This window comes from Streptomyces hilarionis (genome assembly GCF_024539675.1).
In the GTDB taxonomy this organism is placed as follows: domain Bacteria; phylum Actinomycetota; class Actinomycetes; order Streptomycetales; family Streptomycetaceae; genus Streptomyces; species Streptomyces hilarionis.
Window position 1 is genome coordinate 56,480 of sequence record NZ_JAHHIT010000004.1, and the last position, 86,760, is coordinate 143,239.

Sequence of the window (86,760 nt, forward strand, 5' to 3'; positions counted from 1 at the left end):
CGAGCCGGGGCAGCTGCTCGCGGAGCCCCCTCTGTCCTGGGCGGCCGACTGGAAGGCCGCCGACCCCGACCGGTTCACCGTCTGAACCGGGTCGACCGGGTAGACCGCACGACTGCCCGACGACTGCCTGACGACCGCCCGAACCTTCCGACCGCCCGAACCGCCGGAACCGTCTGAACTGGAGTCCCAAGTGGCCCGTACCGTAGCCCGTGTCATCGTGGACGCGCTGAGCGAACTCGGCGTGCGCCAGGTCTTCGGCGTCGTGGGAGACGCGCTCAACCCCGTGACGGACGCCATCCGCACCACCGAGGGCCTGGAATGGGTGGGCTGCCGACACGAGGAGGCGGCGGCGTTCGCCGCGAGCGCCCAGTCCCAGCTCGGCGACGCGCTCGGTGTCTGCATGGGCACCGTCGGCCCCGGTTCCGTCCACCTGCTCAACGGCCTCTACGACGCGGCGAAGAGCCGTACGCCGGTGCTGGCGATCGCCGGGCAGGTGCCGCTCGCCGAGCTCGGCAGCGACTACTTCCAGGAGGTCGACAACGACGCCCTCTTCAGTGACGTGGCCGTCTTCCGCGCCACCGTCACCTCGCCGGACCAGCTGCCACAGCTGCTGGAGACGGCGGTGCGCAACGCCCTGGGCCGCAAGGGGGTCGCCGTCCTGACCGTGCCGGGGGACCTCGGGGAACAGGAGCTCACCGCCGACCGTCCGACGCGGTTCTCCCTGAACCCGCCCCTCAGCCGCCCCGACGAGCAGGCCGTGGGCCGGGCCGTGGAGCTGCTCGACCGCGCCGAGCGGGTCACCCTGCTGGTCGGACAGGGCGCGCGCGGCGCGCGCGCCGACGTGCTGGCGCTCGCCGACCGGCTCGCCGCGCCGATGGTGCTCACCCTGAAGGCCAAGGCCGGTTTCGAGGGCGACGCCAACCCCTTCCAGGTCGGCCAGACGGGCCTGATCGGCAACCCGGCGGCCGCCTCGGCCCTCCAGGACGCGGACACGCTCCTGCTCCTCGGCACCGACTTCCCCTACCGGGACTGGTATCCCGAGGGCCGGACCGTCATCCAGGTGGACACCGAGGCCGCGCACATCGGACGCCGGGTGCCCGTCGAGGTCGGGCTCGTGGGCGACACCGGCGCCACCGTGCGCGACCTTCTGGCCCGGCTCGACGCCGCGCCCGCCGGGACCGAGGGCGCACGCGACCGCTCGCACCTGGAGAAGGCCCGCGAACGCTTCGACAAGTGGCGCGCCGGACAGGCCCGGCTGGCCGACCCGGAGCACGACAAGGGCCTGGTGGGGCGCGTCCGCTCCGCCCTGGACAACCGTCATCACGACATCCGCCCGGAGGCGCTGGCCGCCCTGGTGGACCGGATCGCCGACGACGACGCCGTCTTCACCTCCGACACGGGCATGGCCACGGTGTGGCTCTCCCGCTTCGTCGAGATGCGCGGCGAGCGGCGGCTGATCGGCTCCTACAACCTCGGCTCCATGGCCAACGCCATGCCCCAGGCCCTGGGCGCCCAGTGCCTGGACCGCGACCGGCAGGTCGTGGCGTTCTGCGGCGACGGCGGGCTCAGCATGCTCCTCGGCGACCTCATGACGCTCAGGACGCACCGCCTGCCCGTCAAGCTCGTCGTCTTCGACAACCGTCGGCTCGGCATGGTGAAGCTGGAGCAGGAACAGGCCGGCCTCCCCGAGTTCGGCACGGTGCTGGACAACCCCGACTTCGCCGCCGTCGCCGAGGCCATGGGCATCACCGGCATCCGCGTGACCGACCCGGCCGACCTGGAGAGCGCCGTGCGCCGCGCCTTCGACACGCCCGGCCCCGTGCTGCTGGACGTGCTCACCAACCCCGACGAGATCGCCGTCCCGGCCAAGCCGACCGTCGAGCAGGGCTGGGGCTTCGCCCTGGCCAAGGTGAAGGAGGTCGTCCGCAGCCAGGGGGACGCCGGCGACGACTGAGCGGGGGCCGGACCCGGCCCTGGAACGGCGCGGAAACAGGCCCAGGGAGCCGCACCTTCCGGGGCTCCCGAAAATCGGTCGGAAAATCACAGGCATGCACCCCGGAACCCGGGGTAAACGCGTCCTTGCCGGAGCAGGGACCGGCACGAACAACGCTGAGCGACAGGGAGGGGCACATCATGTTGACGACGACCGCGACGGCTGCTGGGCGAACGATGGAGGTTCCGGAGATCGCGGACCCGTCCAAGGTGGCGCCGAAGGACGCGCGGGAGTTGTCGAAGGTGTTCTTCGACCAGCTCACGGTGCTCGAGGAAGGCACCCCCGAGTACCAGTACGCCCGCAACACGCTGATCGAGATGAACATGTCCCTGGTCCGCTACGCGGCCGGCCGTTTCCGCAGCCGCGGACCGGAGGAGATGGAGGACATCGTCCAGGTCGGCATGATCGGGCTGATCAAGGCGATCGACCGGTTCGAGCTCACCCGCGAGGTCGAGTTCACCTCCTTCGCCGTGCCGTACATCGTGGGCGAGATCAAGCGTTTCTTCCGTGACACCTCCTGGGCCGTGCACGTGCCGCGCCGGCTCCAGGAAGCGCGCGTCCAGCTGGCCCGCGCCAACGAGGAACTGCGCAGCCGACTGGGCCGGACGCCGACCACGCGGGAGCTCTCCGAGCTGATGAGCCTGCCGGAGGAGGAGGTCGTCGACGCGCAGCTCGCCTCCAACGGCTACCGGTCCGCCTCCCTGGACGCGGCGATCAGCGGCAACGAGGACGGCGAGGCCGCGCTCGCGGACTTCATCGGCGACGAGGACGCCGCCCTCGGCCTGGTCGAGGACTTCCACGCCCTCGCGCCCATGATCGCCGAGCTGGACGAGCGGGACCGTCAGATCATCCACTGGCGCTTCGTCGAGGAGCTGACCCAGAAGGAGATCGGCGAGCGTCTGGGCGTCTCCCAGATGCACGTCTCCCGTCTGATCACCCGCATGCTGACCCGTCTGCGGGAAGGGATGCTCACCACCCAGTGACGGACCCCGCGTCGCCGCTCTTCCCGGACACGGCGACCGCTGGTCACGCGGTGAACGGCCCCCGCGGGCACACGGAGCGATCCGTGTGCCCGCGGGGGCCGTCGTGTCCGTCGTGTCCGTCGTGCGCGTCGTGCGCGTCGTGCGCGTCGGGTCGCCGCTTCCGGGCGGGAGCGTCTGGGAACAACTCCCTTGCCCGGAATGCCCGTTCATTTGCTTCTACAGTGATGTAGATTTCAAGGGTGGGTCGTGGCGGCCCGCACCTGTCGCATCGACGAAGGAGTTCACCGTGGGAGTTTCCCTGTCCAAGGGCGGCAACGTCTCGCTCAACAAGGAGGCGCCGGGCCTGACGGCGGTCCTCGTCGGCCTCGGCTGGGACGTGCGCACCACGACGGGCACCGACTACGACCTCGACGCCTCGGCCCTGCTGCTGGACGCGTCGGGCAAGGTGTTGTCCGACCGCCATTTCGTCTTCTACAACAACCTGACCAGCCCCGACGGTTCGGTCGAGCACACCGGCGACAACCTGACCGGCGAGGGTGAGGGCGACGACGAGTCGGTCAAGGTGAACCTGGCGGCCGTGCCCGCCGAGGTCGACCGGATCGTCTTCCCGGTCTCCATCCACGACGCCGAGAGCCGCGGTCAGAGCTTCGGCCAGGTGCGCAACGCCTTCATCCGGGTCGTCAACCAGGCGGGCGGGGCCGAGATCGCCCGCTACGACCTGTCCGAGGACGCCTCGACGGAGACGGCCATGGTCTTCGGCGAGCTCTACCGCAACGGCGCCGAGTGGAAGTTCCGTGCCGTCGGCCAGGGCTACGCCTCGGGACTCGCGGGCATCGCCGCGGACTTCGGCGTCAACGTCTGACCCGGGGGCCGGCCGGACCCGCCCCCGGCCCGGCGCCCGCACGCGGGGCGAGGGACGAGCCCCGGCCGCCCGAACCGGGACGGTGACGGCGCCGCCGATGGCGCCCGCCGGGACACGGGGTCGTCGGGACGGCGTCGCCCTCGGGCGTCGCCGTCCCGACGACATGGGAGAGCGGCGGGGTCAGCGCCTGGTCGTGGGCGGGGTCAGCTCTTGGTGTAGATGAAGCCGATCTTGTCGACCTCGTCGGCGGTGCGGCCGTGGAAGCCGGCGATCTGCCATCCGGGAGGCGCGGTGCGGGTCACGCAGTCGGAGGTGGCGGTGCCGCCCGCCAGGACCCGCCCGAGGCTGGTGGTGAACTTCGCGTAGAAGATCCTGGTCAGGCCGTCCTTCTGCCCCTGGCAGAGCTGGGCGGACGCGAGGCGCTCCCCGCTGCCGAGGGTCAGGGTGGCCGCCGTTCCGCCGGTTCCGCCGTGGCTGAGGACCTGGCCGTCGCCGAGGGTCAGGCTCATCTGGTCGACGCGGGAGCCGGAGCGCAGGCCGACGACGGTGGGGCGGGCCGTGGCCGGCACCTTGTCCATGTCGGTGAAGTAGTCGCCGTGGGGGCCGCCGAACTGGTCGCTGAGCTGGTAGGCGGGGTTGCGGGTCCAGGTGAACGCGGCGGTGACGGGGTCGTGGTCGGAGAGCATGAGGCCGGTGTCGGTGAGGAACGCGGCGTGCTCGTTGCCGTAGTCGGTGGCCTGGAGGGTGAGGAGTCTGCTGCCGCGGTAGAGGATCTTGTCGACGACTTCGCAGGTGTCGGGGACGGTGGGGCCGCTCTGGTCGCAGACGAGGGCGTCGGTGCCCTTGGCGGGCGGGGTGCCGCCGCGTTCGAGCTGGACCCAGGCGTCGGTGAGGCCGTTGGCGGCGGCGAACTCGGCGATGGTGTCGCCGCTGCGGGTGTAGCGGGTGTTGGTGTCGCCCATGACGACGACGGCGTTGCCGGCGGAGTGGGTCTTGATGAAGGCGGTGAGCTGGTTGAGGTTGTCGGCGCGGGAGGCGAGGTCGCCGGGGTTGGTGCCGGCGTTGGTGTGCAGGTTGTAGAAGTCGGCGTAGACGCCTTCGGCGAGGCGGTGGCGGGCGAAGGTGAAGCCCTTGGGGGTGAGGCAGTCGCCGGAGTCGAGCTGGCAGGAGTTCCAGCGGACGCGTTCGAAGTCGTCGGTGTCGTAGGGGAGGGTGGACAGGGTGTTGAGTCCGCTGCCGATGCCGGCGCCGCCGCTGGTGGGGGTGCGGTAGGGGTGCGCGGTGTCGCCGGCGTAGAGGTAGGAGTGGTAGTTGAAGTCCTCCTCGACGTGCACGACGTCGTAGGGGGCGATGCGCCGGCCGATCGCCGTGGTGCTGGTGTCACGCGGCGTCGACGCGCTCGACAGCGCCGACGGGAGGCCCGCCACGTTGTAGGTGAGGGTGCTGAAGGACCCGGAGGCCGGGTCCGCCGCGGAGGCGGGAGACGCGGTCGCGACGAACCCGCCGCAGGCGACGGCCGCTGCCGCGAGACAGGTGAGAAGACGGCGCATGAAGGGGAGCTCCTGGGAAGTGGGGGAGGGCCAGCGGGAACTTACCGCCGGTAACCCGCTCCTGTCGCCGGCTGCGGCGAGGGAGATCAAAATTTGACCGTGCGCTCCGATCCGCCGGACCGGCGGTGGATTGCCGCCCGGTGTCGAGGCGGTGAATCTCTCGAACGGCGCCCGGAACGGGGCGTGTTGGACCCCGATGGGCCGCCGGGTCTCGCGGTGGGCTCCGGGTGTTCGATCGCGGCGCTTCCGGCTGAGCCCGCGCGCCACGCCCGCATCGGCCAGCAGATGGAATATCTGACGAGTCAGGTATTGTTGGTCGGGTGAACCGCCCGCATCCGGCGGACGCCACACCTTCTCTGCCGAGGTGCTCGATGAAGTTGATCTATGTGTTCGACGCCTACTGCGGCTGGTCGCACGGCTTCTCCCCGACACTGCGCGAGGTGGCCTCGCGCCACCCGGAGCTCGACGTCGACGTGGTCTCCGGAGGCCTGTTCACCGGATCCCGCCGGGTTCCTGTCCGCGAGTTCGGATACGTGCAGGGCGCGAACGCCCAGATCGCCGAGCTCACCGGCGTCGAGTTCGGCGAGGCGTACGGGCGGCTCATAGCCGACGGCTCGTTCGTCATGGACTCGCAGGCGGCCGCCCGCGGTGTCGCCGCCCTGCGCCGGGCCGCCCCCGCGCGGGGGGTGGAACTGGCGACGGCGCTTCAGCACGCCTTCTACGTCGACGGCCTCAGCCTCTCCGACCGGGCCACCTACCGGAAGGTCGCCGAGCAGGCCGGTCTGGACGCCGACGAGGTCGTCGCGTCCTTCGAAGCAGCCGACGCGCAGGGCGCGGCCGAAGGCGACTTCGCACGCGCCCGCGCGCTGGGCGTCGACGCCTTCCCGACGCTTCTCGCCGCCGACGGTGCGGCCACGACCGTGCTGGCGCGCGGCCGGGCCGGCGCCGACGACGTGGAGCGGCGCCTCGCGGCGTTCGCCGCCACCCGCTCCTGACCCCCGCCGCACCTCCGCATCCCTCCCCGAAGGAGTCACCATGAGCACGCTCGACTTCAAGATCCTCGATCTGGACTTCCCGGCCGGCAGCAGGAACAAGACGGCCACCCTCGTCACCGGCGAGCACGAGGCGTTGCTGGTCGACGCGGCCTTCACCCGCGCCGACGGCCACCGGCTGGCCGCCGAGATCCTCGACTCCGGCAAGACCCTCACCACCGTGTTCGTGTCGCACGCCGACCCCGACTTCTACTTCGGCGCCGAAGTGATCGCCGACGCCTTCCCGCAGGCGGAGTTCGTCGCCACCCCGCTCGTCATCGAGCACATCCAGCAGTCCTACGAGGGCAAGCTCAAGGCGTGGGCGGCCCTCGGCGCGAATCTGCCCACCCGTCTGGTCGACCTCGCCCCGCTGACCGGCGACCTGACGCTGGAGGGCCACACCTTCCAGCTCAAGGGCGGGCCCGCCGCGCTGCCCGACCGGCACTACCTGTGGCAGGCCGAGCACCGCGCGCTGCTCGGCGGCGTGCTGCTGTTCCAGCAGGAGCACGTCTGGGTCGCCGACACACCCGCCCCCGCCGACCGGGCCGCCTGGATCGGCCTGCTCGACGAGATGGCCGCCCTCGACCCGGCGCTGGTCGTACCCGGCCACCGCCTGCCGGACACGGCCGCCGACGCCTCCGCCATCACCGCCACCCGCGCCTACCTGGTCGCCTTCGAGGAGGAACTGGGCAAGGCTGCCGACGGCGCTGCGCTCACCGAGGCCCTCGTGGCCCGCTACCCGGACCACGGCATGCTGATCGCCGCGCAGATCGGCGCGAAGGTCGCCAAGGGCGAGATGAAGTGGGGCTGACGATGAGCGACTTCGCGCAGTCCACCGCCCCCGCCGACGTCGTGCGCCGTCAGTACCTGGCCTCCGCGGCGGGCGATCTGGAAGCCCTGCGTGCCACTCTCGCCCCGGACGTGGAGTGGACCGAGATGGCCGGCTTCCCCCTCGCCGGCACGTACCGCACGCCCGAGGGCGTCACCGCCCATGTGATGGAGCGGCTCGGCAGGGACTGGGAGGGCTGGACCGCCCACGACGACGCCTACGTCGTGGACGGCGAGAACGTCGTCGTCCTGGCCCGCTACACCGCGGCGAACAAGGCCACCGGTAAGCCGGTCGACGTCCGTGTCGCCCACCACTTCGTCGTCCGCGGCGGACTCATCGTCCGCTTCGAACAGTTCGTGGACACCGCTCTCGTCCGCGACGCGATGACCGCCTGATCGCCTCCCGTCGCGCAACCCCCCCCGCATCACCACTCGGCTCAGCCCGTATGCCGCGTCGCCCCCTGGGGGCCGGCGCGGCATACGGCCTTGCGGGCGGCCGGGTGGCCGGGTGGCTTCCCCCAACTCCGGTTCGGCCGAAGTCCGTTGAGCGCGGAGCGCCGCCTCTCCGGATCCGCGGAAGCCGAGGGTGTGCTCTGGCGGAGATGGCGGTCGCCGCCACCGAGCTGGCGCCGGCCCTGGGCCGCGGCGAGGACGTCCCCCGGGTCGGGGTGGAGACCGCCACCACCCTCACCGTCCGCGTGAGCACGGCCCCGCCGAAGGGCTGACCGGCCCGGCTCGCGTGAGCGGACCGGGGAGGAGCCCCGGGCGACGGGAACGCCGTGGCCGCCCGGGGCGAGGGGCCGTCAGCCGACCGTGCCGGTCACCGAGCCCCCGGACCTGGTCACGCGGTACGTCACGGTGGCCCCGCTCCAGTAGTGGAAGACGAGCGTGGCCTGCGCACCCTCACGCAGCGAGTTGACGAACTTCGAGGTCAGAAGGGTCGTGTTGGCGGCGTAGTCGGGGGAGAAGGCCTCGTTGAACTCCTGGTAGGGCGTCCAGTCGGTGGGACCCGCGTTGCCGCCGTCGGCGTACGTCGCCTCCATGGTGGCCAACTGGTCGCCGCGGAACTGGGTGGGCACGGTCATGCCGTCGGCGTCGCCGGTCGCGTTCGACAGGACCGGCCGGTCGTACGTGGTCACATGGATCCTCCACGGCAGGCCGCGGGAGAACCGCGCCTCCACCGTCGCGTTGATCCCGTACGCGCGATTGCCCGCCAGCCGGGTGAGGGCCGACGCCGTGAGCGTGAGCCGGTCGCCGGAGACGGTGTAGTCCCGGCCCGCGACGAGCTTGCCGCCGCCCTGCCAAAGCCCCCGGAAGGAACCGCCGTTCGGGTTCAGCGTGAGGGTCGTGGCCGTGATCGCACCCGACTTCGCGAGGAAGACCCGGTCCGAGGACGCGGTTCCCGAGCGGGTGGTCCAGCTCGACCTGATCTGGTCGATCAGCGCGGGGTCGCGCCATTGCAGCGTGCCGCGGTTCAGGAAGTTGAAGGCGTCCCACAGGGCCGTGGTCACCCCGGCGGCGCGGGCCTCGTAGCCGAACTGCTCGAAGTACTTGAGTCCTTCGCCGAGTTCGACGCGCGCGGGATGGTTGTGGTCGGGGTACGACAGGAGGCCGTACTCGCCCAGATAGACGGGGATCCCCCGGGAGGTCAGGGTGGTGCGGATCCGGCTGAAGGTGTCGGTCATGTCCTTCTGCGCGGTGGCGTCGAAGCGCGTGCCGCCGGCGATGTTCACACTGAACGGGTACCAGCCGTAGAAGTGCACGGTGGCCACCAGCCGGGAGTCGTTCAGCGAGGTCATCTCGCCGACCAGGGCGTCGAGGAACTCCTGACCGGCGTTGGTGTGCAGGCTCGGCAGCACGAGCAGACGGGTGGCGTTGTTCCCGCCGGACTGGCGCACGACCGTGTGGAAGGCGGTGTTGAGCTCGTTGTTGTACTGGTTGCCCTGGGCGTCGGTGGTGCCCGTGAACTGCGGCTCGTTGTTGCTCTCGAAGAGCAGCGCCTGCGGGGAGTCCCTGAACGCGGCGGCGATCTGGGTCCAGGTGGCCCTGAAGCGGGCCAGGACGTTGTCGTGGTCGGAGGCCATGGCGGCGATCCACTGCCAGGAGTCGTGGTGGACGTTGATCACGACGTACAGGCCGTCGGCGAGTGCCCAGTCGACCACCTGCCGCACGCGGTTCATCCAGGCCGCGTCGATCGTGTAGGGGGCGGTGGCGGACTGGTGGCCGCTCCAGGTGACGGGGATGCGCACACTGCGGAACCCCTGGGCCTTGACGGTGTCGAAGAGGGCCTTGGTCGCGGGCGGGTTGCCCCAGGACGTCTCGTCGGGAATGGCGTCCAGGGTGTTGCCGAGGTTCCAGCTGGGCTGCATCGCCGCCACCGTGTCCCTGGGGGCGGCGAGCGGGGAGAGCCGTGCTGCCGCGGACGCGTCGTCGTGACGCGGCACGGCCAGGGCGGTGGTGCCGGTCAGCCCGATCGCGGCGACGAGCGCCAGGAGGAGGCCGAGCACCCGGCCGGGGCCACGGCTGTGGCGGCCGGGCGTGTGGTGCGTTCCCTTCATCTTCGGACCCTTCTCTGGTGGCCGAGCGGGGATTCCGCCCGTGGGGGGATGGAGCGACAGGTGGTCGAGGGGGGAAGCGTCTCCGGGCAGCGGTGCGGTCTCCGGCGGTGCGGGGGTGTGCGGCGCAGGGGTGGATTCCGTGCGCGGCGCGCCGGTTCAGACGAGGAGCGGCTCGTAGTCGAACCAGTCGAAGCGGACGGTGCCGGAGGCCGCGTACAGGCCGATGACCCGGCCGGTGAAGCCGCCCGCGACCTCGGTCGACAGATAGCGGCCGTCGAGGTCGGCGAGCGCGGTGAACGCGCCGTCCGGGTCCTCGACGCCCAGCGTGAGGACGTCGGGCCCGCTGCGGGAGTCCTGCTGCGGTGCGACGGCGATGCGTACGGCGAGGGTCACCGGTCCGGCGGGCACGGTCCGGGACGCCACGACGGCGCGCACCGGTCCGACGCGGCTGATCACGCGCACCTCTCCGTCGAGGGCCTCGATCCCGTAGTGGTGGCGCTCGTCCAGACGCACGGCGAGACCGCCGTGTCCCTGGGCCGGGTCGATCAGAGCGCGCGCCCGGCAGGCCGGATGCTGCTGGCGGCGGCCGACGAACACCACGTCCCGCTCGTCCAGCGAGGAACCGCGGGCGCGCAGGGTGAGCCAGCCCGGGCGTTCCCCGGTCGTGCAGTGCTCCGCCGGACGGTCGCGCACCGAGATCCACTGCGGGCGCAGCCCGCCCGGGTCGAAGTCGTCCCGGACGGGTTCGGCGGGGCCGGGAACCAGCGGCCACGGCGGTGCGGGCGGCTCGGTCGTCACCGCGGCGACGACCGGCCAGTCGTCCACCCAGGTCACCGGCGTGAGGAAGGTCTCGCGGCCCAGCACGTGCCAGCCCGGGGTGCCGCCGCGCGGCCGGACGCCGAGCAGCACCATCCACCAGGATCCGTCGGGCCCCTGGACCAGGTCCGCGTGGCCGGTGTTCTGCACGGGGTGGTCGGTGCCGCGGTGCGTGAGGACGGGGTTGGCGGGGCACGGCTCGAACGGCCCGTCCGGTGTGCGTCCGCGGGCGATGGAGACGCCGTGGCAGCGCTCGGTGCCGCCCTCGGCGATGAGCAGGTACCAGTAGTCGCCGATCCGGTACAGGTGCGGCGCCTCCGGGGCCTTGGCGTCGGGCGCGCCGGACCAGAGCCTGTGCGGCGTGCCGAACGCCTCGCCGGTGTCGGGGTCGATGCGGATCTGGGAGACCCCGGCGACGGTGCACCAGCAGGCGCCGTCCTCGTCCCAGGCGAGGTCCGGGTCGATGCCGGGGACGCCGGGCAGACGGACCGGGTCGGACCAGGGCCCGGCGGGGTCGGAGGCCGTGAACAGCATGGTGCCGCCGTCGCTGACATGGGTGACGATCAGCCGGAAGCGGCCGTCGTGGTGGCGCAGGGTGGGGGCGTAGATGCCGCCGGAGGACGGCGCGTCGGACAGGCGCAGCTGGCTCGGCCGGTCGAGGGCGTTGCCGATCTGCGTCCAGTTGACGAGGTCACGGCTGTGGAACACGGGGACGCCGGGGAAGTACTCGAAGCTGGAGCAGACGACGTAGTAGTCGTCGCCCACGCGGCACACGCTGGGGTCCGGGTGGAAGCCGGGGATCACCGGGTTGGAGAACGTGGCGGGGCGAACGGCGGCGGCCGTGTGCGATGCGTCTGACACGCGGTCTCTTCCTCTGTCTCGTGCGGTCGTCGGGCTCGGGCTCGGGCTCGGGCGAGAGCCTCCCCGGGCGACTCCTCGGTCGGGGAGCTGCCAAGCGCCCTGTGTCGAAGCGCTTCACTTGGCCGCGACGGTAATGACAGGCTTCTCGCGAAACAAGGGGAGGAAAGAAGGGAAAGTTTCTCTCTGTCCGGGACATTGACAGGTTCCCGCGACCGGTGGCAGCGTCGACAGACGCGTCGAAGCGCTTCAACACATTGCCATCTCCCGGTTAGGGGTAAGCCTCGTGGCCCTTCCGTCCCCCTTCGCCGTCGGCCCGCGTGCGCGGCTCGCCGGTCTTCGCGGCGCCGCCCCGGACCGCACCTCCGGACGTCGTCCCCGGTGCCGGGCGCCGCTCGTCGTCCCCCTCGTGCGGACGGAGGCGTCCGGCCGGTGAAGTTCACCGACGGCCGCTGGCTGACGCGCCCGGGCTGGACCCCGCATTTCGCGGCCGAGGTGACAGACGCGCACGCGGGCACGGACCGCCTGACCCTGTACGCCGCGGTCAAGCGCATCACCGGCCGAGGAGGCACGCTCAACAGCCCGCTGCTGACCGTGGAGTGCTGGTCGCCGGCCGAGGGCGTCATCGGCGTGCGCACCACCCACCACGCCGGATCCGTGCGCCGGGGACCGGAGTTCGCGCTGTCCGGGTCCCGCTTCGCCGACGAGGGCGTGGGCAAGGCCCGCCGCGACGGGCCGTTGCTGGAGCTCACCTCCGGCGGGCTGACCCTGCGCGTCGACTCCTCCCGGCCGTGGCTGCTGGAGTTCGTCGCGGACGGCCGGGTGCTGACCTCCGCGGGCGAGCGGGGCACGGGGTTCGTCACCGACGCCGAGGGCCGCCACCACATGGTCGGCCGACTCGCCCTCGGCGTCGGCGAGTCGGTGTACGGACTGGGCGAGCGGTTCACCCCGTTCGTCAAGAACGGCCAGTCCGTGGACATCTGGCAGGCGGACGGCGGCACGAGCAGCGAACAGGCCTACAAGAACGTCCCGTTCCACCTGACCGACCGCGGCTACGGCGTCTTCGTCAACCACCCGGGACGGGTGAGCTACGAGGTCGGCTCGGAGGCCGTGGGCCAGGTCCAGTTCAGCGTGGAGGACCAGTCGCTGGAGTACTTCGTCGTCCACGGCCCGAGCCCGAAGGAGATCCTGGAGCGCTACACCGCGCTCACCGGCCGCCCTGCCCTGCCCCCGGCCTGGGCGCTGGGCCTGTGGCTGACGACCTCCTTCACCACCGCGTACGACGAGGCCACGGTGGGCCGTTTCGTCGACGGCATGGCCGAGCGCGGCATCCCGCTGAGCGTCTTCCACTTCGACTGTTTCTGGATGCGCGCCCACCAGTGGTGCGACTTCGACTGGGACAGCGCGACCTTCCCCGACCCGCAGGGCATGCTCGCCCGGCTCCGACAGCGGGGGCTGAAGGTCTCCGTCTGGATCAACCCGTACATCGCGCAGAAGTCCGCGCTGTTCGAGGAGGGTTTGCGCGAGGGGCACCTCGTGCGCCGGGCGGACGGCAGCGTGTGGCAGTGGGACCTGTGGCAGCCCGGCATGGCACTCGTGGACTTCACGAACCCGGCCGCCCGCGCCTGGTACACCGGGAAGCTGCGCATGCTGCTCGCCCAGGGCGTCGACTGCTTCAAGACCGACTTCGGCGAGCGCGTCCCCACCGACGTCGTCTGGCACGACGGCTCCGACCCGGAGCGGATGCACAACTACTACACCCACCTCTACAACGGGGCCGTCTTCGAGCTGCTGCGCGAGGAACGCGGCGAGGGCGAGGCGCTGCTCTTCGCCCGCTCGGCCACCGCCGGCGGGCAGCAGTACCCCGTGCACTGGGGCGGGGACTGCGACTCGCACTTCGCCGCCATGGCCGAGTCGCTGCGCGGCGGCCTCTCCCTCGGCCTGTCCGGCTTCGGCTTCTGGAGCCACGACATCGGTGGCTTCGAGGGCACTCCCACCCCGACCGTCTTCAAGCGGTGGGTGCAGTTCGGCCTGCTCTCCTCGCACAGCCGTCTGCACGGCAGCACGTCGTACCGCGTCCCCTGGGACTACGGCGAGGAAGCCGTCGACGTCACCCGCGAGTTCACGCTGCTCAAACACCGGCTGGCCCCCTGCCTCCAGCGTGCCGCGCAGCAGGCGCACGCCACCGGCGTCCCGGTGATGCGGGCCATGCTGCTGGAGTTCCCCGACGATCCCACCGCGGCCCTGCTCGACCGGCAGTACATGCTCGGCGACGACCTGCTCGTCGCGCCCGTCTTCACCGACGACGGCACGGTCGAGTACTACGTGCCCGAGGGCGTGTGGACCAACATCCTCAACGGCGCCCGCGTCACCGGTCCGGGCTGGGTGCGCGAGCGGCACGACTTCCACACCCTGCCGCTGCTGGCCCGCCCCGACTCGGTGATCGCGCTGGCCGCCGACGACCGGGGCCCGGTCTCCGCCTGGGCCGAGGACGTCGAACTGCGGGTGCACGCCTTCGCCGACGGCGCGCAGCGCACGATCGTGATCCCGCGACCGGAGGGAGACGAGGCGGCGGCCCGCTTCCACGTCCGCCGTGACGGCGGCCTGCTCCACGTGACGACGGACAGCCCGCACCCCTGGCGACTGCGCCTCGGCGGCCCGGACGGCGCGCTGCACCTGGCCGCCGCGGGGACCACGACGGCCGCGTTCCCCTGCCCGGCGCAGACCGACCCGACCGGATCCGGTCCGAGCACTTGACGGCCCGTCAGAGGTTCCTATCCTCCACAGTGTCCGTATCGCCGATCGATGTTCGGTAGCACGAACACCGTGACCGGGTGTCGATTCGGCACCCCGATCCGACGCCGCGCCCCTTCCGGAAGGGGCGCGCACGTCACGCACCGCCGGTCCACCGCTCACGTCCCCGGGCGGAACACTCCGGCCTCGAGCGCCGCTCTCGTGTCACCGCGGTGCCCACCGCGGGCCGTCCGCCCTTCCTCGAAGGAGACCCCACATGACCATCCCCCAGTGGTTACGTCCCTCCCGGCGCGCGATCCTCGCGACCGGGGCGGCCCTCGGCCTGGGCGCCGGACTGCTCGCCGGCACGGCCACGACCTCCCAGGCCGCCGGCTCGCTGCCCTGTGACCTCTACGCCTCCGGCGGCACGCCGTGCGTCGCGGCCCACAGCACGACGCGCGCGCTGTACGGCTCCTACAACGGCCCGCTGTACCAGGTGCGGCGCGCCTCGGACAACAGGACCCGCGACATCGGCGTCCTCGGCCAGGGCGGGGTGGCGGACGCCGCCGCACAGGACTCCTTCTGCGCCGGCACGTCCTGCCTCATCACCGTCGTCTACGACCAGTCCGGTCGCAACAACCGGCTGACCCAGGCGCCGCCCGGCGGGTTCCAGGGCCCCGCCCAGGGAGGCTACGACAACCTCGCTGACGCGACCGCCGCGCCGACCCGGGTGGGCGGCCACAAGGCCTACGGCGTCTTCGTCGCCCCCGGCACCGGCTACCGCGACAACAACACCAACGGCGTCGCCAGGGGAGACCAGCCGGAGGGCATGTACGCCGTCCTCGACGGCACGCACTACAACGGGGGCTGCTGCTTCGACTACGGCAACGCCGAGACCAACAGCCGGGACAACGGCAACGGCACGATGGAGGCCATCTACTTCGGCAACATCAAGGTCTGGGGCTACGGCGCGGGCAACGGCCCCTGGATCATGGCCGACCTGGAGAACGGCCTCTTCTCCGGGGTGAACACGCGCTACAACGCCAACGACCCCTCCATCAGCCACCGCTACACCACCGCCGTCGTCAAGGGCGGCCCGAACCACTGGGCGATCCGCGGCGGCAACGCGCAGTCCGGCGGCCTGTCCACCTTCTACAACGGCGCCCGTCCCAACGCCTCGGGCTACAACCCGATGAAGAAGGAAGGGGCCATCATCCTCGGCATCGGCGGCGACAACAGCCACGGCGCCGCCGGGACCTTCTACGAAGGCGTCATGACGTCCGGCTATCCGTCGGACGCCACCGAGAACGCCGTGCAGGCCAACATCGCCGGGGCGGGCTACGGCAGGTAGGTCCGCGACCGGCGCGCCCGGGCGCCGCGCCGTCAGCCGGGCGCGCGTCCGGCCCGGACCAGGCCGGTCTCATAGGCGATGACGACCAGCTGGGCGCGGTCGCGGGCGCCCAGCTTGGTCATCGCCCGGTTGGCGTGGGTCTTCGCGGTGACCGGGGCGACGAACAGGCGCTCGGCGATCTCGTCGTTGGACAGTCCGGCCGCCACCAGCGTCACCACCTCGCGTTCGCGGGGAGTCAGCGCGGCCAGCCGTCGCGGGTCCACGAGGTCGCCGGCACACGGCTGGGCGAGCACGCGGGCGATGAGACCCCTGGTCGCCGCGGCGGACAGCAGGGCCTCGCCGGCGGCGACGAGGCGGACGGCTTCGAGGAGCCGGTCCGGTTCGACGCCCTTGCCCAGGAAGCCGCTGGCGCCCGCCCGCAGCGCCTCCACCACGAGGTCGTCCTCCTCGAAGGTGGTCAGCACGAGCACCTTCACCCCGGCCAGGTCCTCGTCCCGGCCGATCAGCCGGATGCCCTCGATGCCGTCGACCTCGGGCATCCGGATGTCCATCACCACGACGTCGGCGCGCTCGGCGCGGGCCAGCCGCGCCGCCTCGCGGCCGTCGGAGGCCTCCGCGACGACCTCCATGTCCGGCTGTGCGTCGATGAGCAGCCGGAAGGTGCCGCGGAGCAGGGCCTGGTCGTCGGCGAGCAGAACGCGAATCGGCACGGCAAGATCCTCACGGGTCGGTCACACGGATGCGGGGGCGAGCGGGAGCGGCAGGTCGGCGACGACCCGGAAGCCGCCCTCGGGCCCGGGACCGGCGCTGACGGTCCCGCCGACGGCCGTGGCCCGCTCCCGCATGCCGATCAGTCCGTGACCGGTGCCCGCGCCCCGGACCGCGCCGGGGCTTCCGTCGTCCGTCACGGTGACGCGCAGCGCGTGCGGGCCGTAGGCCAGGAGCACGGCGGCCCGGGTCGCGCCCGCGTGCTTGTGCGTGTTGGTGAGGGCTTCCTGGACGATGCGGTAGGCGGTCAGCTCGGTGGCGGCCGTCTGCGGCGCGGGGACGCCGGTGCGGGTCACCTCCACCGAGAGCCCGCTCGCGCGGAAGCCGTCGGCGAGGCGGTCGAGGTCGGCCAGCCGGGGGATGGGGGCGCGGGTGCCGGGTGCGTCGTCGGGCTGGCGCAACAGGCCGACGGTGGCGCGCAGTTCGTCGAGCGCGGCGCGGCTGTTCTCCTTGATGTGGGCCAGCGCCTCGAACGCGCGGTCGGGGTCGGCGCGCAGGAGGTGGTGAGCGACTCCCGCCTGGGCGTTGACCAGGGTGACGTGGTGGGCGACGACGTCGTGCAGATCGCGGGCGATGCGCACCCGCTCCTCGGTCACCCGCCGTCGCGCCTCCTCCTCCTGCATGCTTTCGGCGCGCTCCGCGCGTTCCCTCGCCCGGGCGAGGTGGTCGCGACGGTTGCGGACGGCGCGGCCCAGCGCGGTGGCGGCGATCGCGAAGTCGAAGCGCAGGAGGGCGGACCCGGCCACCAGCGATTCCGCGTGGGTGGCGGCGTGGACGCCCGCGAGCGCCACGGAGGCGAGGAGACAGGCGGTCCACGCCGTGCGCCGGCTGCCGAGCACGGCGAGCGTGTACAGGGCGACCAGACCGGCCGCCGGGACCAGGGCGAGGTCCGGAGCCCAGGCCATCAGGGCGAGCCCGGCCGCCAGCGTCACGACGGTGACGACCAGCGGCCACCTGCTGCGGACGACCAGGGGCAGGCAGGAGACCGCCGTCCAGGCCGCGGCCTGCCAGCGCGGCTCGTGCCAGGAGGACTCGCCGACGGCGGTCGTCGCCGTGACCACCACGACCACCGGCACCGCGGGCAGGGCATCTCTGACCCGGTCATGACCGGCCAGCCATCGGCGCCACACCATCCTCACGTCCATTCCCTCACTCTAAGCAGCGCGGACCGGCGGCCGGCCGGGCGATCCTAGGCCGGCCGCCGGCCCACGGGCGTCAGTCGGCGACGCCGGCGGTCTGCGGCTCGCGGGTCGGGCGCGGCGCGTGCGCCGGTCCGTCCGCGGGGCCCTCGACGGACACGTCGGGCAGGGCCCGGTCCAGGGCGCGGGGCAGCCACCAGTTGGCCTTTCCGCACAGGTGCATCAGGGCGGGCACGAGGACCATGCGGATCAGCAGGGCGTCGACGGCGACGGCCACGGCCAGGCTGACGCCGAACTCGGCGATGACCCGCATGCCTCCGAAGACGAAGGAGCCGAAGACGCAGAACATGATGGCGGCGGCGACCGCGATCACCTTGCCGGTCTCGGCCTGCCCGACCCGCACCGCGCGGCCGCTGTCGCCGGTGTGCGCCCACTCCTCGCGCATCCGGCTGACGAGGAAGACCTGATAGTCCATGGACAGGCCGAACATGATGCCGACGACCAGGATCGGCACGAACGACTCGATCGGTCCGCCCGCCCCGAGTCCGAGGAGTCCGGCGCCGAAGCCGTACTGGAAGACGACGACGATCGCGCCGAAGGCCACCCCGATGCTGAGGATGTTGAGCACCGCGCCGACGGCCGGGATGAGCAGGCTGCGGAACGCCATAGTCAGGAGCAGGAAGCCGAGCACGGCGATCACCAGCACGAACACCGGCAGTTTCGACATCAGCACCGACGCGAAGTCGTCGTTGCCCGCCGTGACGCCGCCCACGTAGACCTTCATGGACGTGCCCTGCTCGGCCCGCGGGATCACCGTGTCGCGCAGGTGGTGGATGAGGTCGGAGGTGGCGGCCGACTGGGGCGAGGTCGTCGGCACGACGGAGACCACACCGACCGACTGCCCGGCCTTCATCGGCGCCGCGACGGCCCCGGCGACGCCGTCGACCCGCCCGAGGTCGGCGACCAGCCGCGCTTCGGCCTCCTTGTCGGCGGCGGTGGGGGCCTGGACCGCGAGGACGAGCGGGCCGTTGAACCCGGGCCCGAACCCCTGCGCGATCATGTCGTAGGCCTGGCGGTTCGTGGAGGCGGCGGGCAGGTTGCCGTCGTCGGACGCGCCCAGCCGCAGGGACAGGGTGGGGCAGGCGAGCGCCGTGAGCACGGCGAGGGCGACCAGACCCAGCGCCCGGGGCCGGGCCTGGACGACCGCGGCCCACCGGGCCCAGGGACCGGGCCGGGCGCCGGAGCGCCGCGCGTGCGCGGAGAGTTCCCGGCGCTCCGCGCGGCCGAGGACCCGCACTCCGATCATGCCGAGCAGCGCGGGCAGCAGGGTGACGGCGGCCAGCACGGTCAAGGCGACGGTGACGGCGGCGCCGACCGCCATGCCGTTGATGATGCCGACGTTCAGGGTGAGCATGCCCAGCAGGGCGACGACGACGGTCAGACCGGCGAACAGCACGGCGCGGCCCGAGGTGTCGAGGGCCTTGGCGATCGACTCGGGCACCGCCATGCCCGCCCTCAGGTGGGTGCGGTGCCGGTTGACGATGAACAGGGCGTAGTCGATGCCCACGCCGAGGCCGATCAGCGAGCCGAGGGTCAGCGTGGTGTCGGAGAGCGTGAGCACGTGGCTGAGCAGCATCACCGTGATCGCGGAGGTGCCGACGCCGACGACGGCCGTGATGATCGGCAGGGCCGCCACCCACACCGCCCTGAAGACGAACAGCAGCACGACGAAGGCGAGGACGATGCCCATCGCGTCGGCGATCGGGTTCGGCGCGGGGTTGACGGTGAACGCCTGGCCGTTGAGCGCGATGCGCAGGCGCGCCGTCCCCGGCTCGGTCGCGAGCTCCTTCACGTGGTCGACCTGGGCGTCGTCCACGTCCCGGTCGAAGGCGACCGTCGCGTAGGCCGTCCCGCCGTCCTCGCTGACCTGCGTCCGGCCCTCGGCGGTGTAGGGGCTGCTCACCGCCGCCACCCCGGGGGCGTCGGCGATCCGCTCCAACGCGTCGGTCATCGCCTCCCGCGCCGCGGGCTCGGTGACCCGTGCGCCGTCCAGTTGCCAGACGACGCGACCGCTCTTGGCCGCCGCGCTGTTCGAGGCCTGTTGCAGCAGGGCCGTCGCCCTGGCCGAGTCGGTGTCCTGCGAGGTCGGGCTGTTGCCGAAGGCGCTGCCGGCCGCGCCGACCCCGGCTCCCAGGGTGAACAACAGGCCCACCCAGACCAGGACGACGGCGAGCCGGTGCCGATGGCACCAGCGGGCGAGAGAGGACATCGACGGGCCTTTCAAGGGGTGCGTCACACGATCGGGCCGGCGTTTTCGGCCCGCCCTCACGCTCGCAGTCGCGCCCTCTCCCGTCGTCGGCCGTCCGCAGACACCTGTGTCTGCTGCGAGCGCAGTACACGCGGCACGGGATCCGTGAACGCCCCGGAGACCCCGGCCGCCCACGCGTGGGAGCGGCTCGTCGGGCCCGCCGCCCGGCCGAGGTCAGTGAACGTCGGGCGCCCCGGACCGCTCGCCCGTCCCGCCGCCGGCGGAGGCGGTGGCGTTGTTCAGCATCATGCGGGTGAGGCTGGTGCGGTTCGACACGCCGAGCTTGCGGTACACCTGCCCGAGATGGGTCTCCACCGTCCGCACGCTGAGGAAGAGGCTCTCGGCGATCCGGATGTTGGTCATGCCGGTGCTCACGAGGCCCGCGATCTCCCGCTCGCGGGCCGTCAGGGCGGGCAGGGCGTCCTCGGCCCCGGCGCACGCGGTCAGCCGGCTCCGCCACCGGGCGACGTCGCGCCTCAGACGTACGGAACCGCACTGGTCGGCGAGGGCCCCGGCGCCGTCCAGCCATGCGGCGACGCCGTCCGCGCGTTGCGCGTCCAGCGACAGCTCGGCCGCCGCGAGCAGGGTGACGCAGGCCTCGACCCGCTCGCCGCCGAGCGAGAAGTCGGAGACCGCCTCCACGGCCTGGCGCAGCGCCTGCCGCGTCCTGCCCGCCGCGGCGTGGGCCCGCATCCTGGCGCGCAGGGCGAACCCCCTGCGGCCGGGCGACGGGAGCTCCTGCAGACACTGCTCGGCGAGGTCGGCCCACTGCTCGACCGAGGCGCGGTCGCCCGCCGCGAGGGACGCCTGCGCCAGCGCGTCGCACCAGCGGGGCTTGCGCCAGGCGGTGAGCCGGGGCAGCCCGGCGCCGCCCGCCGCGTCCAGCAGCAGCCACCGGGCCCGCGCCGGGTCGCCGGCGCGTTGCACCCACTCGGCGTGGAAGCACCGGACGGTCACCGCCCATGCGGTCGGCGAGGCGCTGGCCACGGCGAGCGCCCGGGCCGCCGAAGCCTGCGCCTGCGCCGCGTCGCCCGGAGCGTCGCGCCAGAACAGCACCTCGGCGCGCACCATCGAGCCGACGGCCACCTCGGCCGGACCGGCTCCGGGGGACGTGTGGCGGTCGGTCTCGTCGAGAGCGGCCAGCGCCTCGTCCAGGTTCCCGCGCCGCAGGTGGGTGTTGGCCAGGACGGTGAGGATCTGCGGCTGGACGTACGTCTGACCGGTGCGCCGGGACAGGGCCGCCGCGCGCGTGAGGTGACGTTCGGCGTCGGCCAGGCGGCCGAGCATCCCCTCGGTCATGCCCGTCTGCAGCGAGGCGTTCAGATTGGTGAGCAGGGAGCTGTCGGAGGCGGCGTCGATGAGCGCGGCCGCGGTGGTCGCCCGCTCCTGCGCGGTGGCCAGGTCGCCGGTGAACAGGTGGCCGAGGGCGCTCTGGGCCAGCGCCTGGGCCTCGCCGACCCGGTCGTGGTGCTGCTGTGCGATGGCCGCCGCCGTCTCGGCGTGCCGCCGGGACGTCACGTACTCCTGGAGGTCGTAGGCGTGGTCGGCCAGCTCGGTGTGGAGGGCGGCCGCGATCGCGGCGTCCTGGCCGGCCAGCGTCGCGAGCCCCGAACGGGCCAGGGCGCCTGCCTCGGCGTAGCGGCCCAGGGTCCGCTCGATCCGGCTGGAGTCGGCGAGCGCGCCCGCTTCGCCGGACCGGTCGGGCATCGCCGACCGCAGGGCGTCGAGCAGCTCACGGCTCTCGGTCGCGTCCCCGGTCAGCAGCCGGGCCCGCGCCAGCAGGACCCGCGCTTCGTGCCAGTGCGCCTGGCCGGGCCGCAGCAGCGGCAGGGCCGCCTCCAGGTGACCGGCGGCCACGGCGGGGGAGCCGTACAGCATCTCGCGGGCGGCGGCGATCAGGGTGGTCGCGTGCTCCGGGCGGTCCGGGTCGGCGGCGCGTGCCACGTGATGGGCGCGCCGGGCGATGGGGGCGCCCTGCTCGGCCAGCGCGGATTCGGCGCGTCGGTGCAGAGCGGCACGGCGGCTGGGCGCGAGCCGCCCGTAGACGACGTCGCCCACCGCCCGGTGGCGCAGCGCGAGCCGCGGCGCGGGCTCGACGCTCCGGACGAGGTCGCGTCGGGTGAGCGCGTCCAGCGCCTCGACGGTGGCCGCCACCTCGCGTCCGGCGACGGCGGCCAGCAGCTCGGGGCGGAACGGCTCCGCCAGGACGGCCGCCGCCTCCAGGACGGCGAGTGCGTCGTCGTCGAGGCCCGCCAGTTCGCCGAGGACGGCCGTGGAGGCGGCCGCGGCGTCCTGACCGCGGGCCCCGAGCACCTGGAGGTACCGCGGGTTGCCCTCGGCCTCGCGGTGGATCTCCCGCGCGTCCGGGTGGTCCGCGAGGAGCTGTGCGGCCTGCTCGCGGGACAGGGGTCCGAGGTTCCACACCTCCAGCAGGTCCGCGGACCCGGCCCGCGAGAGGAGTTCCGCGTGCCAGGGCGCCAACTGGCGCTGCCGGCAGGCGAGAAGGCACAGCACGGGTCCCGTGGAGGCGGCCCGCAGCAGTCGTTCCACGTGGAGCTGCTCGTTGTCCGGGAGGAGGTGGAAGTCCTCCACCACCGCGAGCAGGGGGCGGCCCTCCGCCGCGTGCGCCGCGACCTCCCGCACCTCCTGCCGGGGCAGTTCGCCGACCGCGGGGGAGGGGGCCGCGGTCCGCCCGTGAGCGGTGCGCACGGGTATCCCGAGGGCCCGGGCCTGCGCCGCGACCGCCCGCATCAGCGCGCTCTTGCCGATGCCCGGATCCCCGACGAGTGCGACGGACCTCCCCGATCCCGTCCCGACGAGGTCGCTCACGGCGCGCACCAGCTCGCGGACTTCCGCCTCACGGCCCACCAGCGCACGCGCGTCGCCTCGCGTGCGACGGCCGGAAGAGGGCGTCTCGCCCTGCGGATCATCGGACATGGCACCGCACGATAGTGGCTGCCGATGACAACTAGGCAAAGGGGACGTATTCCGCGCCCGGAGCGGGGGAGCCGGCGGTCCGGGTCCTGCCGCCCGGGGGCGGCACGCAGTACGCGAAACCCGCTTCCCGAGGGCGAGTTGGCGATTTCACGGGTGTGCCCCCGACTGATTATGATCTTGGTCATGTCTGTGCAGAGTTCCGAACGCGCCCTTTCCCGCAAGCAGCGACTCCAGGAGAAGCAGCGCCGTCAGCTGGCGGTGGTGGACACCGTGGACAAGGCCGAGGCGAAGGTCCGCAAGGCGGAGGTCGAACTGGCCGGCGCGGTCGCCGAGGCGGTTCAGGTCTTCGGCGACGAGGAGTCCGCCTCCGAGGGACTCGACATGCGCGTCGAGACGATCCGGCGCTTTCTCGGCATCGCGCGGGACGAGGCCGCCGCCGCGCACGGGGCGGAAGCCGCCGACGCGTCCTGAGACCTCCGTCGGGCGGCCGCGCCACGCGGTGACGGTCCGTCCCGTGCGACGGGGACGGCCGTGAGGTCAGCCGGTGACGGTCAGCAGCAGACCGGAGACGATCAGGCCGGTCTCGACCACGAGGACGAAGACGGCGGCCGGAAGCCGGTCGACGGTCCTCTTGCCGCACCAGGCGCCGGCCGTGGCCGCCGGCGCGAGGGCCAGGCCGATGACGGCGCTGGACGCGGTCAGCACGGCCGCCGCGCCGAAGACCGCCAGCTTGGTCAGGTGCATCACCACCGCGGCAGCGGCCTCCGTGCCGATGTAGGCCCCTTTGAGCAGGCCGCGGGCGAGGAAGAACGGCGCGACCAGCGGACCCACCGAGCCCAGGAGCGCCGAGCCGAAACCGGAGGCGGCGCCGACGGCGGCGAACGCGGTTTCGTCGAGCCGGGCTGCACGCGGCTTCCAGCGCCGCCAGGCCACCATGACCAGGAGGAACACGCCGACGGCGCGGGTGAGCGCGGGCAGCGGCGCGGTGGCGAACAGCAACGCGCCGGCGGCCGCGGCCGGGACGGCTCCGAGGGCGAAGACGGCGACCAGGCGCCGGTCGACCTCACGGCGGTTGAACCACACCCGGCTGCCGTTGCCGGCCAGCTGGGCCACGGTGAGCACCGCGACCGCGTCCCGGGGACCCAGCACGGCGACGAAGACCGGCAGCAACAGCACGCCGCCGCCGAACCCGGCGATCGCGGACAGGGCCGCGGTCCCGAAGGTGGCGGCGGCGAGGGCGACGACCTGTAGCGCCGGTTCCATGCGGGTGATTGTCCCGCCGGCCGGGGACGGGCGGGGCCGGGACGACCGATCCCGGCCCGAGCACGACGCCGGCGCGACCGGAAGGCCCCCGCCCGGCACGGACACCGGACACCGGATGCGGGCCGGGAGCGGAGGCGGCGGGGGCGGTGCGGGAGCGGTGGCCGTGTCCGGGGCACCGCCCCCACTGCGCCGTCAGCGGTCGACGGAGCGCATCCCCGCCTCGTCGTACCGCTCGCCGGAGGCCTCGGGCAGCTCCGCGTCGATGCGCGCCAGGTCGTCCTTGGTCAGCTCCACGTCGACGGCGCCGGCGTTCTGCTCCAGGTAGGTGCGGCGCTTGGTGCCCGGGATCGGCACCAGGTGCTCGCCCTGGGCCAGCACCCAGGCGATGGCCAGCTGCGCCGGAAGCACGTCCTTCTCGGCGGCGATCTCCTTCACCTTCGCGGCCAGCCGCAGGTTCGCCTCCAGGTTGGCGTCCTGGAAACGGGGGTTCTGCCGGCGCCAGTCGTTCGCGTCCAGCTCGTCCGGCGAACTGAAGCGCCCGGCGAGGAAACCGCGACCGAGCGGCGAGTACGGCACGAAGCCGATGCCCAGCTCACGGCAGGCCGGCAGCACCTCGGCCTCCACGTCCCGCGACCACAGCGAGTACTCGCTCTGCACCGCGGTGATCGGGTGCACGGCGTGGGCGCGCCGGATGGTCTGGGCGCTCGCCTCGCTCAGTCCGATGCCCCGCACCTTGCCCTCGGCGACGAGCTCGCCCAGAGCGCCGACCGTCTCCTCGATGGGGACGTTCGGGTCCACCCGGTGCTGGTAGTAGAGGTCGATGTGGTCGGTGCCCAGACGCTTCAGGGAGCCGTGGACGGAGCTGCGCACATGCTCCGCCGAGCCGTCCTGCGCACCGACCGTGCTGATGTCCCCGGGTACCGCGTTGTCCATCCGGTAGTTGAACTTCGTCGCGATCACGTACTCGTCGCGATGCCCCCGGACCGCCTCGCCGACGAGCGACTCGTTGGTGAGCGGGCCGTACATCTGTGCGGTGTCGAGGAAGTTCACCCCGACGTCGAGGGCCCGACGGATGGTCGCGACGCCCTCCTCCTCATCGGCGGTTCCGTAGAAGGCGGACATGCCCATGCACCCCAGGCCGATGGCCGACACCTGGAGGTCCCGCAGACTGCGCTTCCGCATGCCGTGTTCCAGCCTTTCCTGCCACTTGTGCGTTGTCTCGGACGCCACGAAGCCCCGTCATCCATTGAGCGACGCATTCCTGCGCGCGGCATCCCGGGAGGGGCGCCGGACGCCAGGGGCCTCGTGCGCCACGGTGTCCGCAACGCTACGACCTGGAGCGCACTCCAGCGCAAGTCGGCGGGCCGGGGGAACGGCTGCCCGCGGGCCGTCGCCGGGAGGCGCCGTTGTCAGAGGCGGATGACAGTCTCCGGCCATGAGCGGCGAGGCGTTCCACTGGCAGGATTTCCTCGGACGGTGGCAGCGGGAGTGGGTTCCGCGCGGGGACGAGGACATGGACGAGGGCGAGCCCGTCCCCCTGGGCGGGCCCGGGGCGGACGAGTCCGCGATCCTGGCGGCCGAGGAGCGGCTGGGCCGGCGGCTTCCGCCCTCGTACCGGGCGTTCCTCGCCGCGAGCGACGGATGGCGGGTGGACCAGGCGGCGGGGATCCACCGGCTCGGCGGCGCGGCGGACATCGAGTGGACGCGGATCCGGCGCTGCGGGGCGATACCCCAGGCCCTCGACCCCGCCCGGCTGTTCCGTGCCGAGGACGCCGAAGAGGCGGGCGAACGCCGTGCGCTGGAGGCCCTGCACACGGAGCTGGGGCTCTCGCTGCCCCGCTTCGCGCTGACCCGGGGCACGCTCCCGACGTTCACCACCCGGTCCTGGACCCGGGCGCCACGCGAGGGGGAGGTGTTCGCCCACCTCACCGTGGGCTCCCCACGACCCCCGGCCTGAACGCCGCGGTCAGCCGGTCCGGCGCAGTCCCGCCACGAGGAGGGCGACCAGTCGGCGCGCGTCGTAGCGGGGGTCGCTGTCGGCGCCGATGCACAGGTTGCCGATGCCCCGCATGAACGGGTAGGCGTCGAGACCGGAGCGGATCTCACCCGAGGCGGCGGCGGCGTCGAGCAGCCGGGCGCACACCGGCAGGAGCCGGTCGAGGAAGTAGGCGTGCAGCGTCTCGAACCCGGCGTTGTCGTTCTGCAGCGCGGCCGCGAGGCCGTGCTTGGTGACCAGGAAGCCGACGAACAGGTCGACCCAGCGTTCTAGGGCGACGAACGCGGACGGGCTGCTCGCCAGCAGGTCGGGCCCGGCTTCGGCGCAGGCGTCGACCTGGTGGCGGTAGACGGCGATGACGAGGTCCGCCCGGGTGGGGAAGTGCCGGTAGATGGTCCCCACGCCCACTCCGGCCTCGGCCGCGATGTCACGTACCGGCGCTTCGACCCCCGAGGTGACGAAGACCGCCGCGGCCGCGTCCAGCAGGGTCTGCTGGTTGCGCCGGGCGTCCTTGCGCCGGGAGCCGGTCGCGCCCGCCGGGCTCTGGCCTGTGTCGTTCACCGCGACCTTCCTCGCCGGCGGGATGCCCGTGGGACGCCCCGCTGTCTGTCTGTCTGCCTGCCGTCGACGGAACGGCGTTCCGCTTCCGTCATGATGGCAGATCTCCTCCGTCGCCCCGGTCGCGGACCGGGGTGTGTGTCGCCGCCCGGCGGATTCGCATAGCCTCGACCACGGGTGTGGCGGACGCGGACCGCGTCCGCGGGGAGGAGACGTGGTGCTGACAACGGGCGCGCGATGGCTTGTGGCCGTGCTGGCCGTCCTGTGTCTGGTGCTCCTCGGCTCCGGCGCTCCGGCCGATTCCCCCGCCGGGCGGACGCCGTCCGCCGGCCCCGCCCGGGACGTCGTGGCCAACCGCGTCATGACGTGGAACATCTGCAACCCCTGCGACGAGAGCAACGCCGACCGGGCGGCCGCCATCGCCGCGTTCGCGCCCCAGGTCATCGGCCTCCAGGAGGCGTGCGTGCGGGACGTCGACGGGATCCGGGACGAGCTGGAGAGCCGCTACGGGCTGGTCTACCAGGTCGCGTACGGCATGGTCCTGCACAGTTGGTCCCGGTGCGGGGGAGTGCCGTGGAACCCGGGAGGCTACGGGGAGGCGATCCTGTCGGCGGCGCCGATGACGGACCGCGTCCACGTGGAATACCCCGACGGCGGCTCCGAGGACCGCGGGTACATGGCGGTGACCACCAGGGTGGACGGCGCCGCCGTGCGGGTCTTCAACACGCATCTCGCGGAGCGCCGTCAGGAGGCGGTCCGCACCGAGCAGACGCGCGTGCTCGCCGCGAAGGTGGCCCCCTACGAGCGGGCCGTCGTCCTGGGCGACTTCAACGCGCAGCCGGACGCCGCGGAACTGGCCCCCATGTGGGCGCTGGCCGCGGACGCCGACCCGCGGTGCCTGCCCTCGCGCGCGAGCGCCTGCGAGCCGACCACCGACTGGTCCAGCAGGTTCGACTACGTCTTCCTGCGCAACGTCGCCCCGCTCGCGCACGGCGTGCGGCCCACCCCGGTCTCCGACCACCACCTGCTCCACGCCGACCTGGACCTGGACCACGCCTGAGGCGATCGCCGCCGCGCGGGGACGACAGCGCCGGGAGCGCGACGGGGCGACGGTGCGAGGGGGCGGCGCTGCGTGAGAGCGGCGGCCACGCGACGGCGCCGACCACCGACGGACGACCGACGCCGACCACGGAGGCCGCCGGGCCGCCGGGCCGCCGGCGAGGGTGTTGTCGCCGCCCTCACCGGTCTCGCCGCCCGTGAGCCGCTCCATAGCCGGCACCGTCCACTCTCTCTCCCCCCGGGCCGACAGCCGGGGTTGCCCGCTTGCGGCTGTCTCCGCTGGTCGGGGCCGGTTTCCCGGCCGCTCGGGCAACGGGAAACAGGAAACCCGTCGACCTGTCCCGGACGGCCGGGCAAGGCTGAAGCCGTAAGTCCGAGCACGACCTGCGACCAGGCAGGACGACCGCAAGGGGGAAACATGCGCAAGTTGTTCAGTGGAGCCGTTGCCCTGGCCACCGCTGCCACCGCGATGGTGGCGCTGGCCGGAACGGCCGAGGCCAAGCCGGCCGCCGACTGGGCCGGCTGCCCGTCGGGAGCCGTCTGCGTCTACCCGCAGAACCAGAGCCCCGCCCAGAGCCCGAGCGCCGTCTACTGGACCTACGGTGCCCACGACCTCAGCAACCAGGTGGGCCGGCACTGGGTCCTCAACAACCAGACCGGGGGCGCCACGGCGGAACTGTGTCTGAACTACGGCGGCACCAACTGCAACTACACCATCCGGGCGCAGAACGGCGTGTACGCCGATCTCACGCCGATCAACTCGATCAAGCTGAACCGCCCGTAGCGCCGGTCGCACGGGGGGACGCCCGGGACCGCTTCGGCGGTCGCGGGCGTCCGCGTGTTCGACTCCTCCCCCCCTTCGCGCCACGCCGCCGCAATGGGTGATCGGCCGTCATACCCCCGCAGTAGCCTGGGTGTCGGCCGTCACACGGCTCATGCGCGCGACACCGGGGGACGTGGTGGGGGAGCAGCTGCACACCGGCGATGACGGGAAACCGGCACAGCCCGAGGCCGCGGTCGCGGACTTCCCCACCCAGCTCAGACGCCTTCGCCGGCAGCGCGGACTCTCGCTGGCCGACATGGCCCGGCAGACGCACTACAGCAAGGGCTACCTCAGCAAGATCGAGACGGGGGCGAAGCGGGTCACCGTGGACGTCGCGCGGCGCTGCGACGAGATCCTGCGCGCGGACGGCGGGCTGCTGGGCCTGCTGACGCAGAGCACCGAAAGCCCCGTGGAACCGGGGGCGGAGGGTGCGGGCGCCTGCCCCTACCGAGGGCTGTCGGCGTTCACCGCGCAGGACGCCCGGTGGTTCTTCGGCCGCGAACGGGCCACCGCCACCCTGGTGGAGAGGGTCTTCACGCGGATCGGCGGCGGGCCGCTCATGGTCGTCGCCCCGTCCGGCGCCGGCAAGTCCTCCCTGTTCCACGCCGGCCTCGTGCCGGCCCTGCGCACACCCGGCGGCTTCCCCATGCCGGGCGCCGACCGGTGGCCGGTGGTGGCCTTCACCCCCACCGCCCATCCCCTGGAGGAACTGCTCACCGGCGTCGCCAAGGCCCTGGACGGCGATCCCGGCGTCACCGTACGGGAGCTGAGGGACCGGCCCGAGGCACTGCTGGAGGCCGTGCGCCGCGCACGGGGCGACGGCCCGTGCGCCGACGGGGCCAGACAGCCGCCCCCGGTGCGTCCGGTGTTCCTCGTCGACCAGTTCGAGGAGCTGTTCACACTCTGCTCCGACGAGGAGGAGCGCCGCGCCTTCGTCCGGGTGCTGTGCGCCGTGTCGACGGCCCACCGTCCCCCTGCCCCGGCAGACGCGTCCGGTCCTGATCCGGCGGTGGTCGTCCTGGGCGTACGGGCCGACCTGTCCGGCAGGTGCGTCGAACTCCCCGAGCTGGCCGCGGTGTTCGGCGACGGACTGTTCGTGCTGCCCCCGATGTCCGTGGCCGGACTGCGCGAGGCGGTCACCCGCCCCGCCGACCTCGCCGGACTCACCCTGGAGCCCGGTCTCGTCCCCCTTCTGCTGCGCGACGCGGGGCTGCGCGACGACGCGGGGGCAGTGCCCGGCGACACGGGGGACGCCGGACGCGTCCTGCCCGACGTCACCCCCTCCGGCGCGCTGCCGCTGATCTCCCACGCGCTGCTGACCACCTGGCAGCAGCGCGAGGGAACCACCCTCACCGTGGCGGGATACGAGCGCACAGGCGGGATCCGCGGGGCGGTCGCCCGCACCGCCGAGGACGTCTTCGCGGGCCTGCATCCGGGCGAGCAGCGGACGATCCGCAGGATCCTGGTGCGCCTGGTCCACATCGCCGACGGCGCCGGACCGGCCCGGTGCCGGATGAGCCGGGCCGCTCTCGTGGACCGGCCGGCCGACGCGGCCGACGCCACCGCCGCCCTGGACGCGTTCGTGCGGGCCCGTCTGGTCACCGCCGACCGCGACACCGTCGAGATCGCCCACGAGGCCCTGCTGCACGCCTGGCCTCGGCTGCGCGGCTGGATCGACGCCGACCGGGAGGGCCTGCTGCTCCACCAGCGGCTCGCGCACGCCGCCGACCAGTGGGAGCGCGAGGGCCGTGACCCGTCCGCCCTCTACCGCGGCGCACGGCTGGAGGCCGTCGAGGAATGGGCCGGGGAAGGGGACGGCCGCAGCCGGCTCACCGCGCGGGAGGAGGCGTTCCTGCGTGCCGGCCGGGCCGAGGAGGCCGAGCGCCTGCGGCTGGCCCGGCGGCAGGTCCGGCGACGGCAGGGCACGCTCGTCGCGCTCGTCGCGCTGCTGACCCTCGCCGTGGCCGCCGGGGCCCTCGCCTACCGGCAGCGCGCGGACGCGCTGCACCAGGAACGGGTCGCCCGCTCCCGGGCCCTCGCCGCGCAGTCCGCCTCCCTGGCCGCCGGACAGCCAGAGGAGTCGATGCGCCTCGCCGAGGAGGCCTACCGTTCCCAGCCGACGCCCGAGGCGCGCGGCGCCCTGCTGAGCACCCAGGCGCAGCCCTTCGCGGCCCGGCTCCCCGGGCACCGGGGCCCGGTCAACTCGGTGGCCTTCGCCCCCGACGGGCGCACGCTGGCGACCGCCAGTTCGGACGGCACGGTGACGCTGCGCCGACTCGCGGACCGGCGTACGACCGCCAGGTTCACCATGTCCGGGCAGGTCCGGTCGGTCGCCTTCAGCCCCGACGGCCGCACGCTCGCGGCGGGCGCCACGGACGCGCCGGTGCGGCTGTGGAGCACGGCCGACCACCGCACGAGGGCCGTGCTGCCGCCGAGCACGGCGGGCGCCCGGGCCGTCGCCTTCGACCCCCGGGGCGGCACGCTGGCCCTCGCGGCGGGCGACGGCACGGTCCAGGTCTGGGACACCGGCCGGATGCGCCGCGTCGAGTCCTTCACCGGCCATGCCGGACAGGTCGACGCGCTGGCGTACGCCCCGGACGGGCGGATGCTCGCCTCGGCCGGCGCGGACCGCACCGTCCGCCTTTGGGACACCGTCCGCGCCCGACCGGCGCGCGTGCTGAAGGGGCACGCCGACGAGGTGTACGGCGTGGCCTTCGCGCCGGACGGCCGCAGCCTGGCCAGCGGCGGCGCCGACCGGACCGTACGGCTGTGGGACCTGGCGACGGGCCGCACGACCTCGGTCCTGACCGGCCACAGCGACGACGTCAACGCGGTCGCCTACACCCCCGACGGCGCCACGGTCGTCAGCGCCGGCGGCGACGGCACGACCCGCCTGTGGGACGTGCACAGCGGCATGCCGACGCTGACGCTCACCGGCCACACCGACTACACGATGGGCGTGGCGGTGAACGCCGCGGGCACCCTGCTCGCCACCGCGGGGTTCGACCAGTCGGTCGTGCTGTGGAACCTCGGCGGCCCGGTCCTCACGGCCCGCCCCCGCACCGAGATCTGGCAGTCCGCCTACAGCCGCGACGGAAGACTCCTGGCGACCGCCGACACCGACCACACCGTGCGGTTGTGGGACGTGGCGCGGCACCGGCCCGTGGCGACCCTGAGCGGCCATCGCTCCGCCGTGTTCTGCGTCGCGTTCGCGCCCGACGGGCGCATGCTGGCCTCGGCCGGCTCGGACGGCACGGTCCGGCTGTGGGACGTCGCCGCCCACCGCCTCCTGCGCACCCTCACCGGCCACCACGGAGACGTCTTCTCGGTGGCGTTCTCGCCGGACGGGGCGCTGCTGGCCTCGTCCGGCGCCGACCGCACGGTGCGGCTGTGGGACGTCGCCGCCCACCGCCTGCTGCGCACCCTCACCGGCCACACGGACTTCGTCAACGACGTCGCCTTCAGCCCCGACGGACGCACCCTCGCGAGCGCGGGCGACGATCTGACCGTACGGCTGTGGGACCTCGCGTCGCGCGCGCCGCTCGCCACGCTCACCGGACACACGGGCGCGGTCCGGGGGGTGGCGTTCAGCCCGGACGGCCGGCAGCTCGCGAGCAGCGGCAACGACGGGACCGTACGGCTGTGGGACGTCGGCCGACGCCGTCCGACGGCGGTGCTGGGAGGGCACACCGGCTCGGTGCGCGGCATCGCGTTCTCCCCCGACGGCCGGCTGCTGGCCGGCAGCGGCAGCGACCGCACGATCCGGGTGTGGGACGTGGCCGGACGGCGGCCCTGGGCCACCCTGACGGGACACACGGACGCGGTGTGGGGCACGGTGTTCGCCCCGGACGGGCGGACGATCGCGAGCAGCAGCAACGACGGGACCGTACGGCTGTGGAACCTGGACGTCGCGTCCCGGCTCGCCGCGATCTGCCGACTGCGGCTGCCCACGGCCCGCACGGCGACGTGCCCGCCGCGCTGACCGCGACCGCGCCGGGGCGGCCGTGACCCGACGCCGCCGCCCCCCACGGCGCTGCGCCGGGCTCGTGGGGGGCGGCGGCGCGCGCCGGGTGCTCACGCCGGAGGCTGTTCCCCGCCGCTCAGGATCTCGACGTACCCCTCGCTCCCGTGGACGCGGATCCGCTGGCCGTCCCGGATCAGGCGGGTGGCCCCCTCCACGCCCACGACGGCCGGCAGACCGTACTCCCGGGCGATCACCGCGCCATGGGTCATCAGGCCGCCCACCTCCGTCACCAGGCCCGCGATGCCGACGAACAGCGGCGACCAGCTGGGGTCCGTGAAGGCGGTGACCAGGATGTCGCCCGCCTCCAGATCGGCGTCGGCCATGTCGAGGACGACCCGGGCCCGTCCCTCGACGGTCCCGGCGGACACCGCCAGACCGGTCAGGGCGCCGTCCGGCACGTCGTCGCGGCGGTGGGCCCCGCTCACGGCCTCGCCCTCGGACGTCAGCACCCGCGGCGGGGTGAGCGCCTCATAGGAGCGGAACTCCTCCTTGCGCCGCCGCACGAGGCCGTCGTCCACCCGCCGCGAGCGCACGGCGTCGTGGAACTCCTGGAAGGTCAGGTAGAAGACGTCCTCCGCCTCGGTCAGCACGCCGTCCCGCACCAGGCCCTCGGCCTCGCCCATCAGCGCCTGCTTGTAGACGAAATAGCGGCTGATGATGCCGTACTTGGGGTACTCCCGGTACCCGATGAACGTGCGGAGCCGGTCGATCGTCCGTTTGGCCTCGGCCGCCTTCGACTCCCCGTCCGGCAGGGCCCGCAGGCGGGACAGCACCTCCTGCTCCTTCTGCCGCGCCTTCTTCCGCCCGCGCTCGAAGCGCTGCTCGGCCGCGCCCGGCCCGAAGTTGCGGACGTGGTCGAGGATGACGGGCAGGAGCGTGGTGGGGCGCTCGCTCCACCGCGGCCGGGTGATGTCGATCTCGCCGACGCAGCGCATGCCGTAGCGGTCGAGATAGGCCCCGATGGCCTCGCGCGCCTCGGTCCCGCCCTCGAACTCGCCCAGCTCGTCGAGGAAGTCGTCGTTCTTGACGCCCTGGAGGAACGCGACCACGTCCTTGTGCGGGCGGATGGCGTCCGCGACGTCGAGCAGGTCGAGCCCCATCTCCGAGGTGATGTTGCCGGGCGCGGACAGCGTGAGCGTGTCGGCCGCGTTCTTCTCGCCGAGCCATTCCTGCAAGGTGTCGTTCAGCCACCAGGTGGCCTCCATGCCGGCCATGATCGCCTGCATGCTCCGCCGGTCGCCGAGTGCCCGCTTGTGTTCCTGGAAGGCCTCCAGCAGGAAGTCGAACAGCGCCGGTCCCGTCTTCGTCCGGATGGCGCGCTTCAGGGCGGCGACGTCCGCCCGGTTGCGCTCGACGAGTTCGGTGACGACGGCCGGATCGGTCGCGATCGGCGCGGGCGCGCCACCGGGCGGCGGTCCGACGGGGCCCGTGTCGGGGAGCGAGGGGACGAAGCCGTCGCGGTCCAGGATCGTCTCCAGCGCGTCCCTGATCACCGGATCGCCCCTGCCGACGAGATCGAGGAGCGCTGCACGGCTCGCGGGCGAGGCGAGCCGCGCGGTGGCGTCGACGAACAGCCTTCCGCCGGCCTCGTGCATCGGCGTCATGGCCGTCAGCTGCCACACCGACAGCCCCAGGGGCTTCATCGGGTCGGTCATCATCTGCTGGTGTCCGACGGAGATGTAGACGTGGTTGTCCTCGTCGTCCCGCTCGGGGACGGGGAAGAGCGTCGTGACCGGTCGGCTCTGCACGATGCGGAAGCCGTCGTCCACCAGGCACCACTCGATGTCCTGCGGCCGGCCGAAGTGCTCCTCGATCCGCCGCCCGAGCCGCACCAGCCGTACGACCTGCGCATCCGTGAGCGCCGGCTCCTGCTGCCGCGCCGCGTCGACCGCCACGTCGCGGGTGCCGCCGCCCGGCAGGGCCCGCACGGCACGCTGCTTGACGGCGATCGCCCTGTCGACGATCTCGCCGTCACGCACCTTGTAGACGTCGGGGTTCACCAGACCGGAGACCAGGGCCTCGCCGAGGCCGAAGCCGGCGTCCACGGTGGCGACCTTCCGGTTGCCCGAGACGGGGTCGGCGGTGAACAGGATGCCGGACGCCTCGGGAACGACCATCCGCTGCACGACGACGGCCATGTGGACCGCGCGGTGGTCGATGCCGTTGCGCTGACGGTAGGTCACCGCCCGTTCGGTGAACAGCGAGGCCCAGCACCTCCTGACGTGCTGGAGGACCGCCGCCGGCCCCATGACGTTCAGGTACGTGTCCTGCTGGCCGGCGAAGGAGGCCGTCGGCAGGTCCTCCGCCGTCGCGCTGGAGCGCACGGCGTAGGCGGCCTGTTCACCGAAGCGGGCGAGCGCGCCGGTGATCTCCGCCGCGATGTCGCCGGGGACGGCGGTCTCCTCGATGGTCCGGCGGAGCTGTGCGCTGAGCGTGCGGACCGCCTCCCGGTCGTCGGATTCCAGGCACGCCAGCCCCTCGAGCTGTTCGTCGATCGACGGCGCCTCGGCCCTGAGCCTTCGGAAGGCGTCCGTCGTCACGCAGAAACCGTCCGGCACCCGCACGCCGTCGATCCGCGACAGCGCGCCCAGATGCGCGCCCTTGCCGCCGACGTCCGCGATCCGGCCGACGTCGACGTCCTCGAGGTCCAGCACGTACGGCCCGTTCACCGCGACACCTCCGACGCGTCCGTGCCGCCCCGTCCCGCGGCGCCGCCCGGTCGCCTCACCGGCGCGTCCCCGAGCGCCCGCCCTCCCGCGGTCGGTCCCCCCGCCGGTTCGACGTCACCGCGTCCCCCGTACGTCGACAACAACACAAGCACGTCACGCCCTCATTTCCGCAGGTGGTGGCCTCGGCCGACGATTCTGCGCCCCGACCCGGGCCTTGCGGCAAGCCCCCTGGCGCGCTATAACTTGGGAGAGGCAAGGAGAGGTTTCTCCTTGCCTTCGCTGGTTTCGGGTCGTTCTCGGGCTGCTCCGCGCCGGGTGCCGCGCCCCGTCGAAGGGCGTGGCCCGGGGCCGCGAGCGGGATCATCCGGGCAGGTCGAAGACCCCGTTGCCGAGCGCCGCCCGGATCCGGGCGATGCCCTCCACACCCAGCCGACGCCCGTCGGGGAACCGGTCGTCCCGGTCCCAGCGCCACGTGGTGACCATCGTCGTGACGAGGACCCGGCATGCGCGCAGCAGGTGTTCGTCGACCCCCGGAACATGCCGGTCGACCGCCTCCGGGGTGTGGGCGAGGTCGAACTCGACCGGCCCACGGCAGCACGTCTCGAAGTCGACGAACACCACTCCGTGGGCCGTGGCGAGCACGTTGCCCGGGTGCGGCTCGCCGTGCAGCAGTTGTTCGGCGCCGCCGTGACCCTCGACGACGCGTCGCAGACTCCGCAGGGCGCCGTCGAGCAACTCGCGGTCGGGGGCGGAGAGTTCCGGGGTGCGGCCGGGGTCGGCGACGAGTCGCTGGGCCTCCTCGACGCGATCGGTGAAGTGCGGCGCCGGGACGTCGATCCGGCGCATACCCGCGTGCAGCCGCTCGAGCGCGCGGGCGTAGTCGGGTGGTGACACCTTTCGCGAGGCCACGGGTTGGTGGAAGGTCCACAGCGTGACGACGAAGCCGTCGCGTTCGTGGACACGTGGCTCCACCCGGGGGTCGAGCAGGGCCACCGGGCACCCGGACGCGGCGAGCCGCCGAGCGAGGTCGACCTCGAACCGGGCGACCTGGTGCGCGACGGGAGCCACCCGGGCCACGACGTCACAGGGCAGCAGACGCACGGTGAGCTTGTTCGAGTCATGAAGCACCGTCACGTGGTCGGCCGCCAGGCCGAGCGCCGCGGCGATCGCACGCGCCGCGGCCACCGCGCGCACCCTCTCCTGCGCCAGCATCGTCGCAAGTCCCCTTTCCGGACGCGGTCCCGACGCGGGACGCCGACGACGCCGGCCGGGTTTCCCGGTCCACCCGTCACATGATGTCGGCCGACGGATCGTCCCCGTCGCCGAACTCGCTGGATCGTCGGTCGCGTCCCGTCCTACGGTGGCGCCATGAGCGATCACCCGGAAGCGCCTGTCGCACCCGTCGAGGCCTTTGAACCGCCCTACTACGTGGCGGTCTTCACCACCGTGCGAACCGACGAGCAGAGCGGCTACCGCGAGACCAACGCCCGCATGGAGGACCTGGTGAAGGACGTCCCCGGGTTCCTCGGGACGGACCACGCGCAGACCCCCGGCGGGCTGGGCATCACCGTCGGCTACTTCCGCGACGCGGACGCCCTCGCCCAGTGGCGGAGCGACGCCGAGCACCGCGCGGCCCAGGAACGCGGGCGGGCCGACTGGTACCGGAGCTACACCCTGCACGTGGCGAAGGTGGAGCGCAGTCACGGCTTCGTGCGGGGAGACACCGGACAGAGCCCGTCGGCGGGCTGACCGGCCCGCGCGGCAAGGCCACCCGGCCGTGCCGCCCGCGCGCTCCTCTCAGGGGCGGGTGACGGAGACCCCGCCGATCAGGCCCCAGGCGTCGACGCGGACCGTGGGGCCGCCCGGCCGGCTCGGGCCGTCGTCGCGCACTCCGCCCAGACGCAGCCCGTGCACCTCCACCCGCACGTCGTCGCGGACCTTGAGGCTGACACCGCCGATCAGGCTCAGCTTGGTGATGCGCAGCTCGGCGCCGTCGGGGATGTCGACGTCCGTCAGGTCGACGTCGGCGCCGCCGATGAGGGAGGCGGTGACCGTCCGCTCGTGGAGCGTGGCGCCCTCCAGGCGGTGACCGCCGATCAGGCTCACCTTCACATCGGTCTTCCCGGGCTTCTCGCTGCTGTTCTTCGTCATGGGAAGTACCTTACGGGCGGGGGTACTTGAGCTTCAGTGGCGTACGTCCAGCGTTGCGCATGACAAGTGTCATGCCGGGCGCCGGGCGCCGGGCTCCCGGCGTGCCGGTCCGCCCGCGGATCGGGGTCACGCCCGGCCCGTGCCGTAGAAGCGCACGTAGTCGACCGTCATCGTCGCGGCGGACGGCGTGGAGGCGTCGGGCGGGCCGGGCCAGTCGCCTCCGACGGCGACGTTGAGCAGCAGGTGCATGTCCTGTTCGAAGACCCAGTCGCGCGGTGCGGGCAGTTTCGAGGGCGTCAGGGTGAAGTAGGGCTTTCCGTCCACGGACCAGGTGACCCGCCGCGGCTGCTTGTCCACGGCGTACGTGTGGAAGGTCTGCGACGCGTCGGCCGGAAGGGTGAGGGAGCCGCCGATGCCGTTCTCGTTGAAGTAGGTCGGCCCGTGCGCGGTGCCGTAGACCGTTCGCGGTTCTCCGCCGACCACCTCGCAGATGTCCAGCTCACCCTGGGCGGGCCACTCGGCCCCGTTGTCGCCGAGCATCCAGATCGCCGGCAGCAGGCCCGTGCCGGTGGGGAGCTTCGCGCGGATCTCGGCGCGTCCATGGGTCAGGGCCGCTTTCCCCTCGGTGGTCAGCCGGGCCGACGTCCAGGGACAGAACTGCCGCGTGTAGCAAGGCAGTCGGGATCCTGCGGGAGCAGGCCGCGCGGAGATCAGGAGATGCCCCTCGCCGTCGAGGGAGGAGTTGGCCGACTCGTCCGTGTAGTACTGGAGTTCGTCGTTGCCCCAGCCCTCGGCGTCCCGGTTCCCCGTCTCCGTGTTCCAGGAGGCCGCCGACGGGCGAGTGCCCGCCCCGCCGTCGAACTCCGCCCGCCAGAAGGGCTCGTCCGCGGCCGACGGCGAGGGCGCGTCCTCGTCGTCGGAGCCGCACCCGCACAGCAGGACGGTCAGCGCCAGCAGCAGGGCCCAGGCGGTACGTCGTCTCATGTGCGCTGCTCCCGGAGGTCGTGCCGGCCCGGAGGCCGTGGCCCGAAGACGATAGCCGAGCAAACGGTGCGCCACCCGCCCGGGCCATGCCATTCGCAGCCCTGCCCGGCCGTGCCCGGCGATTCACCCCCGTCGGGGCGATGAGTCCGCCGGCCGCCCGGAGTCTCCCCTTCGACGCCCCCGTCCGGCGGGGGCTCGGGGCAGGCAGGCCCCCTGCCGTGGAGGAGAGGCGGAGAGCGCGATGAACAATCCGATCCGGCTGTACATGTCGATGTCGCTCGACGGCTTCGTGGCCGGTCCGGACGACCGCCCGGGCCAGGAGCTCGGGCGCGCCGGAGGACGCCTCTTCAACTGGCTCGACGACCGTGATTCCGACGGCCCCAGCGGGCAGGTCCACCGCGAGGCGCTGGCGACCGGCGCGGTGATTTCCGGCCGTCGGACCTTCGAGCTCGCCGGGCGCTGGCAGGGCGACCACCACGACGGTGTGCCGATCTTCGTCCTCACCCACCAGGTGGACGACGGCGACGTGCCGCCCGGCCACGCGCGGTTCGTCACCGACGTCGACGCCTGCGCCCGTGCGGCCCGCGCGGCCGCCGGTGACCGGCCGGTCATGGTCCACGGGGCGGGCGCGGCCCAAGCGCTCCTGCGAGCCGGGCACCTCGACGAGATGGAGATCCACCTGGTCCAGGTCCTCCTGGGGGAGGGCCGACGACTCTTCGCCCACCTGGGCAGCGACCACATCGAGCTCGACCTCGTCCGGCGGCTCGACGACCGGGACGTCACGCACCTGCGCTACCGGGTGCGTCGCACCGAGGAGGCCGCGTGAAGACGCTGTTCGTGTCCTACCGGGTCACCGACCTGGACCGCTCGCTCGCCTTCTACACCGCGCTGGGCTACGTCGAAGTGGGCAGGGTCCAGGGCGGCGAGGCGGGTCACCTCGTGATCCTCGGGTTCCCCGACGAGCCGGCGGCCTCGCTCGAACTGGTCCACCGCCCCTCCGCCGGACGCGTCGACGTGGGCACCGGCTTCGACCACCTCGCGATCCAGGTGGACACGCTGGCCGCCACCCTGGAGCGGCTGGCCGGGGCCGGTCTGGAACCGGGACCCGTCGCGTACCCGGGCGGCCCCCGCGGCCCCAAGACGTCGTGGCTCACCGACCCGGACGGCTACCGGATCGAGCTGGTGCAGTGGCCGCCCGGACACCCCGACGGCATCACCGACGCGGACTTCTCCTGACCGCTTCCGCCGTCGCCGCACGTGATCGAGGGAACCCGGGGCCGCGCACAGCGCTCTCACCGTGTGAAGGGGGAGCCTCGGATGAAGAAGACCATGATGCGGCGGGCGTCGGCGGCGCTGCTGCTCGCCTGCTGCTGTCTGCCGCTCACCGCCTGCGGCACGGAACACCCGGGGGCCCGGGCGGGGGCCGGGGCGGGACAGGGATCGTCCACGACGGACGGGACCAGCGACGACGACCAGGGATCCCTGCCCGACACCACGACCGACGACCAGGGCACACTCCCCGACACCACGACCGACGACCAGGGGACCCTCCCGGACACCACCTCCGACGATCAGGGCACTCTCCCGGACACCACCACGGACGATCAGGGGAGCGAGCCGGCGAACGGTCCGCACCGCTGGTTCCCCATGCTCCGCGAATTCCGCGCCTACCTCGCCACGGACGCCTCGGCGGCGGATTCCGCCATCGCCTCCCACGTGACGAGCGTCCGTGTCCGTGTGCCCGCGGGCGGCGCCCGCAGCGAGGCCGTCGTGCGGGTCGACTACGGCGTGGGCGAGGAGGAACGGGCCGACCGCGCCGCCGCCGTGTTCGCCCACTGGCGCGAAGCCGTCTACGGCGACCACGGCCACGTCGAGGTACTCGGCCCGGCCAAGACCACCGCCGAGAAGAACTGGTGACGGCCGTCGCGAGGCAGGGTCAGCGGGTTCTCCCGCTTCCGCGGCGAAGCACGATGAAGACCAGAAGGCCCGCGCAGAGGAGAACGACGCCGCCGGCGAGGAACGGGACCGGAGCGTACTCGTCGGTGCACGACTGTCCGTCGGCGGTCGTGCGGCAGACGTTCCCCGGACCGTCCCGGTTGAGGTGGGCGAGGTAGAAGAGGGGCACGGCGAGACCGGCCGACAGCCCCGCGACCGCGTTCCCCGGGCCCTTCCGCAGCAGGAGACCCGCCGCGACCGCGGCCGGCGGCAACAGGACGACGCCGACCGACAGCAGCGCGGCGACTCCGGTCCCGGCGCACGCCCCCACCGCGAGCCAGGCCAGGAACCAGCCCCAGGCCCCGCCGCCTCGACCGGGCTCCCCGCCGGCCTCACGACCTTCCATGCCCACCCCCTCGCCCCCGCGGCACGATGTCGGACGTCGACGACGACGGCGACTCCCAGCATGGCAGAACACCTGCGAGCAGACGACGGTCCGGAACAGGGCGCCCTCGGGACCCGGCCCCCTGCCGGAGGCGGAAATCGGGTTGCGCGTCCGCGTCCGGCCCGTCAGCGTCGCCGGAGAAACCACGAAGGCGGAGAAGATGACCACGCAGACCCACCCGATCGACCACGAACTCGTCCAGGCCGCGGCGCACGTCGCCCGCACCCGCTGCCGGGGCGACAACCACACCATGGCCGCCGCGGCCCGCGCCCGGGACGGCCGGATCGTCACCGCGGTGAACGCCTACCACTTCACGGGAGGTCCCTGCGCCGAGCTGGTCCTCGTCGGCGCCGCTGCCGCGCAGGGGATCTACGAACTGGACACGATCGTCGCCGTGGGCGACCGCGACCGGGGCGTGGTGCCCCCCTGCGGCCGGTGCCGTCAGGTCCTCCTCGACTACTTTCCCGCCGTCAAGGTCATCGTCGGCGACCAGGACGGCGTCCGCACCGCGCTCATCTCCGAACTGCTGCCCGCGGGTTACGTCTGGGCCGACCACCAGCTCGACGTCGAATAGCGCCGAGCAGAACCGGGCAGCGCCGAGTAGGACCGGGCAGCGCCGGGAGGATCCGAGAGGGCAGGGGCAGGGGTCGGGGTTCACACGGCCATGGCTTCCTGAAGCCAGCGGGAGACCCGGTAGGGCAGCCACCACGCCAGCTCGCCGACGCGCAGGACGAGGTGCTCGGCCGTGAACTCCTCGAGCACGTCGGCCGGCACGTCGGTGTGGTGGGCGCCCGTGAGCAGCAGGTCGACGGCTTCGCGGTAGCGGGGTTCCTCGGCGGTGAAGCGACGCAGGTCGCCCCAGCGGCGGTCGCGGATCTGGAGGAAGCCCGGCCCCTGACGCCAGACCAGTTTGCACAGGTAGTGCCGGGTCCGCCAGGCGTGCAGCGCCTCCTCGGCGCCGTCGAGACCGGTGACGGTGCGGGGCGGTTGCAGGTGGGACAGCACCTTCCACTGGTGGGCGGACTCCCCGGGAGACAGTCGGAGGTCCCAGTCGACGGAGACGGCGCGCGCGGTGAGGTCGCGCACCAGGCACAGCCGCTCGACGACCCGCCGGTGCGACGCGGGATCGTCGTTGGACAGGTCGACGACGGTGTCCAGTTCGGCATGGCGTACGCCCAGGTCCCACAGCCGGTCGACCTGCCGGGGCTGCGAGGTCACCGGGAGGGTTCCCAGCGACATGCCCGGCAGGTCACGGGCCTGCGGATCGAGGTCGCGCCACGCTCGGACGGTGACATGCGGTGCGGTGGCTGTCATGTGCGGTCCTTCGTCGGGGTCGCGAAGCCGGGCGGCCGTGCGGCCGGAGCCCGGCCGGAGGACGGGGGCGGGGCGGGGGAGGGGAAGCGGTGCTCAGGACGGTACGGGCGCCGGCTCGGCCGTGGCGCCGGCGTCGACGGCGCCGGTGGCTGCGACGGCGGCGTCGGCCTCATCGCGGGTGTGGGCGTGGCGCATGTAGTCCAGTCGCAGCAGGTCCTGGTTCACGGCGGCGGGGGCGATGTGCACGTACTGGCCCGCGTCCGTGAACACGATGCCGTGCGCGACCCACTCCTTCAGCAGCGCCTCCACCTCGTGCGGCGTGCACGGCGCCCCGTCGGCGGAGGCTGCGGCCGAGGTCAGCTTGCGGTGCAGGGCGACGACGGTGTGCGGCTGGTCCAGGAGGCGGAAGAGCGCGGTCTCCAGCGGGTCGGTGAGTTGCAGGGTCCGCCAGCCGAACGACGGCCTCCTGCTCACCAGCACGATCCGCTCGCCCAGGTCGGTATGGGTGAGGCGGGCGTCGGCGTGGTGCTTCTTCCAGGCGGCGATGCCGTCGTTGAGGAGGGTCACCGTGGGCTCGGTGATACCGCGCTCCGGCGCCTGGAACACGTAGGCCAGGTCGTGCAGTTCCGACTCGGGCAGGTCGTAGGTGAACAGGTAGTGCTCCTCCGGCCGTAGTCCGGTGAAGCCCAGTTCGGGGCGTTTGAAGTACGGGCTGAAGCGTTCGATGGCGATGCGGGCGGACAGGTCGACCGGCGGGTTGAGGTGTTCCAGGGCCGGGAGTTGCCGGATGACGGGTTCGTAGTCCTCCGCGGTCTCGCCGGGAAAGCCGTGCAGGTAGTTCCACGACACCGACAGCCCGGTCTCCGCCGCGTCGCGCAGCATGCGCACGTTCTGGCAGCCGCTGACCCCCTTGTCCATCAGGTCGAGCACCCGGCTGTTGAGGCTCTCGATGCCCGGCTGGACGTAGATGAGCCCGGCGTCGGCCAGGACCTGGAGCTGGGGGCGCCGCATGTTCGCCTTGATCTCGATGTGCATGCGCAGGTCGTAGCCGCTGTCGATGATGCGGGGCAGCACGGTGGACAGGTAGCGCATGTCGAGGATGTTGTCGACGACGTACATGTCCAGCACGCGGTGCCGCTCCGCCAGGTCCATGATCTCCTGGTAGAACACGTCCGGGCTCTTGCTGCGGAACTGCATGAAGGAGCCGTTCAGGCCGCAGAAGGTGCAGTGGTGCTTCTCGCCCCACCAGCAGCCGCGCGCGCCCTCGACGACCAGCTTCGGCTCCACCCAGTTGCGCGCCACGGACGCCGCGAGACGTTCGAAGTAGCCGCTGTAGTCGGGCGGCAGGATCGCCGCGGGGGGCAACGGCCCGGTGGGCATGGGGTTGGCGGTGTGCTCCGACCGGGACGTGCGGTGACACAGGCCCGGGATCGAGGCCGCGGCGGCCGGGTCGTCGTCGCGCAGGGCGTTCAGCAGCCGGGGGAAGGCGTCCTCGCCCTCGCCGCGCACCACGTAGTCCACGAACGGGAAGTTGCGGTGGACGGCGGCGCCCTGCTCGGCGTCGCAGTTGGCCCCGCCCATGACGGTGACGACGTGCGGGGCGAGGTGCTTGATCCGGCGGGCCGCGGCCAGGGCGGCCGTGTTCTGCTGGAAGGTGGAGGTGAACCCGACCACGTCGGGCTCCAGGTCCACGACGCGCTGGGCGATCTCCGCGACGAACTCCGGCACGACGCGGTGCAGTTCCCGGGTCATGCGCATCCGGGACCGGCGCAGCTTGGGCGTCATGGCCTCGACGAACTCCGAGTCCCGCCACTCCGGGTCGTCGTAGAGCGCCGAGGAGAACACCCAGTCCCCGCAGCCGAGGAAGTAGGAGGACAGGGCGTAGTAGTCGTAGTCCTCGGCCGTGAACTCGGTGCGACCGGTGATCCAGTCGGTGAACTCCAGATTGGCGTGCAGCACCTCGCACGTGGCGTCCGGGACGTGTTCGTCGACGCTGCGTTTCAGGATGCCGAGCGCCAGTGAGGGCAGGTCCATCGGGGACCAGGGCATGTTGACGAGAAGAACGCGCACGGTGGGCTCCTCGGAGCGCGGGCGGCTGGCGGGACGGGAGGCGGGACGGGCGCCGGGGAATCACGGGACGCGCGAAGCGCCCGGCGGGGAGCCCGGCCGGCCCGGCCCGGGTCGGACCGGGCCGGCCGGGCCGTGGGTCACTCCTCGTCGTCGCTCTCGGCGGCGTTGCGGAACGGGATCGTGATGGTGATGCCGATGCCCGGCTTCCGGTTCTCCTCGTCGCCCTCGAGCGGGTCGTTGTGGATGATGTCCTTCTGCATGGTCGTCCTCCTTCTCGGGTTCATGGCGTGTTCTTCGGGCGGGTGGTGCTGTGCACGACCCGGTCCCGCTGTGTGCATCAGCGGGACCGGGGTCCTCCGGACGGTGCCGGAGGACGCGAGGGGGCGTCCGCCACCGGTGGGGGCAGACGCGAGTGCAGGAAGGTCAGGGAGCGGCGCAGCACCGCGACGTGCGCGGCGCCGTCGTAGCCGTCGTGTCCGGTGTCGAGCCACAGCTCCTCGTGCGCCACGCCCGCGGCGGTCAGCGCGGCGGCGTAGCTGCGGATCTGCTCGGGCGGGCACTTCACGTCCCGCTCCGCGCCGACGAGCAGCAGCGGCGCCCGGACCTGCGCCGCGAAGGTGAGCGGGGAGCTGCGGGAGTACCGGTCCGGCACCTCTTCCGGCGTGCCCCCGAACCAGCGGACGTCCAGGGCGCGCAGGGCCGGCGTGGTCAGCCGGTGGGCGCTCACCCAGTCGGCGACGGGCTTCACCGCGATGCCCGCCTGCCAGGTCCGCGGGCGGGCGCCGAGCGCCAGGAGCACCAGGTACGCCCCCCAGGACACCCCCCACAGGGCGGTCGCCCGGTCGTCGGCGAGTCCGCGGCGGACGAGGTCGGCGCGCACGGCGGCCAGGTCGTCCACCTGGGCGTGGCCGACGTCCGTGCCGAACGCCCGCCGCCAGCGGGGGCCGTAGCCGGTCGAGCCGCGGTAGTTGACCCGCGCCACGGCGTATCCGGAGGCCACGAGCGAGTGCACGGTGGCGTCGTAGGCGTCCCGGTCGTGGTCCGCGGGTCCGCCGTGCACCAGGAACACGGTCGGCGGCGCGGCGCCGTCGGCAATCCGACCGGCGCCGGGACCGTCTCCGTTCGCCGCCTCTTCGGGCAGGCTGAGGAGGGTGTGGACGCGGCCGTGGGGCGTGGGGGTCCACAGCTCGGTGTGGTGACCGGGCACGTGGGGCAGGGGACCGGGCGCCGGGAGCGCGATCTCGTCGGTCGAGCGCAGCACGGGCGGGTGGGCGGTGTCGGTCCACAGGTAGTGCAGCCCCCCGCCGGGCCGCGCGGCCGCGTCGAGCAGGGTGCCCGCGGGGGTGGGGACGACGCGGCGGGTGCGGTCGGGCAGGGACACCCGGTGCAGCAGCGACCGGCCGTGGCGCTCCTGCCGTACGAGCACTTCATCGGTGTCGGGGTACCAGGACGCGGTGATCTCCGTGTCGAACCGGCACCAGGAGTGGGTGACCAGACCGCGGTGCGCCGTCCACGTCGCCAGCTCGTAGCCGTCCCGCAGTTCGTGCACCAGCAGCAGTTCCCGGCGGCCCGGCCGCGGCGAGAAGCCCCGGCACCAGAACCGGCCGCCGGTTCCCGTGCGGGCGTCGGGCTCTTCGTGGTCCTCGCGGGCGTCGGGCGCTTCGTGGTCGTCGGAGCCGTCGCCGAGGCCGTCCGGGCCGGGCAGGGTGGCGAGCACCCGACCCGAGGCCGCCACGACGACGACGCTCGCGTCGCCGTCGGACACCGTGGCGAGGGCGAGGAGATCGCCCTCCGGTGTGATGCCCCCCAGCCGGGCCTGCCCGGCCGTGCGGAGCACCTCGCGCGGTGTCCGGCCACGCCGTCCCACCAGCAGACTCGTGCCCCCGTGCCGGGGCGCGAGCGCCGCGGCGACCGTTCCGTCGGCCGTCACCGCGAGCCCCCTGGGCGATCCCGCGGGCGCTCCCGGCAGACCGGGCAGTCGCCAGCCGCCGTCGAACGGCTCGAACCACCAGCGCCCGCGGCCGTCGGCGTCCTCGTCGAACCACCACACGTACGCGTCGGCGTCGACGGCGTGGTGCACGGTGCCCTCGGGGCGGTCGGTGACCTGGCGCACGCTGCGGCTGGCCGCGTCCCACGTGAAGACCTCGCAGCGGCCGCCGGCGTCAGCCGTCAGCACCATGCGCCGGGCGTCGCTCGGGCACACTTCCGGCAGCGAGCCGACGAAGACCCTGAAGGCGTCACTCATGCCCGTCTCCCGTTCCGGCGGCGGACCCGGCTCGCGAGCGCAGCAGCCCCGGAGCCCTCACCTGCGTGTACACGGCCAGCGCACCGAACAGGACGGTGCACAGCAACACCGGCGTGCGGAGCGTGCCCACGGTGACCATGAGCGCGGCGAGGGCCGGGGCGCCCGCCGCGGCCAGCGCGGACACCGAGCCGACCACACCCGCCGCCCGTGACTGGAGGTCCACCGGCGTGCTCGCGATGGCGACGCTGGACAGGACGACCGTGACCAGCGGCACCAGCAGGGAGATCCCGGCGAACGCCACTCCCCAGCCGATCGCGTCGTCCGCCCACACCAGGGAGCCGCACGGCACGGGCAGCAGCCAGGCGGACAGGGTCAGCAGCCGTCCCGCACCGACCCGGCGTACCGCGGGCGCCGCGATCAGCGCTCCCAGGAGTCCGGCGGCCCCGGACGCGGCGAGCACGCCGCCGACGGCGGCTCCGTGGCCGTGGCCTTCGGAGCCCAGCCGGAACAGCGCGGTGTAGAACAGCAGCGTCAGGGTGCCCCCGGCGGTCGACGTCCAGATCAGGACGAGCCGTAGGACGGGCGAGCGGCCCACCGTCACCACGCCCGCCGTCACTGCGGCTTTCCACGCGGTCCACGCCTCGCGCCCACGAGGACCCCGATCGGCCGAAGCGCCGGGCGCGCGGGCGGGTGAGTCCCGCTCGGGCAGCGGTGTGTCGAGGGGGGTGCGGATCGACCGGACGCCGAGCGCGGCCGCCGCGTACGAGAGAGCGTCGGCCAGGAACGGCAGGGGCCGGGCGAGCTGGAAGAGGACCCCGCCGAGCACCGGACCCGCGACGAGGGCGATCTGGTCGCCCACCTGCATCCCGGCCGCCGCCCGCGGCAGTTCGTCGGCCGGGGCCAGGTGGACGAGGGCTCCGCGCGACGCGGCTTCGTGGACCACCGCGCACAGCCGCTCGGCCAGCGCCAGCGCCAGCACGACCCATAACGCGGGCCGGCCCAGGCAGGTCAGGGCCAGCACCCCCGTGCACAGGGCCGCGAGCGCCGCCGACCCCGTCATGAGACGCCGCCGCCGTCCCCGGTCGGCCGGCACCGCGACGATCGGCCCGAGGACGACGCCGCTCAGCGCCGTGGCGGTGGCCAGCGAACCAGCCGTGCCCGGGCTGTGGCCGAGTTCCAGCAGCAGCAGGGGCAGGACGAGTCCGGAGGCCTGGCTGCCGAGACCGTCGACGGCGTTCACCCACCACAGGGTCCTGAGGTCGCGAGGGGCCCGAGCGGGCGCAACGGTCCCCGGTCTCAGCCGGCGCGCGCGGTGCGACGGCTCGGCGGCGGGGTCCGCGGCACACGGTGGTACGGGACGGTCCGAAGACCGGCGAACCGGCGACCCGTCGACGTTCCCCACCCCCCGTACGCCTGGGGGCCCATGCCGCAGGGCGCGGCCGGTCCCCGTGTGCCGTGCGTAGAAAACGTGCGCGAATCGTGAAAACGAGCGGGAGCCTAGCCAGCGTGCGACTCCGGCGACAAGTACCGAACAGTGCGCCATCTCCGTCCAATAAGCCGATATGGCCGAGGATCGACTGGCCGACGTGATCCGTCCGTGGGCCCATGGCGGGCGCGCGGGACCCGGGGGGATCCGCGGCGGCTGCTCCCGGTGCGGCGCGTTTCGCTTCACAGGCGCACAGGGGCGCGGGCGCCGTGCATGCCTGCGCTCGCGGCGGGAGGGCGGTTTCCGCGGCGCGGCACGCATCGGCCTTCGGCAGTCCGGATGTAGCGGGTCCGGCCCGAGGCGCACCGTCCGAGCAACGATTGCGCAGCCGAACTCCCCGGCATGGAAGGGGCGGTGATGGGCCATCAGCCGCGTCGTGCCGAGTCCGTCGCGCCTCGCGTCGGCGCTTTCGCGCCCGCGCCGACGACGGGAGGCATTGGCCGACAATCCACCTTGGGGGGCGATGGATCTCGGCCAGAAACGCGAGGCGCGGCCGGGCTCACGGGTCGGCGGTGGCTTTCCCGGCGCGTCACGGCCCTGTGCGGGGTCCGGCGTCGACGCGCCGGGCCCCGCGGCCGAGGCGGAGGTCAGGCGTCGCCGTTGAGCACGGCCGCCGTCAGGACGGCGCCGCCGAAGCCCCACCCGCCGTCGGCGACCTCCTCGACCAGCACGACGGTGTGGGGGCGGGCCCGCTCACCGTAGATCTCCGCATACAGGTCGGTGGTGCGCTCGACGATCTTCTTCTTGTCCTCGGCGCTGACGGTGCCCGCGGGAACCTTGAAGTTGGCGAAAGGCATGGGTGTCTCTCCTGGGAGCGAGGTCGGGAGGGTGCGCGAGCGAGTGCGCGTGCGCGTCGGTCGCGCTCACCACGATGCGCGACGCCGCCCGACGGAGCCAGGGGATGCGATCCCCTGCGTCGGCGGCCCGGGGCGGCCCGACGGCCCGACGGCCCGGCGGCCCGGCGGCCCGGTGTTCCGATGGACGCGGGAACAGCAGACGGGTTTTGCATCTGCTTGTCGGACCAGGTAGCTTGCATCGCATGGAACCAGGTGATTCGACCAAGCAGGCTCGGGCCGCCGCCCAGCTGCGCAAGGGCGTCCTGGAGTACTGCGTACTCGCCCTGATGCGGGACCGCCCCCGCTACGGTGTGGAGCTTCTCCATGCCCTGGAGGAGTCCGGGGCCCTGGCCACCAGCCAGGGCACGGTCTACCCGTTGCTCTCCCGGCTCCGCCGCGACGACCTGGTCACCACCACCTGGCAGGAATCCGCCTCCGGACCACCGCGCCGCTACTACGCGCTCACCGACAGCGGCCGGGCCGCGCTCGACGAGTTCACCCGCGTCTGGCCCGGGTTCCGCGACGCGGTCGACGCCTTCCTGACCGCCCCGCACCCACCCACCGGAGACCCCGCATGAAGATCTCGGCCGACCGCGTTCGCGACTACCTCTCCGCCGTCGAACGTGAGGGCTCCGCCCTCCCCGCCGACCGCCGTCAGGAACTCCTCGCCGACCTCGCCGAGCACATCGAGGTGACGCGGGCCGAACGCCCCGACGCCCCGATCGGCGAGATACTGACCGAGCTGGGAGACCCCCGCACGATCGCGGCGACGGCGCTGGCCGAGGCGGGGAGCGGGGTGGCCGGCGCCGCGACCCGGAGCGGCGACGACGCTCCCGCCGGCCGGGGCAAGGTCCACCCCTCGGTCCCGCTGCTGATGCTCACCCTGTCGCTGCCCTTCATGATGGTCTTCCCCGACCTGCCCGGGCCGGCGATCGGCGTGCTGTTCCGGATCGCCGGCGCGGTTCTCCTGTGCACGTCGGTGCACTGGACCACGGTGCAGAAGACCACCGGCGTCCTGGTCACCGCCGTCCTGCCGAGCGCCGTCATCACCGCCTGGAACCTGTCGGGAGCCCCGGCCGGCACCCCGTCTCTGGTGGCCAACCTGGTCACGCTCGCCGTGCTGACCGGCGCCTCCGTCCTGCTGTGGCGGGTCCGCCGCGCCTGAGCACCGGGTGACGGCGCGGACCACGGGGCGAGTGTCTCGGCGGGTGGTTCACCTGACGCGCCCCTCACCCCGGTCGGCTTCCTCTTCCTCCTCCTCGTCGGGAAGGTGGACGTCGTCGACGGCGATGTTCACCTCCACCACCTCCAGGCCGGTCATCCGCTCCACCGCGCCGATGACGTCGCCGCGCACATCACCGGCCACGTCGACGATGGAGGCGCCGTACTCGACGACGAGGTTCAGGTCGACGGCGGCCTGGCGCTCGCCCACCTCGACCTTCACCCCTCGCGTGACCGCGCCGCCTGCGCCCGCGCCGGGCACGCGGTCACGCATGGCGCCGAAGGCGCGGGACACCCCTCCGCCGAGACGGTGGACGCCCGGTACCTCGCGGGCTGCCAGGCCCGCGATCTTGGCCACCACGCCGTCCGCCATGGTGGTCTTTCCCCTGCTCTGTGCCGGTGCGCCCGAACCGGTGCGGCCCTTCAGCGTGCTCACGCCCGCCTCGGCCCGACCGGCCGGGCCGACGCTGGTGGTGGTCTCCGTCATGACGATCGCCTCGGCCTTCGTCCGATTGCTCTGCCCGCCCCGGGTACCCGCCCCGGGCGGACGGTGAACGGGAGCCGGACACGGCGGGGGAGCGTGGCTCTTCTCCGTCGAGCCCGACGGTCCCGTCCTTCCCGCACCGGGTACGCCGTCCCCCCCCGCTGGTCCCTCGGAGTTGCCATGCCCCCGGCCCTGGGCCCGGCCGTCGGGCCCGGGTCGAGCCCGCCCACCGATACGGTCAGCGGGCGAGAAGCCACGTCCGGCTGGTGGCGATGACCTTGAGCTCGGCGGCGGTGAGCAAGGGGGCGTCGCCGCTCTTCGCCGAGCTCGGGCTCGCCGCGTTGTAGGCGGAGACGGAGATCCACAGTCCGTTCGGGCGCAGCGCGTCGGCCCGGAGCCGAACGACTCCCGGCCGCGTGCCGGTCAGATGCCGGGTGCCGATCTTCGTGCCGTCGGGGAGCATCCCGTTCCACACTTCCTCTTCACCGGCGATGCGGAGGGCCTCGACGTACGTCTGCCTGCCGGTCCCGGGATCGACGACGACCACGTGGCCGTCGCCTCCGGTGCCGCCCTCCGAGCGGATGTGCAGGCGTCGGGGCAACAGGTCCTTGAGCAGGGGCAGGATGTCGCCCCGCTCGGATGAAGAGCCGGGCTCGACCGTCCCCAGGGGATTCGGCGCGCCGGCGCGGGTGAAGGCGCCGTCGATGAACGCCGCAAGGTTGCGCAGCTTGGCGGGGGTCATACGGGGGGCGCGGGTCACCGGCTCACCCGGGCCCGCCACGTTGTGGGTGGCGACGTCGATGAGGTACCCGTCGGACGAGAGCATCGTGACCTCCCACTTCCTGATCCCGCCCGACTTGCCCGCCTCGGTGTACCCCTTGACGGCCCGGTTGTCGGGCTGGGTCGTGCACTCCTCGAACGGTGAGTCCTCCTCGGGCGGGCAGGTGATGAACTGCTTCAGGTCCGCCGGCGCCGGGTCGACGCGGCGCACGGACAGGCTCACCCTCGCCGCGCCGAACCCGTCCCGGAAGTCGATGGAGGCCGTCGCGGGCCGGTTCGCCCCGGTGCTGCCCGTCCCCTTGACCTGGGGGTGCTCGACGACGACCCCGGAGATCGTCCCCAGGCCGTTGCGGAGGATGTTCCGCATGTCCTTGGCGCTGACCGCGAAGTGCCCGTAGACGCCTCCGGGCGAGGGCGGCGGCGGGGGCGAGGGCGGCGGCGGGGGCGAGGGCGAGGGCGAGGGCGAGGCCGGGTTCCCGCTCCGGCCGTCGCGGTCCTGTCCGCCGACCAGGTGGACTCCGGCGGTCGTCGCGAGCACGACGGCCAGGGCGCTGGCGGCCACGGCGGAGGCGCGGCGCCGGGCCAGTCGGCGGCGGCCGCGCACCAGGCTGCCTTCCGCCAGGGCGTCGCGGTCGGCGGTGAACGAACCCGCCGTGTCGTCGAGCAGCTTTCCGAGTTCGTCTTCGAAAGGCATGGGGAACCACCAGATCTTGAGTCGTCGCGGAGATGAGGAGGACAGCGCCTGGGACGGACGGCGGGACAGGCGTCGGGACAGACGCCGGGAAGGGCCGCCGGAAGCCGGACGGCGCGAGTCAGCCCGGGGCGATCAGCTCGGTGAGACTGCCCCCGAGCCGCTCGCGGAGTTTCGTCAACGCCCGCGTCGACCGGGTGCGCACCGCGGCGGAACTCACGTTCATCGCGTCGGCCGTCTCCTCCACGCTGCGGTCCTCCCAGTACCGCAGCACCACCACCACCCGGTCCTTGGGCGGCAGTTCACGCAGGGCCTCCAACAGGGCGAGCCGCAGCGCCGGATCGTCGCCGCTCCGGGGCATCGGCGCGTCCGGCAGCACGGCCAGGGGGCGCTCGGACGCGGAGTACCGTCGTTTGTGCGTCAGGAACGTACGCACGAGCACGGCCTGCGCGTACGCCGCAGGATTGTCGATCCGGGACGCGCGCCCCCACACCGTGTACATCCGGCTGAGCGTCTCCTGCACCAGATCCTCGGCGAGATGAGTGTCACCGCTGGTGAGCAGACAGGCGGCACGATGCAGATGCCCCGCCCGTCCGGTCGCGAACTCCCTGAACTCCTCTGTCCGGGACGATGTCCGGGACCTTCTCATTCCCACCCCTCGGCACCTCTCCGTCGGTCTACACCTCACAGACGCGCCGGGCCTCGCCAAATGTTTCAGACGGGTGCGACAAGGGGCCCCGCCCGCACCGCGGAGCAGACGCGGCCGACGCGCGAACGCCCTGGTGGAGCCGGAATCGGCTGCGCCGGGGCGCGGCGGAGAGGGCGGCCCGGCGAGCGCCCCGCGCCACCGCACCGCCGACCGGTCAGCGGGTGGAGGACGTCCGGTGCTCCTTGACGCGATGACCGGACGCAACTCGCGTCCGATATCGCCGAGTTGGAGTGCAACCTTTGAGGGGGTGCGCGCTCTGTGCCAGATCGCGGCCGTCGTGGACCATGCCCGCGGGCCACCCGCGATGTCTACGGGCGCGCGAACCCGCGGGCCGCGTCAGGCCGACGCGCCGCCGTCGACGACCAGGTCGGCGCCGACCACCGCGCCGGCCGCGGGGGAGGCGAGATGGAGCACCGCGGCCGCCACTTCCTCGGCTTGTGCGACCCGGCCGAGCGGGTTTCCCGTCTTCACGCGCTCGGCACGCTCGGCCTCGCTCTCGCCGGGCCGCAGCGACATGGGCGCGGCGGAGGTGCCGGGGCTGACGGCGTTGATGCGGATGCCCTGGTGGACGTGGTCGAGCGCGGCGGCGCGGGTCAGCGCGGAGACCGCCGCCTTCGAGGTGATGTACGGGGCCGTGTTCGGGATCCGCAGGTGCGCGCCCAGATGGGAGGAGATGTCGACGATGGCGCCGCCGCCGTGCTCCCTCGGTCGAAGCACCGATGAGCCGGCCGCACGCGCCCACTCGTCGCGGCGCCCGGCTTCCGGTATCCGGCGTCCGTGTCCGCCCGCGTGCCGCGTGGCGTCGGGTCGTTCAGTCGAGGCAGAACTCGTTGCCCTCGATGTCCTGCATCGCGATGCAGGACTCGTTCTCGTCGTCGGCGACGAGGACCTGCACGCATGTCGCGCCGAGCGCGATCAGTCGCTCGCACTCGGCCTTGAGCGTGGCGAGTCGCTCCTCACCCACGAGGCCGGTGCCGACCCGCACGTCGAGATGCACCCGGTTCTTGACGGTCCTGCCCTCGGGGACGCGCTGGAAGTACAGTCGCGGTCCCACGCCCGAGGGATCGCCGCACGCGAACCATGCCCCGCGCTTCTCGGGCGGCAGCGTGCCGTTGTAGTCGTCCCAGGTGTCGAATCCCTGGGGCGGCGGCGGTACGACGTACCCCAGCACCTCACACCAGAAGCGGGCCACGCGCTCGGGTTCCGCGCAGTCGAAGGTGACCTGGAACTGCTTGATCGTCGTCATCACGTCACCGTAACAGGGGCGCCACCCCGGGCAACTCCCGTTTTCCGTGCGGACGATGGCCCCGTGGTCAGGTACGAGGCCCTGGGAGAGATCCAGGGGTCACCGACCGCGTTCGGGCCTGGGTGAAGCCGTGCCCTCCGGTGGCCTTGAGTGCCTTGACGTAAGCGACGAGCGAGGCCCGGGTGGCGGTCGCCCGGTCCATTCGTTCAAGGTGTCCGAGGACTCCGGCGAACCGGGCTCGTGGATGGCGGACGCGCGCACGGGACGGATCCTGTGGCAGACGGCGGGCGGATCCGACAACGGCCGGGGCGTCGCCGCCGACGTCTACGTCTACGCCGGCAGTCCGGGCGCCGAGGCGTGGTCCGCCTCCGACACCACGCTGCGCTCCGCGACCGGCGCGTCCCTCATCGGCGGCGACATGCCCACACCGCCCCGCCCGGCCGTCCACACCCCCTGACCTCCGGTCGGGCCGCCCGGGGGACGTCCCTGTTCCGTAAGGGTTTCATGGTTCCGGTCCGGTCGATCACCCAGGTGAGATGGGGACATGAAACCGCACGTGTCTCCGCCGGCGTTCCGGGGCCGGTTGCACGATCCGCGCACCGCGACGTCGATCGGCCGCTGGCTCGGGGTGGCGTTCGCCCTGTGCTTCGTCACCGGGCTGATCAGTCATGTCATGCAGCATCCGCCCGCCTATGCGGCCGACCTCGTTCCGAGCCGCCCGGTCTGGGGGTACCGGCTCAGCCAGGGCCTGCACGTCGCCTCCGGCATCGCGGCCGTCCCGCTGCTGCTGGCCAAGCTGTGGACGGTGTATCCGCGTCTGTTCGTCCGGCCGGCGCTGAGGTCGGTCGGGCACGCCTGTGAGCGGCTGTCGGTGGCGGTGCTGGTCGCCGGCGCCGTCTTCGAGGTCTCGACCGGCCTGCTGAACACGGCCCAGTGGTACCCGTGGCCCTTCTCGTTCGTGCCCGTGCACTACGCGGTGGCCTGGCTCGTCGCCGGGGCGCTGGTGCTGCACGTGGCCGTCAAGGCGCCGGAGATCAGGGCGCACTGGACCCGCCGTTCGCCCGGGACGCTCGCCCTGCCCGCGCAGGACGGACCGGACCGGCGCTCGCTGCTGGCCTCGGTGGGCGCGGCGGTCGGAGCCGTCACGCTCACCACCGTGGGCCAGTCGTTCACCCCGCTCAAGGACTTCCTGCTGTTCGCGCCCCGCGATCCGGACAAGGGCCCCCAGTCGCTGCCCGTGAACCGCACCGCCGCGGCGGCCGGCGTCGGCAGGATCCCCGACGAGGCCTACCGGCTGGTGGTCTCCGGCCCGCGGCCCTACACCCTCACCCTGGACGAGCTGCGCGCCCTGCCGCAGCACGAGGTGGAACTGCCGATCGCGTGCGTCGAGGGATGGAGCAAGTCGGCGCGCTGGAGCGGCGTGCGCGTCGTCGATCTGCTGGAGCGTGCGCAGGCGCCGGACCATGCGCGGGTGCGGGTGGTGTCCTTGCAACTGCGCGGCGGCTACCGGGTGTCGGAGATGGGACGCGAGCACGCCCGCGACCCGCTGACCCTGATCGCCCTGCGGCTGAACGGCGAGGAACTCGACGCCGACCACGGATATCCGGCGCGGCTCATCGCCCCGAACCGGCCGGGCGTGTTGCAGACCAAGTGGGTCGGCCGGCTGGAGGTGACGGCGTGAAGGCGGCGCGGGTGCTGGTGGGCACGGCCGGTGTGGCGCTCATGGGCGTCGGCGGCTACCTGTTGGCGGACGTGCGTGACCCGATCGGCGTGCTGGTCTGGCTGGGCGGGGCCGTCCTCCTGCACGACCTGGTCGTCGCTCCCGCGGTGCTGCTGGCCGGGCTGGTGCTGGTGCGCCGGCGGGCGAGGGGACCGGTGCGCGGGGCTCTGCTCGTCGCGGGAGCGCTGACGGCGGTGGCGCTGCCGGTGCTGCTGCGACCGGGCAGGACGGCCAACCCGTCGGTGCTGCCGCTCGACTACCCGCGCAACTGGCTGATCGCCCTGGCGGCCGTGGCCGCGGGGACGGCGTTGTGGGCGGCCGGGCGGCAGGTCGTGCACGGGCGGCGGCGACCCGACCGATCCGACCGACCCGACCGATCCGACCGACCCGACCGACCCGGCCGGTGACGCGCCGGTCCGGCCGCCCGACGCACCGTCACGCGCCCGTCGCAGGCGACGCGGACAGGCGACGTCTTACAGGTGTCTTACGCGTGCCCCCGTGGCCGGGGCGGCAGCGCCGCCGCGCCCCTAGCGTGAGCGGATGAGTTCTCTGCGCACCGCGCGCGTCATGGCGCTGGTCACCGCCCCGCCGCTGCTGCTGGCCGCCGCGGGCCTGGTGCACCCCCGTCATCTGACGCCGGCGACGGCGGGCGACTGGGCGGGGCTGCACATCGCCCTGCTGCCCGTCTTCCCCCTCCTCGTCCTCGGTCTGGTGGTCCCGTTGTGGGGAAGGCCGCGCCGGGACGCGGACGGGGTGCTGACCGTGCTCGTGTGGGCCGGCTGCCTCTGCTTCGCCGCGTACTACTCCGGTCTGGACGCGGTGGCGGGCATCTCCGCCGGGACGGTGGTGGAGCACGGTGTGCACGGGGCGGCCGGGCGACTGTTCGCCACCGGCGACGCACTGGGCCTGACGGGGGTGTACGGGCTGGCCGTCGCCTCCCTCGCGTGCAGCGCGGCGCTCTGGCGGCGGCACGGCGTCCGGGTCCTGCCGGGCGCGGTCGTCCTGCTCGCCGCGTGCTGGTCGTTCACCGACAGTCATATCTTCTGGCCGAAGGGCGTGTTCACCATGGTGGGCTTCGCCGTGGCGTTCGCGTCGCTGACGGTGGCCGCGGGCCGGCCGGTCGAACGGGTGCGGGAACCGGAAAGGCTTACGAACCCCTGACGTCGGCGAGCGGAAGGGCCCACGACCGGGTCCGGGGCCCTACGGTCGGTGACATGTTGATCCTGGTCACCGGAGGTGCGGGCTTCATCGGCTCGCACGTCGTCACCGCTCTCCTCGGCGCCGGGCACGAGGTGCGCGTCCTCGACGCCCTGCTGCCCGCCGCACATCGCACCGCGCCCGACGTCCCCGCCGGGACGGACTGGCGACACGCCGACGTCCGCGACAGGGAGGCGGTCGCCGACGCCCTGCGAGGGGCGGACGCCGTCTGCCATCAGGCCGCGATGGTCGGACTCGGCAAGGACTTCGCCGACGCCCCGGACTACGTGGGCTGCAACGACCTCGGCACCGCCGTCCTCCTGGCCGCGATGGCCGAGGCGGGCGCGCGTCGGCTGGTGCTGGCGAGTTCGATGGTGGTCTACGGCGAGGGACGCTACGCGTGCTCCCGGCACGGCGTCGTGCGGCCCGGACCGCGCAGGGTCGACGACCTCGAGGCGGGCGGCTTCGAGCCCCCCTGTCCGCACTGCGGCGAGCCGCTGTCGCCCGGTCTGGTGGGAGAGGACGCCCCGGCCGATCCCCGCAACGTGTACGCGGCCACCAAACTGGCCCAGGAACACCTGGCCGCCGCCTGGGCGCGGGCGACCGGAGGGCGGGTCGCCGCCCTGCGCTACCACAACGTGTACGGCCCGGGCATGCCCAGGGACACCCCCTACGCGGGCGTCGCCTCCCTGTTCCGGTCCGCGCTCTCGCGCGGCGAGGCCCCGCGCGTCTTCGAGGACGGCGGCCAGCGCCGCGACTTCGTGCACGTGCGCGACGTCGCGGGCGCCAACCTCGCGGCCCTGGACGGCCTGGACACAGCCGCGGACGGCGGCCTGCGGGCGTACAACGTCGGCAGCGGGGAGCCGCACACGGTGGGGGAGATGGCCGGTGCGCTGGCCCGGGCGTACGGCGGGCCCGAGCCGGTCGTCACGGGGGAGTACCGGCTCGGCGACGTCCGCCACATCACCGCTTCCTCCGAGCGGCTGCGCGAGGAGTCGGGCTGGAAGCCCCTGGTTCCCTTCGCGCAGGGGATGACGGAGTTCGCGTCGGCGCCGCTGCGGGCCGGGTGACGGCGTCCGCCGCCCGGGCCACGCGACGGCGTCCGTCCTGCGCCACGACCGGCGGCAGATGCACCTCGAACCGGCAGCCGCCCGGCACGTTGCACACCGCGGCGCGCCCCTGGTGGGCCTCCACGATGCCCCGCACGATGGCCAGCCCCAGGCCCGCGCCGGCCGGCGGGGTGCGGGCGTCGGTGCCGCGCCAGCCGGTGTCGAACACGCGGGGCAGGTCCTCCGGGGCGATCCCGCCGCAGCCGTCGGTCACCGACAGCACGACGCGGTCGGCCTCGCGGTGCGCCGAGACGGCGACCGTGCCGTCCGCGGGCGTGCGGCGGATCGCGTTGACGAGCAGGTTGGCCAGGACGCGGGACATCTCCCGGCCGTCGACCTCCACCGGAACGGCGTCGACCCCGTGGCCGACGAGACGCACCCCGTGTTCCCTGGCCAGGGCGTCGACTCCGGCGATGGCGTCGCCGACGAGGTCGTAGACGGACATCCGGGTCGGCGAGAGGGCGAGCACCCCGGCCTGGATGCGGGACAGCTCGAACAGGTCGCCGACCATGGAGCTCATCCGGCCGACCTCCGCGCGGATGCGGGTGAGGTAGGTCCGGGGGTCCTCGACCATGCCGTCCTCGAGGGCCTCGGTCATCGCCTGGAGACCGGCCAGCGGGGTGCGCAGGTCGTGCGAGATCCACGCCACCAGCTCACGCCGGGAGGCCTCCAGGGTGCGCTCCCGCTCCCGGGAGGCGGCGAGCTTGTCGCTGGTCGCGGCCAACTGGCGGCTGAGTTGCGCGAGTTCGGCGGTCGGCGCGGCGGCCGGCGGAGTGAAGCTGCCGTCCTCGCCCAGCGCGCGCGTGGCCTCGGCCAGCTCGCGGCTGCCCCGGACGACGCTGCGGCCCAGGAGCAGCGCCACGACCAGCGAGACGACCGCGGCCATCGAGCACACCATCGTGACGACCCACAGGTCGTGCTCGGAGAGGAACATCGCGCGCGACACCAGCAGGGTCCCGGCGAGCATCGCGGCCACGGTGACGGCTGCGACCACGGCCAGGGAGAGGGAGACCGACCGGTTGCGCAGGGCGCGCAGGGCGGCCGCCCCCGCCAGTCCGGCGGCCGCCGCGCCGATCGCCGCGTAGAGCGCGATGAGGAGCGTGTCACCGGCCATCGCCGACCTCGCCTTCCGGGCCGCCGGGGGCGTCGAAGCGGTAGCCGACGCCCCACACGGTGCTGATCAGGCGGGGGCGGGCCGGGTCGTCCTCGACCTTCTCGCGCAGCCGCCGCACGTGCACGGTGACCGTCGACAGGTCGCCGAACTCCCAGCCCCAGACCCGCTGCATCAGCTGCTCCCGGCTCGTCGCCCGGCCGGGGTGCCGGATGAAGAACTCAAGGAGGTCGAACTCCCGGATGGTGAGGGCCAGTTCGGCGCCGTCGCGGGTGGCGCGCCGGGCGGTGGGGTCCAGGGCGAGCGGTCCTGCGCGCAGCCACGTCCGCGCCGTTCCGGCCGGGGCGGCGGCCGGCGCGCCGGATCTGCGCAGCACCGACTCCACCCGCAGGACCAGTTCCCGTGGGCTGAAGGGCTTGGTGACGTAGTCGTCCGCGCCGACCTCCAGGCCGAGGATGCGGTCCTCCTCGTCGCCGCGCGCGGTCAGCATGATCACCGGAAGCGGTGCGGTCGCCCGGATGCGGCGGCAGACCTCCAGCCCGTCCATGCCGGGGAGCATCAGGTCCAGCACGACCAGGTCGGGGGTGCGGTGGGCGGCCTGCGCCACGGCGGTGGGGCCGTCGGCGGCCACATCCACGGCGAAGCCCGCCCGGTCGAGGTATCCGGCGACGACCTCGGAGACGGTGGGGTCGTCATCGACGACGAGTACGCGTTTCACACCCCCGAGTCTCACACCGGGAGACCGTCGCGGACGGACGCGGCGGGCGACGTCAGGGTTCCGTAAGAACGCGAATTCCTTTATGTCGTATTTGCGTCCGTACAGTGAGTGAGGTGATCAACACATCCCCCCCTTCCGTGGACGTCGTGCTGCCCTGCCTCGACGAGGCCGAGGCCCTGCCCTGGGTGCTGGAGCGGATCCCGCCCGGCTGGCGCGCGATCGTCGTCGACAACGGGTCCACCGACGGTTCCCCCGACATCGCCCGCGACCTGGGCGCCCAGGTGGTCCACGAAGCGCGGCGCGGCTTCGGCGCCGCCTGCCACGCGGGCCTCGCCGCGGCCACGGCCGACGTGGTGTGCTTCTGCGACTGCGACGCCTCCCTCGACCCCGGACTGCTGCCGGCCGTCGCCGGCCCCGTCCTCGACGACGCCGCGGACCTGGTCCTCGGCCGGCGCCGCCCCACCGCCCGCGGCGCCTGGCCCGTGCACGCTCGGCTGGCCAACCTCGAACTGGCCCGCCTCGTGCGCCGCCGCACCGGGCTGGCGCTGCGCGACCTGGGGCCCATGCGCGCCGCCCGCCGTGAGGCCCTGCTGGCCCTGAGCCTGACCGACCGGCGCTCCGGCTACCCGCTGCAGATGGTGGTCCGCGCCGCCGACGCCGGCTGGCGGGTGACCGAGACCGACGTGCCCTACCGTCCCCGCACGGGCCGTTCCAAGGTCACCGGCACCTGGCGCGGAGCATGGCAGGCCGTGCGCGACATGCGCGCCGTCCTCGCCGAGCCGCCGGCCGAGGCCGCGCCGGCCGGCGGTGCGAGCCTTCCGGGAGGCGTCCGATGAGCCCGCGCCCCGCCGCCGCGAACCCGCTCACCCTGCTCGTCGTCGCGAAGCAGCCGCTGCCGGGCCGCGTCAAGACCCGCCTGACCCCGCCCTACACGCCGCACGAGGCCGCCGCCCTGGCCGAGGCCGCCCTGACCGACACACTGCACGCCGTGCTCCGCACACCGGCCCGGCGTCGGGTGCTGGTCCTCGACGGAAGCCCCGGCGACTGGCTGCCGCCCGGTGTCGAGATCGCGCCCCAGGCGGCAGGCGGCCTCGACGAGCGCATCGCCGCCGCGTTCGAGCTCTGCGACGGCCCGGCGGTGCTGGTCGGCATGGACACTCCGCAGCTCACCCCCGACCTCCTGGCCGGGGTCGGCCACGACGGGCACGACGCCTGGTTCGGCCCCGCCGTCGACGGCGGCTTCTGGGCCCTGGGCCTCGCCGAACCGGCCCGCGCCGGGGCGCTCGTGCGGGGTGTGGAGATGTCCACCGAACGCACCGGAGCCGTCCAGCGCCGTCGACTCGTCGAAGCGGGCCTGAGCGTCGCGCAGCTGCCGACGCTGCGCGATGTGGACACGGCGGCCGACGCCGCCTCGGTGGCCGCGGACTGCCCGCCCGGCTCCCGCTTCGTCGCCGTCATGGCCTCCTTCGCGCAGGCCGTCCGGTGAGCGAGGTCGCGCAGGACGCGCGCACCGCCGTCACCGCACGGACCGACACCGTCGAGCGGACACCGCCCGGGAAGGACCACCTCCGCAGGACGCTCACCCTCCCGCTCCCGGCGAGTCCGCGAGGCGCCGGCCACCGCACGCCCGCCGAGCCGGGGGAGCCCTGGACCGACGACCCCTACGCCCGCGCGGTGCGGCGCGGCCGGGGCCCGCTGTACCTGCGCCGTCTGACGACGTCCCTCACCGGCGCGCCCGACCTGCTGCCCCTGGACGTGGAGCGGTACTGCGCCGCGCCCGGCGCCGCCGACAGCGGGGTCCTGCACCGCTGTGCCGGGCCCGTCCTGGACGTGGGGTGCGGCCCGGGCCGGCTGGTCGCCGCGCTGTCCGCCCGGGGCATGACCGCGCTCGGCGTGGACGTCAGCCCCGCCGCCGTCGCGCTCACCCGGCGACGGGGCGCGAGCGCCCTGCGGCGGTCCGTCTTCGACCGGCTCCCCCGGGAGGGACGCTGGGGCACGGTCTTGTTGATGGACGGCAACGTCGGCATCGGCGGCGACCCGGCCGCGCTGCTTTCCCGCCTGCGCCGGCTGCTGCGTCCCGGCGGGCGGCTGCTGGTCGAGGCGGCCGCGCACGACGTGGACGAACGTCTCACGGTCCGCGTCGAGGACGCCGACGGCCGCCACGGACGTCCCTTCGCCTGGGCCCGGGTCGGCGCCACCGCGCTGCTGCACGCCGCCGACGCGACCGGCTGGATCCTCACCGGCCGCTGGACGAGCGAGGGCCGCGTCTTCCTGGAACTGCACCGCCCGGGCGCGGGCCCCGACGAGGTCCCCGCCCCGCGCGGGGGAGGACCGGGCCGCCCGTGACCACCGTCGGCCCGCGCCCACGGGATCCCGCTTTCCCGACCCCGCCCACGGGATCCGCCGCCCCCGCTCCGCCACGGGCCGCCCGGGTCCGTGTCGCGGCGACCGCGGCTCTCGTCGCCGGCGTCGCCGTCACCGTCGCGGGGACCCTGCGCCAGGGCGACCACGAAAGCGTCCCCGGCCGTCTGCTCGCCGGATACGCCCTCGCCTGGACGCTGTTCGCCGCCGCCGTGTGGAGCGTGCGCAGGGTTCCGGTCCGCGCCGCGACCGTCCTCGTCCTGGCCGGCGCGGCGGCGGTCGCCCTGGCCGGGCTCACCGCCCAGCCCCGCACCAGCAACGACATGTACCGCTACGCCTGGGACGGCAGGGTCCAGGCCGCCGGGATCTCTCCCTACGCCCACCCGCCCGCCGCACCGGAACTCGCGCCCCTGCGCGACCCCTGGCTGTTCCCCGCCCGGGCCTCCTGTGAGGGATGGGGCCTCACCCGCACGGCCCAGGGACTGTGCGTGCGCATCAACCGGCCCACCGTCCCCACGATCTACCCGCCGGTGGCCGAGGGCTGGTTCCTCGCGGTGCACGCCGTCTCTCCCGCGGACGGCCGCCACAAGCCGCTCCAGGCCGGCGGAGCGGTCCTGGCCTTCGGCACGACCGTCGCCCTGCTGGCGGTCCTGCGCCGCCGCGGCGACCCGCGGCGGGCCCCCGGCCGGGCCGCGCTGTGGGCGTGGTGCCCGGCCGTCTCCCTGGAAGCGGTGAACAACGCCCACATCGACACCCTGGGCGTGCTGTTCGTGGTGCTCGCCCTCGGCACCGCGAGCGCCGGGACCCGCCGGGGCGCTCTGCTGGGCGCCGCGATCGCCGTCAAGCTCCTGCCGGTCCTGGTCCTGCCCGGAGCCCTGTCGGGACAGCGCGGTCCGACCCGCGTCCTGCGGATGGTCGCGGCCGCCGTCGCCGCGGTGACGCTGGCCTATCTGCCGTACGTCGTGAGCTCCGGCGCGGGCGTCCTGGGCTACCTCCCCGGCTATCTCCACGAGGAGGGCTACGCACCGGGACACGTGCGCCGCTTCGCCCTGCTGAGGCTTGCGCTGCCCGACGCGGCCGCGGGCGTGGCCGCGGCGCTGCTGCTCGCGTCGGCCGCGCTGTACGTGTGGCTGAGGGGCGACCCGGCCCGCCCCTGGCGCGGCGCCCTGCTGGTCACCGGCGCCGCCCTGCTCCTCCTCTCACCGAGCTACCCCTGGTACTCCCTGCTGGTGGTCGCCCTCGTGGCCCTGGACGGCCGCTGGGAATGGCTCACCGTCACCCTCGCCGGCACCGCCCTCTACCTCGGGGGCCGCCTGGTGCCCGGTTTCCCCCTCCAGGCGTGGGCGTACGGCATCGCGGCCGCGGTGATGGCCGTCGGGGCGTGGCTGCGCGCGGGCGGCGCCGACCTCCTGGCCCGGCGCCGCTCCGAGCGGGTGTGACGCCCGCGGGCCCGGTACCGGGCGCCACCGCCGCCGGGGGAGGGCGCGCCGCGTCCGCCGGTGACCGGTGAAGCGCGCGCCCCGCCCGCGTCCCGCCCGCTCTCAGGGGCCGGGGATCAGACGGCCGTGAACGTCCACTGGAGGTTGGAGCTGGTGTCGTACGTCCACTGCTTGGCGACGGAGCCCGAGGCCACGTTGCCGCCGCCGTCGAGGACCAGGCCGGTGGCGCGGTTGGCGAGCGTGTGGCTGCCGCCGCCCCGGTGGGTGATCGTCCACTGCTGGTTGGCGTTGCCGTTCCAGGGAGCCTGTCTGACGGCCGAGCCGCTGACGTCGCCCCAGCCGTCGGCGACCATGCCGTTGGTGCGGTTGACCAGCCGGTAGTAGCCGCCCGCGACGGGCTCCACGTGCCATTGCAGGTTGGCGCTGCCGTCCCAGGTCCACTGTTTGAGGTTGGACCCCGAGGCGACGTTGCCGCCGCTGTCCAGGGCGAGTCCGTCGGTGACGTTGGTGATCCGGAAGTACGTCGCCGGATCGAACTGGACCCTCAGGGAGGTGACCTGGTCGTTGTTGCCGGTGACCCTGAGGTCGGGGTTGTCGGCGGTGAAGGTCCAGGAGGCGCCGGTGTAGCCGTCGCCTGAGTAGCCGACCACCCGGTAGCCGGGGGCCGGCCGGAGCGAGGAGAGCGTGCGCGCGGCGAGGCCGGCGGCGGCCAGGTCGGCCGCGGTGTAGTCGCCGACGCTGAGCACGGCGGCGCTGCCGGTGTAGTCGACGTCCGAGAAGAGGGCGGCGCCGGCGAGCGGGCGCAGCGCCGGGATCGCGCCGGAGAAGGTGAGCTTCAGGACGTAGGCGTTGGCGCTGTAGGGCGCCGAGGACGGCAGAGCGATCGTGAGGCCGGAGGCGCTCTGGACCGGTGCCGGCAGGTCGGTGTAGGTGCCGGCCGTGGTGCCGAGCAGCTTGACCGAGGCGAGCGACGAGAGGTTGATCCGGTCCGAGCCGAGGGTCTTGACGGTCAGCGAGCCGCCCGGCCAGCCGAGCACGGTGGCGTACAGGACGTCGCCGGCCTTGTTGCGGGTGAAGCGGATGTCCTGGGCGGTTCCGGCGTGCGGGGTGGTGAAGGAGCCGCCGCCCATCTTCGTCGGGCCCTCGCCGTACGCCGTCCACGCGCGGGTCGCGTACAGGGACTCGCCGAAGCGCTTGAGGTGGTCGCCGATGCCGAGCAGGATGTCCTTCTGCGCCTGGGGGATGGTGCCGTCGGCCATGGGCGCGATGTTCAGCAGCATGTTGCCGTTCTTGCTGACCCGGTCGATGAACGAGTGCAGCATCTGCTGGGTGGTGTAGTAGCCGATGCCCTGGGTGTAGCACCAGCTGGAGCTGGAGATGCTGTCGTCGGTCAGCCAGTACGGGCTGGTGAGGTCGGCCGGGCCGCCGCGTTCGTAGTCGAAGACCTCGCCCTTGCCGTTCATGCCGTCCTTGTAGGTCGCGACGACCTCACGGCCCCAGCTGTCGGCCTGGTTGTAGTAGTACGCCAGGAAGTTCAGGAGCTGGCTCTCGTCGACGGCCTTCAGGTTGAAGTCCTGCCACAGGATGTCGGGCCGGGCCCGGTCGATGACCTCCTTGAGCTTGTCGAACCAGAGCTGGTTCTGCGCGGTGGAGCCGAGCTGCCCGTAGAGCTTCTTGAGGCTGGGGTCGGTCTGGGCGGGGGCGAACTCGTAGAAGCCGGTGAAGTTGTACGCGTGGTGCATGGCCACCAGCAGCTTCAGGCCCTTGGCGCGGATCGCCGTGGAGAAGAGCTCCAGCAGGTCCAGGCCCGGGCCCTTGTCGACCGAGTTCCACTCGTTGACCTGGCTGTCCCACATGGAGAAGCCGTCGTGGTGCTCGGCGACCGGGCCGGCGAACCGGGCGCCCGCGTCGACGAACAGCTGCACCCATTCCTCGGGGTCGAACTTCCCGCCGGCCGACTTCAGCTTCGGCGCGAACTTCACGAAGGCCCCCGACCGGTCCTGGGCGCCGTTGATGAAGTTGTGGTACGGCCATGCCGTCGGCTGGCCGTAGGTCGCTATGTGGTGCTGGTTGACGCTGTCGCCCGCCAGGTACATGGACCGCGGGTACCACTCGTTGCCGAAGGCGGGGACGCTGAAGACGCCCCAGTGGAAGTAGATCCCGAACTTCGCGTCCTGGAACCACTCCGGGGCCGGCGGGTGCCGGTCGACCGAGTCCCAGTCCGGGGTGTACGCGGTCGGCGCCGCCTGCGCGCCGCCGGCGCCGAACAGGCCTCCGGCGACGGCGGCCGACGCGACGCAGGTGGCGCCGGCCAGGAAGTGGCGTCTGTTGATCGAACTCGACATGGGGGCATCCCTGGTGCAGAGGGGGCAGGGGAGTGAGCGGGGGCGCGGGGCGGCGTGGCTGCTGGGCACGGAGCGCCGTTTGTTACGCACGAAGGTCCGCCATGTCTCCGGGCCATGTCAACCGGTGCGCAGGGATGAAAGCCCCCCGAACGGAGGTGGTTTCGCCCTTTTCGTTGCGCTTTGGTGACCATTGAGCGTGCTCAGACATGGCATGTCTGACAGGAATCCTCCGCTCCGGCTGAGTCGGTCGACGGGGCAGATTGATGGGATGGATCTATGTCGGACCGATCCACCCTTAAACATCGCGGCCCCCATGGGCTGGTCTTTCATGGGAATCCTGACGAAGGTCTGGACAGCGCCTCGGGAGCGCCCCTATAAACATCCCATCTCTAGTCCACGGCGATCGCACATGCCGTCGAGGCGAAACATCTCCCGCTACGGGACCGGCGCGAGGAAGCACCGATGAGAGTCAGAAGCACCCTGTGTTCAGCCCTCTCCGCTCTGTCCGCACTGGCGCTGCTCAGCGCGTGCGGCAGCGGTTCCGCCGGCTCGGCGTCGTCGAGCGACGAGCCGCTGGTCGGCGTCGACTACCCCCGCTCCGACACCGACTTCTGGAACTCCTACATCAAGTACACGCCGCAGTACGGCAAGGAGCTGGGTCTCGACCTGAAGACCACCAACTCCCAGAACGACGTCGCCAAGCTCACGGCCAACGCGCAGACGCTGATCAGTCAGGGCGTCAAGGGCTTCGCCATGGCGCCGCAGGACACCGCCGCCATCGCGCCCACCCTCGCGCAGCTGGAGGCGAAGAAGATCCCCGTCGTCACCGTCGACACCCGCCCCGACTCCGGGAACGTCTTCATGGTCGTGCGCGCCGACAACCGCGCCTACGGCGAGAAGGCGTGCCAGTACCTCGGCACCAAGCTCGGCGGCAAGGGCAAGGTCGTCATGCTGGAGGGCGGCCTGGACTCCATCAACGGCCGTGACCGCACCCAGGCGTTCAACGACTGCATGAAGAAGGACTACCCGGGGATCAAGGTGTTCGGCGAGGCCACCAACTGGGACGGCGCCGTCGCCGCCCAGAAGTTGCAGACGGACCTGACCGCCCACCCGGACATCAAGGGCGTCTACATGGAGGCCAGTTTCGCCCTGTCCGGCACGCTCCAGGTCCTCAAGCAGAAGGGTCTGCTCGTCGACCCCAAGGACGCCAAGCACGTCTTCGTCGTGTCCAACGACGGCATCCCCGAGGAGCTCAAGTCCATCGCCGCGGGCAAGATCGACGCCACGGTCTCGCAGCCCGCCGACCTCTACGCCAAGTACGCCCTGTACTACCTCAAGGCCGCGATCGACGGGAAGACGTTCAAGCCCGGCAAGACGGACCACGGCAGCACCATCATCCAGGTCCGCGACGGCGTTCTCGAGGACCAGCTCGCCGCCCCGCTCGTCACCGCCGACGGCGGCACCTACGGCGGTGTGCCCAGCGTCAAGAGCGACGACAAGTCGCTGTGGGGCAACAACCTCGGCTGATCCCCGCGGCTTCTCCCGGGACATGGCAACGGCTCACGAGAACAAGGCGGTTGAGATGAGCGAAGGGGAGCGAGCAGCAACCCCGGCGCCCGCCCCGGCGGGCGGCGCACGGACGCCCGCGGACCCGCCCGTCGTCGAGGCGACGGGCATCGTCAAGCGATTCGGTCCGACGGTGGCCCTGAACGGCGCGCGGATCACCATCAGGCCCGGCGAGACCCACGCCCTCGTCGGCCGCAACGGAGCCGGCAAGTCGACGCTGGTGTCGGTCCTCACCGGCCTGACGGCCCCCGACGAGGGAACGGTCACGTTCGGCGGCGAGCCGGCCCCCCGGCCCAGCGACCGCGACGCCTGGCGGCGACGCGTGGCCTGCGTCTACCAGAAGTCGACGATCATCTCCACCCTGACCGTCGCCGAGAACCTCTTCCTGAACCGGCACGACCGCGGCGCCGGCCGCCTCATCAGCTGGCACGCGACCCGTCGCCGCGCACAGGACCTGCTGGCGACCTGGTCGGTGGACGTCGACCCGCAGGCCCCGGCGGCCGATCTGAGCGTCGAGCAGCGGCAGTTCGTCGAGATCGCCCGCGCACTGTCCTTCGGCGCGCGGTTCATCATCCTCGACGAGCCGACCGCCCAGCTCGACGGGGCGGCCATCAACCGCCTCTTCGGCCGCATCCGCGACCTGCAACGCCAGGGCGTGACCTTCCTGTTCATCAGCCACCACCTCCAGGAGGTCTACGAGATCTGCGACATGGTGACGGTGTTCCGCGACGCCCGGCACATCGTCACCGCTCCCGTCGCGGACCTCGCCCGCGCCGACCTCGTCGCCACCATGACCGGCGAGGCGGCCGCGGACCGGCGCGAGGAACGGGCCGCCACCCTCGACCCGGCCGTCACGGCCGCGCTGAACGTCGAGACGCTGCGCGGCGAGGGGTACGACGACGTCAGCTTCCAGGTCCGCGCCGGCGAGATCGTCGGCCTCGCGGGCGCCGCCGGCAGCGGGCGCACCGAGGTCGCCGAGACCGTGGTGGGGCTGCGCACCGCGGCCGCGGGCGCCGTGCAGATCGCCGGGAACCGCCCCCGTCCGGGCAGTGTGCCCGCGGCCCTCGCCGCCGGCGCCGGGTTCGTTCCGCAGGACCGCCACCACCAGGGCTTCGTCCCCGGCATGTCGATCGCGGACAACGCCACCCTCTCCGTGCCCGGACGGCTCGGCCCCCACGGCTTCCTGAGCCGCGGCCGCCGCGACCGGCTCGCCCAGGTCATGATCGAGAACCTCGCGATCAAGACGCCCGGCCCCGAGCTGCCCGTCTCCGCCCTGTCCGGAGGCAACCAGCAGAAGGTCGTCATGGCCCGCGCCCTGGCCGACGACCCCCGGCTGCTGGTCCTGATCAACCCGACCGCGGGCGTCGACGTGCGCTCCAAGGAGTTCCTCCTCGACAAGGTCGAGGAGACCGCGCGGACCGGCGCCGGAGTGCTCGTCGCCTCCGACGAGCTCGACGACCTGCGCATGTGCGACCGGGTCCTGGTGATGTTCCAGGGCCGTGTGACCGACGAGATGCCCCGCGGCTGGCACGACCACGACCTCGTGGCCGCGATGGAAGGAGTGGACCTCGATGCCTGAAACCGTCCTCGCGGACACCGCCGCGGCCAAGGCCCCGCAGCCCGGGGCGAAGCGGACCGCGCTGCTCGGCGGCCGGATACCGCTGGCCCGGCTGCGCGACCTCGCGCTCGTCCCGGCCATCGTGGTCATCGCGATCGTCGGCCAGATCGTCAACCCGGTCTTCCTGCAGACCGACAACCTCATCAACGTCCTCCAGACCATGTCCGAGATGGCCCTGCTGGTCCTCGCCCAGACGATGATCCTCATCGTCAAGAAGATGGACCTGTCGCTGGAGTCCACCATGGGCCTCGCGCCCGGCGTCGCGGCCTGGCTCGTGGTGCCCGTCGGCGCCGGCCACGGACTCGGACTGCTCCCCGGCGGGTGGGCCGTCCTCGTCACCCTCGCCGTGGGCGCGCTCGTCGGCGTGATCAACTCCCTGCTGATCATCCGCTTCGGCCTCAACGGGTTCATCGTCACCCTCGGCATGCTGATCGTGCTGCGCGGCGTCCTCACCGGCATCTCCGGCGGCCAGACCTTCTTCCAGCTGCCGGAGTCGATGCTCTACCTCGGCACCGCCCAGTGGTTCGGGATGCCCGCCTCCATCTGGATCTGCCTGGCGCTCTTCGCCGTCGCGATCGTGGTGCTCGGCTGGACCAGCTTCGGGCGCTCGCTGTACGCCATCGGCGGCAACGTCGACGCCGCGAAGGCCGCCGGCATCCGCACCGACCGGGTGCTGTGGATCGTCATCGTCACCGGCAGCGTGCTCGCCGCCCTCGCCGGACTGCTGCTCTCCGGGCGGCTGGCCTCCGTCGCCTCGGCCCAGGGCAACGGCTACATCTTCACCGTCTTCGCCGCCGCCGTCATCGGCGGAATCAGCCTCAACGGCGGCAAGGGCACGATGTTCGGGGCGTTCAGCGGCATCCTCCTGCTGTTCATGATCCAGAACGTGCTCACGCTCGGCGGCGTCCCCGCCCAGTGGATCGGGGCCCTCAACGGCCTGATCATCCTGGTCGCGCTGACCATCTCGCGCATCACGGGCGGCAAGGTCCAGGACTGAACCGGGCGGCCGCCCCGGCCGCCCGGACGCCCCGACTCGCCCCCTCTCGTCGCACCGGGCCGTATCGCCCCTGCACCTCACAGGAGTCGCCGCCATGCCATCCACCCCGGCTTCCGCCCGCATCACCGCCCTGGACGTGCTGGACGTGCGCTTCCCCACGTCCGAGCACCTGGACGGGTCCGACGCGATGAACCCCGAACCCGACTACTCCGCCGCCTACGTCGTCCTGCGCACCGACGCCGGCGACGGACTCGAGGGCCACGCGCTCGCGTTCACCACCGGCCGCGGCAACGACGTCCAGGCGGCCGCCATCGCGGCCCTGGCCCCGCACGTCGTGGGCCGGTCCGTCGACGAGGTCTGCGCCGACCTCGGCGGGTTCTCCCGCTCCCTCGTCCACGACCCCCAACTGCGCTGGCTGGGACCGGAGAAGGGCGCCATCCACATGGCCACCGGCGCCGTCGTCAACGCCGCCTGGGACCTGGCCGCCAAGCGCGCCGGCAAGCCCGTGTGGCGCTTCCTCGCCGAGATGCCGCCCGAGGACCTGGTCGCCCAGATCGACTTCCGCTGGCTCAGCGACGCCCTCACCCCCGAGGACGCCCTGCGCATCCTGCGCCGCGCCGAGCCCGGCCGCGCCCAGCGCGTCGGCGAACTGCTGGAGCGGGGCTACCCCGCCTACACCACCACCCCCGGCTGGCTCGGCTACTCCGACGAGAAGCTGTCCCGCCTGGCGCGCGAGGCCGTCGCCGACGGCTTCACCCAGATCAAACTCAAGGTCGGCGCCGACCTCGACGACGACATCCGGCGCATGCGCACCGCCCGCGAGACCGTCGGCGACGGCATCCGCATCGCCGTCGACGCCAACCAGAGATGGGACGTCCAGGCCGCCATCGACTGGATGGGCGCGCTGGCCCCCTACCGGCCCTACTGGATCGAGGAACCCACCTCACCCGACGACATCCTCGGCCACGCCGCCGTGCGCAGGGCCGTCGGCCCCGTCAAGGTGGCCACCGGCGAGCACATCGCCAACCGGGTCGTCTTCAAACAGCTCCTCCAGGCCGGCGCGGTCGACATCGTGCAGATCGACGCCGCGCGGGTCGGCGGCGTCAACGAGAACATCGCGATCCTGCTGCTCGCCGCGAAGTTCGGGGTGCCGGTCTGCCCGCACGCGGGCGGCGTGGGGCTGTGCGAGATGGTGCAGCACCTGTCGATGTTCGACTACGTCGCCGTCTCCGGCACCACCGAGGACCGGGTCATCGAGTACGTCGACCACCTGCACGAGCACTTCGTCGACCCGGTCCGCATCGTCGACGGCCACTACCTGGCGCCGAGCCTGCCCGGACTGAGCGCCCAGATGCACCCCGAGTCCCTCAAGGAGTACACCTACCCCGACGGCCCCGTCTGGGCGGCCCGTGTCTGACGCCCGGGGCCTCGTCGACGCCCACCACCACGTGTGGGACCTGGACGTCCGCCCGCAGCCCTGGCTCGACGCGCCCGGCCACGAGCCTCTGCGCCGCTCCTTCGGCCCGCGCGACCTGCTGTCGGCCGCGACCCGGCCGATCAGGGGACGCCGGCTGACGAGCACGGTCGTCGTCCAGTGCGTCGCCTCCCTTCCCGAGACGCGCGACCTCCTCGCCCTGGCCGCCGACGACCCGCACATCGGCGCCGTCGTCGGCTGGGCGGACCTGACGTCCCCCGCAGTCGGTGACGTGCTCGACGAGCTGCGCGCGGGACCCGGCGGCCGCCGGCTGCGCGCCGTACGCCACGTCGTGCAGGCGGAGCCGGATCCGCACTGGCTGCAACGTCCCGAGGTCGAAAGGGGGTTGAGGGCGGTCGGCGCACGCGGCCTCGGCTACGACGTGCTCGTCCGCGCCCCCCAGCTCCCGCAGGCCGTCCGGCTCGCCCAACGGCTGCCCGAGCTGCCGCTCGTCCTCGACCACGGCGGAAAGCCGCCGCTCGCCGGAGCGGACCTCACCGACTGGAGCCGACTCGTGCGCGAGCTGGCAGCGCACCTCCAGGTCCGCTGCAAGGTGTCCGGCCTGATCACCGAGGCGGACCACGAGAAGTGGACCGTCGACGACATCCGCCCCGCGTGGGACGTCCTGCTCCGCGCCTTCGGCCCCGACCGGCTGATGTTCGGCTCCGACTGGCCGGTCGTCGACCTGGCCGGCGGATGGAACCGCTGGGCCGCCACCGTCGACGACCTCCTGGACGACTGCTCCGGCACCGAGGTCCACGCGGTCCTCGCCGGCACCGCGACCGCCTTCTACGACCTGACCCCCGACCCGACGAAGGAGATGACGCCGTGCTCCTGACGGAACTGCTGCACCCCGGCATCCTCGCCTCCCTGGCCGGCGCGGGACACGGCGCCCGTGTCCTGCTCGCCGACGGCCACTACCCCGCGAGCACCGCCACCGGCGAACGCGCCCGCACCGTCCACCTCAACCTCGCCCCGGGCCTGCTCGACGTCACGACCGTGCTCGACGTGCTGCTGCGCGCCCTGCCCGTGGAAGCGGCGCACGTGATGGTGCCGCCCGAGGGCGAACCCGAACCGCCCGCCATCGCCGAGTACCGCTCGATGCTGGCGCCCCTGCCGGTCGGCACGCTCGATCGCTTCGCGTTCTACGACGCCGCCCGTTCGTCCGACCTGGCGCTGGCCGTCGTCACCGCCGACATCCGCACCTACGCCAACCTGCTGCTGACCATCGGCGTCCGCGCTGAAGGGACCCTGACGAAACGATGACACTGGCCGTCCGTTACAAGGCAGCCCGCACCCTGGACACGGCGGTGGTCGAACCCGCCGCCCCCGGCCCGGGCGAGGTGGAGCTCGCCCCCGCCTACGTCGGCATCTGCGGCACCGACCTGCACATCTTCCACGGCGACATGGACGCCCGCGTCGCCGCACCCGCCGTCCTCGGGCACGAGATGTCCGGCCGCGTCACCCGCGTCGGCCCGGGCGTGGAGGGCTGGGCGCCCGGCGACGCCGTGACGGTGATGCCGTTGCGCTGGGACGACGCCTGCCCGGCCTGTCTGAAGGGCCATCAGCACATCTGTCAGCGACTGGACTTCATCGGCATCGACTCGCCGGGGGCGATGCAGCAGCGCTGGACGGTTCCCGCCTCGACGCTGATAGGGCTGCCGGACGAGCTCGCCCTGGACCGGGCCGCGCTCGTCGAGCCCACCGCGGTCGCGGTGCACGACGTGGGCCGGGCCGGGGTGGCCGAGGGGGAGCGGGTCGTGGTGGTCGGCGGCGGTCCCGTCGGCGTCCTGATCGCGCTGGTGGCCCGGGCCGCGGGGGCGGACGTCCGCGTGGTGGAGCCGAGCGCCCACCGTCGGCTGCTCGCCCAGGAGTTGGGGCTGACGGCGTGGAACCCGGCCGACGACGACGTGCCGGCACTGGTGGGGGAGTGGACCGGGGAGGCGGGCGCGGAGGTGGCGTTCGAGGTGTCCGGTGCGGCGGGCGGCGTGGACACGGCGGTCGACGTCCTCGGCGTGCGGGGCCGGCTGTGTCTGGTGGCGATCCACCCCCGCCCGCGGGAGGTGAACCTGCACCGCTTCTTCTGGCGTGAACTCACCCTCGTCGGCGCCCGGTTGTACGACCGCTCCGACTTCGGGCGCGCGGTGGCCCTGGTCGCCGACGGCACGATCCCGGCCGACCGGCTGATCAGCAAGGTGGTGCCGCTCACGGAGGCGGCGGCCGCGTTCGAGGCGCTGGAGGGCGGCGGTGACGTGATGAAGATCCTCGTGGACTGCACCGGCGCCGACGGCGACACCGACGGCGTCGACGACGCCCGAGGAGCCGCCGTATGAACGCCTTCGACCTCACCGGCAGGCTCGCCGTCGTCACCGGGGCGCGGCGCGGGATCGGCCGGGCCATGGCCCGCGCGCTCGCCGAGGCCGGCGCGGACGTCGTCGGGGTCAGCGCCGGCATGGAGGCCTCGGGCAGCGCCGTGGAGAAGGACGTCACCGCCACGGGCCGTGCCTTCGAGGCGATCCGCACCGACTTCGCCGACCCCGAAGCCGTCCGCGCCCTGGGCGCCGACCTCGCGAGCCGGGAGCGGCCGGTGGACATCCTGGTCAACAACGCGGGCACGATCCGCCGCGCGCCCGCCGCCGAACACACCGACGCGGACTGGGACCTGGTCCTCCAGGTCAACCTGAGCGCACAGTTCGCGCTGGCCCGGGCGGTCGGCGCGGCGATGGTGGCCCGCGGCCGGGGGAAGATCGTCTTCACGGCGTCGCTGCTCAGCTTCCAGGGCGGCATCACCGTGCCCGGCTACACCGCCGCCAAGCACGGGGTCGCCGGCCTCACCAAGGCGCTGGCCAACGAGTGGGCCCCGCACGGCGTCAACGTCAACGCCATCGCCCCGGGCTACATCGCCACCGACAACACCCGCGCCCTCCAGGACGACCCTGCGCGCAGCAGGGCGATCCTGGAGCGCATCCCGGCCGCGCGGTGGGGCGACGCGGACGACCTCGCCGGCGCCACCGTCTTCCTCGCCTCGGACGCCGCCGCCTATGTGCACGGCGTCGTCCTGCCCGTCGACGGCGGATGGCTCGGTCGATGACCGCCGACCTGAGCGCCGGTCCGGCCGACGGCATGGCGACCGTGCTGGCCGGAGCCCGACTGCTGCCCGTGCTGACCGTGCCGTCCCCGGCGAGCGCGGGCCCGCTGGCCGACGCGCTCGCCGCCGGCGGCGCGACCTGCGCCGAGGTCACCCTGCGCACGCCGGGGGCCGAGCAGGCGCTCAGGGAGATGGCGGCGCACGGCGGGCTCGCCGTCGGAGCCGGCACCGTGCTCACCGCGGAACAGGCGGAGCGGGCCGTGGCCGCCGGGGCCCGCTTCGTCGTCTCGCCCGGCTTCGACGAGGAGGTCGTCAACACGTGCCGCGACCTGGGCGTGCCGGTCGTTCCCGGCGTCGCCACGGCCACCGAGCTGATGCGCGCGGACACGGTGTTCTCGGCCGGAGCGCGCTGGTTCCACACGGGCGGCATCTTCGCGGGGCTGTCCGACACCACCGTCGACGTCGCCGACGAGGCCATGGCGGCCGCGCGCCGCCACGGCGTCACCGTCTCCTACGACCCCAACCACCGCCCCAGTCTGTGGACCGGCCGCGGCGGACCGCAGCGGGCCCGCGAGGTCGACCTGCGCCTCGCCCGGCACGCCGACGTCGTGGTGGGCGCACTCGGCCTGGCCGGGGAGCACCCGGGCGCCGTGCGCTTCGGCGCGGACGAGGTGCCGGACGCGCTCGCCGAGGCGGCCGGACGGCTGCCCGGTGTGAACGTCCTGGCCACGACCCTGCGCGAGGCGCCCTCGGCGGGTGTGAACGACTGGTCCGCCGCGGCCTGGTCCGCCGGGACCGGCTTCGTGACGGGCCCCCGGATGCCGGGCCTGCACGTCCTGGACCGCATCGGCTCCGGCGACGCCTTCGCCGCGGGACTGATCCACGGCCTGCTCGCGGGTCACCCCCTGGACCGTGCCCTGGCCTACGGCACCGCCCACGGCGCCCTCACCATGACCACTCCCGGAGACGTCTCCATGGCCACGCTCGCCGAGGTGGAGGCACTCGTCGCCGGCGCCGACGCCCACGTCAGACGCTGACCGGCGCCGTTCCTCCCCGGCGCTCCCCCGCCCCCCCCAGGAGCACGACTTGCACCACCACAGGATCCGGCACACGCCCGTCGCGCTCACCGCACTCGGCTTCGGCGCCTCGGTGATCGGCAACCTCTACCGGGTCACCCCGGCCCAGGACGCGTCGGCCGCCGTCGACGCGGCCTGGGACGCGGGCATCCGCACCTTCGACACCGCACCGCACTACGGCCTCGGCCTGTCCGAACGCCGCCTCGGCGCAGCCCTGCGCGGCCGACCGCGCGAGGACTACGTCGTCTCCTCCAAGGCGGGCCGCCTCCTCGTCCCCAACGAACACCCGCGCGGCATCGACGACCAGGGCTTCGTCGTCCGCGACGAACTGCGCCGGCAGTGGGACTTCAGCCGCGACGGCGTGCTGCGCTCCCTCGACGAAACCCTGCGGCGCACCGGCCTGGACCGCCTCGACGTCGTCTACCTCCACGACCCGGACGACCACTGGCCGCAGGCCGCCGACGAGGCCATGCCCACCCTCGCGGAACTGCGCGACCAGGGCGTCATCGGCGCGATCGGCGCCGGCATGAACCAGTCCGCCATGCTCGCCCGCTTCCTGCGCGAGACCGCCGCCGACGTCGTCATGCTCGCCGGACGCTACACACTCCTGGACCAGTCGGCGCTGGACGACGTCCTGCCCGCCGCCGCGGACCTCGGCAAGAGCGTGGTGGCCGTCGGCGTCTTCAACTCCGGCCTGCTCTCCCGAGACCGGCCCGCCGAAGGCATGAAGTACGACTACCAGGACGCCCCCGCCGGACTCGTCGCCCGCGCCCGCGCCATCGCCGACGTCTGTGAACAGCACGGAACCACCCTGCCCGCCGCCGCCATCGCCTTCCCCTTCACCCACCCCGCCGTCGTCAACGTCACGCTCGGCATGCGCACTGCCGAGCAGGTCGTGCGCAACGTGGAGCTCCATGCGCGGCGCATCCCCGACGGCCTCTGGGACGAGCTGCGCGCCCAGGGGCTGATCAGGCCGGACGTGCCCGTGGGGAGCCACGGCGGGCGGGACGCGCGGTGTCGCTGACGGACAGGGCCATCGACCAGCTCCGTGAACTGATCCTGACCGGCGCGCTGCCCCCGGGGTCGAAACTCCCTCCGGAGCCGGATCTCGCCGCCCAGCTGGGCCTGTCCCGCAACCTCGCCCGCGAGGCGGTCAAGGCGCTGGCCGTGGCCCGAGTCCTGGAGGTCCGGCGGGGCGACGGCACCTATGTGACCAGCCTTCAGCCGAGCCTGCTCCTGGCAGGACTCGGCGGCGCGGTGGAGCTGCTCCAGGGCGACGCGGTCGCCCTCAAGGACCTCATGGAAGTACGGCGCCTCCTCGAACCGCTCGCCACCGCCCTGGCCGCCGTCCGCATCTCCGACGGACAACTCGCCGAGGTCGAAGGGCATCTGGACGCCATGCGCGAGGCTCGCGAGGACGTCGAACGGCTCAACGCCCACGACGCCGCGTTCCATCGCGCGGTCATCGCGGCCACGGGCAACGAAACCCTCCTCGCCCTTCTCGAGGGCATCTCCGGCCGTACCCTGCGCGCCCGCATCCGGCGCGGCCTGGTCGACTCCCAGGCCGCCGGACGCACCCTCGCCGAACACGAGGCGATCTTCGACGCGCTGTCCGCCCGCGACGCCGCCCTCAGCCAGGCCGCCGCACTGCTGCACGTGAGCAACACCGAGCGGTGGCTGAAGGAGCACCTGCGCTCCGGTGCGCCCCTGCCTTTCGGGACGCCCGCACGGGGGTGACGAGCCACGCCGCCGAGTCCCTCGCCGGGACGGCCCGCGGGCGCCGCCACGGCCTTCGTCGCGTTCCGGCGGTTGAGCGGGGGGTGCCGTGGCAGGATGCTGGAGGCAGCGCCGGTGACGGTCGACGCGGCACCGTGCCGGGGCGCGAGAGGAACGGCGTCGAGATGGCTCCCATGGACCACGAATCCGAGACGACCCCAGGAGCGAGAGCCACGGGAGCTCCCGAGGACTTCGCCGTCGTCATCGACGCCCGCGGCGCCGTCACCGCCTGGAGCGCGGGAGCCGAGAGGCTGCTCGGACACGGGTCGCGGGACGTCCTCGGCCGGCCCGCCGCCGCCCTGCTCGCCGACAGGCTGCCCGTCGCCCTGCGCCGCCACCTCGCCGCCGGAGTGCCCTGGACCAGCGATCTCGCGCTGCGCACCCGCGACGGGGACCGGGTCAAGGTGCAGGTGCGCGGCACACCGCTGACGGACTCGGGCGGCGCGGGCCCCTGGGTCCTCACCCCGGCGGCCACCACGTACCAGACCGCGCCGACCGACGCGGCGACGGCCGAGCTGTGGGACCTCACGCTCGCACAGCTCCCGCTGCCCGTGGCCGTCTACGACCACGAGGCCCGGTTCGTGGCCTGCAACCAGGTGATGAGCCGTGCCATGGGACTCACCCAGGAGGAGATGAGGGGCCTCACCCTGTGGGAGATCTATCCCGCCCCGCCTCTGGGCGAGATCGACCGCCTGCAGCGGCAGGTCGTGCGCACCGGCGAGATGATCTTCCGCGAGGAGCAGCCCTTCCGGGCCTCCGGCGAGGTCCGCGATCACGCGTGGTCGGTCTACCTCTCCCCGCTGAAGGACCCCGCGGGCACGGTGCTCGGGGTGTCGGCCGCGGTCATCGACATCACCGAGCAGTACTGGGCCCGGCGCCGGCTGGCGGTGCTGAACGACGCCGGCGCCCGCATCGGCAGCTCCCTGGACGTGACCCGCACGACCGAGGAACTGGCCGAGGTGGCGGTGACCGGCTTCGCCGACTTCGTCACCGTCGACCTGCTGGAATCCGTCGTCCAGGGCCACGAACCGCAGCCCATCCCGCCCGGGACCGCGGTGCAGTGCCGTCGCACGGCGCAACGGTCGGTCCTGTCCGGGTGCCCGGAATCCGTCGTCCGGGCGGGCGAGGTCGACGTCTACCCGCCCGGCTCACCGCCGGCCCAGGCGCTGATCACCGGCCGGGGCGCGCACTACCGTGCGGGCGACCCGAGGCTCGCGCAGTGGTCGACCTCCTCCCCGGCGCGCGCCGAGAGCATGCGCCGCTTCGGGATCCACTCGGTGATGATGGTGCCGCTGCGCGCCCGGGGCATCACCCTGGGCGTGATGCACCTCCTGCGTCACCGCACGGCGGACGCCTTCGGCGAGGACGATCTGGCGCTCGCCGAGGAGATCGCCGCCAGGGCCGCGCTGAGCATCGACAACGCCCGTCGCTACACCCGCGAACGCCACACCGCGCTCACCCTCCAGCGCAGCCTGCTGCCCGAGCGGCTGCCGCGGGCGCGGGCGGTCGCCCTCGCCCACCGCTACCTTCCCGCCGGCGCCGGGGACGAGATCGGCGGTGACTGGTTCGACGTCATCGCGCTGTCCGGGGGGCGGGTCGCGCTGGTGGTGGGGGACGTCGTGGGCCACGGCGTGCACGCCTCGGCGACGATGGGCCGCTTGCGCACGGCGGTACGGACCCTGGCGGACGCCGACTTCGCACCCGACGAACTGCTCACCCGGCTGGACGACCTGGTCATCCGCCTCGACCGGGAGGAGGGCCCCGACGCGCGCCGGCAGGCGCAGGAGGCCTCGGGGGAGGTGGGGGCCACCTGCCTCTACGCCGTCTACGACCCCGTCGCCGGCGTGTGCGACCTGGCGCGGGCCGGCCATCCGCCGCCCGTCCTGGTCACGGCCGACGGCGCCGTCGAGGTCCTCGACCTGCCCGCCGGGCCCCCGCTCGGCCTGGGCGGACTGCCCTTCGAGTCCGCCCGGATCACCATGGCGCAGGACAGCATGCTCGCCCTGTACACCGACGGTCTGATCGAGACGCCCGGCCGTGACATCGACGTCGGGCTGGACCTGCTGACCGAGGCCCTGCGCCGGCCGGCCGCGGACCTGGAGGAAGTCTGCGACGAGGTGATGCGCAAGGTACGGGCCGACCCGCCCGGCGACGACATCGTCCTGCTGCTGGCTCGCGCGTCGGGTCTCGGGGCCGACCGGGTGCGCACCTGGCAGCTCCCCGTGGATGCGGCGGCCGTCGCCGGGGCGCGCCGCGCGGCGAGCGGACAACTGGCCGCCTGGGGCCTGAGCGAACTCGACTTCTCCACCGAACTGATCGTCAGCGAGCTGGTCACCAACGCGATCCGGTACGGCGACGCCCCCATCGAGCTGCGGCTCATCCGCGCCGACGTGCTGATCTGCGAGGTCTCCGACGGCAGCGGCGCCGCCCCGCACCTGCGGCGGGCCCGCGTCTTCGACGAGGGCGGACGCGGGCTGCTGCTCGTGGCCCAGGTGGCCGAGCGCTGGGGCAGCCGTCACACCGCCACCGGCAAGACCATCTGGGCTGAACAACCCCTGCCGCACTGAGTCCGTTCGGCGGGCGGCAGATCCGGCGCCGGGGGAGCGCCGGGGAGCCGGGGAGCACCGGTGGCCGCCCCGCGGCGCGCCGGGGCGCCCGCTCACGGCGTGGCCGCGGGCACGCGGACGGACCCGCTCCGGTGGCCGCCCGCCTCCCGCGCTGGTCAGCTCGGAGGAGGCAGACGGCCATCGAGCGAGAGCGGTTCCCACCTTGACGATCATCATCACGTTCGACTTCCCCGGCATGACCCGGGCCCAGTACGAGCAGCTCACCGACAGGATGACCGGGGGACGCGGTCTCTCGAAGCCCTCGGACTGGCCCGTGCCGGGTCTGATCTCGCACGCGACCGGCCCCAGTCCGACCGGCTGGTTCGTGACGGACGTCTGGGAGTCCGAGGACGCGTTCCGGCAGTTCGGGGAGAAGCTCGCTCCCCTTCTTCGCGAAGCGGGCGTCCCCGAGACGGAACCTCGGATCTACCAGGCCCACAAGGTGGTCACCGGCTGAGGACCGATTCCGCCGGGCGTACCGGCGACGCCCCGCGCACCGGGAACGCCGGGCGGGGAGGGGAGGGCGGCGCGGCGTCCGGCCGCAGCGGTGCTCGGCCTGTTCGCCGGTGTCCGACGCGTGCGCGGGGGTTGGACGCCGCTGTTCGGGTACACGGCTGGTCGGCTCGACGTCGGGAGCCCCCGGGCAGCGGTTCCGGGAGCGCCGCGACGGCAGGGCCGGCATCGGCGCCGTCTCCCGTCGGGCGGGCGGCGCACGCCCCGGCCCGACGCGAGAGGTTGATCGAAACGCGCTGTTTCCACCGGTTCATCCCTGACGATTCCCCCACCGTTCAGAAGCAAGGAATGTGACGATGAGCGAGGCCAACCCCCTTCAGCGAGCAGCCCGGAAGGTCACGGACACCCTGCACGGCGGCGACGGAGGGCCCGAGGACGGCATCCCCGGGAAGCCCGGTTCCGAGTCGCCGTCCGTCGAGGAACCGACCCGGCCCCGGGAGCCCCTGCCGCCGAAGGCCGACCAGAGCGGCCCCGACACCGCGTCGCCCACGGGCCAGCCGACCGGTGCGGACCAGGCCCGCATGGCGCAGTCCGGCAGCCATCTCACGAACGCGCAGGGGACGCGGCTGTACGACAGCGACCACTCGCTCAAGGCGGGACCCCGCGGACCCGTCCTGTTGCAGGACCACCACCTGCGCGAGAAGGTCATGCACTTCGACCACGAGCGCATCCCGGAGCGTGTGGTCCACGCCCGGGGCGCGGCGGCGCACGGAGTGTTCCGCAGCTACGGCAGCGCGGCCGGCGTCACCAGGGCCGCGTTCCTCGCCGCGGACGAGGAGACGCCGGTCTTCGTGCGGTTCTCCACGGTCCTGGGCTCGCGCGGCTCGTCCGACACGGTGCGCGACACCCGCGGCTTCGCGACCAAGTTCTACACGAGCGAAGGCGTCTTCGACCTGGTCGGCAACAACATGCCGGTGTTCTTCATCCAGGACGCCATCAAGTTCCCCGACATCATCCACGCCGGGAAGCCGCACCCGGACCGGGAGATCCCGCAGGCGCAGAGCGCGCACGACACGTTCTGGGACTTCGTCACGCTGCACACGGAGGCGGCGCACCACACCCTGTGGAACATGTCCGACCGGGGCATCCCGCGCTCCTACCGGATGATGGAGGGCTTCGGGGTCCACACCTTCCGCCTCGTCGACGCCGAGGGCCGCACGACCCTGGTCAAGTTCCACTGGAAGCCGAAGCTCGGGGTGCACTCCCTGGTCTGGGAGGAGGCGCAGCTCACCAACGGCGTCGACCCCGACTTCCACCGCCGCGACCTGGCCGACGCCATCGAGGCGGGCGCGCACCCGCAGTGGGAGCTCGGCATCCAGACCTTTCCCGACACCCCGGACCAGACCTTCGAGGGCATCGACCTCCTGGACCCGACGAACCTCGTCCCGGAGGAGCTCGCCCCCGTGCAGCCGGTCGGGCTGCTGACCCTGAACCGCAACCCGTCCAACTACTTCGCCGAGACCGAGCAGGTCGCCTTCCACGTCGGTCACCTCGTGCCCGGCATCGACGTCACCGACGACCCGCTGCTCGCCGGCCGGCTGTTCTCCTACCTCGACACCCAGATCACCCGCCTGGGCGGACCGAACTTCCCCCAGCTGCCCATCAACCGACCGCACGCGCCGGTGAACGACATGCTGCGGGACGGGATGCACCAGACGGCCGTGCACCGCGGCGTCGCGCCGTACCGGCCGAACTCCCTGGACGGCGGCTGCCCCTTCACGGCAGGGGCCGACGCCGCGGCGTTCGTGGAGGCGCCGGTGCGTGTCCCGGAGGCGGCCAAGGTCCGGGAGGCGCCCGAGTCGTTCGCGGACCACTTCAGCCAGCCCCGCCGGTTCTGGCTCAGCATGACCCCGGTCGAGCGCGAGCACATCATCGGCGCGTACACCTTCGAACTGAGCAAGTGCTACGAGCAGGCCATCAAGGAACGGGCCCTCCAGGTCCTCGCCAACATCGACACGGAGCTCTGCGCCCTGGTCGCCTCGGGCCTCGGCCTGCCGGCTCCGGCCCCGACCGTGCCGCACGCCGACGTCGAGCCGAGTCCGGCGCTGTCCCAGCTCGGCCGTGCCTGGCCCACCGACGGCCGCGTCGTCGGGATCGTCGCCGGCGGGAACGGCGACCTGGACGAGGTCCGCGCCGTGCGGGAGGCGGTGCTCGCGAGCGGCATGGTGCCCCTGATCATCGCCCCGGCCGGCGGCACGCTCGGCGAGGGCGACGGCGGGCTCACGGTCCAACGCACGTACGCGACCGCGCGGTCCGTCGAGTTCGACGCCGTCCTCCTCGCGGGAACCCCCGCGGTCGGCGACGACGCCTTCGGAGCCCGCGACGCCAAGGCCGCGCCCGGCGCATCGCCGTCGGGCCTCGATCCGCGCGTGGCGCTGCTGCTGGGGGAGGCGTACCGGCACGGCAAGGCCATCGGCGGCTGGGCGCTGGGCGCGGACGTGCTGGAAGCGGCCGGCGTCCCCGCGCACGCGCCCGGCGTCGTCCTGGGCGCATCCGGCTCCGCCGTCCTGGAGCAGGTGACCGGGCTGCTCGGCTCGCACCGCGTGTGGGAGCGGTTCTCCGGGGTCTGATCACGGCGCACACACGACGAGAGCCGGGCGGGAACGGATCCGCCCGGCTTTTCGTCGTGCGAGCCCGACACAAGCTGTGGGCCGCCTGTTGAACCGTGCGGGCGGACGCCACGTACCAGTCACGGTGAGCGGGCGTGCCGACGCCCCGCGTCCCGCCGTGATCGGTCGGGGGCGGGCGGTCGGGCACACGCCGGTCGCCGGCTGCACGGGGCAGCGACCGCCGAAACGGCGGCAGCGTGCGGGCACTCGGTGTCCGGAGGAAGGGCTGACGATTTCCGTGGATGCGAGTCGTGCGGCGGACGGCGCCGTGGCCCTGGCCGTCCCGCCGGAGCCCGAGGAGAAGGCGACCGGGGCGCCCGTCCGCCGGCAGGTGCCGGGACTGGACGGTCTCCGCGGACTGACGGCCCTGTACGTCGTGCTGTTCCACTGCTGGCTGTACACCTTCCGGGGATACCCGAACAGCACGGCGCCCGCGTGGCTGGACGTGCTGATGTTCGGACGCCTCGCGGTCGTGTTCTTCCTCGTGCTGTCCGGATTCTCGCTGGCGATCTCCCCGGCCCGGCACGGCTGGCGGTCGGGCGGCGTCGCCGAGTTCCTGCGCCGACGCGCCTGGCGGATCCTGCCTCCCTACTGGGCGGCCCTCGCCATGAGCCTGGTCATCTCCTGGGCCCTGGTGCCGGCTTCGCACTTCGGACCGCCCACCGGTGCGTCGATCCTGGTCTACGGCCTCGTCGCCCAGGACGTCGTCCACGCCCCGACCCCCAACGGCGCGTTCTGGTCGATCGCGGTGGAGGCCGAGCTGTACGTCCTCTTCCCCCTTCTCCTGCTGGTGCGGCGACGGTTCGGCGCCGTCGCCCTGGCCGCCTGCGCGACGCTTCCCGTGATCGCCCTCGGTCTGACGGCCGCCCACGCCAATCCCGTCGAGGGCGACAACCGGCTCGCCGTGCATCTCGCTCCCGTCTTCGTCGCGGGAGTGATCGGCGCGGGAGTCGTCGTCGCCTCGGACCGCGTGCGACGCCTGCCGTGGGCGTGGTTCGCCCTCCTCGCCGCCGCGCCGGTCGTGCTGCTCGGCTTCCGGCGGGGTGCGGTCTGGACGGTTCAGCACTACTTCTGGGTGGACCTCGCCGTCGCGCCCGCCATGACGATGCTCGTCGCCGCGGTCGCCACCGGCAGACCCGGCGCCCTCGTACGGCTCCTGTCCACGCGTCCCTTCCGTGCTCTCGGCGACTTCTCGTACAGCCTGTACCTGATCCATCTGCCGCTGGTCATGGTCGTGATCCGCCGGGTGGCCCCGCGTGTCGTGGCGCCCGGCATGCCCACCTTCTGTCTCACGCTCGCGCTGGCCCTGCCCGCGTCGGTGCTCGGGGCGTGGCTGTTCTCCCGCGTCTTCGAGATGCCCTTCAAGCGCAACAGGTCCTGGAAGTCCATGATCGCGGCGGGCCGCTCCCGCCGGGGCGGGCGTGACGCACGAGACGGCGCACCTCTGCCCGAGGGACGACACGCCGAGCACTGACGCCACGGGCGGCCCCGCATCCCGCGGGGCGCCGACGGCGGCAGGGACGCCGGGCATCGCGCGCCCCCCACGCCGAGCGGCCAAGCGGCCGGGGCACGCGCACGCGTGAAGCGGGACGCCGGGCGAAGGGTGAGCTACGCGCCGTCCGCGCCCCGGCGCAGGGAACGAATCATGCTCTGGAGGATCCGGAACGCCTCCGACTGCTCCGGCCCCGTGATGCCGTCCAGCATCCTGACCTCGACGGACCGGACCGCCGCGGACGCCTGCTCCAGGCTGCGCCGACCGCGGGGCGTGAGCCGCGCCGGAAGAGCCTTCCCGACGGGCGCCTGCGCGGGCCGGGTCACGTAGCCCTCTCGTTCCAGGGTCTGGAGCAGCACATTCATCGACTGCCGTGTCACGAACGCGCCGCGCGCGAGCTCGGAGTTCGACAAGCCCGGCCGCTGGGCCAGCAGTTCGAGGCAGGAGTAGTGCGTCACGGTCATTCCGAGTGGCCGCAGCACCTCCTCCATGGCTGCGCGCAGCGCGCTCGAAGCCTCCTTGAGCAGGTAGCCCAGAGACTTGTCCAGGTCGACGCCGTCACCGCTTTGACTCATGTCAGCATTCTGACATACGGTGACGCGTGTCAGGAAGCTGACATGACGACAAGGAGCATTTCCATGCCCGTGACCGGCCCCGACTTCCTCTCGCTCCAGGTGCGCGACCTCGACGCTTCGCAGGCCTTCTACGAGCAGTACCTCGGCGTCGTCCGCTCGCAGGCCGGACCTCCGCACGCCGTCGTCTTCGAGACGGAACCGATCGCGTTCGCGCTGCGCGACGTTCTTCCGGGCACCGACCTCGCATCCGTCGCCCAGCCCGGCACCGGCGTCGCGATCTGGCTCCATGCCGCCGACGTCCAGGGCATCCACGACACCCTCGTCGCCGACGGTCACACGATCGTCTCCGCGCCTGTCGACGGCCCCTTCGGGCGGACGTTCACCTTCGCCGACCCCGACGGGTACCAGGTCACCCTTCACGACCGCGCCTGAGCGGCCGCCCGGCGCGGCCGGCGAGTCGGCGCCCGGTGGGCTCACGCGTCCAAGGACGCGTGGGCCCACCGGCGCGTTCGGCGCCGTCGCCCGCGCCGGACTCGGCGCCTGCCTTCCTCGGCGTCGCGGGAATTTCGGTCCGAGGCGTTGACACCCCGTCAGGGTTGCTCCTAACTTCACTTCACGCGAACCGGTTCGACGGCTTGTAACAGCATGATCCTTCTGGATCATCGAACCGCTTCGATTCAATCCAGTCCTGTCCAGTCCGGCCCGGCCGCGGTGAGGAGTGGTGCGTGAACATCGGTGAGATCGCGCGGCGGGCGGGTGTCTCGCGGAGCACCGTGTCGTATGCGTTGAGCGGTAAGCGTCCGGTGTCGGAGGAGACGCGGCGGCGGATCCGGCGGGTGATCGACGAGTTGGGGTATCGGCCCAACGCGAGTGCGCGGGCGTTGGCGAACGGGCGCACGAGCACGTTGGGGCTGGTGTTCCCGCCGGCGGGCAGTCACTACACGGGTATGCAGCTCGATTTCATCGGCAGTGTGGTGGAGGCGGCGGCGGCCTGCGACTACGACGTGCTGCTGTCGCCGAGCGGTGTGGACAGCGACCGGTCCTTCCAGCGGCTGCTGGGGGAGCGGCGGGTCGACGGGGCGATCCTGATGGAGATCAGGCTTCAGGACGACCGGGTGGACCATCTGGCCGCTTTGGGCTTTCCCTCCGTGTCGATCGGCCGTACCGCCGATCCGGACGGTGACTGGTGGGTGGGTCTGGACCATACGGCGCTGGCGGCCGCCTGTGTTCGTCATCTGGCCGACTTGGGTCATCGTCGGGTGGCCTTCGTCAACAGGCCCGAGGTGTTGTTGCGGGCGGGGTACGAGTCGGCGCACCGGGGGCTGGACGGGTTCACCGGGGCGGCGGCGGAGCGTGGGCTGACGGTGGCCGTGTACTGCTGCGGGGACGACGCGGCGGCGGGGCAGGCGTGCGTGGAGCGGATCCTGCACGACGATCCGGCGACCACGGCGCTGGTGACGCTGAACGAGGCGGCGTTGGGCGGCCTGTACCGGGGGCTGGCGCGGGCGGGCCGTCGTGTGCCGCGCGACTTCTCCGTCACCGGGGTGGTGGCGCAGCGGTGGGCGGAGACGGTGACCCCGCGCCTCACCGCGGCCGACGTGCCGGCCGAGGAGATGGGCCGGCTCGCCGTGGACCTCCTCGTCGAACGGCTCGACCACCCCGGCGC

76 protein-coding genes and 2 pseudogenes (1 of these 78 running past the window's edge) are annotated in these 86,760 nt (G+C 73.3%); 48 read left to right on the forward strand and 30 right to left on the reverse strand.

Annotated elements, in window-relative coordinates; genetic code table 11:
- The 4 genes from KMS84_RS01920 to KMS84_RS01935 form a co-directional block, all read left to right on the forward strand.
- Positions 1–85: the 3' end of an FMN-binding glutamate synthase family protein gene (locus KMS84_RS01920; RefSeq protein ID WP_256914297.1), read on the forward strand. It extends 1,472 nt beyond the left edge of the window; only the last 85 of its 1,557 coding nucleotides appear in the window; the start codon falls outside the window, past its left edge; the stop codon is at positions 83–85.
- 105 nt (positions 86–190) lie between these two features.
- Positions 191–1,954, forward strand: coding sequence for a thiamine pyrophosphate-dependent enzyme (locus KMS84_RS01925; RefSeq protein ID WP_256914223.1), 1,764 nt, complete (start codon positions 191–193; stop codon positions 1,952–1,954).
- Between the two features lie 179 nt (positions 1,955–2,133).
- Positions 2,134–2,976, forward strand: coding sequence for an RNA polymerase sigma factor SigF (locus KMS84_RS01930; protein WP_256914224.1), 843 nt, complete (start codon positions 2,134–2,136; stop codon positions 2,974–2,976).
- 286 nt (positions 2,977–3,262) lie between these two features.
- Complete coding sequence (locus KMS84_RS01935) at positions 3,263–3,838, forward strand: TerD family protein (RefSeq protein ID WP_256914225.1); 576 nt, start codon at positions 3,263–3,265, stop codon at positions 3,836–3,838.
- A gap of 203 nt (positions 3,839–4,041) precedes the next feature.
- Here KMS84_RS01935 and KMS84_RS01940 read toward each other — a convergent pair whose 3' ends face one another.
- Positions 4,042–5,388, reverse strand: a complete 1,347-nt coding sequence (locus KMS84_RS01940; RefSeq protein WP_256914226.1) for a jacalin-like lectin — start codon at positions 5,386–5,388, stop codon at positions 4,042–4,044.
- Between the two features lie 371 nt (positions 5,389–5,759).
- Here KMS84_RS01940 and KMS84_RS01945 point away from each other — a divergent pair, with 371 nt between their 5' ends.
- From KMS84_RS01945 to KMS84_RS01960, 4 genes are all read left to right on the forward strand, one after another.
- Entirely contained in the window at positions 5,760–6,383 is a 624-nt protein-coding gene (locus KMS84_RS01945) for a DsbA family protein (RefSeq protein WP_256914227.1), read from the forward strand.
- A 40-nt stretch (positions 6,384–6,423) separates the two neighbouring features.
- On the forward strand, positions 6,424–7,230 hold the full coding sequence (locus KMS84_RS01950; RefSeq protein WP_256914228.1) for an MBL fold metallo-hydrolase: 807 nt from the start codon (positions 6,424–6,426) through the stop codon (positions 7,228–7,230).
- A gap of 2 nt (positions 7,231–7,232) precedes the next feature.
- Complete coding sequence (locus KMS84_RS01955; RefSeq protein ID WP_256914229.1) at positions 7,233–7,643, forward strand: nuclear transport factor 2 family protein; 411 nt, start codon at positions 7,233–7,235, stop codon at positions 7,641–7,643.
- Positions 7,644–7,849: 206 nt separating this feature from the next.
- On the forward strand, positions 7,850–7,972 hold the full coding sequence (locus KMS84_RS01960; protein WP_256914230.1) for a hypothetical protein: 123 nt from the start codon (positions 7,850–7,852) through the stop codon (positions 7,970–7,972).
- 78 nt (positions 7,973–8,050) lie between these two features.
- On the opposite strand, the gene KMS84_RS01965 is transcribed toward KMS84_RS01960, so the two are convergent.
- Positions 8,051–9,805 carry a cellulase family glycosylhydrolase gene (locus KMS84_RS01965; RefSeq protein ID WP_256914231.1) on the reverse strand — a complete coding sequence of 585 codons (1,755 nt, stop codon included), beginning with the start codon at positions 9,803–9,805 and terminating at the stop codon, positions 8,051–8,053.
- A 156-nt stretch (positions 9,806–9,961) separates the two neighbouring features.
- Entirely contained in the window at positions 9,962–11,482 is a 1,521-nt protein-coding gene (locus tag KMS84_RS01970; RefSeq protein WP_256914232.1) for a glycoside hydrolase family 43 protein, read from the reverse strand.
- A gap of 429 nt (positions 11,483–11,911) precedes the next feature.
- Between KMS84_RS01970 and yicI the strand changes: the two genes are divergently transcribed.
- Together yicI and KMS84_RS01980 are read left to right on the forward strand one after the other, a co-directional pair.
- Positions 11,912–14,236 (forward strand): alpha-xylosidase, encoded by a 2,325-nt coding sequence (gene yicI, locus KMS84_RS01975; RefSeq protein ID WP_256914233.1) that lies wholly within the window; start codon positions 11,912–11,914, stop codon positions 14,234–14,236.
- 253 nt (positions 14,237–14,489) lie between these two features.
- Positions 14,490–15,554 (forward strand): annotated as a pseudogene (locus KMS84_RS01980) (arabinofuranosidase catalytic domain-containing protein); the annotation flags it as partial.
- 41 nt (positions 15,555–15,595) lie between these two features.
- Here KMS84_RS01980 and KMS84_RS01985 read toward each other — a convergent pair.
- The 4 genes from KMS84_RS01985 to KMS84_RS02000 all read right to left on the reverse strand — a co-directional run bounded on the left by KMS84_RS01985 (position 15,596) and on the right by KMS84_RS02000 (position 22,715).
- Positions 15,596–16,273, reverse strand: coding sequence for a response regulator (locus KMS84_RS01985; protein WP_256914234.1), 678 nt, complete (start codon positions 16,271–16,273; stop codon positions 15,596–15,598).
- A 21-nt stretch (positions 16,274–16,294) separates the two neighbouring features.
- Positions 16,295–17,476, reverse strand: a complete 1,182-nt coding sequence (locus KMS84_RS01990) for a sensor histidine kinase (RefSeq protein WP_256914235.1) — start codon at positions 17,474–17,476, stop codon at positions 16,295–16,297.
- A 70-nt stretch (positions 17,477–17,546) separates the two neighbouring features.
- Positions 17,547–19,739 (reverse strand): MMPL family transporter, encoded by a 2,193-nt coding sequence (locus tag KMS84_RS01995; RefSeq protein ID WP_256914236.1) that lies wholly within the window; start codon positions 19,737–19,739, stop codon positions 17,547–17,549.
- A gap of 213 nt (positions 19,740–19,952) precedes the next feature.
- Entirely contained in the window at positions 19,953–22,715 is a 2,763-nt protein-coding gene (locus KMS84_RS02000) for a helix-turn-helix transcriptional regulator (RefSeq protein ID WP_256914237.1), read from the reverse strand.
- 183 nt (positions 22,716–22,898) lie between these two features.
- Between KMS84_RS02000 and KMS84_RS02005 the strand changes: the two genes are divergently transcribed.
- Positions 22,899–23,186: a hypothetical protein gene (locus KMS84_RS02005; RefSeq protein ID WP_256914238.1), complete on the forward strand. Its 288-nt coding sequence runs from the start codon at positions 22,899–22,901 to the stop codon at positions 23,184–23,186.
- 66 nt (positions 23,187–23,252) lie between these two features.
- On the opposite strand, the gene KMS84_RS02010 is transcribed toward KMS84_RS02005, so the two are convergent.
- Positions 23,253–23,978: a sulfite exporter TauE/SafE family protein gene (locus tag KMS84_RS02010; RefSeq protein ID WP_256914239.1), complete on the reverse strand. Its 726-nt coding sequence runs from the start codon at positions 23,976–23,978 to the stop codon at positions 23,253–23,255.
- A 192-nt stretch (positions 23,979–24,170) separates the two neighbouring features.
- Positions 24,171–25,160, reverse strand: a complete 990-nt coding sequence (locus tag KMS84_RS02015) for an aldo/keto reductase (protein WP_256914240.1) — start codon at positions 25,158–25,160, stop codon at positions 24,171–24,173.
- 253 nt (positions 25,161–25,413) lie between these two features.
- Between KMS84_RS02015 and KMS84_RS41070 the strand changes: the two genes are divergently transcribed.
- On the forward strand, positions 25,414–25,935 hold the full coding sequence (locus KMS84_RS41070; RefSeq protein WP_306425425.1) for an SMI1/KNR4 family protein: 522 nt from the start codon (positions 25,414–25,416) through the stop codon (positions 25,933–25,935).
- Positions 25,936–25,944: 9 nt separating this feature from the next.
- Here KMS84_RS41070 and KMS84_RS02025 read toward each other — a convergent pair whose 3' ends face one another.
- Positions 25,945–26,535 (reverse strand): TetR/AcrR family transcriptional regulator, encoded by a 591-nt coding sequence (locus KMS84_RS02025; RefSeq protein WP_256914241.1) that lies wholly within the window; start codon positions 26,533–26,535, stop codon positions 25,945–25,947.
- 211 nt (positions 26,536–26,746) lie between these two features.
- Between KMS84_RS02025 and KMS84_RS02030 the strand changes: the two genes are divergently transcribed.
- The 3 genes from KMS84_RS02030 to KMS84_RS02040 all read left to right on the forward strand — a co-directional run bounded on the left by KMS84_RS02030 (position 26,747) and on the right by KMS84_RS02040 (position 32,396).
- A complete protein-coding gene (locus KMS84_RS02030; RefSeq protein WP_256914242.1) occupies positions 26,747–27,592 on the forward strand; it encodes an endonuclease/exonuclease/phosphatase family protein in 846 nt (281 codons plus the stop codon).
- A 417-nt stretch (positions 27,593–28,009) separates the two neighbouring features.
- Positions 28,010–28,375 (forward strand): hypothetical protein, encoded by a 366-nt coding sequence (locus tag KMS84_RS02035; RefSeq protein WP_256914243.1) that lies wholly within the window; start codon positions 28,010–28,012, stop codon positions 28,373–28,375.
- Between the two features lie 151 nt (positions 28,376–28,526).
- Complete coding sequence (locus tag KMS84_RS02040; RefSeq protein ID WP_256914244.1) at positions 28,527–32,396, forward strand: nSTAND1 domain-containing NTPase; 3,870 nt, start codon at positions 28,527–28,529, stop codon at positions 32,394–32,396.
- A 92-nt stretch (positions 32,397–32,488) separates the two neighbouring features.
- On the opposite strand, the gene rph is transcribed toward KMS84_RS02040, so the two are convergent.
- Together rph and KMS84_RS02050 are read right to left on the reverse strand one after the other, a co-directional pair.
- Complete coding sequence (rph, locus tag KMS84_RS02045; RefSeq protein ID WP_256914245.1) at positions 32,489–35,107, reverse strand: rifamycin-inactivating phosphotransferase; 2,619 nt, start codon at positions 35,105–35,107, stop codon at positions 32,489–32,491.
- Between the two features lie 360 nt (positions 35,108–35,467).
- Positions 35,468–36,319, reverse strand: coding sequence for a phosphotransferase enzyme family protein (locus KMS84_RS02050; protein ID WP_256914246.1), 852 nt, complete (start codon positions 36,317–36,319; stop codon positions 35,468–35,470).
- Positions 36,320–36,475: 156 nt separating this feature from the next.
- Between KMS84_RS02050 and KMS84_RS02055 the strand changes: the two genes are divergently transcribed.
- Complete coding sequence (locus tag KMS84_RS02055) at positions 36,476–36,856, forward strand: antibiotic biosynthesis monooxygenase family protein (RefSeq protein WP_256914247.1); 381 nt, start codon at positions 36,476–36,478, stop codon at positions 36,854–36,856.
- Between the two features lie 48 nt (positions 36,857–36,904).
- On the opposite strand, the gene KMS84_RS02060 is transcribed toward KMS84_RS02055, so the two are convergent.
- Both KMS84_RS02060 and KMS84_RS02065 read right to left on the reverse strand, forming a co-directional pair.
- Positions 36,905–37,258: a hypothetical protein gene (locus KMS84_RS02060; RefSeq protein ID WP_256914248.1), complete on the reverse strand. Its 354-nt coding sequence runs from the start codon at positions 37,256–37,258 to the stop codon at positions 36,905–36,907.
- Positions 37,259–37,384: 126 nt separating this feature from the next.
- Complete coding sequence (locus KMS84_RS02065) at positions 37,385–38,242, reverse strand: glycoside hydrolase family 16 protein (protein ID WP_256914249.1); 858 nt, start codon at positions 38,240–38,242, stop codon at positions 37,385–37,387.
- 241 nt (positions 38,243–38,483) lie between these two features.
- Here KMS84_RS02065 and KMS84_RS02070 point away from each other — a divergent pair, with 241 nt between their 5' ends.
- The 3 genes from KMS84_RS02070 to KMS84_RS02080 all read left to right on the forward strand — a co-directional run bounded on the left by KMS84_RS02070 (position 38,484) and on the right by KMS84_RS02080 (position 40,159).
- Positions 38,484–39,068 carry a dihydrofolate reductase family protein gene (locus KMS84_RS02070; RefSeq protein WP_256914250.1) on the forward strand — a complete coding sequence of 195 codons (585 nt, stop codon included), beginning with the start codon at positions 38,484–38,486 and terminating at the stop codon, positions 39,066–39,068.
- Positions 39,065–39,478 carry a VOC family protein gene (locus KMS84_RS02075; RefSeq protein WP_256914251.1) on the forward strand — a complete coding sequence of 138 codons (414 nt, stop codon included), beginning with the start codon at positions 39,065–39,067 and terminating at the stop codon, positions 39,476–39,478. Before KMS84_RS02070 ends, KMS84_RS02075 begins: the two co-directional genes overlap by 4 nt.
- Positions 39,479–39,559: 81 nt before the next feature.
- Positions 39,560–40,159 carry a hypothetical protein gene (locus KMS84_RS02080; protein ID WP_256914252.1) on the forward strand — a complete coding sequence of 200 codons (600 nt, stop codon included), beginning with the start codon at positions 39,560–39,562 and terminating at the stop codon, positions 40,157–40,159.
- Between the two features lie 19 nt (positions 40,160–40,178).
- On the opposite strand, the gene KMS84_RS02085 is transcribed toward KMS84_RS02080, so the two are convergent.
- The gene (locus KMS84_RS02085) at positions 40,179–40,583 is read right to left on the reverse strand and encodes a hypothetical protein (RefSeq protein ID WP_256914253.1); all 405 of its coding nucleotides are present in this window, start codon (positions 40,581–40,583) and stop codon (positions 40,179–40,181) included.
- 199 nt (positions 40,584–40,782) lie between these two features.
- Here KMS84_RS02085 and KMS84_RS02090 point away from each other — a divergent pair, with 199 nt between their 5' ends.
- Complete coding sequence (locus tag KMS84_RS02090; protein WP_256914254.1) at positions 40,783–41,196, forward strand: cytidine/deoxycytidylate deaminase family protein; 414 nt, start codon at positions 40,783–40,785, stop codon at positions 41,194–41,196.
- An 80-nt stretch (positions 41,197–41,276) separates the two neighbouring features.
- Here KMS84_RS02090 and KMS84_RS02095 read toward each other — a convergent pair whose 3' ends face one another.
- The 6 genes from KMS84_RS02095 to KMS84_RS02120 all read right to left on the reverse strand — a co-directional run bounded on the left by KMS84_RS02095 (position 41,277) and on the right by KMS84_RS02120 (position 48,534).
- Complete coding sequence (locus tag KMS84_RS02095; RefSeq protein WP_256914255.1) at positions 41,277–41,936, reverse strand: DUF5825 family protein; 660 nt, start codon at positions 41,934–41,936, stop codon at positions 41,277–41,279.
- 93 nt (positions 41,937–42,029) lie between these two features.
- Positions 42,030–44,006: a RiPP maturation radical SAM C-methyltransferase gene (locus tag KMS84_RS02100; protein ID WP_256914256.1), complete on the reverse strand. Its 1,977-nt coding sequence runs from the start codon at positions 44,004–44,006 to the stop codon at positions 42,030–42,032.
- 137 nt (positions 44,007–44,143) lie between these two features.
- Positions 44,144–44,266 (reverse strand): hypothetical protein, encoded by a 123-nt coding sequence (locus tag KMS84_RS02105; RefSeq protein ID WP_256914257.1) that lies wholly within the window; start codon positions 44,264–44,266, stop codon positions 44,144–44,146.
- A 77-nt stretch (positions 44,267–44,343) separates the two neighbouring features.
- On the reverse strand, positions 44,344–46,251 hold the full coding sequence (locus KMS84_RS02110; protein WP_256914258.1) for an alpha/beta hydrolase family protein: 1,908 nt from the start codon (positions 46,249–46,251) through the stop codon (positions 44,344–44,346).
- A complete protein-coding gene (locus KMS84_RS02115) occupies positions 46,244–48,103 on the reverse strand; it encodes an MFS transporter (RefSeq protein WP_306425427.1) in 1,860 nt (619 codons plus the stop codon). The genes KMS84_RS02110 and KMS84_RS02115 overlap by 8 nt, the downstream gene beginning before the upstream one ends.
- 221 nt (positions 48,104–48,324) lie before the next feature.
- Positions 48,325–48,534 carry a tautomerase family protein gene (locus KMS84_RS02120; protein WP_256914260.1) on the reverse strand — a complete coding sequence of 70 codons (210 nt, stop codon included), beginning with the start codon at positions 48,532–48,534 and terminating at the stop codon, positions 48,325–48,327.
- 242 nt (positions 48,535–48,776) lie between these two features.
- Between KMS84_RS02120 and KMS84_RS02125 the strand changes: the two genes are divergently transcribed.
- Positions 48,777–49,151, forward strand: a complete 375-nt coding sequence (locus KMS84_RS02125; protein WP_256914261.1) for a PadR family transcriptional regulator — start codon at positions 48,777–48,779, stop codon at positions 49,149–49,151.
- Positions 49,148–49,738 carry an HAAS signaling domain-containing protein gene (locus tag KMS84_RS02130; protein WP_256914262.1) on the forward strand — a complete coding sequence of 197 codons (591 nt, stop codon included), beginning with the start codon at positions 49,148–49,150 and terminating at the stop codon, positions 49,736–49,738. The genes KMS84_RS02125 and KMS84_RS02130 overlap by 4 nt, the downstream gene beginning before the upstream one ends.
- Positions 49,739–49,786: 48 nt before the next feature.
- Here KMS84_RS02130 and KMS84_RS02135 read toward each other — a convergent pair whose 3' ends face one another.
- From KMS84_RS02135 to KMS84_RS02155, 5 genes and pseudogenes are all read right to left on the reverse strand, one after another.
- A complete protein-coding gene (locus tag KMS84_RS02135) occupies positions 49,787–50,281 on the reverse strand; it encodes an Asp23/Gls24 family envelope stress response protein (protein ID WP_256914263.1) in 495 nt (164 codons plus the stop codon).
- A 235-nt stretch (positions 50,282–50,516) separates the two neighbouring features.
- A complete protein-coding gene (locus KMS84_RS02140; RefSeq protein ID WP_256914264.1) occupies positions 50,517–51,752 on the reverse strand; it encodes a hypothetical protein in 1,236 nt (411 codons plus the stop codon).
- A 118-nt stretch (positions 51,753–51,870) separates the two neighbouring features.
- The gene (locus tag KMS84_RS02145; RefSeq protein ID WP_256914265.1) at positions 51,871–52,398 is read right to left on the reverse strand and encodes a SigE family RNA polymerase sigma factor; all 528 of its coding nucleotides are present in this window, start codon (positions 52,396–52,398) and stop codon (positions 51,871–51,873) included.
- A 396-nt stretch (positions 52,399–52,794) separates the two neighbouring features.
- Positions 52,795–53,163 (reverse strand): annotated as a pseudogene (locus KMS84_RS02150) (SDR family NAD(P)-dependent oxidoreductase); the annotation flags it as partial.
- Between the two features lie 106 nt (positions 53,164–53,269).
- Positions 53,270–53,704 carry a VOC family protein gene (locus KMS84_RS02155; protein ID WP_256914266.1) on the reverse strand — a complete coding sequence of 145 codons (435 nt, stop codon included), beginning with the start codon at positions 53,702–53,704 and terminating at the stop codon, positions 53,270–53,272.
- 211 nt (positions 53,705–53,915) lie between these two features.
- Between KMS84_RS02155 and KMS84_RS02160 the strand changes: the two genes are divergently transcribed.
- From KMS84_RS02160 to KMS84_RS02180, 5 genes are all read left to right on the forward strand, one after another.
- The gene (locus tag KMS84_RS02160) at positions 53,916–54,161 is read left to right on the forward strand and encodes a rhamnogalacturonan lyase family protein (protein WP_438818889.1); all 246 of its coding nucleotides are present in this window, start codon (positions 53,916–53,918) and stop codon (positions 54,159–54,161) included.
- A gap of 87 nt (positions 54,162–54,248) precedes the next feature.
- A complete protein-coding gene (locus KMS84_RS02165) occupies positions 54,249–55,385 on the forward strand; it encodes a molybdopterin-dependent oxidoreductase (protein ID WP_256914267.1) in 1,137 nt (378 codons plus the stop codon).
- A complete protein-coding gene (locus KMS84_RS02170) occupies positions 55,382–55,831 on the forward strand; it encodes a hypothetical protein (RefSeq protein ID WP_256914268.1) in 450 nt (149 codons plus the stop codon). Before KMS84_RS02165 ends, KMS84_RS02170 begins: the two co-directional genes overlap by 4 nt.
- Before the next feature lie 133 nt (positions 55,832–55,964).
- Positions 55,965–56,585, forward strand: a complete 621-nt coding sequence (locus KMS84_RS02175; protein WP_256914269.1) for a hypothetical protein — start codon at positions 55,965–55,967, stop codon at positions 56,583–56,585.
- A gap of 53 nt (positions 56,586–56,638) precedes the next feature.
- Positions 56,639–57,691 (forward strand): NAD-dependent epimerase/dehydratase family protein, encoded by a 1,053-nt coding sequence (locus KMS84_RS02180; protein WP_256914270.1) that lies wholly within the window; start codon positions 56,639–56,641, stop codon positions 57,689–57,691.
- On the opposite strand, the gene KMS84_RS02185 is transcribed toward KMS84_RS02180, so the two are convergent.
- Both KMS84_RS02185 and KMS84_RS02190 read right to left on the reverse strand, forming a co-directional pair.
- Positions 57,585–58,844, reverse strand: coding sequence for a sensor histidine kinase (locus KMS84_RS02185; protein WP_256914271.1), 1,260 nt, complete (start codon positions 58,842–58,844; stop codon positions 57,585–57,587). The genes KMS84_RS02180 and KMS84_RS02185 overlap by 107 nt on opposite strands.
- Positions 58,834–59,559, reverse strand: a complete 726-nt coding sequence (locus KMS84_RS02190; protein WP_256914272.1) for a response regulator transcription factor — start codon at positions 59,557–59,559, stop codon at positions 58,834–58,836. The genes KMS84_RS02185 and KMS84_RS02190 overlap by 11 nt, the downstream gene beginning before the upstream one ends.
- Before the next feature lie 113 nt (positions 59,560–59,672).
- Between KMS84_RS02190 and KMS84_RS02195 the strand changes: the two genes are divergently transcribed.
- From KMS84_RS02195 to KMS84_RS02210, 4 genes are read left to right on the forward strand one after another with little or no spacing between them, the layout of a single operon-like run.
- The gene (locus KMS84_RS02195; RefSeq protein ID WP_256914273.1) at positions 59,673–60,395 is read left to right on the forward strand and encodes a glycosyltransferase family 2 protein; all 723 of its coding nucleotides are present in this window, start codon (positions 59,673–59,675) and stop codon (positions 60,393–60,395) included.
- Entirely contained in the window at positions 60,392–61,045 is a 654-nt protein-coding gene (locus KMS84_RS02200) for a TIGR04282 family arsenosugar biosynthesis glycosyltransferase (RefSeq protein ID WP_256914274.1), read from the forward strand. The genes KMS84_RS02195 and KMS84_RS02200 overlap by 4 nt, the downstream gene beginning before the upstream one ends.
- On the forward strand, positions 61,042–61,905 hold the full coding sequence (locus tag KMS84_RS02205) for a class I SAM-dependent methyltransferase (protein ID WP_256914275.1): 864 nt from the start codon (positions 61,042–61,044) through the stop codon (positions 61,903–61,905). The genes KMS84_RS02200 and KMS84_RS02205 overlap by 4 nt, the downstream gene beginning before the upstream one ends.
- Positions 61,902–63,359 carry a glycosyltransferase 87 family protein gene (locus KMS84_RS02210; RefSeq protein WP_256914276.1) on the forward strand — a complete coding sequence of 486 codons (1,458 nt, stop codon included), beginning with the start codon at positions 61,902–61,904 and terminating at the stop codon, positions 63,357–63,359. The genes KMS84_RS02205 and KMS84_RS02210 overlap by 4 nt, the downstream gene beginning before the upstream one ends.
- A 116-nt stretch (positions 63,360–63,475) precedes the next feature.
- On the opposite strand, the gene KMS84_RS02215 is transcribed toward KMS84_RS02210, so the two are convergent.
- Positions 63,476–65,704, reverse strand: a complete 2,229-nt coding sequence (locus KMS84_RS02215) for an alpha-L-fucosidase (protein ID WP_256914277.1) — start codon at positions 65,702–65,704, stop codon at positions 63,476–63,478.
- 462 nt (positions 65,705–66,166) lie between these two features.
- Here KMS84_RS02215 and KMS84_RS02220 point away from each other — a divergent pair, with 462 nt between their 5' ends.
- The 15 genes from KMS84_RS02220 to KMS84_RS02290 all read left to right on the forward strand — a co-directional run bounded on the left by KMS84_RS02220 (position 66,167) and on the right by KMS84_RS02290 (position 84,501).
- On the forward strand, positions 66,167–67,231 hold the full coding sequence (locus KMS84_RS02220; protein ID WP_256914278.1) for a sugar ABC transporter substrate-binding protein: 1,065 nt from the start codon (positions 66,167–66,169) through the stop codon (positions 67,229–67,231).
- 55 nt (positions 67,232–67,286) lie between these two features.
- Complete coding sequence (locus tag KMS84_RS02225) at positions 67,287–68,849, forward strand: sugar ABC transporter ATP-binding protein (RefSeq protein WP_256914279.1); 1,563 nt, start codon at positions 67,287–67,289, stop codon at positions 68,847–68,849.
- Positions 68,842–69,885 carry an ABC transporter permease gene (locus KMS84_RS02230; protein WP_256914280.1) on the forward strand — a complete coding sequence of 348 codons (1,044 nt, stop codon included), beginning with the start codon at positions 68,842–68,844 and terminating at the stop codon, positions 69,883–69,885. Before KMS84_RS02225 ends, KMS84_RS02230 begins: the two co-directional genes overlap by 8 nt.
- Before the next feature lie 94 nt (positions 69,886–69,979).
- Positions 69,980–71,302 carry an enolase C-terminal domain-like protein gene (locus KMS84_RS02235; protein WP_256914281.1) on the forward strand — a complete coding sequence of 441 codons (1,323 nt, stop codon included), beginning with the start codon at positions 69,980–69,982 and terminating at the stop codon, positions 71,300–71,302.
- The gene (locus KMS84_RS02240) at positions 71,295–72,197 is read left to right on the forward strand and encodes an amidohydrolase family protein (protein ID WP_256914282.1); all 903 of its coding nucleotides are present in this window, start codon (positions 71,295–71,297) and stop codon (positions 72,195–72,197) included. The genes KMS84_RS02235 and KMS84_RS02240 overlap by 8 nt, the downstream gene beginning before the upstream one ends.
- Positions 72,188–72,625 carry an RbsD/FucU domain-containing protein gene (locus KMS84_RS02245; RefSeq protein ID WP_256914283.1) on the forward strand — a complete coding sequence of 146 codons (438 nt, stop codon included), beginning with the start codon at positions 72,188–72,190 and terminating at the stop codon, positions 72,623–72,625. The genes KMS84_RS02240 and KMS84_RS02245 overlap by 10 nt, the downstream gene beginning before the upstream one ends.
- Positions 72,622–73,692 (forward strand): zinc-dependent alcohol dehydrogenase, encoded by a 1,071-nt coding sequence (locus KMS84_RS02250; RefSeq protein WP_256914284.1) that lies wholly within the window; start codon positions 72,622–72,624, stop codon positions 73,690–73,692. The genes KMS84_RS02245 and KMS84_RS02250 overlap by 4 nt, the downstream gene beginning before the upstream one ends.
- A complete protein-coding gene (locus KMS84_RS02255) occupies positions 73,689–74,450 on the forward strand; it encodes an SDR family oxidoreductase (RefSeq protein ID WP_256914285.1) in 762 nt (253 codons plus the stop codon). Before KMS84_RS02250 ends, KMS84_RS02255 begins: the two co-directional genes overlap by 4 nt.
- A complete protein-coding gene (locus tag KMS84_RS02260; RefSeq protein WP_256914286.1) occupies positions 74,447–75,484 on the forward strand; it encodes a PfkB family carbohydrate kinase in 1,038 nt (345 codons plus the stop codon). The genes KMS84_RS02255 and KMS84_RS02260 overlap by 4 nt, the downstream gene beginning before the upstream one ends.
- 49 nt (positions 75,485–75,533) lie before the next feature.
- Positions 75,534–76,547, forward strand: coding sequence for an aldo/keto reductase (locus KMS84_RS02265; protein ID WP_256914287.1), 1,014 nt, complete (start codon positions 75,534–75,536; stop codon positions 76,545–76,547).
- A complete protein-coding gene (locus tag KMS84_RS02270; RefSeq protein ID WP_256914288.1) occupies positions 76,538–77,260 on the forward strand; it encodes a FadR/GntR family transcriptional regulator in 723 nt (240 codons plus the stop codon). The genes KMS84_RS02265 and KMS84_RS02270 overlap by 10 nt, the downstream gene beginning before the upstream one ends.
- A 173-nt stretch (positions 77,261–77,433) precedes the next feature.
- Positions 77,434–79,866, forward strand: a complete 2,433-nt coding sequence (locus KMS84_RS02275; RefSeq protein WP_256914289.1) for a SpoIIE family protein phosphatase — start codon at positions 77,434–77,436, stop codon at positions 79,864–79,866.
- Positions 79,867–80,068: 202 nt separating this feature from the next.
- Entirely contained in the window at positions 80,069–80,362 is a 294-nt protein-coding gene (locus KMS84_RS02280) for a hypothetical protein (RefSeq protein WP_256914290.1), read from the forward strand.
- A 352-nt stretch (positions 80,363–80,714) separates the two neighbouring features.
- Entirely contained in the window at positions 80,715–82,988 is a 2,274-nt protein-coding gene (locus KMS84_RS02285; RefSeq protein WP_256914291.1) for a catalase, read from the forward strand.
- A gap of 277 nt (positions 82,989–83,265) precedes the next feature.
- On the forward strand, positions 83,266–84,501 hold the full coding sequence (locus KMS84_RS02290; RefSeq protein WP_256914292.1) for an acyltransferase family protein: 1,236 nt from the start codon (positions 83,266–83,268) through the stop codon (positions 84,499–84,501).
- A gap of 134 nt (positions 84,502–84,635) precedes the next feature.
- Here the strand turns inward: KMS84_RS02290 and KMS84_RS02295 are convergent, their stop codons facing one another.
- Positions 84,636–85,094 (reverse strand): MarR family winged helix-turn-helix transcriptional regulator, encoded by a 459-nt coding sequence (locus tag KMS84_RS02295; RefSeq protein WP_256914293.1) that lies wholly within the window; start codon positions 85,092–85,094, stop codon positions 84,636–84,638.
- A gap of 63 nt (positions 85,095–85,157) precedes the next feature.
- Between KMS84_RS02295 and KMS84_RS02300 the strand changes: the two genes are divergently transcribed.
- The gene (locus KMS84_RS02300) at positions 85,158–85,526 is read left to right on the forward strand and encodes a VOC family protein (protein ID WP_256914294.1); all 369 of its coding nucleotides are present in this window, start codon (positions 85,158–85,160) and stop codon (positions 85,524–85,526) included.
- Positions 85,527–85,819: 293 nt separating this feature from the next.
- Positions 85,820–86,760 (forward strand): LacI family DNA-binding transcriptional regulator (locus KMS84_RS02305; RefSeq protein ID WP_256914295.1); only part of this gene is annotated, 941 nt, incomplete at its 3' end.

Bases quoted from the DNA above. Each gene is read 5' to 3' on its own strand.
- KMS84_RS02255 (WP_256914285.1), top strand. From the start codon at position 73,689: ATGAACGCCTTCGACCTCACCGGCAGGCTCGCCGTCGTCACCGGGGCG.
- KMS84_RS02300 (WP_256914294.1), top strand. From the start codon at position 85,158: ATGCCCGTGACCGGCCCCGACTTCCTCTCGCTCCAGGTGCGCGACCTC.
- KMS84_RS02145 (WP_256914265.1), bottom strand. From the start codon at position 52,398: ATGAGAAGGTCCCGGACATCGTCCCGGACAGAGGAGTTCAGGGAGTTC.
- KMS84_RS02015 (WP_256914240.1), bottom strand. From the start codon at position 25,160: ATGCGGAAGCGCAGTCTGCGGGACCTCCAGGTGTCGGCCATCGGCCTG.
- KMS84_RS01955 (WP_256914229.1), top strand. From the start codon at position 7,233: ATGAGCGACTTCGCGCAGTCCACCGCCCCCGCCGACGTCGTGCGCCGT.
- KMS84_RS01940 (WP_256914226.1), bottom strand. From the start codon at position 5,388: ATGCGCCGTCTTCTCACCTGTCTCGCGGCAGCGGCCGTCGCCTGCGGC.
- KMS84_RS02175 (WP_256914269.1), top strand. From the start codon at position 55,965: ATGAGTTCTCTGCGCACCGCGCGCGTCATGGCGCTGGTCACCGCCCCG.
- KMS84_RS02115 (WP_306425427.1), bottom strand. From the start codon at position 48,103: ATGGCCCATCACCGCCCCTTCCATGCCGGGGAGTTCGGCTGCGCAATC.
- KMS84_RS02035 (WP_256914243.1), top strand. From the start codon at position 28,010: ATGCGCAAGTTGTTCAGTGGAGCCGTTGCCCTGGCCACCGCTGCCACC.
- KMS84_RS02065 (WP_256914249.1), bottom strand. From the start codon at position 38,242: ATGAGACGACGTACCGCCTGGGCCCTGCTGCTGGCGCTGACCGTCCTG.
- KMS84_RS02235 (WP_256914281.1), top strand. From the start codon at position 69,980: ATGCCATCCACCCCGGCTTCCGCCCGCATCACCGCCCTGGACGTGCTG.
- KMS84_RS02295 (WP_256914293.1), bottom strand. From the start codon at position 85,094: ATGAGTCAAAGCGGTGACGGCGTCGACCTGGACAAGTCTCTGGGCTAC.
- KMS84_RS02095 (WP_256914255.1), bottom strand. From the start codon at position 41,936: ATGACAGCCACCGCACCGCATGTCACCGTCCGAGCGTGGCGCGACCTC.
- KMS84_RS02200 (WP_256914274.1), top strand. From the start codon at position 60,392: ATGAGCCCGCGCCCCGCCGCCGCGAACCCGCTCACCCTGCTCGTCGTC.
- KMS84_RS02260 (WP_256914286.1), top strand. From the start codon at position 74,447: ATGACCGCCGACCTGAGCGCCGGTCCGGCCGACGGCATGGCGACCGTG.
- KMS84_RS02275 (WP_256914289.1), top strand. From the start codon at position 77,434: ATGGACCACGAATCCGAGACGACCCCAGGAGCGAGAGCCACGGGAGCT.
- KMS84_RS02165 (WP_256914267.1), top strand. From the start codon at position 54,249: ATGAAACCGCACGTGTCTCCGCCGGCGTTCCGGGGCCGGTTGCACGAT.
- KMS84_RS02220 (WP_256914278.1), top strand. From the start codon at position 66,167: ATGAGAGTCAGAAGCACCCTGTGTTCAGCCCTCTCCGCTCTGTCCGCA.
- KMS84_RS02060 (WP_256914248.1), bottom strand. From the start codon at position 37,258: ATGACGAAGAACAGCAGCGAGAAGCCCGGGAAGACCGATGTGAAGGTG.
- KMS84_RS02080 (WP_256914252.1), top strand. From the start codon at position 39,560: ATGAAGAAGACCATGATGCGGCGGGCGTCGGCGGCGCTGCTGCTCGCC.
- KMS84_RS01990 (WP_256914235.1), bottom strand. From the start codon at position 17,476: ATGGACGTGAGGATGGTGTGGCGCCGATGGCTGGCCGGTCATGACCGG.
- KMS84_RS02040 (WP_256914244.1), top strand. From the start codon at position 28,527: ATGCGCGCGACACCGGGGGACGTGGTGGGGGAGCAGCTGCACACCGGC.
- KMS84_RS02085 (WP_256914253.1), bottom strand. From the start codon at position 40,583: ATGGAAGGTCGTGAGGCCGGCGGGGAGCCCGGTCGAGGCGGCGGGGCC.
- KMS84_RS02010 (WP_256914239.1), bottom strand. From the start codon at position 23,978: ATGGAACCGGCGCTACAGGTCGTCGCCCTCGCCGCCGCCACCTTCGGG.
- KMS84_RS01950 (WP_256914228.1), top strand. From the start codon at position 6,424: ATGAGCACGCTCGACTTCAAGATCCTCGATCTGGACTTCCCGGCCGGC.
- KMS84_RS01945 (WP_256914227.1), top strand. From the start codon at position 5,760: ATGAAGTTGATCTATGTGTTCGACGCCTACTGCGGCTGGTCGCACGGC.
- KMS84_RS02110 (WP_256914258.1), bottom strand. From the start codon at position 46,251: ATGAGTGACGCCTTCAGGGTCTTCGTCGGCTCGCTGCCGGAAGTGTGC.
- KMS84_RS02105 (WP_256914257.1), bottom strand. From the start codon at position 44,266: ATGCAGAAGGACATCATCCACAACGACCCGCTCGAGGGCGACGAGGAG.
- KMS84_RS02225 (WP_256914279.1), top strand. From the start codon at position 67,287: ATGAGCGAAGGGGAGCGAGCAGCAACCCCGGCGCCCGCCCCGGCGGGC.
- KMS84_RS41070 (WP_306425425.1), top strand. From the start codon at position 25,414: ATGAGCGGCGAGGCGTTCCACTGGCAGGATTTCCTCGGACGGTGGCAG.
- KMS84_RS02155 (WP_256914266.1), bottom strand. From the start codon at position 53,704: ATGACGACGATCAAGCAGTTCCAGGTCACCTTCGACTGCGCGGAACCC.
- KMS84_RS02185 (WP_256914271.1), bottom strand. From the start codon at position 58,844: ATGGCCGGTGACACGCTCCTCATCGCGCTCTACGCGGCGATCGGCGCG.
- KMS84_RS01930 (WP_256914224.1), top strand. From the start codon at position 2,134: ATGTTGACGACGACCGCGACGGCTGCTGGGCGAACGATGGAGGTTCCG.
- KMS84_RS02120 (WP_256914260.1), bottom strand. From the start codon at position 48,534: ATGCCTTTCGCCAACTTCAAGGTTCCCGCGGGCACCGTCAGCGCCGAG.
- KMS84_RS02180 (WP_256914270.1), top strand. From the start codon at position 56,639: ATGTTGATCCTGGTCACCGGAGGTGCGGGCTTCATCGGCTCGCACGTC.
- KMS84_RS02000 (WP_256914237.1), bottom strand. From the start codon at position 22,715: ATGTCCGATGATCCGCAGGGCGAGACGCCCTCTTCCGGCCGTCGCACG.
- KMS84_RS02070 (WP_256914250.1), top strand. From the start codon at position 38,484: ATGAACAATCCGATCCGGCTGTACATGTCGATGTCGCTCGACGGCTTC.
- KMS84_RS02050 (WP_256914246.1), bottom strand. From the start codon at position 36,319: ATGCTGGCGCAGGAGAGGGTGCGCGCGGTGGCCGCGGCGCGTGCGATC.
- KMS84_RS02090 (WP_256914254.1), top strand. From the start codon at position 40,783: ATGACCACGCAGACCCACCCGATCGACCACGAACTCGTCCAGGCCGCG.
- KMS84_RS02230 (WP_256914280.1), top strand. From the start codon at position 68,842: ATGCCTGAAACCGTCCTCGCGGACACCGCCGCGGCCAAGGCCCCGCAG.
- KMS84_RS02005 (WP_256914238.1), top strand. From the start codon at position 22,899: ATGTCTGTGCAGAGTTCCGAACGCGCCCTTTCCCGCAAGCAGCGACTC.
- KMS84_RS02135 (WP_256914263.1), bottom strand. From the start codon at position 50,281: ATGACGGAGACCACCACCAGCGTCGGCCCGGCCGGTCGGGCCGAGGCG.
- KMS84_RS02215 (WP_256914277.1), bottom strand. From the start codon at position 65,704: ATGTCGAGTTCGATCAACAGACGCCACTTCCTGGCCGGCGCCACCTGC.
- KMS84_RS02250 (WP_256914284.1), top strand. From the start codon at position 72,622: ATGACACTGGCCGTCCGTTACAAGGCAGCCCGCACCCTGGACACGGCG.
- KMS84_RS02125 (WP_256914261.1), top strand. From the start codon at position 48,777: ATGGAACCAGGTGATTCGACCAAGCAGGCTCGGGCCGCCGCCCAGCTG.
- KMS84_RS01965 (WP_256914231.1), bottom strand. From the start codon at position 9,805: ATGAAGGGAACGCACCACACGCCCGGCCGCCACAGCCGTGGCCCCGGC.
- KMS84_RS02285 (WP_256914291.1), top strand. From the start codon at position 80,715: ATGAGCGAGGCCAACCCCCTTCAGCGAGCAGCCCGGAAGGTCACGGAC.
- KMS84_RS02055 (WP_256914247.1), top strand. From the start codon at position 36,476: ATGAGCGATCACCCGGAAGCGCCTGTCGCACCCGTCGAGGCCTTTGAA.
- KMS84_RS02130 (WP_256914262.1), top strand. From the start codon at position 49,148: ATGAAGATCTCGGCCGACCGCGTTCGCGACTACCTCTCCGCCGTCGAA.
- KMS84_RS01995 (WP_256914236.1), bottom strand. From the start codon at position 19,739: ATGTCCTCTCTCGCCCGCTGGTGCCATCGGCACCGGCTCGCCGTCGTC.
- KMS84_RS02140 (WP_256914264.1), bottom strand. From the start codon at position 51,752: ATGCCTTTCGAAGACGAACTCGGAAAGCTGCTCGACGACACGGCGGGT.
- KMS84_RS01960 (WP_256914230.1), top strand. From the start codon at position 7,850: ATGGCGGTCGCCGCCACCGAGCTGGCGCCGGCCCTGGGCCGCGGCGAG.